70 protein-coding genes, 6 tRNA genes, 1 other RNA gene and 2 pseudogenes (2 of these 79 cut by a window edge) are annotated in these 115,343 nt (G+C 46.3%); 46 read left to right on the top strand and 33 right to left on the bottom strand.

Translation table 11 applies throughout. The features are described 5' to 3' along the window. The 7 genes in view from LW808_000680 to LW808_000650 are tightly spaced (at most 47 nt apart) and all read right to left on the bottom strand, a layout consistent with a single transcriptional unit that may run on beyond the window. Positions 1-1,228, bottom strand: partial view of a phospho-sugar mutase gene (locus LW808_000680; protein UPA28575.1) — the 5' portion only. It extends 719 nt beyond the left edge of the window; the window shows 1,228 of its 1,947 coding nt (coding positions 1-1,228); it begins with the start codon at positions 1,226-1,228; the stop codon falls past the left edge of the window. A 47-nt stretch (positions 1,229-1,275) separates the two neighbouring features. Beyond that, positions 1,276-2,964, bottom strand: a complete 1,689-nt coding sequence (locus LW808_000675) for a GspE/PulE family protein (protein UPA28574.1) — start codon at positions 2,962-2,964, stop codon at positions 1,276-1,278. 13 nt (positions 2,965-2,977) lie between these two features. Further along, positions 2,978-3,595: a hypothetical protein gene (locus LW808_000670; protein ID UPA28573.1), complete on the bottom strand. Its 618-nt coding sequence runs from the start codon at positions 3,593-3,595 to the stop codon at positions 2,978-2,980. A gap of 21 nt (positions 3,596-3,616) precedes the next feature. Next, the gene (locus tag LW808_000665) at positions 3,617-6,373 is read right to left on the bottom strand and encodes a hypothetical protein (protein ID UPA28572.1); all 2,757 of its coding nucleotides are present in this window, start codon (positions 6,371-6,373) and stop codon (positions 3,617-3,619) included. 28 nt (positions 6,374-6,401) lie between these two features. Next, positions 6,402-7,031, bottom strand: a complete 630-nt coding sequence (locus LW808_000660) for a hypothetical protein (protein ID UPA28571.1) — start codon at positions 7,029-7,031, stop codon at positions 6,402-6,404. Further along, positions 7,028-8,119, bottom strand: a complete 1,092-nt coding sequence (locus LW808_000655) for a hypothetical protein (protein UPA28570.1) — start codon at positions 8,117-8,119, stop codon at positions 7,028-7,030. Before LW808_000655 ends, LW808_000660 begins: the two co-directional genes overlap by 4 nt. Positions 8,120-8,124: 5 nt before the next feature. Then, on the bottom strand, positions 8,125-9,363 hold the full coding sequence (locus tag LW808_000650; GenBank protein UPA28569.1) for a hypothetical protein: 1,239 nt from the start codon (positions 9,361-9,363) through the stop codon (positions 8,125-8,127). 136 nt (positions 9,364-9,499) lie between these two features. Here LW808_000650 and LW808_000645 point away from each other — a divergent pair, with 136 nt between their 5' ends. Genes LW808_000645 through LW808_000605 form a run of 9 tightly spaced genes read left to right on the top strand, consistent with a single transcriptional unit; the run spans position 9,500 to position 17,124 of the window. Continuing rightward, positions 9,500-10,471, top strand: a complete 972-nt coding sequence (locus LW808_000645; GenBank protein ID UPA28568.1) for a F0F1 ATP synthase subunit A — start codon at positions 9,500-9,502, stop codon at positions 10,469-10,471. A gap of 12 nt (positions 10,472-10,483) precedes the next feature. After that, positions 10,484-10,687 carry an ATP synthase F0 subunit C gene (locus tag LW808_000640; protein ID UPA28567.1) on the top strand — a complete coding sequence of 68 codons (204 nt, stop codon included), beginning with the start codon at positions 10,484-10,486 and terminating at the stop codon, positions 10,685-10,687. A gap of 18 nt (positions 10,688-10,705) precedes the next feature. Then, positions 10,706-11,221, top strand: a complete 516-nt coding sequence (atpF, locus tag LW808_000635) for a F0F1 ATP synthase subunit B (GenBank protein UPA28566.1) — start codon at positions 10,706-10,708, stop codon at positions 11,219-11,221. Positions 11,222-11,223: 2 nt separating this feature from the next. After that, positions 11,224-11,604 (top strand): F0F1 ATP synthase subunit delta, encoded by a 381-nt coding sequence (locus tag LW808_000630; GenBank protein ID UPA28565.1) that lies wholly within the window; start codon positions 11,224-11,226, stop codon positions 11,602-11,604. A gap of 4 nt (positions 11,605-11,608) precedes the next feature. Beyond that, the gene (gene rodA, locus LW808_000625; protein UPA28564.1) at positions 11,609-12,859 is read left to right on the top strand and encodes a rod shape-determining protein RodA; all 1,251 of its coding nucleotides are present in this window, start codon (positions 11,609-11,611) and stop codon (positions 12,857-12,859) included. Further along, entirely contained in the window at positions 12,856-14,565 is a 1,710-nt protein-coding gene (locus tag LW808_000620; protein UPA28563.1) for an Rne/Rng family ribonuclease, read from the top strand. Before rodA ends, LW808_000620 begins: the two co-directional genes overlap by 4 nt. A 42-nt stretch (positions 14,566-14,607) precedes the next feature. Then, positions 14,608-15,552: a D-alanine--D-alanine ligase gene (locus LW808_000615; GenBank protein UPA28562.1), complete on the top strand. Its 945-nt coding sequence runs from the start codon at positions 14,608-14,610 to the stop codon at positions 15,550-15,552. Continuing rightward, the gene (locus LW808_000610; GenBank protein UPA28561.1) at positions 15,539-16,384 is read left to right on the top strand and encodes an FtsQ-type POTRA domain-containing protein; all 846 of its coding nucleotides are present in this window, start codon (positions 15,539-15,541) and stop codon (positions 16,382-16,384) included. Before LW808_000615 ends, LW808_000610 begins: the two co-directional genes overlap by 14 nt. A 38-nt stretch (positions 16,385-16,422) precedes the next feature. Further along, entirely contained in the window at positions 16,423-17,124 is a 702-nt protein-coding gene (locus LW808_000605) for a UDP-N-acetylglucosamine diphosphorylase (protein UPA28560.1), read from the top strand. Here LW808_000605 and efp read toward each other — a convergent pair. Further along, complete coding sequence (efp, locus tag LW808_000600; GenBank protein ID UPA28559.1) at positions 17,121-17,678, bottom strand: elongation factor P; 558 nt, start codon at positions 17,676-17,678, stop codon at positions 17,121-17,123. The two genes, LW808_000605 and efp, sit on opposite strands and share 4 nt — an antisense overlap. 91 nt (positions 17,679-17,769) lie before the next feature. Between efp and LW808_000595 the strand changes: the two genes are divergently transcribed. From LW808_000595 to LW808_000555, 9 genes and pseudogenes are all read left to right on the top strand, one after another. Continuing rightward, on the top strand, positions 17,770-19,038 hold the full coding sequence (locus LW808_000595) for a 3-deoxy-D-manno-octulosonic acid transferase (GenBank protein ID UPA28558.1): 1,269 nt from the start codon (positions 17,770-17,772) through the stop codon (positions 19,036-19,038). Then, a complete protein-coding gene (locus LW808_000590) occupies positions 19,035-20,024 on the top strand; it encodes a bifunctional ADP-heptose synthase (protein ID UPA28557.1) in 990 nt (329 codons plus the stop codon). The genes LW808_000595 and LW808_000590 overlap by 4 nt, the downstream gene beginning before the upstream one ends. A gap of 4 nt (positions 20,025-20,028) precedes the next feature. After that, positions 20,029-21,189: a trans-2-enoyl-CoA reductase family protein gene (locus LW808_000585; protein UPA28556.1), complete on the top strand. Its 1,161-nt coding sequence runs from the start codon at positions 20,029-20,031 to the stop codon at positions 21,187-21,189. Continuing rightward, entirely contained in the window at positions 21,186-23,831 is a 2,646-nt protein-coding gene (alaS, locus tag LW808_000580) for an alanine--tRNA ligase (protein UPA28555.1), read from the top strand. The genes LW808_000585 and alaS overlap by 4 nt, the downstream gene beginning before the upstream one ends. Before the next feature lie 263 nt (positions 23,832-24,094). Continuing rightward, positions 24,095-24,871, top strand: a complete 777-nt coding sequence (locus LW808_000575; protein UPA28554.1) for a hypothetical protein — start codon at positions 24,095-24,097, stop codon at positions 24,869-24,871. A gap of 147 nt (positions 24,872-25,018) precedes the next feature. Then, positions 25,019-25,111: transfer RNA gene (locus LW808_000570), tRNA-Ser, on the top strand. A 524-nt stretch (positions 25,112-25,635) separates the two neighbouring features. Next, a complete protein-coding gene (gene secA, locus LW808_000565; GenBank protein UPA28553.1) occupies positions 25,636-28,671 on the top strand; it encodes a preprotein translocase subunit SecA in 3,036 nt (1,011 codons plus the stop codon). Further along, a pseudogene (gene clpX / locus LW808_000560) lies at positions 28,664-29,911 on the top strand (ATP-dependent Clp protease ATP-binding subunit ClpX). Before secA ends, clpX begins: the two are co-directional and overlap by 8 nt. Before the next feature lie 42 nt (positions 29,912-29,953). Beyond that, positions 29,954-31,084 carry a hypothetical protein gene (locus tag LW808_000555; GenBank protein UPA28552.1) on the top strand — a complete coding sequence of 377 codons (1,131 nt, stop codon included), beginning with the start codon at positions 29,954-29,956 and terminating at the stop codon, positions 31,082-31,084. Positions 31,085-31,172: 88 nt separating this feature from the next. Here the strand turns inward: LW808_000555 and LW808_000550 are convergent, their stop codons facing one another. Together LW808_000550 and ffs are read right to left on the bottom strand one after the other, a co-directional pair. Further along, a complete protein-coding gene (locus tag LW808_000550) occupies positions 31,173-34,586 on the bottom strand; it encodes a hypothetical protein (protein UPA28551.1) in 3,414 nt (1,137 codons plus the stop codon). Between the two features lie 190 nt (positions 34,587-34,776). Beyond that, positions 34,777-34,875, bottom strand: an RNA gene (gene ffs, locus LW808_000545) — signal recognition particle sRNA small type. A 150-nt stretch (positions 34,876-35,025) separates the two neighbouring features. Here ffs and LW808_000540 point away from each other — a divergent pair. Both LW808_000540 and proS read left to right on the top strand, forming a co-directional pair. After that, on the top strand, positions 35,026-37,695 hold the full coding sequence (locus LW808_000540) for a valine--tRNA ligase (GenBank protein ID UPA28550.1): 2,670 nt from the start codon (positions 35,026-35,028) through the stop codon (positions 37,693-37,695). 13 nt (positions 37,696-37,708) lie between these two features. Further along, positions 37,709-39,193 carry a proline--tRNA ligase gene (gene proS / locus LW808_000535; protein ID UPA28549.1) on the top strand — a complete coding sequence of 495 codons (1,485 nt, stop codon included), beginning with the start codon at positions 37,709-37,711 and terminating at the stop codon, positions 39,191-39,193. On the opposite strand, the gene LW808_000530 is transcribed toward proS, so the two are convergent. Continuing rightward, positions 39,190-40,251, bottom strand: a complete 1,062-nt coding sequence (locus LW808_000530) for a UDP-N-acetylglucosamine--N-acetylmuramyl-(pentapeptide) pyrophosphoryl-undecaprenol N-acetylglucosamine transferase (protein ID UPA28548.1) — start codon at positions 40,249-40,251, stop codon at positions 39,190-39,192. The genes proS and LW808_000530 overlap by 4 nt on opposite strands. Positions 40,252-40,459: 208 nt before the next feature. On the opposite strand from LW808_000530, the gene rpsO reads away from it, so the two are divergent. From rpsO to rpmB, 3 genes are all read left to right on the top strand, one after another. Beyond that, complete coding sequence (gene rpsO / locus LW808_000525; protein ID UPA28547.1) at positions 40,460-40,732, top strand: 30S ribosomal protein S15; 273 nt, start codon at positions 40,460-40,462, stop codon at positions 40,730-40,732. A 4-nt stretch (positions 40,733-40,736) separates the two neighbouring features. Next, entirely contained in the window at positions 40,737-42,911 is a 2,175-nt protein-coding gene (gene pnp / locus LW808_000520) for a polyribonucleotide nucleotidyltransferase (GenBank protein UPA28546.1), read from the top strand. A gap of 280 nt (positions 42,912-43,191) precedes the next feature. Further along, a complete protein-coding gene (rpmB, locus tag LW808_000515; GenBank protein UPA28545.1) occupies positions 43,192-43,425 on the top strand; it encodes a 50S ribosomal protein L28 in 234 nt (77 codons plus the stop codon). Positions 43,426-43,428: 3 nt separating this feature from the next. Here rpmB and LW808_000510 read toward each other — a convergent pair whose 3' ends face one another. Next, entirely contained in the window at positions 43,429-44,403 is a 975-nt protein-coding gene (locus tag LW808_000510; GenBank protein ID UPA28544.1) for an aspartate-semialdehyde dehydrogenase, read from the bottom strand. On the opposite strand from LW808_000510, the gene LW808_000505 reads away from it, so the two are divergent. Beyond that, a complete protein-coding gene (locus LW808_000505; GenBank protein UPA28543.1) occupies positions 44,386-44,925 on the top strand; it encodes a L,D-transpeptidase in 540 nt (179 codons plus the stop codon). The two genes, LW808_000510 and LW808_000505, sit on opposite strands and share 18 nt — an antisense overlap. 20 nt (positions 44,926-44,945) lie before the next feature. Here LW808_000505 and LW808_000500 read toward each other — a convergent pair whose 3' ends face one another. The 5 genes from LW808_000500 to LW808_000480 all read right to left on the bottom strand — a co-directional run bounded on the left by LW808_000500 (position 44,946) and on the right by LW808_000480 (position 49,923). Continuing rightward, positions 44,946-46,427 (bottom strand): hypothetical protein, encoded by a 1,482-nt coding sequence (locus LW808_000500; GenBank protein ID UPA28542.1) that lies wholly within the window; start codon positions 46,425-46,427, stop codon positions 44,946-44,948. A 73-nt stretch (positions 46,428-46,500) separates the two neighbouring features. Next, positions 46,501-46,839: a dUTPase gene (locus LW808_000495; protein UPA28541.1), complete on the bottom strand. Its 339-nt coding sequence runs from the start codon at positions 46,837-46,839 to the stop codon at positions 46,501-46,503. Positions 46,840-46,845: 6 nt separating this feature from the next. Further along, positions 46,846-48,693: a penicillin-binding protein 2 gene (gene mrdA / locus LW808_000490; protein ID UPA28540.1), complete on the bottom strand. Its 1,848-nt coding sequence runs from the start codon at positions 48,691-48,693 to the stop codon at positions 46,846-46,848. Between the two features lie 9 nt (positions 48,694-48,702). Further along, a complete protein-coding gene (gene upp, locus LW808_000485) occupies positions 48,703-49,323 on the bottom strand; it encodes a uracil phosphoribosyltransferase (protein ID UPA28539.1) in 621 nt (206 codons plus the stop codon). A gap of 90 nt (positions 49,324-49,413) precedes the next feature. Next, complete coding sequence (locus LW808_000480) at positions 49,414-49,923, bottom strand: NAD(P)H-dependent oxidoreductase (protein UPA28538.1); 510 nt, start codon at positions 49,921-49,923, stop codon at positions 49,414-49,416. A 142-nt stretch (positions 49,924-50,065) separates the two neighbouring features. Between LW808_000480 and LW808_000475 the strand changes: the two genes are divergently transcribed. Further along, positions 50,066-50,155: transfer RNA gene (locus LW808_000475), tRNA-Ser, on the top strand. Between the two features lie 106 nt (positions 50,156-50,261). Here LW808_000475 and LW808_000470 read toward each other — a convergent pair. Continuing rightward, entirely contained in the window at positions 50,262-51,251 is a 990-nt protein-coding gene (locus LW808_000470; GenBank protein ID UPA28537.1) for a hypothetical protein, read from the bottom strand. A gap of 161 nt (positions 51,252-51,412) precedes the next feature. On the opposite strand from LW808_000470, the gene LW808_000465 reads away from it, so the two are divergent. After that, positions 51,413-52,276, top strand: a complete 864-nt coding sequence (locus tag LW808_000465) for a 5'-3' exonuclease (GenBank protein ID UPA28536.1) — start codon at positions 51,413-51,415, stop codon at positions 52,274-52,276. An 82-nt stretch (positions 52,277-52,358) separates the two neighbouring features. Here LW808_000465 and LW808_000460 read toward each other — a convergent pair whose 3' ends face one another. Continuing rightward, entirely contained in the window at positions 52,359-53,453 is a 1,095-nt protein-coding gene (locus tag LW808_000460; GenBank protein ID UPA28535.1) for a metallophosphoesterase, read from the bottom strand. Positions 53,454-53,523: 70 nt separating this feature from the next. Further along, complete coding sequence (locus LW808_000455) at positions 53,524-54,039, bottom strand: hypothetical protein (GenBank protein UPA28534.1); 516 nt, start codon at positions 54,037-54,039, stop codon at positions 53,524-53,526. Between the two features lie 232 nt (positions 54,040-54,271). Between LW808_000455 and LW808_000450 the strand changes: the two genes are divergently transcribed. From LW808_000450 to LW808_000440, 3 genes are all read left to right on the top strand, one after another. After that, entirely contained in the window at positions 54,272-55,510 is a 1,239-nt protein-coding gene (locus tag LW808_000450) for a diphosphate--fructose-6-phosphate 1-phosphotransferase (protein UPA28533.1), read from the top strand. Positions 55,511-55,571: 61 nt separating this feature from the next. After that, positions 55,572-55,661 (top strand) — tRNA-Ser (locus tag LW808_000445). Between the two features lie 90 nt (positions 55,662-55,751). After that, the gene (locus LW808_000440) at positions 55,752-56,108 is read left to right on the top strand and encodes an inorganic diphosphatase (protein ID UPA28532.1); all 357 of its coding nucleotides are present in this window, start codon (positions 55,752-55,754) and stop codon (positions 56,106-56,108) included. Here the strand turns inward: LW808_000440 and LW808_000435 are convergent. Both LW808_000435 and tmk read right to left on the bottom strand, forming a co-directional pair. Then, positions 56,088-56,876, bottom strand: coding sequence for a hypothetical protein (locus tag LW808_000435; protein UPA28531.1), 789 nt, complete (start codon positions 56,874-56,876; stop codon positions 56,088-56,090). The two genes, LW808_000440 and LW808_000435, sit on opposite strands and share 21 nt — an antisense overlap. 4 nt (positions 56,877-56,880) lie before the next feature. Further along, positions 56,881-57,510 (bottom strand): dTMP kinase, encoded by a 630-nt coding sequence (gene tmk / locus LW808_000430; GenBank protein ID UPA28530.1) that lies wholly within the window; start codon positions 57,508-57,510, stop codon positions 56,881-56,883. Between the two features lie 113 nt (positions 57,511-57,623). On the opposite strand from tmk, the gene LW808_000425 reads away from it, so the two are divergent. Further along, a tRNA-Glu gene (locus LW808_000425) sits at positions 57,624-57,701 on the top strand. A 100-nt stretch (positions 57,702-57,801) separates the two neighbouring features. Further along, positions 57,802-57,876: transfer RNA gene (locus LW808_000420), tRNA-Glu, on the top strand. 15 nt (positions 57,877-57,891) lie between these two features. Here the strand turns inward: LW808_000420 and LW808_000415 are convergent. After that, positions 57,892-58,923: an A/G-specific adenine glycosylase gene (locus LW808_000415; GenBank protein UPA28529.1), complete on the bottom strand. Its 1,032-nt coding sequence runs from the start codon at positions 58,921-58,923 to the stop codon at positions 57,892-57,894. Positions 58,924-59,157: 234 nt separating this feature from the next. On the opposite strand from LW808_000415, the pseudogene LW808_000410 reads away from it, so the two are divergent. Beyond that, a pseudogene (locus LW808_000410) lies at positions 59,158-59,484 on the top strand (methylated-DNA--[protein]-cysteine S-methyltransferase). An 88-nt stretch (positions 59,485-59,572) separates the two neighbouring features. Here LW808_000410 and LW808_000405 read toward each other — a convergent pair. The 5 genes from LW808_000405 to accD all read right to left on the bottom strand — a co-directional run bounded on the left by LW808_000405 (position 59,573) and on the right by accD (position 64,718). Further along, positions 59,573-59,648, bottom strand: a tRNA-Lys gene (locus LW808_000405). Positions 59,649-59,709: 61 nt separating this feature from the next. Beyond that, on the bottom strand, positions 59,710-61,302 hold the full coding sequence (locus tag LW808_000400) for a DUF1343 domain-containing protein (protein ID UPA28528.1): 1,593 nt from the start codon (positions 61,300-61,302) through the stop codon (positions 59,710-59,712). Continuing rightward, positions 61,295-62,617, bottom strand: a complete 1,323-nt coding sequence (locus LW808_000395; protein ID UPA28527.1) for a DUF1343 domain-containing protein — start codon at positions 62,615-62,617, stop codon at positions 61,295-61,297. Before LW808_000395 ends, LW808_000400 begins: the two co-directional genes overlap by 8 nt. Positions 62,618-62,791: 174 nt before the next feature. Further along, complete coding sequence (locus LW808_000390) at positions 62,792-63,868, bottom strand: Mur ligase family protein (protein UPA28526.1); 1,077 nt, start codon at positions 63,866-63,868, stop codon at positions 62,792-62,794. A 4-nt stretch (positions 63,869-63,872) separates the two neighbouring features. Beyond that, positions 63,873-64,718, bottom strand: a complete 846-nt coding sequence (gene accD / locus LW808_000385; protein ID UPA28525.1) for an acetyl-CoA carboxylase, carboxyltransferase subunit beta — start codon at positions 64,716-64,718, stop codon at positions 63,873-63,875. A gap of 165 nt (positions 64,719-64,883) precedes the next feature. Between accD and LW808_000380 the strand changes: the two genes are divergently transcribed. The 9 genes from LW808_000380 (at position 64,884) to LW808_000340 (ending at position 106,646) form a co-directional block, all read left to right on the top strand. Continuing rightward, positions 64,884-67,496 carry a hypothetical protein gene (locus tag LW808_000380; protein UPA28524.1) on the top strand — a complete coding sequence of 871 codons (2,613 nt, stop codon included), beginning with the start codon at positions 64,884-64,886 and terminating at the stop codon, positions 67,494-67,496. A gap of 249 nt (positions 67,497-67,745) precedes the next feature. Continuing rightward, positions 67,746-69,287 (top strand): hypothetical protein, encoded by a 1,542-nt coding sequence (locus LW808_000375; protein ID UPA28523.1) that lies wholly within the window; start codon positions 67,746-67,748, stop codon positions 69,285-69,287. Positions 69,288-69,477: 190 nt separating this feature from the next. Further along, on the top strand, positions 69,478-69,867 hold the full coding sequence (locus tag LW808_000370) for a hypothetical protein (GenBank protein UPA28522.1): 390 nt from the start codon (positions 69,478-69,480) through the stop codon (positions 69,865-69,867). Further along, complete coding sequence (gene sctV, locus LW808_000365; protein ID UPA28521.1) at positions 69,864-71,966, top strand: type III secretion system export apparatus subunit SctV; 2,103 nt, start codon at positions 69,864-69,866, stop codon at positions 71,964-71,966. Before LW808_000370 ends, sctV begins: the two co-directional genes overlap by 4 nt. Next, a complete protein-coding gene (locus LW808_000360) occupies positions 71,963-73,204 on the top strand; it encodes a hypothetical protein (protein ID UPA28520.1) in 1,242 nt (413 codons plus the stop codon). The genes sctV and LW808_000360 overlap by 4 nt, the downstream gene beginning before the upstream one ends. A gap of 26 nt (positions 73,205-73,230) precedes the next feature. Then, on the top strand, positions 73,231-102,642 hold the full coding sequence (locus tag LW808_000355; GenBank protein ID UPA28519.1) for a hypothetical protein: 29,412 nt from the start codon (positions 73,231-73,233) through the stop codon (positions 102,640-102,642). Between the two features lie 44 nt (positions 102,643-102,686). Continuing rightward, a complete protein-coding gene (locus LW808_000350; GenBank protein ID UPA28518.1) occupies positions 102,687-103,259 on the top strand; it encodes a hypothetical protein in 573 nt (190 codons plus the stop codon). After that, positions 103,256-105,763 (top strand): hypothetical protein, encoded by a 2,508-nt coding sequence (locus tag LW808_000345; GenBank protein ID UPA28517.1) that lies wholly within the window; start codon positions 103,256-103,258, stop codon positions 105,761-105,763. The genes LW808_000350 and LW808_000345 overlap by 4 nt, the downstream gene beginning before the upstream one ends. Positions 105,764-105,767: 4 nt before the next feature. Continuing rightward, a complete protein-coding gene (locus tag LW808_000340) occupies positions 105,768-106,646 on the top strand; it encodes a hypothetical protein (protein ID UPA28516.1) in 879 nt (292 codons plus the stop codon). 107 nt (positions 106,647-106,753) lie between these two features. On the opposite strand, the gene LW808_000335 is transcribed toward LW808_000340, so the two are convergent. Then, positions 106,754-107,815 carry a hypothetical protein gene (locus LW808_000335; protein ID UPA28515.1) on the bottom strand — a complete coding sequence of 354 codons (1,062 nt, stop codon included), beginning with the start codon at positions 107,813-107,815 and terminating at the stop codon, positions 106,754-106,756. 30 nt (positions 107,816-107,845) lie between these two features. Further along, complete coding sequence (locus tag LW808_000330; GenBank protein UPA28514.1) at positions 107,846-108,319, bottom strand: hypothetical protein; 474 nt, start codon at positions 108,317-108,319, stop codon at positions 107,846-107,848. Positions 108,320-108,376: 57 nt separating this feature from the next. Between LW808_000330 and secG the strand changes: the two genes are divergently transcribed. The 3 genes from secG (at position 108,377) to LW808_000315 (ending at position 110,600) form a co-directional block, all read left to right on the top strand. Beyond that, a complete protein-coding gene (gene secG / locus LW808_000325) occupies positions 108,377-108,889 on the top strand; it encodes a preprotein translocase subunit SecG (protein UPA28513.1) in 513 nt (170 codons plus the stop codon). Positions 108,890-108,909: 20 nt separating this feature from the next. Next, positions 108,910-109,860, top strand: coding sequence for a hypothetical protein (locus LW808_000320; protein ID UPA28512.1), 951 nt, complete (start codon positions 108,910-108,912; stop codon positions 109,858-109,860). 140 nt (positions 109,861-110,000) lie between these two features. Beyond that, positions 110,001-110,600, top strand: coding sequence for a hypothetical protein (locus LW808_000315; GenBank protein ID UPA28511.1), 600 nt, complete (start codon positions 110,001-110,003; stop codon positions 110,598-110,600). 66 nt (positions 110,601-110,666) lie between these two features. Here the strand turns inward: LW808_000315 and nth are convergent, their stop codons facing one another. Beyond that, positions 110,667-111,344, bottom strand: coding sequence for an endonuclease III (gene nth / locus LW808_000310; protein UPA28510.1), 678 nt, complete (start codon positions 111,342-111,344; stop codon positions 110,667-110,669). A 17-nt stretch (positions 111,345-111,361) separates the two neighbouring features. Then, positions 111,362-112,267 (bottom strand): RluA family pseudouridine synthase, encoded by a 906-nt coding sequence (locus LW808_000305; protein ID UPA28509.1) that lies wholly within the window; start codon positions 112,265-112,267, stop codon positions 111,362-111,364. Positions 112,268-112,365: 98 nt separating this feature from the next. On the opposite strand from LW808_000305, the gene pssA reads away from it, so the two are divergent. Together pssA and LW808_000295 are read left to right on the top strand one after the other, a co-directional pair. Then, the gene (gene pssA, locus LW808_000300; protein UPA28508.1) at positions 112,366-113,208 is read left to right on the top strand and encodes a CDP-diacylglycerol--serine O-phosphatidyltransferase; all 843 of its coding nucleotides are present in this window, start codon (positions 112,366-112,368) and stop codon (positions 113,206-113,208) included. Next, a complete protein-coding gene (locus tag LW808_000295) occupies positions 113,205-113,909 on the top strand; it encodes an MFS transporter (GenBank protein UPA28507.1) in 705 nt (234 codons plus the stop codon). Before pssA ends, LW808_000295 begins: the two co-directional genes overlap by 4 nt. Before the next feature lie 9 nt (positions 113,910-113,918). Here the strand turns inward: LW808_000295 and LW808_000290 are convergent, their stop codons facing one another. Further along, positions 113,919-115,343 carry the 3' portion of a DNA topoisomerase 3 gene (locus LW808_000290; protein ID UPA28506.1) on the bottom strand. The gene runs 1,035 nt beyond the window's last position, so only the last 1,425 of its 2,460 coding nucleotides appear in the window; the start codon falls outside the window, past its right edge; its stop codon occupies positions 113,919-113,921.

Below are 115,343 nucleotides of genomic sequence, written 5' to 3'. Positions count from 1 at the left end.
ACTTCACGCCGTGATGTTGAGCGATTTTTTCTTGCAGCGGCGTTGTAACAAAGGTCTTAATGAACGCGACATTATCACCGCCCGATTGTGGAATCCATCCTAACTCTTTCATCCGACTCAGACGAAATTCCTCGAGAAGTGCGCCTGTGAGGTTACCAGTAAATGGCACGAATTCTCCATTTTGATCATGTACAGCAATCGCGATGCGATCGGCGTCGGGATCTGTCCCAATAACTAGTTCCGTACCCGATTTTTTTGCCTGTTGAACGGCGAGCGTTAGGGCCTCGAAATTTTCAGGATTTGGAGAGACGACCGTCGGGAAGCGTGGATCATGTGCCATCTGAGCTTCAACTGGAAAAACTTTAACGCCCAGCTCACGTAACAATGGAACGGAAATGATATCCCCTGTGCCATGAATGGGTGTAAAGACGACCTCGATCGGTGTTTTTTTAAAGGTTTCCGGCTCGAAAAGGTTTGTTTTGAGCTCTTGGATGTAGGCACGATCGGCTTCGGCGTCAAAATATTGAAGTGCGACCGGTTGACGTTCGATTGTCGTTAAAACTTCGACAGCTTCCCGTAGTGAAACCCTTTTAAAGTTTTCAATAATCGCCGAGGCATGGGGATCAACCACTTGAGCTCCATCCCGGAAATACACCTTATAGCCGTTGTCATGGGCAGGATTATGGCTCGCCGTAATCACAATACCCGCAATCGCGCGGTATTTGCGAACGGAAAAGCTGAGTTGTGGCGTCGATCGAGGACCCTCAAAAAGTAGCGCTTTCCCGCCTAAGAGGTTCCAGATGCGAGCGGTAATCTGCGCAAACTTTTCGGAAAAATGACGCACATCATGTGCAATGACGAGTCGGAGGCCATTCGTATCCTGCGTTTTACAATAGCGGAAGAGGGCAATTGTCGCCCGAGCAATATTGAAATCATTTAAATATGCGCTGCCAACAGCGGCGTGTTCCGGTGCTTCAAATGCAGATCCGATGCCCTGTTCAGCCTTGGTAACATACTCCGCAATCGTACGGCTCCGCATTCCGCCCGTCCCAAAGGCGAGGTTTTGAAAGAAACGATTATTGAGCTCATCCCAGCGCTTTTGAACGATACATTCTTCGATGGATTGTTGTCCCCATTCAGGGAGATCGTGCAGCCAGGCCTCGCAGTTTTTTGCTGCTTCTGGTAATAAAAATCCCGCCGTTACGGCCGCTTCTAAGCGCAGATCCATACCGGCAGGACTCTAATGAAAAAAATCGAAAACGAAAGCGAAAATTTTTACGATTCCTCGTCGTCCATATTGTTTTTATCGGCAAACTGCATGACCTCGTCGAGCGTCGTCTCGCCTTTCTTGACGTGATCCCAGGAACATTCTTGGAGTGTTCGCATTCCCTCCGAAATCGCAACCCGTCGAATCTCGCGAGCCGGGGCGTTTTTGATAATACACTGCTGGATTTTGTCGCTGATGACTAGAATTTCATGGACCGCGAGCCGACCCTTGAATCCGTTTTTACACTTGTCACACCCTTTACCGACCATAATCTTATCCAAAAACTGTAGTTCATCTTTGTGATTATGGACACGAAGCGCACGAAGTGCGTAATCGAGTTGTTCCGGCGTGTAGTTGGCTTTAGTGGCGCAGTGCGGACAAATCCGTCGAACAAGACGTTGCGCAACGACAAGTTGCAACGAAGAGGCCAGGAGAAATGGCTCAAGCCCCATATCGCAAAGACGGGAAACCGCTCCGGCCGCATCATTTGTATGGAGGGTACTCAAGACAAGGTGTCCCGTAATCGAAGCACGGATTGCGATGTCAGCGGTCTCGCCATCGCGAATCTCACCGATCATCACGACATCGGGGTCCTGACGTAAGATCGAACGCAATGCACTCGCAAACGTCATCCCAATATCGGACTGAACCTGACACTGATTGATTCCCGCGATTTCGTACTCGACTGGGTCTTCGACTGTAATAATGCGGATTTCCGGGTCTTCGATTTTTCGGATGCATGCGTTCAACATCGTCGATTTTCCGGATCCCGTGGGACCGGTCACCAAGACAATTCCGTGAGGACGGGTAATCGCGTTAACAACTTGATCGAATTCCTTCTCGCCAAGGCCCATTTTCTCGAGTTGTACCGGCGCTTCACCAAGATTGAGTAGACGTAAGCTAATGCTCTCGCCATAGGTAATCGGAAGTGTCGAAACACGGATGTCGATCGAGGTATCACCGGAGCGAAACGCGATACGTCCATCTTGTGGACGACGTTTTTCCGAAATATTGAGCTTCGCCATGATTTTCAATCGCGAGATAATCGCTGACTGAAAAAGCACGAGGTTTGGGGGTAAGCTGACGGGAACCAGTGCACCGTCGATTCGGTAGCGAATCTGTAAGGAGTTTTTTTGCGGCTCGAAGTGAATATCGGTCGCGCGATCGCGTAATGCCTGTTTGATCAGCTCATTGACGAACTTGATCACGACCGCATCTTCGTCCTCCTGTTCAACTTCTTTCTTTTCGACGAGCCCAACGCCATCGGCAGCACCATCTAAAAAGCTTCCCGCGCCAACACCGAAACGCTCGTTAATGAATTTTCGAATATCCGCGGCTGGTCCGAGGCAGTACTGAAAATCTTTTGTTGAAGAAGCTTTAATCCATTTCTTCATATTCCCATCCGGAGGCCAGCCAAAAACGAGCCCTTGTTTTTGACCTTCGCCCAGATCAATTGGTAAGCAAGAATACTCCAAAATGAGCTTTTCAGGCAAGATCGACGTCACACCTTGCGAAACAGAGAATTTGGGCTGAAACGGCATCTGTGTCGCATTGGACAGCCACTCGTATGCGCCGTTAATATCCGCATTTAACTTTTCCGCGAGCAGTTCGATTTTTTTGTCGACGTGAAGCCCCGCGATCGCCTCTGGTAAATCCGGTGCTACCGAGGCGAAGAGTTTATCTAAAAAATTGTCCATGTGTCATCCCATATTAGAAGTCGAAATCATCCCAGTCGTCATCGAGCCAGTCGAAATCGTCGTCATCATCGTCCCAAAAGTCATCCCACTTGGAGTAGTTAGAATTTCCCTTGGAGGCAGTGTTTTTTGATGAACTGCTATCACTATTTCCATAAGCCACTTTCGCGCTACTTGTACCACTACCGCCCTTGTTATCCTTGGATTCTCCGAGTTTACAAAGAGCCCGATCGTTATCAATCAACACTTCCAGTGTCTGATTTTGGACATCATACTTCCCTGCCTTATAATGGAGTGGCGTCGGAAATTGCTGGTTAATGATTTGGTAAACGAAGTCAGTTTTGATTTTTTCGTGAATCACATACTCGCGGTAGCCGTTGATGCTTAAAAATCCAACGAATGACAAATCCCGTTTCGACAACGGAGGTTCCGGCTTTTTAACCGGTATTGTTTGTGCTGCTGTGCTTGTCTTAATGACTGGCTTAGAGCGAGGTTTCCGATCACCGAATGGCGACCGTTGTTCCAGCCCACGTGAACTGTAGGCTACGTTTGCTTGTGGACCTGTTTCTCCGACGACATTGGCGACTCCCAAAAGGGGGAGTCCGTAACCGATGAACTTGAATAAACGTATCATTGTGCTTCCCCCTAGTTCGTGTTATTGAGCTCTACGATTACTTCTCCGACCCCGTGCCTTCGACATTCCAGCGTCTAATTTTTTTTGAGTCGAGGTTTGAACTTTGGACTGAGAATGAACATGTTCGCTTCGACGTCCGCGAGATCGCTTGCGCGAGTTGTCCGCACCTCTTTCGGACTCAGCAGGTGATTTCGAGACTGTTTTTCCTTTATTAGCGGATTCCTCATGGTGACGTCCGCGGCGAGAATGCTGATTCGTTTTGCTCTTGGAAGAATCCCTGGAGGTTTTTTTGGATTTTTCCCTTGTATTAGAGGCTGCGTGTCGGCGTTGACGGCGCGTTTTCTTGCTATTTTGTTTTTCCTGAGGCGGGTTTGCCTTTTGTGAAGGTTGTTCAATGACCGGCAGAGTTTCCTCTATGATAGGTTCAGTTTCCGGAACACCTTTATGTGGTTGTCGATGGGAACCAGGCCCTTGAGGAGATTCCTTCTCGGGGAAAAATCCCTTCGTTGGGTCTTCAAGCGTAGTGTGTGGGAAAGGTTTGGAAGGTAGCAAATCACCACCAGTTTTTTTATAGTAATCGATGTCTTCTTTAATCGATGTCCGTGCAACCTGTTGATCCAGATAGGCTGCTTCATCTTGAGGCCGCAGGATAATTGTCGGCTTAATGAAGATAATTAATTCCGTTGTTAACTCCTCACGTTTCCTGGGGGAAAGAAGATCTCCAATAAGGGGTATATCACCAATTAAGAAGAGTTTTCCCCTCATTGTGTCAGTCTTACGCTCTTTAAATCCTGCAAGCACAATGACATCGCCGTTGGCAACACTAACAAAAGAATTAATTTCCTTGTCTGTAATGACGGGGCATTCCAAAGATGCAATCTTAGCATTTTCAGTTTTTTGGGAAATTCTTTGCTCAATTTCCATTTGGATGATACCATTATTGCCAATAAGCGGTGTGACTTTTAGCTCGAGACCAACATTTTCATACTTGATCTGGATACGCTCTTGGGCGTCTTTACTATCACTCTTAGTCGAAGAGTCGAGGAATGGACGTTTTTCACCAATCTTGAAGTTTGCCTTGCGGTTGTGCGTCGTTACCAATGTCGGCGTCGAGAGAATTTTGACATTAGTGTCTGATTGTGCGACTTTAAAGACGGCGTCTAGAGAAAAGTTTCTTAAACTCCCTGTAAAGGTTCCTTTGTTTGCATGGGCAAGATTAAAGTTAATTTCATGGAGAGTTTTAGCTCCAGCTGCGATGGTTCCAGCAACTGCGCCTGTACCCGTCCCATCATCACTAGTACTACCAGCCGATCCACTTGTACTTCCAGTCTTAGCTGTTGTAGTGCCTCCATTTTTTGTGCCATTGACTCTATTGAAATCAACTCCAAAGCTATCGAGGCCGGACTGTTGACCCTCCGTATACGTAACTTGGGCGACGATGACTTCGATGCGGACCTGGTCGAGGAGGACATCGAGATTATTGATCAAATTGCGGATCTGTTGGAGGTCAGAGGCCGTTCCGTAGACGATGATCGAATTGCTGCGTTCATCAGCTTCGAGTGTTAGGTTGGCGGAAAATTGCGCCGTTTGTTCCTCTCCAATTTCACCAGGCACCTGTTGAGACGAGATAAATTCGCTATAAGAATTGCTGATTTGCTGGTTGCTTCGTGAGCCGCTTGCCGCTTGAGCAAGTGCATTCGCAAGTGCACCCTGTGCCGTCATCTGAGCTTGTTGGCGTTCAAAGGCCATTTTGTTCTCCTTTTCAATCCGAGAGCGTTGCTCTTTGACGATTTTAGAGACAATTTCGGTAATCTTTTTCGCATCACCGTGTTTAATGCGCATCACCTCTGAACGCAACAATAGCTCGCATTTATTGTCGAGTTGTTTGGCGATATTTTCGATGATCGAGAGGTTTGCAGGAGGGGTAATGATAATCAACTGATTGCTCGAATCGTCGCAGTCAATCGTCATGTTTGAAAGGTATTTTTTCAACGCCCCGCGTTTGAGTTGATCGAATTTTTTGACCACACTCGATGCCTTAACGTTGTTGAGCGGGATAAATTTGATCTCCTCGATCATTTTAATCGGTGTATCGGTGCGCTCCACGAGATTTTCGACACGCCGAAGGTTGGCCATTGTATCGGTGATAAAGAGCGAGTTGGAAGCTGTAAAGACCACGACATTCGAAACGCTGGGAGTTAGAATTGGCTTCACGAGACGGTTGAATTCATTCGCATCAAGGTAATTGAGTTTAAAGAACTTGGAGCAAATGTGCTGATTCGGCTCATAGATCTGCAGTGAATCATCAACAATCTCTGGTGACTGTGAAATAGCCCGTTTGCTATCGACCGCTTTGAGAAATTTTTCTCCCATATCAACGATCGCGATACCGTTCAAGCTCAATACGCTCTCGACGGCGGAAATCGCCTCTAATCGGGTGATGGGTTCTTGAATGTCGATCGAAATCTTACCAATCGAGGTTGGGAGTTTCTCAACGAGTGCCGTCCGTCCTGTGAGCTTTTCGAGAACACCAATCACGTCACGAGGCTCAGCGTTGGTTAGCACGAGCTGATTGACAATGTCATCATCGGGTTCCAGAGGATATGGATCCGCTGGCGCAGGGTATCCAGCTCCACCTGGCGGTAAAGCCCCGGGTGCCGATGCTGTTGCTACCGGTGCATTTGCGGCGACCGCTGTATTGTGGTTCCAGAGAAGCGACGCTGAAACCGCGAGCGGAAATAGCCCTAATACGAAGTATCTTCCTTTTGTCATAACCATCCCTTTATTGTTTACTTATAAAAATGTTTCATTCGACGAGATCCTTACTCCCATTCCACATGATAAGCTTTTCGTCGAGATCGTACGAGCCCAAAATCCGCGCGACGAGGGTATTGGGATCTTGGTCGGCCTTAATATCGAGTGCGGAGAGGCTGATTGTTGCCCGTAACTTGGCTCCCGAGAGGTCGAGCGACATGCTATCGATGCAGAGGGCGTAATCGGGGATCTCGACAGCATTATCAAAGGCCAAAATATCGGCAAAATAGGCGTCGCTGAGCGTGATAGAAACCTTGTTAAACGAAAAGAACTTCCCGTTCACGGTCTCTGGGATCCCGTTAATGGTGTGCTTTAGCGATAAGCGTTTGGCGGCATTTTGGACGAGCGTCATGAGTTCCGAGCGATCGATGCGTTTCCGACTCCGAATATCATCAATTACGTCTTGGAAATGTTTATCGATGTCTTTTTCTCGGCTAAGCCAGCTGTTTTGTTCTTTGTTTTTCTCCTCATTTGCGGATTTGAGCACTCGGTAGGTTTTACAAGCTTTAACGTTCATTGTAATCCCCACAAGGGCGACAACACCGAGCACGGCAGCGATGGCGATACTTTCGCTGGGCTTGAGGAGAGAGAAAAAAGTTTTGAGGGTTGAAGGTTTTTTCATAATTTTCTAAAAGTTAGGGAGAGGGAAAATTGGATATGGGCCTCGTTGTCAAGACCTTCGTTGACAAGTTTTACGATCCTAAACTGCTGGGACTCTTCGAGTGCCCGCTGAAAACGCTCGGATTCTTCGAGTGAGGTCGCGACGCCCCGGATTTCAAAATTCTCGCCTTCAGAGGTATGCAGCGATTTAAACAGGATCGACTCTGGTCGCAATGCGTTGATTTTATCGAGACCGCGGAAGTAAGCCTGCTTGCGGTCGGAAAAGAGCTCCAGTTCATGGGCGCGATCATCTTTACTTTGAACGCTCTTCACTTGCTTTTCCTTGGCGGTGAGCTTGCGTGAAACCCGTACTTGATGTCCTGCTAGGGATCTAAATAAGAACCAACCGCCGACAGTCGCTAAAATTACGGCAACCGAAGCGACGCTAACGATTCGCGTAATATTGGCTGTACGTTTGTTATTTTCAGTGACTTTTTTCAATAACCCAACTTGCATGTTGATCGCGTGGAGGCGCAGGTCGTTGTAAGGGATCTCGAGAACTTTTTCGAACGCATCGCTGCCGGCATTGGTCCGCCAGGTGTAGTGGACAACGAGACCAAATTCGCGCACTGGTATTACCTCAACAATTTCAACAACAGGAATCTCGCTACGATCCGGGATCTCCTCGCTAAAGGTCAGCTCTCCATTGACGTCGCGTTGAAAAAAGGTTTCGTGCTCTTGATGCTTCAAAATTGCTCGATTAATCGAAGGATCGAAAATCGGTATAAAGCAATCGGGGAGAAGGTAAGTCGCATTAAGGGCATTGGTGTCGAGGTCTTTGATGCGAGATTTGAGTGCGGAAAAAATCTGAATGTTTCCAGAGGTGGTGTTCTCAAAATACCCCCAAAAAATATCGTCCAACGGGAAGGGGCTCGAGGTCTCAAGTGAAATCGATACCTCACCTTCGATCGTCGCGGGATTGCTCTTTTCCGCCGGTCGCGGGCAGCTACTGATTAGGCAACACTCGCAGGGGATAAGGTAAGCCTCTTCGCGGTCGAGCAACGTGCGCTGCTCCTGCCAGTTTGCGAATAAATCGGATAAATGGGCCATAATTCTTAAATTTCCTCGATGCATTGAAGATTAAAGCAAAAACGTGACGATGCTTTCACTGGGATATTTTTTGTGTCCTTTTTATTGTCTTTCTTGTCGTGGGTTCCGCCAAGTCTTTCCGACCAATTGGGCTTCGTCTCTTTACTAACTTTAGAGCCCGACGATTCGGTGCCGACGGAGGTTCCATAGCACTGGAGCTGGAAGATACTGTCATTGTTATGAACCACATGGACACCAAGCTTAAATATCTGTGTTTGGTCGGTGTAGAGTTTTGCCTCAGGGTGGGTGCCGAGGTCTTTGATCAACGATTGATCGCGTGCGTGCCCCTTCAAACTTGTCATAAGTCCGAGGTGATTACTAACAACATCTAAAAGGCTTTCGTGTGCAGTAATGAGGTTGACTTTTCTGTTCTCGCAGTGTTCCAGTACTTCGCGATCGATCGTAAACAGGCGCTTCAGACTTTCGAGCTTAGCGGCATTGACGTTTCCCAGTGCGGATTGGACTTCATTCCAGTTATGGAAAGTCTTTGGGTGATCGGCGGTCAGATAATCGCTCATCGCGTCGGCACTGTTGCTGTACTCGCCACTGACGCTTCTCAAGGCGGCATTGATGAGATTTTTGTTTTTCTTGTAGAACGCCGCACAAAGTGGGAGCTTGTTACTGAGGTCCTCGAAGGTATAATAAGTATCAAACGTGCCCTGTGTGCCTTTGTGATGGATCATTGGCACATTGTTGCCGGATGCATTTTTGATCTGGAGATACCCCTTGAGCTTTTCCAGGTTGCGATTTTCGAGCTTAACTTCCTCACCGATAGCTAGCGCAACGCCGGCGGTTTTGGTCACACATTGGGTGATGTATTCACCTATAGCTTTTTCGATACTCTGATCGTCATTTGGGTTTTCAGGTGCTACGATTTCTTTGTAGAATGTGAGGCCGTTTTTTGTGGAGTTAGCGTGCTTAGCAGCCTCCCATGCACGTGTGTTACTGTTGAGATAGGGAACACTGTCGGATTCGCAACTCTTTGATAAAAATGTTAGAGCGAGTTCCAGAAAGGAGTAAGCTTCGACACGGGCCTTTTGATCGATTTGGATCTCCGTGCGGTACTCAAGCATCTCGTGCGACTGCTTTGTAAACAAGATAGCAAGTACAGAAATGAACGCGCAAATCAGAATCGAAAGCAGAAGCACACTTCCACTCTGTTTCGAGGCGTACGCGCCACCGCGGGAACTAATGAAAAGACCCACAACGGCGCTTTCTATCAAAAAAAAACGAAAAGTAAACAAAAATCAGCGGCGGTGACAGCTGAATGCCGACGAGAAAAAGTGTCGGTTTTGGTTTTGACTTTTGGTGGGGTGGGTGCTATACTGAAACCCGTTTCTGATGATTGCAAGGTGGCAGTTGATTTTACGCGTTGCGATTGCGGGGGTCTTATTTTCTCCAGCAGTTTTGTCAGCGGAAGGGTTATCGCCTCGGGCGGAATCGGCGGTTACCGAGGGGTTGGGGACTTACTTGACGAACTCTTTGCTGATGGGGGTATTCATTTCGCTCGCAATTGCGATGGCCATCCGGTTGATGACGCGCGGAGGTATTCGGATGATTCCGGAAAATGGGCAAGCCTGCATCGAGAGTGTTGTCGAAGGTTTGGAAGGCATTTTGGAGCCCATTGTTGGACGCGATCTCTATCGGCAAATTTTTCCGCTACTTTTGGGATACTTTGTTTTTATTGTCATTCAGAATTTAAGTGGACTGCTTCCAGGAGTTGGCTCGATTTGGCTCAATGTTCATGATCAGTCATGGGAGATTTTTCGCCCGATGAATGCCGATCTCAACGCGACACTTGCACTTGCGCTCATTGCCAATGTAGCCTGGCTGTACTATTGCATTAAATGTGTTGGATTTCGAGGCCTTTACGAGCACAATTTCGGCAACAAGGCCGATAAACGTGAGGTGAGTTTGTTCGTCTATCAGTTTTTGTTTGTCATCTTTTTCGGTGTTGGACTTGTCGAATCGCTATCGATTCTCTTTCGCATCGTTTCGCTATCGTTTCGTTTATTTGGCAACATTTTTGGAGGCGAAAATCTTTTGCACAACATGTATGCAATGAGTGAGTTCCTGACTTCTGGAGGGCTTCAGGGAACGGATTTTTATCAAATGTTGGCGTCTGTTTCGACTTGGGGTGCTCAAGCAATCAATGGTCTTGCGCATGTCTTGGGATATTTCTTGCCTCTGCCGTTTTACTTTTTAGAATGCCTTGTCGGTGTGGTGCAGGCGTTTGTCTTTACGTTGCTGGTTGCCGTATACATCGGCCTTATCTGCAAGCACGAAGAGGAGGGCGCCGCGCAGGTGGCGTGAGAAAGGAATTTTATGATATTGGAAATTACAAATACGGGTTTAGTCGGGGCGCTGGGATGTTTTGCAGCGGCGTTTAGCGTTGCGAGCATCGGGACCAAGGCCGTGGACGGCGTTGCGCGGAATCCGGGTGCATCGGGAAAGATTTTGGTGCAGTCGATCGTTGGTATGGCGTTAGCGGAGGCGGTCGCGTTCTACGCACTTTTCTTTGCGAAATAATCGGTCGTGTACGGTTTAATGCCAGTTATTGCCAACGTACTAACCGAAGTCGCGAAGGCTTTTGGAGTTCATTGGCAGCTACTTCTCATCCAATCGCTCAATTTTTTGTGCGTCGTCGGAATTCTCTACTATTTCGCGTTTAAGCCCGTATTGAAGACGATGGACGAGCGTCGGTCAAAAATCGAGCACGGGTTGCAGTACGCGGATGAGATGAAGCAAAAACTCGCGCAAGCCGATAGTGCTGTGGAAGAGCGCCTAAGTGAGGCAAAAGCGGAGGCGTGTCGGATTGTTGAAAATGCGAAAATTGAGGCTGAGAAACACAGTGTACGTCAGCGGACAGAGGCGGAACATCTCGCGCATGAGATGATCGAGTCGGCAAAGCAAACAATTCAGGCCGAGAAGGCAAAAGTTGTCGATGATCTCAAAGATGAAGTCAAAGTGCTCGTTACAGATGTTGTTGCCAAGATATTGGTCAAATCTATGACGGATGAAGAACGTCGGCGTTACCGTACAATGGCCGAGGTCGAGTTTTGAAGATGCGCTCGAAACGAAGGATATCGGCTTTAGCAAAGCGACTCGCGTCGTCGTCGTTTGATGCCCAAGGGGCGCTTGACGTTTCTAAAATACGGGCTTTAGCGGGGTTAATTTTAGAGTTTTCTGAGCGTGACCGTGGATCACTACTGCGGAAGTACGCATATTTTTTAGGAGAAGCTTATCGCCAACGAACGGTCCGAATCGAATGTGCAGGGGATTGCAACACCGAGGCTATTCATCGCTCACTGGAAACGACTTACCGACGACCGTTGGAACTGATCGTTCAGGAAAATCCGGAGCTCATCGCTGGTGTACGCGTAACCCTCGGAGATCACATTTGGGAACGCTCAGTCCGCAGTGATTTGATCGCTATGCGGTCTTGACGGAATGTCGATTCTTGAAGAGCTTAAGTGGCGTGCAACCCTATGGTGGCGCGCGTTTTGTCGTGGAGAGCATGGCATTGGTTTTGATAGCGTATCGCCGTGTTGTATGCTTTTTTTGATCGCGATCGGGGTCACGACAATTCTATCGGCACAGAGTTACCGTTCCGGAACACAATGGAAGATGCAAATTGTTTGGGCGGCTATTGGAATGTTGACGTACTTTGTGATTTCCTTTACCGACTATCGTCTATTATTGCGACATGCCCATTGGATTTATGGTTTCGGGATTTTGGCACTATTGCTCGTCTTCTCTCCCTTAGGGATGCGTAAATTTGGGGCGACGCGTTGGCTGAATGTATGTGGTGTTGTTATTCAACCTTCGGAAATTGCGAAACTTGGAACCCTTATTATGGGCGCAGGAATTTTAGCGCGGACAAAGATTGGGGACCTCAAGGAATCATTATCGTCGATCGCGTATTTTTGCCTGATTTTTCTCATTCCAGTGGGGTTAATTATGTTGCAACCAGATCTCGGATCTTCTCTGCCATTTTTTCCAATCGCCTTCGCGTTACTTTTCGTGTCGGGAGTTCCAGGAAAATTTTTCACAACAATCTTTTTCCTCCTGCTCACTTTAATCGGATTTGTTGCCTGGGATGCGTACGCCTACCACCTGTATCTCGACGAAAATCACCTCAGTCCCCAAAACGCGATGGGGCAGTTCGAAAAAATTTCCTTTCTCCCGCTTAAAGATTATCAGCGCAACCGCATTATTTCCTTTGTTGCTCCCGATATTGTCGACCCCAAAGGGATTGGTGTCAGTTGGAACCTACGTCAGTCGCTCATTGCTGTAGGGACGGGGGGACTTCGTGGGAAGGGGCATCAAAAGGGGACACAGGCGCGTCTTGGGTATCTCCCGCAGTCAGTGGCGACAAATGATTTTGTATTTTCGGTATTTGCCGAAGAGCATGGATTTCTCGGCGGTATTTTGGTGTTGCTATTGTATTTGATTTTATTGGGAAATGGTCTTCGAATTGCCAGCATGTCGCGTGATCGCTTTGGATCGCTGCTGGCGATTGGTATTAGCGTGATGCTCCTGGTACATATTGGCGTGAATATCGGGATGACGCTCGGGATTATGCCCATTACGGGGATCCCGTTGCCCTTTTTTAGTTACGGCGGATCGTTTATGATGGTTTGTTGTGTCTTGCAAGGAATCGTCCAGAGCATATACCGATTTAGAAGCAAGTATTCATGAAGAATAATTTACAAAACGAGCAAGAGTTGCTCGACGAGTTAAAACAGGTGCCGGAAGAAGAACCCGCGCTCATTCCGGATAAAAACGAGTTACGAAAGTCCTCAAAAGCACGCGAGAAAGAGCAGCCACTTTTGCAACGTATCCTTAAAAAGCTCACGGTAGGCCCAAAGGTTTTTCGGGAAGTTGTTGTTAACTCCAATCCATTGGAGCGCCGGGTTGCATTATTAGAGGACGGGATCTTAAAGGAATTTTCCGTCGAATGTGATGATAAGGCCAACATGGTCGGGGCAATTTTTAATGGGAAAATCCAAAATCTAGAACCGGGACTCAAGGCAGCATTTGTCGATATCGGGCGAGAAAAGAACGCCTTTTTGCACTATTGGGACGCACTCCCGGCAGCAGATTCTGGTATTGAGGTTGTCCGCCATAACCGTTCTTCGCGCGCGCGCCAGCTCAGCATCGAAAAAATTCCGGAGCTTTATCCTATCGGCGCTGAAATCATGGTCCAAATTATTAAGGATCAGATCGGAACGAAGGGGCCGCGAGTAACGACCAATATTGCGCTCGCAGGTCGGTTTATCGTCTTAATGCCGTATGCTGGTGAGTGTGGGATTTCCAAAAAGATTGAAGATAAGAAAGAGCGCCAACGGCTTAAAAAGATCCTCGAAAAGTTGACGATTCCTGAGGGGATGGGTGTGATTATTCGGACCGCGGGAGAGGGGAAAAAGATCCGTTATTTTGTTCGTGACCTCCACATTTTACTGCAAAAGTGGGAAGTGATCCTTGAGAAAAAAGAGCAACGTAAAGGGCAGATCGTTCAGCTCTACCAGGAGCCTGATCTCATTGAACTTTCGGTTCGAGATTTTCTGACCGAGGAAATTGATCGCGTGATTGTCGACGATCCGGAAACGTACGACCGGATGGTAGAATTAGTAGGGAAAATCTCGAAACGTTCGAAGTCGAAAATCCATCGCTACCAAGAGGCGATTCCGGTATATGAGCGCTTTAATGTTGATCGACAAATCGAACAGACTTTCATGCGGCACGTCGCGCTCCCTTCTGGTGGGGAAATTGTGATCGATGAGGTCGAAGCGCTGACGGCGATCGATGTTAATACTGGAAGTCACCGCAATAAGTTGAGCGATGGCGATAACAACCGTAACTTTATCTACCAAGTCAACGTCGAGGCAGCCAAGGAAATCGAACGCCAGATCAAACTGCGCAATCTCGGGGGATTGATTATTGTCGACTTTATCGACATGAAGAATCTCAAAGACCGGCGCAAGCTCTACGAATTGATGTTCGAGCTTTTAAAAAATGATGCCGCACGAACTCAAATTTTACCCATTTCGGCTTTTGGTCTTATGCAGATTTCGCGCCAACGTCACGCCCAGAGTACAGTTCGCGATATGCGGGCAACGTGTCCTTATTGCGGTGGCCGAAGTTTTGTTAAATCCGCGCGTACAGTGAGCATCGAGATTTACCGACGGCTCGTGAATATTTTTAAAAAGTACGGTGCCAGTGTCCAGAAGGTCCGCGTGTATCTCCATCCGAGCGTTTTAGAATATCTTCGCAGTTCATTTGAAGACCGTCTCTTATCGATCGAAAAAGAGTACGACGCGAAGCTTTTTTTCCGTGCCGATGCGGCATTTCATGTCGAAAACTTTCGCATTACCGATTTTGAATCGAATGTAGAACTAAAGTAAAACATTGCCAAATTGTAACAGTCTTCGTAAATAGGGTAAAACATGAAAAAAGTTGCAATTTTGTGCGGGGGAGGGAGTTCTTCGGAACGTGCGGTGTCCCTGTGCAGTGGTCGGAGTGCCTATGAGGCCCTCAAAGATTGTTTCCCGACGGAGCTATTTGAGCTCGATGAGGATCGATTGCCAGAATTGCTGACGCCAGAAAAGTATGTGGTATTGCCCTTAGGACACGGAGAGTTTATGGAGGACGGCGGTCTTCAGGACCTTCTTGAGGCGCGCCATTTGTCGTATGCCGGGAGTGATGCTGCCGCGAGTCGTCTCTGTATGGACAAGATCGCGACAAAGCAAATTGCACAACAGCTCGATATTCCCACACCAGAATATATCCCTTATCAAGGGCAGAGTTTCGAAGAGCTTTTTAAGTTTTTCCAGCAAAAACCGTTCGTGATGAAGCCCGATAATAAGGGAAGTAGCGTAGGTGTGACCAAGATTCGTCATCCAGAGGACTTTAGCGTCCAAAATTTTCAAACGGGTATCTGGTTTGCGGAGCGTTGTATCGAGGGTGCTGAAATTACAGCAGGATTACTCGGCGGTAAGGCTCTACCATTGATTAAGATTTGTCCGAAAGATGGGTTCTATGATTATCGACATAAGTATATCTCAGGGATGACGGAGTATCTTGTTCCGGCGCCAATTGATGATGCGATGACTGCTCAAATGCAGCGGGTTGCGGAAATTATGTTCCATCGCTGTGGATGTCGCGACTTCGCGCGGGTAGATTTTTTGCTCGACGCCCATGGATTTTATTTCCTCGAAATCAATACCATTCCCGGTATGACGGCGACGAGTTTGTTACCGAAGGCAGCTGCCGCACGAGGGATGACCTACGCGGACCTTTGTCAGCAGATGGTCGAGGCCGCTATCATTCGTGATGCAGAGTGTCTCTATGTTTCTCCGACAAAAGAGGAATCCTCCGTTGGCACGTATTGATCCAACACGATGGAAGACGGCGCCGAAACAAAATCGGCGATGGCCCGTTAAGAAGATAGTTCTCGCCATTGCGGTTCTTTTATCGGTTTTTTCTGGAATCTATGGTGTCTTTTGGCTCCAGCGAAATCTCCCAAACCTTCAAAAGGCGCTTCTAGCGCAGCCCGTCCATCAGGTCATTTTTCAAACCGATGGTTATTTAACCGCAACTTGGGCGCGACCCTATCTTTCGTTTAAAAAAGGGACAGACATCATGGACCTGGACATTGAGTCGATTCAGAGGAAGATGACGCAGTGCCCACAAGTTAAGTTCGTCACCGTTTCTCGGGTATTTCCGGATAAAATTCAGGTTACGATTGCCGAACGCAAACCCATCTTACGGCTACTTGTCCAAGAGGGAGCGAAAAAGAAGGAGATGCTGATCGATGCGGAGGGGACCGTTTTTACGGGCGTTTGCTTATCGCCCTGGGAACGTCGAATGATGCCATTTTTAGCGGGAACGATTTTGATGAAAGAAGGGAAAGCTTATAAAAAAGTTCCTCATTTAAAAAAAGTCTGTGAGCTACTTTTACTCGCGAAGACCAAATATTGGCCGATTTACGCGCAAATGGAAGTGGTCATGATCGAAAACCTCAAAAAGCATTCTGTACCGTGGTCACGGATCAAGGTTCGCTGTCAAGATGCGGCACTTGTGATTTTTAAAGACACCGATTTTGACGAGCAACTCCAGCGCCTGAGTTTTATCCTTAATACCCCCGATGTCCGCACGCGATTACCAGTCCACCGGATCGATCTGACCTATGAAAAGGATGCCGTTGTACGCTTTCGCAAATAACTTGCACTTTCCACTGGAGTTGAAACGATGCCCTTTTTATGGAAGCGGAAACATTTTTTTCGTTACCCAAGAGCTTATCGGCTTTTGTACACTTTTTCCCAAAAAATACAGCGCCGTGGGACTGGATTAAAAACATCGAAACTGCGCTTATTGCCTATCGCGAGACCCATAAAGGGAAGACTTTTCTTGAAAAAAAATCCTTCTGGCAAAAGTACTGTGGGATTACAAACGGCCGCTCAATTGGGAAAAATGTCTATATTGGTAAAAACGTTCAATTACCGCAGGTGTGTACGATTGAAGATAATGTTTATATCGGAGACTATACAGAGATTCGGGGTGGGGCATTGATTCGTAAAAATGTGATCATCGGCGAGCACTGCCTTATTGGCAATAGCTGTGAGGTGAAAAATGCACTTCTAATGGATTACGTCCAGGTGGCGCATTTTAACTATGTTGGCGATTCAATTTTGGGGAATTATGCCCATCTCTCGGCAGGGACCATTTTATCGAACCTGCGCTTTGATCAACAAGAGGTAGTAATAAAGCCAAATACACACACCGGATTGAGAAAGTTCGGGGCCATTTTAGGCGATCATGCTCAAGTCGGCTGCAATGCCGTCCTTCTTCCGGGAACACTTTTGGGCAAAAACGCCATCGTTTCCGTCGGAACCGTTTTCGGAGGTATTTTAGCAGAAAATCAAACCGTTTATACCCGGCAGGAATTCGTCATGAAAAATTAAGCGCGCCCGAGATATTTCCCCGTATCGGTACTCACCCGGATGATGTCGCCTTCCTTAATAAAAAGCGGAACCTGAAGCGTTAGTCCACTCTCGGTCGTCGCGGGTTTCTGGACGTTCGAAGCAGTATCTCCACGGACCCCTTCGGGTGCATCAACGACTTTCATATCCACCGAAGACGGTAGGCGAACCTCCATCGCTTTCCCATCCACAAATAATAGGTCGTACTCGTGTGCTGGAACAAGATACTTCTTCTGGTCCTCAATTAAAGATGCCGGTAAAACCGTATCTTCAAAAGTTTCCGGACTCATAAAATGCACTCCTTGTGGATCCTCGTAAGAATATTCGTAGGTCTCAGTCGCGACGTGGCAAAATTCGACATTTTCCGTACTGCGAAATTTGACCGTAGTCGATGCTCCGGTGGCGAGATTCCGTAACGTTGTCTGTACAAAGCCGGCCTGGCGCCCCTGCATGCGGTGCATCATCTCGAGGACGAGGTGCGGTACACCCTGATACATAATGACTTTCCCTTTACGAATATCGGTTGGCGACGCCATACGCGAACGCTAGCAGTCGTGCTTCGAAAGGCAAGACGAATTGCGAATAAGGTTGCGCTTGCGGGGAGATGCGCATGGTCTGATATGGGTGATGATTTTGTACCGTCTATTCATTTTACCGGCTTTAGCGCTTTTGTTACTAAAAAACCTCCCCAAGATGTGGCGGCGCGGTGGTTACTGGCAAGACATAGGTCATCGTTTCGGTTTCCTACCGCATGTGATCAAAAAAAGGCCTCGGCTATGGATTCAGGCGGTAAGTGTTGGGGAAGTGAATGCGATCAAACCGCTCGTGGAGCGATTACACCGTGATTTTGAGATCGTCCTAACGACCACAACGACGACGGCACGGAAAATCATTCGAGAACAACTAGAGCCCTACCTTTTGTGGCATGGATATTTCCCCTGGGACTTTTGGCTTTTTAGTGTACTAGCCTGGCGACGTGTTCAACCGGATGCGATTATTTTAGTGGAAAGTGAATTGTGGCCCGAACATCTATATCAAGCGCGACAGCATAAAGTGCCCGCGATTTTAGTGAATGCGCGACTCTCAGACCGCTCGTTTCAGCATTATCAAAAAGTTCCCTGGATTGCTAAAAAACTTTTTCATCAAGTTTTTTCGATTGTAGCCTCATCGGAAGAAAATCGGCAGCGTATCGCGATGTTCTTTGAGAAAAATATCGCCATGTTCGGCAATTTGAAATTTGACCGAGCGGTATCGCCGATGGAACCTGCTGAAAAAGAAGCTTTAAAGCAAGAACTTGGGTTTCCCAAAAATACGCGTATCTTACTGGGCTGTTCGACATGGCCAGGCGAGGAAGCGATGCTCTTAGAAGTTTTTAAGCATCTAAAAGCTCAAAATTATCGACTCCTGTTAGTTCCTCGACATGCAGAACGGCGAGAAGATGTTTTAAAGGAGATTGTACAGGCCAATTGCTCCTATCACCAGCGTTCATTCGGGGTTTTTAAGGGTGATGTTCAAGGCATCGATGTCTGCTTAGCGGATACGACCGGCGAGCTCGCACGGCTAACACAAGTTGCCGATCTTGCCTTTGTCGGTAAAAGTTTGGAACCAAATCTCGGTGGGCAGAGTCCACTGGATGCGGCCCATGCGGGGGTTGCACTAGTTTACGGCAACCATATGGAAAATTTCCGCGAACTTTGCCGACAAATCGAAGCCGTACATGGCGCCATCCGTGTCTCTTCTCACGCAGAAGCTATTCGCGTACTTGTAGAACTAGCACAAGATGATGAAGCGTGTAAAAGTCTCGCCAACAATCTGAAAATCTGGGCCAATCAAAACCTAGGTGCTTCAGAAAAAACGGCGCAATACATTATCAACCTTATAAAAACCCACAAATGATCCAAATTCCAGAAAATTCTTTAGAGCGCATACTCAAAGCGATGGCACGGCTACGCATCCTCGTAGTGGGCGATATTATGCTCGATCGCTATATTTTTGGTGATGCACAACGGATTTCACCCGAAGCACCTGTCCCAGTTGTCGAAGTTGGTCGCGAGACCGCAACACTGGGTGCGGCTGCCAATGTTGCTCTGAATCTACATTCACTGGGTGTTTCGGTTGATCTTTTGGGAGTTTTAGGCAACGATCGTTATGGCCAACACGCACAATGGCTTTTAGAACAATATGAAATTCCGCTGTTGCGTGTGCCTACCATGACGGAAGCGCGAACGATTTTAAAAACACGTGTCGTTGTCCGCAATCAACAGCTTTGCCGTCTCGATGTCGAAGATCCTCCGATGCGATATGCGCCGAAACTACCGATCACAATCGATTGGAAGCGTTATGACGCAGTGATTATGTCTGACTACGCGAAAGGCGTGGTGACTCAGTCGCTGTTTGATGAGCTCGTTGCTCAGGCTCACGACAGTGGAAAAATTGTTGCAGTGGACCCGAAACCCAAAAATCACGTTATTTATCACGATGTTGATATCTTGAAGCCGAATTATAGCGAAGCACTGGCGTTATTATCGCTCCAAGACATACCTCATGGCGCACTTTGTGAGGCTTTGTTTCAGAACTTCCACCCCAAAAATCTTGTGGTCACGCTCGGAAGAGAGGGGATGCTTGTAGCACAATCTAACGGTATGATGCAAAAAGTTCCCAGTCGTGCGCGTGAGGTATTTGATGTTTCCGGAGCGGGCGATACTTCCATTGCTGTCTTAACGGCCGCATATGCTGCGGGCGAGTCCATAGAAACGGCCGCGTATTTTGCAAATATCGCTGCGGGAATTGTAGTCGGCAAAATGGGGACGGCAACGGTAACTGCCCAGGAGCTGCATAACGAAAATAAATTTGAATCGTGCGCGGATTTGGTTACACCGTGAGCGCATGATCATTAAGCCCAAGATTCGCGGTTTTATTTGTATCACGGCTCATCCTGAGGGGTGTCGGCAAAACGTCGCCGAGCAAATTGCCTATGTCCAGCAACAAGGTGTGATTGCCGGAGCGCCGAAGCGAGTATTGGTCATAGGTTCTTCCACAGGTTATGGACTTGCCAGTCGGATTGTAGCCGCATTTGGCTACCAAGCGGATACGATTGGTGTGTATTTCGAGCGTCCCGAGATCGACGGAAAGCCGGCTTCCGCGGGCTTTTATAATGCGCGTGCTTTCGATGAATTTGCTCACCAAGCTGGACGCATTTCGGAAAGTATCAATGGCGATGCTTTTTCGAATGCGATCAAACAAGAGACCATTCAACGTATTCAGCAAAAACTGGGGCAGGTCGACCTAGTCATTTATAGCTTGGCGTCGCCGCGGCGTACCGATCCCGAAACAGGAGCAGTGTACAAATCGGTTCTCAAGCCCGTTGGTGAAGAATTTCGGAGTAAAACGGTCAATACAGATACCGGCGAAGTCCATGAAATCGTGCTTTCGCCCGCGAACGATGAAGAAATTGCGGCGACCTGTAAGGTGATGGGCGGAGAGGATTGGGAGCGCTGGATCGATCAGATGCTTTCTGCCGGTGTTCTCGCAAAAGGTGTGCAAACCTATGCTTATTCCTATCTTGGGCCGAAGGTAACATGGCCGATTTATGCACAGGGCACGATTGGGAAGGCCAAAGAGGATCTTACGCGAACAGCAGGTGTTTTAAACAAAAAGCTCGAAGCGATTGGTGGTCGTGCAGCAATTTCCGTTAATAAAGCGGTTGTGACGCAGGCGAGTTCTGCGATCCCGGTAGTGCCGTTGTATCTTTCTGTATTGTTCAAGGTCATGAAGCAAAAAAATCTCCATGAGGGCTGTATCGAGCAGATGTATCGTTTGTTTGCCTCGCAATTCAAGCAACAACGAGACGAGCTCGGACGTGTTCGTATGGATGACCGCGAATTACAGCCAGATGTACAAGCAGAAGTCGAATCAATTTGGCCCCAGATTACGACGGAAAATCTCAAAGAGCTAACAAACTATGGGGATTATACCAAAGAATTTCTTCGGCTTTTTGGTTTTGGCCTAGATGGCGTCGATTACGAGCAGGAGGTAACATTAGGATGAATTCAGCCGAAATTCGAAAAAGCTTTTTAGATTTTTTCGCTTCCAAAGGCCACCAAGTTGTACCGTCCTCATCGCTCCTCCCGGAGTCACCCAATTTGTTGTTCACCAATGCGGGGATGAACCAGTTCGTTCCGATCTTTTTAGGCGAGCGCGTTCGACCCTATAAGCGTGCAGCGGATACGCAGAAATGCATCCGAGCCGGCGGTAAGCATAACGATCTCGAAGATGTTGGCTTTGATACCTACCATCACACGTTTTTTGAGATGCTTGGGAATTGGTCATTTGGGGATTATTTTAAAAAAGACGCCATTCACTGGGCATGGGAGTTATTGACGCACCGTTGGGGATTTCCGAAAGAGCGACTCTACATAACGGTTTATCGGCCAGGTCCTGGAGAGCCAGCAAGCTTCGATCAAGAAGCGTATGACGAATGGGAAGCGATTTGTCGTCAAGAGGGTCTCGATCCCGATATCCACATTCTTTCCTTTGGGAAAAAGGAAAATTTTTGGATGATGGGCGATATGGGGCCCTGTGGTCCTTGTTCGGAAATCCACATGGATCTCACGCCGGAGGGCGATACACGTGGGACACTTGTCAATCGCGATTCCCCACTCTGTATCGAAATATGGAATCTCGTGTTCATGCAATTCAACGCGCTTGGTAACGGGGAATTTTCGGATCTTGCAGCGCAAAACGTTGATACCGGTATGGGCCTCGAGCGGGTTGCCGGCATCTTTAAGACGACCAAGAATTTTACGGATTTCTCTCAAAAACCGTCGAACTACGACAGCGATCTATTTGATTACATTTTTCAGAAAATTGCTCAGCTATCGGGAACGACCTATCATGGAATGGTAGCTAAAGACCGTCAAAAGATGTCGGAACAGGAGAAAATCGATTTCGCTTATCGAGTGATTGCGGATCATATCCGGGCGCTGACGTTTTCGATTGCCGATGGTATTCTACCCGGGAACGAAGGGCGGCACTACGTTTTGCGACGGATTCTACGCCGTGCGGTTATTTTCGCCAAAAAGATCAACTTGCCGGTTGGAAGCTTTGCGCAACTGGCGGAATGTGTAATCGAAAAGATGTCGCCGGTTTTTTCGGAACTTTCTATTTGCCGTGAGATTGTCCTCAAAACGATCACAACGGAAGAGACGATGTTTGAGAAAACACTTCACCGTGGGATGGCACTTCTGGAAGAACGTTTAGGACAGACTCATTCGAAAATGATCCGTGGTAGCGATGCGTTTTTGCTATACGATACCTATGGTTTCCCGCTTGATTTAACGCAGCTTATTGCACAAGAGCGTGGTTTTGCCGTCGATGAAGTCGGTTTTCAAGAGGCGTTGGAAGCGCAGCGCGAACGTGCACGGAATGCGCAAAAAAAGTCTAAAATTGCCGTCTCGGAAACAAGTTCAGAAACGACTACGAAGTTTGTAGGATATACGCAAATGGAGGGTGTTGCGGCAAAAATTCAGCAAATCATTCGTCAGGAAGAGGGTGTTTTGGTGATGACGGATTGCACACCGTTTTACGGCGAGATGGGGGGCGAAATTGGCGATACCGGCACAATAGTATGTAATGGCAAAACGATACCGGTGATTGATGCTTTGCGGGATGCTCAGGGCAATATCTTACATAAGGTTGTGGACGCAGAAGGGCTATTGGTCGGTGATGAAGTCACTTTAAATATCGATGTTGTACGGCGTCGAGAGATTCAGCGCCACCACACGGCGACGCATCTTTTACATGCAGCGCTCAGGCATATTTTAGGCGATCACGTCAAGCAAAGTGGATCATTTGTGGGGGATCACGGGCTTCGATTTGATTTTAATTACTTTGTAGCGTTGAAGCCGGAGGAACTGACGGCAGTTGAGGCGTTTGTAAATCAGCGGATTTTAGACAACATACCGGTGACGAGTGAGGAAAAGCCGTTTGATGCGATCCCCAAAAATTGTATTGCTCACTTCCGCGAGAAGTACGGGGAAAGGGTGCGTGTTCTGAGTATCGGCGATCAATCGGTTGAGTTATGTGGAGGTTGTCACGCGGCAGCGACAGGCGAGCTTGGGATTTTTAAGATCGTAAAGGAATCGGCGATCGCAGCTGGTATTCGACGGATTGAGGCCGTTGTAGGCCATTCAGCCATTACTTATCTGAACCACAAACTCAAGACACTTGCATTGGTTGGGCAAAAGCTTTCGGTGAGTGATGGGGAAATTCCTCAAAAGCTCCAGCAAATCCAGGATGAGCGCAAATCGCAGGAACGTCGTCTAGCTTCCGTTCTACAGGTACAAAACCAAAAAACACTAGAGGAGGTCTTTCAAAACGCACAACAGCGAAAAGATTTAACTTGGATAACGGGATGTTTTGAGGTTGTGAGCGCTAAGGATTTGAAATCGCTGATCCATACGACGGTTCCGCGCAGCGATGTGGCGATCTTTATCGGTAATCTCGCGCAGGGTTCTCTAGCGATGGTCCATTGTTCACCCAAGGCGATTGCACAAGGCTATAAGGCATCGGCGTTGATTGATAGCTGGACACAGCGTTTAACCGGGAAGGGTGGTGGCAGTGATCACTTCGGAACGGCGAGTTTTGAAAAGCGCCTTTTGACCGAGGATATTACAATCCCAGCGCTTTGAGTATCCATTGAACGGCATTTGCTTGTTGACCATCTGTTGACTGAATTTCACGGATGATGGTGTCCGTTTTTTGGGGCGCATCCGTGTAATGACGAAGCGCTCCGAGGTCACATTCAAAGTGGACTCCGGAGAAGATGGCAATGCCCTTTCCGACAAAACATTTGACGATAGCGGGGTGACTATCTGGGTTATTGTAAATTGAAAGAATTTTTACGTAAAGCGCTTTTTTTTTACAAATTACATTTGGATGTTATGTTCTGACCATGGGTTATGAGAGATTTAATGTTGATGGTAAAAGTGTAAGTGCATGGCAAGTTGCGAAATTGTTAGCCTTCGAACAGGCGGCACCAAACAAAAAAGTGGGTTTTTGGACGACGCTTAAGCAGTTAGGAAATGCTATCAACCTGATCAACGGAAAAGATGTTCTCGGGGTGATGACTCGGGCGGAGTTGGAACAACGCAAAGCCGCTTTTGTTCCAAAGGATAATTTTGATTCTTCCAAATATGAATTTTCTCAGTCTAAATATATCGATTGGAAGTCAAATGAAGAAAAAAATCGAAAAATATTGGAGGATGATTTTAATAGAGAACATTATGATGGGGAGGAGTATGAAAATCCCCTTTTTAACGTTATCTCTAGCGATCAGTTTTCAGAAAATGACAGTGAAGAGGACGAAGAGCTTGTAAACGTTTTTGCTTTAGGAAAACAGCCAGGGACAGTAGGCTCGGAAGAAAAAAACATAAGGTTGAGCATGGATGATAGGTTGGCATGTAAAGCAAATTTGGCAATCTGCCAAAAGCAACTTGGACAGCTCCATCAGCAAGTTGAGCAATTAAAGACGGATTTCCCTGGGAAAAACTGGGACGAAATAGAGCAAAAAATCACAAGTAAACTGCAGGACTGTCAGACTAATTTAGATAAGACTAAGCAATGGAGTTACGGGGATTTCAATTCAATTGATACTTTGGCAAAATGTCATATAGAAATTGCAGCCGAGATAGACAAACAACTAGGAGCAATGAAAGCTGGGTCCGAATAAGAAAATTTTTGATTTTGATAAAAGAATCCGATACAAAAGAAATTCTAAAAAATCGGCGGGAATACGTTTAGATCCTCTCATGAGACTCCGCACTTAAATCGAGGAAAGGCTTGACCGCAAGCGGAGATTTGCTAGCGGTAGCTCCGAGGAGAGATGGCTGAGTGGTCGAAAGCCCCTTCCTGCTAAGAAGGTAGCCCTGCAAAACGGGGCTCGAGGGTTCGAATCCCTCTCTCTCCGCCATTTTAGAGCCATTTCAACAAGTATTGGCATTTCTGTTTTTGGATTTTTTGTGAAGTTCGAGTTTTTCGTAATTGTGTGGGGTCCCGATTTGCATGTGTCTAAGATTGGAGCGTCGTGGAGGAGTCGTTGTGCAAGAGATCCGTGTGCGATCCATGTCTCGTTTCTTAAAATCTCTAATCGACGATTTTTCTAAAGTAGCAGCGTTTTGGGGGCTAGGGACGGCGTGTTCGGCATTTTTCATTGCCTCTGTCCTCGACAGTATCTGCAAGTGGCGATATTTTTGCCTTCCACACACGGTAGCATGACAGCCACACCGCACGCCCTGCACTTTTCATTAAAAAAGTAAGGAATGAAAATTAAGCCCAAAGGCACCTCCACCCTAGCTTGCCTCCAGACTTTAAAAAGTTAGAGAAAAATTCCAGCAAAAAGTGCATTCGTGATGCAAAAGGCGGGTATTATTTCGTTGGCAAGAAGGGATAATTCCTTTACATAGACAGTCGCGTACTTTAGGTGGAGAGGACCGTATGATCGGAAAATTTTTAAAGTTGTTTTCGGGGCGTCATTACAAAAAGTTTTTGAAGAAATGCCAACCCAAGATTAAGGCTATTCATAGCCATGAAGCGGAGTACGCCCGGCTCTCCGACGATCAACTTTGCGAAAAAACGGAGGAATTTAAACAGCGTTACCAAGGAGGCGAGACCCTCGACCGTCTTTTGCCAGAAGCCTTCGCCCTCGTTAAAGAAGGTGCTAAACGGCTCTGCGGTAAAACAATCGAAGTCTGTGGACATGAAATTTCCTGGGATATGGTCCACTACGATGTTCAGCTCATCGGCGGTATCGCACTCCATGAAAACCGGATCGCGGAAATGGCGACCGGTGAGGGAAAAACGCTCGTCGCGACCTTGCCCCTCTATCTCAATGCGCTAACGGGGCGGAATTGCCAGCTGGCGACTGTGAACGACTATCTTGCGCGCCGTGACTCCGAATGGATGGGGTATTTGTACAACCTCTTAGGACTCTCGGTTGGCTGCATTCAAACAGGCATGGATTCCGAAGAGCGTAAAGAACAGTACGCTTGCGATATCACATATGGAACGTCCTCCGAATTTGGTTTCGATTATTTAAGAGATAACGGTCTAGCCACTTCTGTTGAAGAACAGGTCCAAAACGGACACTACTACTGTATTGTCGATGAGATTGATTCAATCCTCATTGATGAAGCCCGTACGCCCTTGATTATTTCCGGTCCCAGTACCGAAGAGGGGATGGCTCCGTTTAACGAGATTAAGCCCTTAGTCGAAAAAATCGTCAGCTTACAGAAAGAGATGTGTAACAAGCTGATTGATGAAGCCCGTGCACTTCTCGGAAATGATCCTCAAAACCGCGATGGCATCAAAAAGCTCTGGAAAGTAAAACAGGGGATGCCGAAAAATCGTCAACTCCTCCGTCTCCTCGAAAACGGTTCCTACGCCCGACAACTCGATAAGTTTGACCTCGAAATCGGCGCCGATATCAATCGTGAACTACGGACTGAACTCAAAGAAGAGCTTTATTTTACGATCGATGAAAAGGGCCAGCAGATCGATGTTTCCGAAATCGGCCGTCTCGCGCTCTATCCCGAAGATCTCAATGCCTTTGTCCTTCCTGATCTTCCGGCGATTTACTCCGAGATCGATGGGAATCACCAGTTATCGCTCGAAGAAAAGCTCCAACGGAAGCAACAAGCGGAAATGTTGTTTATTCAGCAAAGTGAAAAAATCCATTGCCTGAATCAACTCCTCCGGGCCTATATTTTATACAATCGCGATGAAGAGTACGTGATTCAGGACGGGAAGGTTGTGATTGTCGATGAAAATACGGGGCGCGCGATGCCCGGACGCCGTTGGAGCGAAGGCCTTCACCAAGCGGTCGAAGCGAAGGAGGGGGTAGAGATCGAAAAAGAGTCCAAGACCTACGCAACGATTACGATTCAGAATTACTTTCGGATGTACGAAAAGCTCGCCGGCATGACCGGAACCGCCGAAACCGAAGCCCAAGAGTTCTACGATACCTACAAACTCAATGTTATGGCGATTCCGACAAATCGGCCTTGCCGGCGTATTGACCTCAATGACCAGATTTATAAATCCCGACGCGAAAAGTATGCCGCAGTCGTCAACCTCATCAAAGAAATCCATCAAACCGGACAACCGATTCTCGTCGGTACGGCCTCGGTCGAAGCATCCGAGTTATTGAGCCATAAACTAACGTATGAAAAAATCCCCCATACCGTCCTAAATGCGAAGTTCCACGAAAAGGAAGCGGAGATTGTCGCTCAAGCAGGCCAACGCGGTGCCGTAACGATTTCGACTAACATGGCTGGGCGTGGAACGGATATTAAGCTCGGTGGTGGTGTTGATGCCCTCGGCGGACTCTACGTTATCGGAACGGAACGTCACGAATCGCGACGTGTAGATCGTCAGCTCCAGGGACGTTGTGCGCGCCAGGGTGACCCCGGAATTTCGCGCTTCTTCGTTTCTCTCGAGGATAACCTCATGCGCCGTTTTGCAGGCCCCCGACCGATTGCCGCTCTGTTAGAACGTAACTTTAAAGAAGGCGATGTCCTTGAGCACCCGCTTCTCAATCGCTCGCTCGAAGGCGCGCAAAAGAAGGTCGAACAGTTCAACTATTCCATCCGTCGTCGGTTGCTGCAGTATGATGATGTTCTGAACAAACAGCGTGAAGTAATTTACGGTACACGCAACCAGGTTCTTCAGTCCGAAAACGTCCGCGAAATACTATTTTCTTTCGTCGAGGAAGAAGTTCAGTCACTGCTCGCGCCTTGTTTTGATCAGGATAAGAAGGGACGCTTTGAGGACACCAACGATGCGGAAATTGCACTCGGAAAGCTTAACATGTATTTCCCGATTGCGCTGAAAAAAGAAGACCTCGAAGCGTATGACAACCTCGAAGCAGCGGCCGAGTTTGTTTTTGAAAAGATCAAAGCGGCCTATGCCGTGAAACTCGAAGTTGAAGGCGAAGATCTCATCCGAGAAATGGAGCGCTATGTTTTGTTAAACGCAATCGATCGGAACTGGCAGCGTCATCTTACCGAAATGGAAGAACTTCGGCGCAGCGTCGGCCTCCGCGGTTATGGCCAAAAAGACCCGCTCAATGAGTATAAGCACGAGGCGTATGACTTTTTCGAAGCCTTGGTTGCCCAAATCCGTAGCGATATTTGTAAGCGGATGTTCCGTATTGCTTCCAGTGACAATGCTCTGGGGATGATGATCGAGCAACTCTTTCATGATAGCAGCTTGCTGGGGCGTGATCAACCAAGTGATGCCTTATTTGCCTCTGATCACGAAGAAGACGGTAATGAAGACGAAAGCGAGGAATTTTCGTTAAGCGACTTCGACGAGGAGTTTACACTGTCGGATGATGACGCATCGGGTGCAGATCTGGGCGATCAAGAAAAAATAACTCCTGACTCGGACGAAGAAACGTTGAAAAAACAGCCATCCCCTGAGAAAAAGGATGACAAGATCTTAGATTTGTCATTTGATCAAGGGGATGAGTAAAGGCGACCGTTGTTCATTTTGCGGGAAACATCAGGCGCTGGTCCGTAAACTCATTGCCGGGCCAAATGGTGTTTTTATCTGTGATCGCTGCGTCGAGGTCTGTACCGCGGCACTTGGACGCGAAATTGAGGGTTTTCATAAAAAAAATCTCTCCGAAGAAAAAAAATCCGACGGAAGGATCGCGGTTAAGGAGGATAATGAAGCGATACAATTCAAATGTATCACGCCCTCGGTATTGAAGAAGACACTCGACGATTATGTTATTGGTCAAGAGCATGCAAAAAAAGTTCTTTCTGTTGCGGTCTACAACCACTATAAACGACTCGTTGCAAGTGGCGTGATTGAAGACGAAACGCGTCCAATCGATTTCAATGCCGATGAGGTCGAAATCGAAAAGAGCAATATTTTGCTGATTGGTCCCACGGGAAGTGGTAAAACGCTTTTGGCGAAAACGCTTGCCCGGGCGCTCGATGTCCCATTCGCAATTGCGGACGCGACGACATTAACGGAGGCAGGGTATGTCGGTGAAGATGTCGAAAACATCATTCTGCGTTTACTCCAAAATGCGGATTATGACGTGCGACGGACGGAGTGCGGCATCATTTACGTCGATGAGATCGACAAAATCGGCCGCAAAACTGAAAACGTATCGATTTCCCGCGACGTTTCCGGCGAAGGTGTACAACAAGCGCTTTTGAAGATCCTCGAGGGGACGGTTTGTAATGTTCCACCAAAGGGAGGTCGCAAACATCCTGAAGAGGAATACATTAAAGTTGATACGAGTAATATTTTATTTATTTGTGGCGGCGCTTTTGCGGACCTTGATAAGATTGTACGTGACCGTACGGGGAAAAAGGTTTTGGGTTTTAACGGGACCGCAGTGCAGGAATCTGACACTAAAATACTACACCAGGTACAACCGGAGGATCTTGTTCATTTCGGCCTTATTCCCGAGTTTATCGGACGTCTCCCGGTGATTTCGGTTTTAGATGAACTTTCTGAGGAAGATCTCGTCCACGTGTTGCGTAACACAAAGAATGCGCTCGTCAGGCAATATAAGAAATTGCTCTCATGGGAGGGCGTCGATCTGGCAATTTCTGAGGACGCAATCCGCGAGATTGCCAAAATCGCGCTGAAACGCAAGACCGGGGCCCGTGCGTTGCGTTCCATCATGGAAAATATCATGATGGATTGGATGTATCGGCTTCCGGATCAACACGACGTCAAACAGGTTACGATCGGCATCGAGGATGTTCGCAGCGCGACAGAATCACAGTCCTAAATGGATTTGATGCATTTTCATCGGCAGTATAAAATTTGGAGTTTTGGGTTCTATTTTTTTCTGTCCGGGATAGGCAACGCTAGTTCTGATTTTGATTGGGATCCTCCTTTGATGGCGATCCAAAGCTTCATTGCCCACGGGGAACTCCAAGAAGCGGAAAAAACGGGGAAAATGTTGCTAACGGTTATGGAGCCAATTCCGGGGCGGAATGATCTATCGCAAATGTTCCATGGAATAAGAACTTCCAAAAAAGACGCACCCATATTAACGGTTTATGAGCTGTTGGGGAATATCGCCTTCAAACAAAAAAAATTACGCCAGGCCGCGCATTATTACCTCGAAGCGGGCCAGATCGCAGAGAAAAAAGATCAATTGCGTTATCAGATTTTGGCGGCCGATGCTTACTACCAAAACCGGGATTACCACATTGCTGCCTCGATTTATGAGGCCTGTGATTCGCAAAATCCTAGCGATGAGGTGCGTTTCCGCTACGGCTGTGCACTGATCCATGCAGGTAAGCTCGAGCGAGCAGAAGCGCTAAAATTTCATTCAGAACGGCTACAGCAGCGACACGACTGGAATCTCGCGGTGTATTGGAATCACCTTGGGGATTTTCAACGTTCCTATGCTTATCTTTTACCTTGGATTCGCCAGTATACAACGGATTGGGCGTTTTACGATCTCTGTGCGCAGATGCAATATCGGTTAGGGGCATTTGAGGCTGCGTTGTCCGTTGTTGAGCATACAAAGCAAATTGCAGGTTCTGGAATCCAAGATCCTCATCTTTCGAATCTGCAGCTGCTAAAGATGCGCATTGGGTATCGATGTAACCGTTCTGAACTGTATTCTGGATTCGAAGAGACGGAAATGTCCGAGCGCGATCGGCCCCGTCTTTTGCTCTGGCGTTGTCTCGCGTTTTTAGAAACCAAAAATTGGGAGCAATACAATTTAGCTCGAGATGCGCTATGCGACTCGGACCTCGAACACTATCTCGACGGAGGTGTGCTAATATTGCGCGGACAAATTCAAGAAGCCGAAGCACAGCTTAAAACTCTTAGCCAATCCGACAGCCCATTAGCTCCACTTGCGCGAATTCGTGCGAAAGAGCTGTCTTATCGATTGGGAGATTAATATAAATCTGAGGAGAGTACCAAAGCGAACCAACAGAAGAGATGCATTAGTTCCGATATTCCTGGGTTAATTATCAGTTGTCTTATCCCTAATTCTTATCTTTTGAAAGGTATATTATAGTTTTCATCAAATCGTCTACTGCTCCTTGGTCATCGGTATGCTCTTTCTTATATTGCTCAAATACGTTTCCTAGGTATACGTTTTTACCCTTGTATTTTTCTTTGCTTTTGGTAGCAGTGGGATCATAAAGAACTTCGAGAGCCTTTTCTGTCAGCTCAGGATAAAGATTGTCTTTTTGTATAGAAAGTTCGAGTATTTGAATTCTATTTCCGATTTCCTCTTTCGAAACATTTCCCTTGCCACTTTCGATGTAAGCAATGGTTTCAAGTAATTTGTTTGTCTCCTCGGGTGACGCTGATAGGCAATGCTTTTTAAGTTGTTTCCTATTGCTCAGATAGGCGAGCTCAAAAGCCTTTTTCGTTAATTCAGGATGAGGATTGTTTTTTTGCATAGAAAGTTCGAGTATTTGAGCTCCATTTCTAATTTCCTTCTCTGAAACTTGATCTTTGCCACTTTCGAGATAGGCAACAGTTTCAAGTAATTTGTTAGCTTCGTCTTTTTCGAGTCCTTTGCAATGTTCTTGAAGCTGTTTTCTATCGCTTAGATAGGCAAATTCGAGGGCCTTTTCGGTTAATTCAGGGTGTGGATTATGGGCGACATCTTCTTTTAAAATGCTGATGGCTGTATCTTTTAATTCGGGATCTAATTTATTGAGCGTATCTCTAAGCGATAGCTTCCCTTCACCTTCGCTGGGCTTCGCCCGATGCATGATGTTTCTGATCGCAAACGCGAACTGCTGGGGCCCGCTTTCAACCAATACGGGGCCTTTGTTAGCTAATGCAAAATATCGAGCCGTTTCTGGAAGATTGTAAGAGAGCGGTAATCCGTTATTGGCATTTGTCTTATGAACGTTTTCGCGAAAAGGGGTATATTCTGTGACACGATCTTTTACTTTTGAAAGAAAATCACCCATATGTTGTTGAGGTCCAGAATTTTCTTCTGAAGGAAGATCCTTTTTGGAATAATCCCCGACAATTGCATCAAAGCTCTGCTTACTTGCCTCATCGGAAACGATGACAATTTGCATTGGGTTGAAGCCGAAATTTGCGTAAAGTGGCATGCCGTTGTAGTCGGCATTTTCAATACGTGTCAGTTGCTGTTTTTCAGAGGCACTTGTCGAAAGAATTTGAATATCAAAAACATTGATATCTGGGGTCGATAGGTTGTATTCCTTTTGAAATTCCGCTCCATGGTCGGCACAAAATTTTTGAACAGCTGGGTTTTCGTAGATTTTTTTGCAATCGATGCCATCTTTAAATGCGCACATATGCTGCTGCGAAGTTTTGATGTCATTTTCAATGTGCTTAATGATCGGTTTGAGGATTTTTGCCCTTAATTCTTGAATGTTCTTATCTTGTGAGGTATGAGGTAATTGTTCATTAACATGCGCTATAAATTCATACAATGGCAAGGTGTGTTCCTTGACCAGCGCTTCTAATCGTTCACCAGATGCTTTGATACTCTCGTTATTTTGTTTTGCTGCCTGTTCAACAGCACGGTCGACATTTTGAAATAGCTTATCAACTGCCCTGAGAGAATAATGCCCATTGAGCGCTATTTCGAGTTTTTTGAATGCTTTGTCGACTTTCGGCCGTTTGCTAAAAAATGGCAATTTGGAAATCAGCATAGGCAGATTATCATCTCGTTTTAGTTGGAAACTTTTATCGATTTCATCAGCTAATTTGCGTTCCAATTTTTTGAGTTTTGGATCGTGATCTTCTCGGAGGGTATCCCTCATACTTTTGAGGATATCCATCATATCGCCGCCTTCAGTGTATTTTAATACCTCCTGCCCTGATTTATTGAGTTTTTCATGAAGAGCATTTGCTTCTTCAGCATTAAAGCCCGCTTTATTCATACACTCCTCGAGTAGTTTACCGGCGCCGGTAGCGGCCTCCTTATTTTCAGTGGGAAACGCTTTGATGAAGTCGGCGTAAATGTTGCGGATAAATCCAGTGCAACCCTCTTGGCCTTCTTTAGGCGGGTTATTAGAAATTTGAACGGAGCCCAGTTTACCCATCGTTTTTGCGCGTGAGGCCGATACTAAAAGCGTCGTTTTTAGCGTCTGGGGGTTGAGTTCATCCAAATTGACTCCTGGCGGATTGGAGGATCTCTGAATACTCATAATCGTTGCCGCAATGGCCCGGTTGATGCGCCTTTTAACGTGTGGCATTAAATATGCATATCCGGCGACATTCTTTTGCGCAAATGCTTCAATCGAACCTCCAATCGCCTTCTGAAACTCAGGATTGCCGGCGAGGGCGCCCAGACGTTCGTCAGCTTTACCGACTAAACCTTCTTCGCGCAAATTCACAACAGGGCCATCAAACTTGGCGATCGTGGTTGTTTTTACATCGTTATCGACCTTGGTGTCATCAGGCGGAGGGGGGCCAGGTGGGTCATCAGGCGGAGGGATATCCTCATGGACTTCCTCCTCCTCATGGACTTCCTCCTCCTCATGGACTTCCTCCTCCTCATGGACTTCCTCCTCCTCATGGACTTCCTCCTCCTCATGGACTTCCTCCTCCTCATGGACTTCCTCCTCCTCATGGACTTCCTCCTCCTCATGGACTTCCTCCTCCTCATGGACTTCCCCCTCCTCATGGACTTCCCCCTCCTCATGGACTTCCTCCTCCTCATGGACTTCCCCCTCCTCATGGACTTCCCCCTCCTCATGGACTTCCCCCTCCTCATGGACTTCCCCCTCCTCATGGATTGCTTTGTCGATTGAACTCGCAGATGTAAAGAAAATCCTTGCAACTTCGTTTTTATAAGCTGCGTATTCGTCACTGTTGGGTTTGTCTAGATATCCGGAAAACTTTTGTAAAATTTTACTTGTTCCCATCTCTTTCATGACGATATTCAGGAAGCAACGATGTTTTTCTTGATCCTGGTCAGTGACAGGCTCTCTGATTGCCTCAGCATTCGTACTGATTGCACAATACTGGCAAGGAGACTTCTCTCGATCAATTTTGCCGTCTTCCTTCGTGGTCCAGTTAATGTATCCATCTGCATTTTGAGGTCTGTACAGACCAGTTATATTCGTATCTGTGTTTGCTTTTGTTTTGCCTGCCGATCTAATATCAAGCCCTGTTATGTAAGCTTCTCCACAGAAGCCAGCGATGCACCTCACTATGCTCTTGGCGGTTGCGGCGTCAACGTTATGTGAAACTTCAGAGTCTTTCCCCATCTTGTCTCGAACGGTGTTGTTTAGATCTTGGGCGACTCCAATTTTCTTGCTCCCGATATCTAGAATTTTGAGTACTTCAGAATTGAATGTCAGAGCTCCCCTTGTTTCATAATTTTCAAATTTCTTGACATCCTTGGCACTTGCGGCTAGCTGATTATTTCTATTAACAACGTTTCCGACGTTGGTGCTCATACTAGTACTCATATTCCACCCAATCCTTTGGGGGAATAGAGTAAAAATATTTCAAAAAATAGCAAACGAATAGCAACTAACGATGCATGAAAAGTGATGATCAAATTCTCAAGCGTTTACTTTAGGGCAACGAGTAAATAGGGATGAAGTTTTGAGAAGAGGAGCAACAACAAACAAAAGTCCCTCAGGAAAAGACTAGGCAAACTACGGCACATCGGAGGCCTGACGACCGTTGCTTCCTTCCAGACCTGGCGGAGTTAGCCGGCTCGCAATTGCATAGTACCCAGTCCGAGGCCACTCTTCTAACTTCATCTACGCTGTCAATCTCGGAGTTAAAAATTAATTGAAGCGCTGAATTGATGTGTGATTTGGACTTCCCTTGTAAGCGGTTTTAGTTACGTTCGCTGCGATGGTTGATCTGACTTACGTCCCAGGAGATTTGGAGAAAAAATGGTATGCGCAGTGGACCAATGCCGGGCTGTTTCATAAAAAAGTAGACCCTAAACGTACGGCGTATGCTATCGTGATCCCACCGCCGAATGTAACGGGAATCCTTCATATGGGCCATGCCCTTAATAATACCCTCCAGGATGTGTTGGTTCGCCGCGCGCGACAAAAAAATCGGTCCGCCGTTTGGATCCCAGGTACCGATCATGCAGGAATTTCTCTCCAAATAAAGGTCGAAAAAGAACTCCTAAAAGCAGGAAAATCGCGTCGTGAAATGGGACGTGAGGCGTTTTTAGAACATGCACGGGCTTGGCGTGAGAGAAATGGCAATACCATTCTCGAACAACTCAAGCGACTCGGTGTTTCGTGTGACTGGTCCTCGCTTAAATATACACTCGATCCGGATTATGCTCGCGCAGTACAAATAGCGTTTGTGAAGCTCTATCAGCAGGGGCGAATTTATAAGGGCCTTCGCATGGTCAATTGGTGTCCCGTCAGTCAAACAGCGCTCAGCGATGAAGAGGTCATTATGCGTCCTCAGGCTTCCACACTCTATTACGTCCGCTATGAGATCGTTGAAAAGCCCGGGGAATTTTTAACCGTCGCCACGACACGTCCGGAAACGATTCCAGGCGATACCGCGGTGGCAGTACACCCAGAGGATGAGCGCTATCAGGCCTATATCGGATTACACTGTTGGCGGCCGATCGAGCGCAAAGAGATTCCGATTGTAGCCGACGCCGCCGTGTTGAAGGACTTTGGAACAGGTGCACTGAAAGTAACGCCAGCACACGATATTGTGGACTTTGAAATCGGCCAGCGCCATCAACTCGAAGCCATTAGCGTCATCGACCCAAGAGGGTATATGAATGCTACTGCCGGTGTACTCGCCGGTCTCGAACGTTTTGAAGCCCGTAAACAGGCCGGAATTTATTTGAAACAAAGTGGCCTCCTGGTGAAAGAGGAGGCGTATGAAAATAATGTAGGATTTTCAGAGCGTGCAAACGTACCGATTGAGCCGCGGCTATCACAGCAGTGGTTTTTAAAATATCCCCGCGTAGAGGAGGCGAAGCGGGCAGTGGCCGAAGGGATCATTCAATTCCGTCCCGAGCGTTGGGCCAAAACTTACCTCTATTGGCTCGATAATCTGCGCGATTGGTGTATCAGCCGGCAGTTATGGTGGGGACACCGTATTCCGGTATGGTACCGCAAGCACACAGATCGCGATGATCCTCAAAATTGGCATGTCTCGGTTGATGGTCCGGCCGACCCCGAGAATTGGGAACAAGATGAAGATGTACTAGACACGTGGTTTTCGTCAGCGATTTGGCCGATGGGGGTTTTTGGCTGGCCGGATACGGAGGCGATGCAGCGTAACGGGTTTTCATATTTTTATCCGACAACGGATCTCGTCACGGGGCCCGATATTATCTTTTTCTGGGTCGCACGGATGATCATGATGGGCTTAAACTTTTTAGGCACAGGAGAAACACTCTCATCCGAAGAAATCCGCAAAACGATTCCATTTCGCAACGTCTATTTTACCGGGATTGTTCGCGATCATTTAGGAAGGAAAATGTCCAAGAGTTTAGGCAACTCTCCCGATCCACTTGATTTGGTCGATAAATACGGTGCGGATGGGTTGCGTTTAGGGCTCTTACTCATGTCACCTCAAGGTCAGGATGTCTTATTTTCTGAAGAGCGTGTCGCGCTTGGCAAAAAGTTTTGCACGAAGTTATGGAATGCCTTTCGCTTCCGGCAATCACATCCCACAGAGAGCGATCGGACTTCGTTAACGGCGATTATCGAGCCAATCGATATCGAACAGCTTGAAGCGGATGACCGTGCGATTTTATGGAGACTCATCACAACCGTTGAAGCATTTGAACGCGCGATGGAGGCTTATGAGTTCAATCGTGCGGCGCAGATCATTTATACCTTTTTCTGGACACACTATTGCGACTGGTACATCGAGATTTCAAAGACCCGGGCTTCGGCGACGGTTTTAGCGGTTCATGATCTGATTTTACGTCAATTGCTTTTGTTATTACACCCGATGATTCCGTTTATCACGGAAGAACTCTGGCACCAGCACGCCTATGGCCAACAGTTTATCGGTGAGGTGTTGTTGGAAAGTTCAGAGGAGCTCAAACAGGTATTAAAGAAAATTGATTTTCAAAATGCAGATGCGTTATTAGCGGAAGTCGATGCGATCCATGAGTGGGTCGTTGCAGCACGTGCGCTTAAGGCACAGTTCGGACTTTCTTCGACAAAAGATGTACCGCTTTATTATCAGGCGGAAGGGGGGGGGCAGGTGACTCTCGAACGACATCTCGACCAACTCAAAGCGCTCTTAAAAACTCAAAACATCAAACTGGTCGAGCGGCCGCTACAACTTCCGATGAGTACTGTTGGCTTAGGAACGATTTATATTGGATTAACCGAGAGCCTTGATGTTGAAGCCGAGAAAGCGCGCCTGACACAAGCGCTCGCACAGGTCGTAAAGCTGATCGAACTCGGTGAGCAAAAACTGCACAACGAAAATTTTTTAGCGAGTGCGCCCGAAAAGGTCATCCAGGGAGCACGCGACCTATTGGCCGAGAATTTCGCTAAAAAGACACAGCTTGAAGAAACCTTAAGACGCCTGTCGCTAGTCCTATAATTTTTTTTGATCAATGAGAAAATTTGCAATCACACCAACCCGTAGCGAAAATTACCCGGAGTGGTATCAGCAGGTCGTTCGTGAAGCCGATCTTGCTGAAAATAGCGAGGTACGCGGGTGTATGGTCATAAAACCCTGGGGGTATGCGATTTGGGAGCAAATGCAAAAACGCCTCGATGCGATGTTTAAGGCGACGGGACATCAGAATGCCTATTTCCCGCTATTTATCCCGTTACGCTACCTCGAACAGGAAGCAGAACATGCCGAGGGATTTGCGAAAGAATGTGCTGTTGTAACGCATTCAAGGTTACAGGCGACGGAGGAAGGGAAATTAATTCCGACATCACCGTTAGAAGAGCCACTTGTGATACGTCCGACATCGGAAACCATTATTGGTGCATCATTTGCGCGCTGGGTGCATTCGTATCGCGATTTGCCGATTTTAATCAATCAGTGGGCGAATGTAGTGCGCTGGGAGATGCGGACACGATTGTTTTTACGGACATCGGAATTTTTGTGGCAAGAAGGGCATACGGTTCACGAGACGGCCGAAGAAGCTCAGGAGGAGGCGCAGCGAATGGTCGAAGTCTACCGAGATTTTGCCGAATATGATATGGCGATGCCGGTATTGTGTGGCGAAAAGACGGCCGCAGAACGTTTTGCTGGCGCAGTCCAGACCCTTTGTATTGAAGCGATGATGCAAGATGGGAAGGCGTTGCAGGCAGGGACCTCACACTTTTTAGGGCAGAATTTTGCCCGTTCGAGCAATATTCGCTTTATCGATCGCAATAACCAAGAACAATTTGCTTGGACCGCATCCTGGGGTTCATCGACGCGCTTGATTGGAGGGTTGATTATGACGCACTCCGATGATGATGGGCTGGTTTTACCGCCACGTCTTGCGGCGTATCACGTCGTTATTTTGCCAATCATTCATCACGAAGCGGATGCCGAGGCGGTGATTACGTATTGCCGAGAACTAGAGCAACGGATGGTTGAAAGAACTTATGCCGGAGAAGCGATTCGCGTTTTTGTGGATACGAAAGATCGCAATGGTGGCGAAAAGAAATGGTCCTGGATTAAGAAAGGTGTGCCGTTGATTTTAGAAGTTGGGCCACGCGATCTCAAAAACCGCTCGGTGTACGGCCTGCGCCGGTATACAATGGAATCGTTTTCGATGCCTGTGGAGGAGTTTTGGGAAAAATTACCGACGGAATTGCAGTCGATTCAGGAAGGATTACTGGAGCGAGCGCGGGCGTTCCGTGATGCGCAGACGAGGACGATTCATACGTTACCGGAGTTTGAAGACTTCTGGGCGACGGCAAAGGGCGGATTTGTTGTAACTCATTTGTGTGAAGATTGTGCGATTGAAGCCCAGATGAAAGAACGCTACAACATTACGATTCGCTGTGTTTTGCCGGATACGGACGAAACGAGCCCGTGCTTCTATAGCCAGCAGCCGACGGCACGACGTGTTGTGTGGGCAAAATCTTATTAGAGCATCGATCGAACAAGGTGCGCAAACTGTTCCGCCGCATCGGGGACGAATGTAATTTCGAGTGCACGTTGCATCGCGCTGGACATTGTTTTGGAGTCGAAGAATTCTAAAATCTTCGGTGCTAGACGGTCGATTTCATCTTGTTCGACCATCGTTGCAACGCCAAGTAATTCTGCTGCACGGGCATTAGCACGTTGGTGTTGATCGGCTGCAAGCGGGTAGGGGACGAGGATCATCGGGCGCTTGCAATAACGGCATTCCGCGATTGCGCCTGCACCGGCACGCGAAATCACGAGATCGCTTGCACGAATCGCGAGGTTCATCTCGTGACAAAAGGGGAGCATATGGAGCGTACAATCTTCGTGGTTGACCGCGTACTCTTGGCGCATAGCCGTTCCGGCGATACAGTAAAAATCGAGGTTATGATGGGCGAATTTCGAAAAGTTTTGTTCGGCCCATTTGTTCAGCGAAAGGGCACCATTGCTACCGCCGAGGATTAAGACAATTTTTTTGAGTGCTGGCCAACCCAATTGTTCACGTGCATCTGCCTGAGAAATCGCGACAAATTCCTTCCGAATGGGATAGTCTAAGGAAACCGTTTTAGTTTGATATTTGTGGCGTTTTAAAAACACCTCTGGAGGAAGGATAATTTTGTTGGCAAATTTTGCTAAAACGCGTGTCGATTTCCCCGGGATCTGATTCGATTCGTGAAGGATAATCGGTATGTGTCGCATCTTTGCGGCTAATACAAATCCTAGAGACGTAAAGCCCCCAAAGGAAATGACGAGATCGATATGTCGTTGTTTGAGAAATTTATATGCAAACCGGAGCGAGGTGAGTTGGGAGCGTAAAAATCGTCCGAGGGCAAGAGGGGACATGTGAAATGGAGCAGCTCCAATACGAATAAATTCAAACTGTGGATATTTTTCCGTAAAAAGGGTATCGACCTGTTTATGACTAATAATGAAGGTACAGCGATGCTCGGGAAGTCGCTCGGCAAGCGCAATTGCCGGCGCAATATGCCCCCCAGATCCTCCACAGGCCAGTAGGATATTCATAGGGAATACAATAGAATCCTCATAAAGCTTGCAACGCTATAGCATCATTGAGGGTGTGAATTAGGCTTGAAAAGTTTTTGAGGAGGCGTAGGGTCACGAGGATACGCTAGCAGGATTCTCTGCCGCAGGCCTTCGAAAGCGGTGATATCGGTGAGGTACTGATACACGGGCGATCGGGTGATCGTCTGCCTGTGAAATGAGTCTAAAAATGTCGAAAGTAGAATATCTCGAAAAAAGTAAGATCATTAATGAATACCAGGTACACGAAGGTGATACCGGGTCGTGTGAGGTCCAGATCGCACTGTTAACGGCGCGAATTACCCACCTCACTGAGCATCTCGCGGTTCATAAAAAGGATTTCCATACGCGTCGCGGTCTGGTAACGATGGCAAATCGCCGGCGCAAGTTATTAAATTATCTGAAACGCACGGACTTTAACAAATATGGGGAGCTTTTACAGCGCCTCGAACTCCGCCGATAGTACGATGAAACAACGTTTTAGTGTGGAGGGTGGGGGCCTATCGTTTTCAACCGGTACCCTAGCACTTCAAGCAAATGGTTCTGTCGTCGTAACGCTCGGCGAAACAAGTGTGTTTGTCAGTACGGTTGCGGCGAAAACTTGTTTTCCAGGACAGGATTTCTTCCCCTTAACGGTTGATTACCGGGAACGATTTTCGGCTGCTGGAAAATTCCCGGGCGGTTATCAGAAGCGCGAAGGGAAGCCTTCGGAGAAGGAAATTCTCATTTCTCGCCTCTGTGACCGTCCATTACGACCGCTCTTTCCCGAAGGGTTTATGAACGAAGTTCAGGTCATTGGCATGCTCTTATCAGCAGATGGTAAGAACGAAGGCGATATCCTGATGGTCAACGGTGCTTCAGCGGCGCTTGCATGCTCCGATATTCCCTGGTACGGTCCAATTGGCTGTGTTCGTGTAGGCGAAATTGATGGGGAATTTGTCGTCAATCCGACAAACGAAGAAATGCTCCATTCGCGTTTAGATCTAATTTATGTCGGGAATGAACGCGATATGATGATGATCGAAGGGAATGCCGACCAGCTTCCAGAAGATCGTTTTATCGAAGCGCTTGCCTTTGCGCACGAGCAGATTCAGCCCATTATCCAAGCTCAGAAAGAACTCGTACAGCTTTCTGGAAAAGCGAAGCGGAATTTTGAACTCCATACGGTTCCGGATCATGTCATGGAGATCTGCCAAAAGTTTGAAGAAGATCTCGCCGTCGTCATCTTCCAGCCAAATAAGATCCAACGGGAACGTGATGTTGATCAGATTGAAGCGAAAGTTCGAGAAGAGGTTCTCAGAACAGTTGGTGAAGCCGCTTGTGACGAAGTTCAGGTTAAGATGGCACTCGAATCGATCAAGGAGTCGCTCTATCGGAATAACATTTTAGACAAAAACCGGCGGGTAGATGGACGTGCGATTGATGAAATCCGTCCGCTTCATTGTGAGACCAATGTTTTACCACGTGTCCACGGAACGGCACTCTTTGAACGTGGAGAAACCCAAGCACTCGTCAGCCTAACCTTAGGCTCTTCGCGTGATGTCCAAGAACTCGACGCCATTACCGGCGGTATTAAAACCAAGACCTTTGTTCTACACTATAACTTCCCGCCTTACTGCGTTGGAGAGACAGGGCGAACAAATGGTGTTGGACGGCGGGAGATTGGCCATGGTGCGCTCGCGGAACGTTCGTTATCACCGGTCGTCCCTTCGGAAGAAGTTTTTCCGTATTCGATTCGAATTGTTTCAGATATTATGGGATCGAACGGGTCCTCTTCAATGGCATCGGTTTGTGGCGGTTGCTTGGCGTTGATGGACGCCGGTGTGCCGATTTTGGCCCCTGTTTCCGGTATTTCGACAGGATTAGTAACCGAGTTCGACGAGTTTGGCAATTTGCTGCGACATGTTGTTTTGACGGATATTATCGGCGATGAAGATCATTTCGGCGACATGGATTTCAAAATCTGTGGTACGGCGAATGGCATTACAGGTTTCCAGCTCGACCTGAAAATTAAAGGACTCCCTTTGGAAGTCGCGAAAGAGGCGATCTATCGTAATAAGGAAGCACGGGCAAAGATTTTGGAAGTCATGCTTGCCGCACAACCCGGAGTCAATCCGTGTTTGAAACCTTCCGCACCAGGGTTTCGAGAAGTCCAAATCAACCCCGAAAAAATCGGTGCATTGATTGGCTCTGGTGGAAAAAATATCAAGCGTATCACGGAGGAAACCGGTGCACAGATCGATATTAACGAAGACAATAGCGGTCGTGTAATGATCTTTGCGCCTAACCAAGAGGCACTCGATCGAGTTTTAGAGGAAATTAACCTCATGAATGCCGAGATCGAAGTCGGGAAGACCTACAAGGGTATCGTAAAATCGATTAAAGATTTTGGTGTCTTTGTCGAATGCCTCCCCGGGAAAGAGGGGATGGTCCATGTTTCAGAACTTGCGGATTTTCGCGTCGAAAATGTCGAAGACGTCTGCAAACTCGGAGACGAAATTATTGTGAAGTGTATCGGTGTAGATGATCGGGGTCGCGTACGTTTAAGTCGGCGCGCGGTGATTTGTGTCGCTAAGGGGGAGGATTACACAGCTAGCCGTCAACCAAGGCGCTCACCTTCACGAGAAAGTCGTCGTCGATAAAAATTCAGGTTGTTTTAAAAATGCGGATGTATGGTAGGTAGTATAGAAGGTGCCAAGGTAGGAGGTGTCCAGTGAGTGTGGGTGCGAAGCAGATTTGCATTATTGTAGCTTGGGGGGCGTACGATGACCTCGGGTTTCGCCAGGTAGCGCGTCGTAGCGATTCTTCGGAAACTGTGGAAACCTCGGAATCCGAAGAACACAGCTGCTAGGCTAAGTACTGCATTCAAAAAGGCTTGCTTCGGAACAAGATCTATTTTACTTTTCAGAAAAGGGGAAATTTATGTCGCGAGTTTGTTTTATTACGGGGAAAAGCCAGGTGAAGGGGAGCCGTATTCGCCGGCGTGGTCAGACGAAAAAGAGCGGCGGAATTGGTACGCACATCATTAAGCGTACACGCCGTGTTTTCAAAGCTAATCTCCAGCGAGTGCGCATTGTGCTTCCTTCTGGTCAGGTGAAGCGCGTATTGGTTTGTGTCAAAGCCATCAAGGCGGGCAAAGTCCAAAAGGCGGCGTAGCTTTTAAGTCCATTTTTTTAGTATACCGTCGACATTCGCAATGGTGCCGGCGGTGATTTGGTCTCCCGTAATCCAAAGCGAGGTGGCGTTTTCGGGAAATTCAGCCGTTCGGATGCGCGAGTAGTAGACGTAATCGTCGCCGGTGCATTCGATGGGTGTTTTATCAGCATGAATGAGTGTTGGTGATTGAGAAAGACATTTTTGGATAGTCGCAGGGGAAATGTTTTGGCGGAACTGGGCAGTAAGTGCAATGCCGTGACCACGTTCACAGGAAACACGCACACAGGTCGCCGAAATTTTTAGATCGGGCTGTTGGAGTAACTTTTTGCTTTCACGAACAATCGATTCTTCCTCGCCCGTGTGTGGCGAATTTTCAATTGGATCAATCCAGGGAGTACAGTTGTGGGCTAGTGGAACAATGGACCGGTCGCTAGATATTTCTGTTGTAAGCTGTTGCTGCCAGGCTTGAACTGCGCGCCAGCCTGCTCCCGAAATTGACTGATAGGTGCTGACCAAAAAACCTTTTAAAGGAAATTGCCTATGAAGTGGCGCAAGTACCTTGGCGATTAATGAGGTTGTACAATTTGGACAAGCAATAATAGGTGCATTTTTCGGAAAATTTTCTTCATTAACACCGGCGCAAAACAAAAAAACATTGAGATCCAGGCGGAAAGCAGCGCTCAAATCAATTACACGGCAGGAATGGCGCAGGGCGTGAGGGATATACTCCTTAGCCGTTGGAGCCGAGGTTGCAAAAATCGCCCAATCGAGGGATTTGAAAATTCCGGGACCTATGGACGCTACTGGAAATAATTGATCCTTAATAGTAATCGCTCGCGTCAGAGAGTGTGATGACGCGTATAAAAAAAGCCGCATGGAGGGCTTTTTTCGAAAAAACTCCACCAAATTTCGTCCGATAATTCCAGTTGCGCCAATAATGCCGATATTTAGGGTCATGGGATGTCCTTCGAGCATCATGAGCGGATTCAATTGGTTTGTCGAGACTTAGGCATGACCATGACACCGCAGTGGCTTTATGTATCGATTGCGCAAAGCCTGATGTATGCCTATCTCGGAAAAAATCTGGAGGATATTTTTGTGATTTCCACTTCGGTATATGGGATCAATTCCCTAAAAAATTCTTTCGGTACGCCACTGGGGTTACATGCGATTGCGGACAAAATCGGCGACAATGCACCGCTCAATACGGTTTTTATCGGTCGCCAAGAGACGGGAAAATGCGCCAAAGATTTTCCTGACTGGCAAACAAAAGGCTATGTAACTACACGAATTCTACGCCTACAAGGACTCGAATCTGGCAAAAATCAAGGAGGTAATGTCGATACCTATGCGCGTTATATTTATATCCACGGTATTCCTAACGAGACAAAAATTGGAACGCCTTGTACGCATGGTTGTATTGGTATGCTCAATCGTGAAATTATCTATCTTTTTAAAAAAATAAAGGCGAACAGCCTCGTACTGATCGCCGATGAATGAAAACGAGCTAATGGAAGTTCTTAGTTCACAGGTTCTGGATTCTTATGGAAGAATGATTTTATACGTTCCCAGGTTCGGTTGAAGAACCCACCTGTCGATTGAAGGCCCCTTGAAATCGGGTCTTTGTAATGTTGGTACGTGGACTGGCATCCTCCTAATATGATCGAAGTCGCAACCGTACCTGCAACGGTATTTTTTCCCCAACGAATCCAAGTCTCGCGCGAAATTCTCTTGCGAAGCTCCGAGCTACTCGAGGTAGGGAGTTGATAAATGGTATTTGCGGGGAGGTATGGCAGCGAGAAAACAAGGCGTTTCTTATGGATATTGTTAATGATAATCGCAATGCGGGGATCATTTTCGATTTTATTCAACATATAGGCGTCACTACCGCGACCGGTGTAGCGAGAAAATACTTCTTCTGAAAATTCGTCATTATTTTCGGCATTAATGTAAATTCGCCTCACAACCATGTCCTGATGCGGAAATTTATTTCCAAGCTCGAGGTACAACACGGGACATCCTGCTAAAGATGAAAGTGAACGTAACGATACCGGAACCGAGCGCTCGGAGGCATAACTGTGAGCTTTCTGCTCATCCCTCAAACGTGTACGAACTTCGGTCCGTTCATTTTCGGTTATTTCGGATAGCGCTTCCAATTCCAAGGGTTGCTCAATAAGTAATCGTGAAAGGGCAAGCAGTTGACTTCTTAGGGATTGTTCATTCTGCAGAGTTTTCCCTTCGCCTTGAATCTCAAACGCGTACAACCGGGCATCGAATTGTGACGAAATGCGGCATTCCCGTGGCGTTAGGTCGATAAACTTATCTTCCATACGGCAGATCATAAGCGAATCGTGCTCATGGGGATACTTTTGTGAAACCGAAGGACTGCGACGACTATTACCATTACTTGCTCCTGTTTGTGGTGTGTTGGCATCTATCGTTATATCGCGGACAAGAATATTGGGGGCAAGTGCGCCTGATGAAACAGCTTCTTCACGGAAGTCGGTAGGTTCTCCACCAATAATCGATATTCCGCCTTCACCTTGATGAATAGTACCCGTTCCCCGAATCTCAAAGGCACAAATCTTGGAATTTGGCTGCCCTTGAATCGAGACATTCCCTTCGCCGTCATCAACATGAAAGGCTATAGACGAATCATGCTCTTGGTCGGAGTGCTGAGCGGGAACTGGGCTATGCCGATCGCCATCATCATCCAAATCTGCTCGGGCTATTACATCTTTGCCAGGAGTTTTGGGTGCCGATTTCCGAACGGGAGCTTCTTCCTCCCAAGAATCCGATGACTCTACGGTTTTACGCGGTGTTGTTTTTTTAGAGGCACTTCGTGGCGTTTTAGGAGATTTTGTTTTCGCAGCAACAGATACCTTGGGGGTAGAAGCGCTGTTGCCTTTCTTGACACTTGCAAACAAACCACCCGCTGACCACGTTGTTAGAAATAACAATGCGAGCGTTTTCGTCGTATTATTTGAGATTCGATGATCCATAAAGCTAAACCAGCCCGCATCCCAAAAAATCAACGCTTATTGTCAATAAAATACTAAAAATTGAGGCGCTATCTTAGTATCCCTGATCCTGTCGTTCGTGATTAATCTTATTTTTTTCGAGATAAATGCGATAGAAATCCTCCGCTGAGAGGTCGAGAACTTGTGCTAAAGAGATGACAAAATGGAAGAGATCGATAATTTCCATGCGCGCATTATCGTAGTCGAATTGCTGGTGTTTTTTCCACCACTTCCAGGGAACACAGTCGATGAGTTCAGATGCTTCTTGTTGGAGTGCGCGTGTATAATTCAATACCCACTGAATTTGTTCTTCACGGCTTAGTCCACTTGGCTTAACACCGATGCGGCGATTGAGTTCAGCTTGAAGCGAGAAAATAGTATCGAGTTTATCCATAACTGTTTAGTGAAAGTATGCTTCGAAAATTTGGTGTGCAACCGGCCCTGCGGTTTTACCGCCGTAGTAGTTGTCGTTGGAAGACGTCTCCTGAATTGCCACGGCGAGGGCAATAGTCGGTTTTTCGACAGGCGCAAACCCAATAAACCACGCGACATTGCGACGTTCTCCGTGCTCCCAGACTTGAGCAGTACCACTTTTCCCGGCGATGGCAATATTTTTGTACTGCGCGCGGCGACCGGTGCCAGAGCGGACGACTTCCTGGAGTGTTGTAATCAGCTGGCGATAATCTTTATGGTTGAGTCCGATTGTTGGCGCCGTTTGCGTATGGTGAGCATCGTGCAGAATATGGGGACGCGTAAAAGTTCGATTTGCAGCAATACTCGCAATAAAGCAGGCCATCTGCAGGGGTGTTACAAGAGTATATCCCTGTCCGATTGCGGTATTTGCGGTGTCGCCGCCGAACCATTCACCGAGCTTTTTTTGCTTCTTCCACTCGGGATCGGCAATGGTCATGCGATGGGTTTCGAAGGGGAGTTCGATGCCGGTTGGCTGATCGAGACGAAAACGCCGAGCTTCCTGGGCGATATTTTGAATTCCGCACTCCTGACTGCGCCGATAATAATAGACGTTGCAGCTTTTCTTCATCGCCGCTGCGAGCGAGACCTGGCCGTGCGCAGTTTTATGATCGCAATGAAAGAGCCGTGTCCCGATCTTTGTTTTCCCCGGACAATTCTCGGTATCGTTGGCGTCCCAAGTCGCAATGTTGTTCCGTAAAAAGGCAATGCTGGAAATAATTTTAAACGTCGAGGCAGGGGGATAGCAACCCTGAATTGCGCGATTGAGCCAGGCACCACGTTGCGTAATCTCTTGAAAAACGTTTTTTGGGATTTTTGGTGAAAGCAAGTTGGGATCGTAAGCTGGTGTATTGGCCAAAGCCAGTACTTCGCCAGAAGAAACATCTAAAACGATGGCGGAGCCTTGATATCCTGAAATGGCCTTTTCGACCGCTTGCTGCAGACGAATATCGATACTCAACTGACATTCTTTCCCTTTTTCTGGTGCAATCCGTTCGACACACTCGCTACGGAATCCGACGGGATCGACAGCAAAAATTTCCTCGCCATCGATACCCGATAGTTGCGCGTTTTGGGATAATTCAATGCCGGTTTTTCCAGCGCGATGGCCCGTGAAAAAACTGCGCAACTCTTTGGAGGTTTGGGGGAGATCGTAGGCCATTGAAACGTAACCCAATACGTGGCAAGCTGCAGAACCATAGGGATACTTGCGACAATAATTTGTAGCGATGAAAAGAGGTGAATTAACCGGAAGTTGGTCTGTTAGGCGAACATATTCCTCCGTCGTTAGATTGGAAAGGAGGGTGAAGGGGGCAAGTAGCGATTGATGGTAGTGGTGCTCAAGTTTTGTGATATCTAAGGTCTCATGGCGGTGTGTGATTGCATTTGCTCGATCGAGATGTCGTTGCACGACAGATTGACGGGCCTGTTGTTGAAATTTAACGCGATCGATCGGTTGTTTTTTCTGCCGATGTTCTTGGAGAAAATTGAGGTACTGTTCTCGAATTTCTTTTCGAATACTATCAAAATAAAGGTGAAGCTCAAACAGTGGCTGATCGCAGGCAATAACGCGCCCCTGGCGGTCTAAAATATCGCCACGTGGTGCCGGTAAAAAAACACGGCGCTGGGTCTGGTACTTTCCTTTCTGAAGGAAGTAGCTGTGCTGCGTGACCTGGCGGTAAAAAAGTCCTCCGATAAGAAAAAGAAAAATCCCCAAAAGGATGAAACACAGCAAGAAAATGCGCTGCTCTGCTAAAGACTTTTTGGCGGGATCCACGGATAGAAATTAGAGCGTCCCGTAGAAGCGATCGCCAAAATCGCCGAGGCCGGGGACGATAAAGTTCTGTTCGTTAAGCCCTTGGTCGAGTGCGGCGGCGTAAAGCTGCGAGGACGGAAAATTTTTCATTAAATGTTCGACGCCTTCTGGAGCAGCGAGAACCGAAACGAGCGATAATATTTTTGGCTGTTGCGGCGCAATCAGTGAAAACGCCAAGGCTGCAGAATGACCCGTTGCGAGCATGGGATCCAGTACGACGACATAGCGCCCTTTGATCTCTGGTAATTTTTGGTAGTAGCAATGCGCTTTCGTGGTCATTGGATCGCGCTCGATGCCAATCGTTCCAATGGTCGCTTCTGGCGATAATTCCAATGCAGGTCCTAACATTGCCGTTCCAGCGCGCGAAATAACGACAAAAGTCACCAAGTCAGCTATGGTATTACCTTCGCAAGGAGCGAGAGGGGTATTAACGGGCACAGCTTCCAATTCAAGTGGTCGCAACGCCTCAATGAGTAGAATAGACGCAATCTGTCGGCATGACAAGCGATACTCGTGAGCACACGTATCACGATTTCTCAGTTGCGTTAAAATGGATTCAGCAATCGGATGACGGACAACGTGGAAAGCCATAACTATCCTTGGGTTTCTTATAACACAAACACCATAGGAGGCAATCCACGATTACAATGGAAAGCACGAAGGAACAATAAACCTTCCAGGCTAGAGTTGCTCGATCAACGCGCGATATTCCTTGGCGCCTCGCTGAATGCGCTGGTCCGCATCGGGAAGCATCGTTCCGTAGAGAACGAAAGGTGTCAGGTACGTCATCCCCGAGTAAATTGCCATTACCTGGAAAGGACGTAAAATCTCATCTACAGTAAACTGTTCTGCGCCGCCCGAGCGATAGACCTCTGGCCCCGAGCCCACGCTTGTTGCAACGAGTAAACGCTTGCCCTTCATGCCGGGATCTTCTAAAAAACCGAGCATCAGCGTATCGATCCACGTTTTAAGGATAGCCGGTGCGCTTCCCCACCAGAAAGGAAATTGAAGAACGATTACCGATGCGGCCTTAACGCGCTCGTAGTAATTTTCTACCGTGGCAGGAATTTCCGAAAGATCCATAACGCGCACTTTTGGCAGATCCTTCACAGCGCTCAACAAAGCCGCACACGCTTTCGACTTTTCGGCAATATCGGGATGCGCCGACAAAACTAGAACATTTTTATCCATAAGTTAAACCCCTTTTTTCTGAAATCCACAAAGAGAAAAGTAGCATATTGAAGAAGTCAAGTTTGTTGTAAGGAGTTGAAAAATGTTTTATGCCGTCAAATTTTTATAGACAATAACGACAAAAATTTTTGCTTGCAAGCAAGGAGAGGTGGCAGAGCGGATGATTGTACCTGACTCGAAATCAGGCGTACCGGTAACGGTACCGAGGGTTCGAATCCCTCCCTCTCCGCCACTAGAGGTTATTGTGGCCAAAGGTTGGAATTTGGAGCGTAGCAAAGCGAAGGAATAGGTAGGCAGTCTCTTCTGTTGCTTTATTGTAGTTCTGGGAGTGAGATCTGCTAAAGACTTCTCGTTATGAACCGCGCTTTTATACTCGGGGTACCATTACTATCGATTTTAATGCAGTCATCTGCACAGTTCGGGAAAATAAACAGGATGTTTGTGTTTTTTTGTGCCTCAACGATTAGTACTATCCTTCCATTGTTTTTCTGGTATTCTCCTTTGGCTTTCCAGGATGTTCCATTAATGGGATATGGTAGGGGAATAGAGCCGCCATGTGCATGCCCCAAGTAACAGAAGAAAGTAACCTTCTTGGTATCGAATTTATGATTTTCAAGTGTACGGATGATTCCTTCGGCAATTCTTTTCCCTTCGTCAAATCCCGCATGGAGCATTAAATGAACTTCTTTCATATGAGAGTTTGCATTGTACGCTTTTTGAATTTGCCACGAGATGCTTACAATGGCTGCACTTTCATAGTCATTCCGATCTTTGGCATTGATTTCTTTGGTGCCATACTCGCTTGTGATGTATGATAGAAAGTAACTGTTGCCATAGCGGTAGCAGCGTTCTGCACCCAAGGACTCATAATTAGGAAATGTACATAATGGGACAATGCCAATTCCTATGAGAGCTTGGATCCATTTCTTCAAGTCTTTAATAGAGCTACCATTATAAGCGTAGGGATTGAGCTCATGATTTCCCAATCCCGCAATGAGAGGATAGGGAGATGTCCTTGTTTTGAGAATATCGATTGCTGCTTTGGGGTCAGTCCATGTCCCTTGGGCAGTTTTTCGTATACTATGAGTATGTTTGCTTCCGAGTTTACGTTGTTTTTTGTCAAAAGTGACACCTGTAACAGTATCACCATTGGCAATAACGATACCGTCTGTGAGTTTTGTGATGCCTTTGAGAGGTTCGGAATTCATATGAATATCCGTCATGGCATAAATCGGAAAGTCACGTGTGCCATGCGTTCCGCCGAAAGACGGTATGACACGGCCAAAAATGCTGCACACTACGGCAAAAATTTTAAAGATATTTTTCATGATTTCTCACCCAGGAAGGGACGTATTGATTCTAATAAGTGTGTACTAAAAGTCAATTTATTGTAAAATATTACGAAAAATGATTTCAAATGACCCTGGCTTTGCGTAAAATGGAGTAGATTCCCGATTGAGTTTTTTAGATAGTTGCTAGTTGTCGTAGCATGTCGAAATGCTTTTTGATCGACGGCATGAATCTCATTTTTCGCTGTTTTTACGGGATCCCGATGCTGAGTAACAACGGGTTTCCAACGAACGCAATCCTCGGCTCGGTGAAAATTTTGTGGAAAATTATTAAGACGAAACAGCCGGCTTGCTTGGTCTTTTTTCTCGATAAAGGTCGTGATCCAAAGCGCCAAGCCCTATTGCCGGCGTATAAAGCTAACCGACTCGAAGTTCCCGATCCTGTGAAGGTGCAAATTCCAGTTGTTAAGGCATTTGCCGAGGCACTTGGAGTGACAATTATCGAACGATCTCATGTCGAGGCAGACGACTTAGTCGCCTCATTTTCCCGGAAGTATCAAAATGACTTCGATCAAACAATCATTTTTAGCGCCGATAAGGATTTTGCACAATGTGTCTCAGAAAAAGTATATTTGTTAATTCCCGAATCACGTTCGGCCCAGTTGGGACATCTCCTAGATCGGCAAGGTGTATACGAAAAATTTGGCGTGTATCCCGGACAAATTGTGGATTATCTATCGCTAATCGGCGATCAGGCAGATAATATTCCTGGAGTTCAGGGTGTTGGGCCGAAAACTGCTAGTAATTGGCTGCAAAATTTCCATACCATTGAGGGCATATATAAAAATATCGCCCAAATCAAACCGACACGTTTTCAAAATTTACTACCAAATGAACGAGAAAATCTCCAACGAAATCGTCAACTAATCGCGCTCAATCAAGGCATTGAAGACATTTTTTTAGAACAAAATACCGCCAATTGGGATCAATATAACGAACTTGTAAAATTTTATAAATTTCGAACTTTGCAACTTAGAGGTGAAAAAGATCTAACGAGGCTGTAGAAGAAGGTTTTAGCGCTAATAAGTATTAAACCGGAAAGGGGAGAGTAGATGCTCCCCCTGTTAGTGTGTCTGAGTGCTCAAGTTAACGCAACTTTTTAAAGCTTCGTTTGCCACTAGCCTTTAACTGACCATAGTATACGCCCGGTTTTGGGAATACTTGCAATACTCTCTTGCCATTGATATTCAACCACTTTGCGTGGGGGCCACTGTAGTAGTGATCGTGCGCAGCGCTAGCCGTGATATAAACTTTATTTAAATCGAACTTTAATCCCTTTGAAAACGATTGAAGTCTTTGAATAACTCCAGTTGTAATTTTCTCGGACTCGCTAAGCTTCGCGTGATTTAATAGAAAAATCTCTTCCGTTTTAGAGTCACAAACTCGTTTGATTTCATCAGCTATCTTCTTAATACTCCACCGCTCGTATTGTTGTTTGTCTTCGTTCGTCATAGATTGACTGTATTCCTCAGTAGAATAGGAAAAAAAGTAGCAGTTTCCGATCTTAACGTATGGTGCTGCTCCTTTATCCCCGGGACATAAATTCGTCGGTTCTACTCCAGCAGCCGTTAAAGCCTTTCCAAATTTTTGGAGATTATCGATTTTCCCTGAAAATTCTTTAGAGTAGAATTCGTGATTGCCGTATCCCGCGACGATATGTCCGGAGGTGCCTCTACCATTCTTAAGAATGTCGATTATCTTTTGAGGTTGATCGTTCCCATGATATCCGCCGACACAACTTCCGTCAGGGTTACGTTTAACTGTTCCAACGAAGTCTCCAACTACGGCAACAATGGCTCCCGCATTTTTCAACTCAACGATTTTATTGAGAGCCACAGTATCAAAGTGGGGATCTGTGAAAATATACACTGGAACCTTGCGTGATACGCGGTACTGTTTGGATTGACTGTTACCCTGGGAGGAACTTGAAGCTTTTGCGACTTGTGCAGTTACCTTTGCCGTCGGCTGACTGTTCGAAGTCTTTGCCATCTGTGCTACGGATTGAGCGGCAACCGCAGCCTGAGGCTGTTGATCCGCAGAAACCTTTTCCCCAAGGCTGTTATAACCGTATCTCGCGAGGAACCTCTCGAAGCGGGAACTCGGAGCTGCAGAAGATACAGGTATTTGCGCGACTTGTGCAGTTACCTTTGCCGTCGGCTGACTGTTCGAAGTCTTTGCCATCTGTGCTACGGATTGAGCGGCAACCGCAGCCTGAGGCTGTTGATCCGCAGAAACCTTTTCCCCAAGGCTGTTATAACCGTATCTCGCGAGGAACCTCTCGAAGCGGGAACTCGGAGCTGCAGAAGATACCGGGTATTTGCGCGACTTGTGCAGTTACCTTTGCCGTCGGCTGACTGTTCGAAGTCTTTGCCATCTGTGCTACGGATTGAGCGGCAACCGCAGCCTGAGGCTGTTGATCCGCAGAAACCTTTTCCCCAAGGCTGTTATAACCGTATCTCGCGAGGAACCTCTCGAAGCGGGAACTCGGAGCTGCAGAAGATACAGGTATTTGCGCGACTTGTGCAGTTACCTTTGCCGTCGGCTGACTGTTCGAAGTCTTTGCCATCTGTGCTACGGATTGAGCGGCAACCGCAGCCTGAGGCTGTTGATCCGCAGAAACCTTTTCCCCAAGGCTGTTATAACCGTATCTCGCGAGGAACCTCTCGAAGCGGGAACTTGATGACTGCGCTTCAACACTTCCATGTGAAAACGCCATGTCGCCCAAGAAGCACGCCGCGATCAGAGAAATTTTAGTGATCTTTTTCATAATTGGTTGTAGTTGAAAGTGTGATATAGCCCGATGTCAAGAGTTTTTGTAAAAATTTTTTAGCGAAGCGAAAGTTATCGTTTCACACCTACCTGCCACTGAAGTCAATGACACAGTAGAACATATCTGCATGTTCGAGAGTATATTTTATCATAGCGAAACCAATATTGATATTTTTTAAACATTTTAAACTTATAGTACTTGTGTTGGTCTCCAACATTCGACCAATGAGATGTCTACTGCAAAAATTTTATTGCATCAATGGGGACGAATTGCACGGTTTGCGCTCATGACGGAAGCGGATACAGAGCTTGAAGGAAACGTTTTAGTGGTACAATCAGGATATATATCGCCGGCCTCAAATGCAGCCTTAGCGGGCGTTATTTCAAATGCCCTGAATTACGAAGCCGTTGGGGAGATTTTCGGCTCAAGAGATGGTTTCTGCGGTATCCTTAACGATGATTTAGTAGATCTTGCAGTGCAGTCACAACAGACAATCCGCGATTTGTTGTTTACCCCGGGAGCGGCATTGGGAAGTTTCCCTTGGGCGGAGCGCTCAGAGGAAGAGTTTGAGGCACTTTTACAGGCATTAGAACGTCATAATATTCGTTTCCTTTTTATCATTGGCGATGCCGAAGCCCAGGCAATCGCGCTTGAATTAACTCAATGGATGCAGGGGCGTTATGATCTACGTATTATCGCATTACCCGAATCGAATCATAACATGCTACCTTTGACAGACCACGGATTTGGATATGGCAGTAGTGCGAAGTTTGTGGCCTCGGTAGTTTCCGAGGCCTCACTTTATGCCTCGACAGTTGCGAACCACGATTGGGTCAATATTGTTGAACTTGAAGGAAACAATACCGAATGGCTGATTGCGGCTGCATTATTGGCACATCAAAGGGGGGAAAGTTCAATGCCATTATTACTACTGCCTTCGATACCATTTTCGGCAGAAACATTTCTCAATCGAGTACAATCCGAGCTAAAGTCTCATGCGGCGTGTACCGTCGTAACCGGGGCGGCGTTGATTGATCAAGAGGGGAATTTTATTGCGCACAGCAACAGCTCGGTCAACTTGCGTACCTTGCTAGAAGAATCGTTGGAAGTCCATGTAGCCGTAACGCAACTCGGGGCACTACAATGGGCAGCTGCTCACAATTTGTCTCAAACGGATATCGATGAGGCGTACATGTGTGGCAAAAAGGCGGTCGATTTTGCACTTGATGGCGTAACAGGAAAAATGGTGACGCTACTGCGGGCAGAGGGTAGCCGATACGGTGTCGAGTACGGCGTCGCGGATCTCAGCAATGTTGTTGGCCATCAAAAAGCACTCCCGGAGCACTGGTTCGGCGAAGATGGAGCATTAAATCATAATTTTATTAAGTATGCATTGCCGCTCATACAGGGAGCTGTCACATGTGCCGAAGAAGACGGATTGCCGCGTTTTGCAAAGCTCAAACAGTAGCGATTATTTGATGTGGACAAATGCCCTGTTGGTAGTAGTTTTTGCAGGTGCCGTTTGTTTAGGAGAGGTGACAGAGCGGCCGATTGTGCAACACTGGAAATGTTGTGTACCGGTAACGGTACCGAGGGTTCGAATCCCTCCCTCTCCGCCACTAGAGGTGTGTTGTGTTTTTCTGCGATTGGCGCAGTATGCAGAAGGGTTTGAGAAATAATTTTTGAATATCGGTTTTCCCTTTTAAAAAATGAATGATACGAGTGATTATTGGCAGACGTTAGAACAATTGATTCGCCAAAATGGCGTTACCATCGACCGGCCTAAAGGAACAGCACATCCCCGGTTCCCAGATCGTATATACCCCATTAATTATGGGTATATCCCGGGAACATATAGCGCGGATGGTGAGGGCATTGACGTGTTTCTAGGAACGAAGTCGGAGGAGTCGATACAGGGCATTATCTGTACTTTTGACGATATGAAAAGGGATGCCGAGATTAAAGTTCTCTATCGCTGTACGGAAGCAGAGATTCAAATTGCATCACGACTGTTATCTCATCCGCCCATGCATAGTTTGCTCATTCTACGCGACAGGACTTTGTGAAAAAGAGGCAAACTCAAGCAAAATAAACTCCATGGCCTGGGCAAACGTAGCGTTAAGACCGAGTAGGGTTTGCGCCTTCTGCAGAGTATCGATCAGCGATTGAACTCTTATTGCTGGAAAATGTCCGAGGAGCGCATTGCCAATATTGCGTCCTATCTCACGTAAGAGACGCTCCTGCAGGACTGAGACAGACTCTGTATCGCCTTCCGTGTCGAGATTTTTGAATGCCGCCATGAGAGAGTGAAGCAAACGGTAAATTTCAAATACGTTGGGCGCGTTGTTTTTCAAAAAAATTTGTTCTAAAAAATGCTGACAATCTTGAATCCAAGCCTCGATATCAGATGGCCAGATAACGGGGGCTTTGGGCAAGTGATGGAGCACACAACGGCTAATAACGGTCGGGAGAAGGCGATTTTTGGCGTCTGTAATTAGGAAAAAGTGTGTATCAGGTGGAGGTTCTTCGAGTGTTTTAAGCAATGCGTCGGCGGCATTTTTATTTAACGCTTCGGCCTGGTTAATAACAAAAACCTTTCCGATCGAGCCTTGCGGAGATTTTTGTACCTCTTCAATGAGGGCGCGAATGGCCTCAATTTTGATTTTATGCGCTTTGCCTTCTGGCGAAAGGACATGGTAATCGGGGCAAGTTTCGAGATAGTCCGTCTCTAGAAGCGTTTGGGCATACTGTTGAACGTATTGTTGTGCCTGGATAAAATTTTCAGACTCGACGATAATCGCATGAGGAATTTTTCGACAAAGCTGCGGATCCATTTTTTTAGAAATGAAAGATTTTCTGGACGTGTTCACGAATTATTGCGGCCAGATCTTCTGAAGAAAGTTTGCCATCCAGAATGACGAAACGTTTGGGTTCTGCTGTAGCCATCTCAAGATATTTTTGGCGGGCTTTTTCAAAAAAATCCGAAGATTCCTGTTCGATGCGATCTTTGGCAGTTTGGCGCTGTTGTAGGCGTTGAAATGCCGTATCGATGTCGATATCGAGTAAAAAAGTCAGTCGCGGGCGGTAATTTTGAACGGCGAAATCGTTAAGCATTTGGACGATTTCCGTCGAAAGGCCGCGTGCTGCGCCTTGGTAGGCAACGGAAGAGTCGAAAAACCGATCAAAAATAACCCATTGACCTTGCTCAATCCGTGGGGCGACAAATTCCCGGATGAGCTGTGCGCGGCTCGCTTCGTAGAGCAAAAGCTCGGTTTCGGGACACATATTATCGGCGGCGGCATCATTTTGCAGAAGTGCACGGATGCGTTCGCCAATATAGGTATTGCCGGGTTCGCGTACGGCCTGCGCCTCGATGTTCTGGTCAGCCAAAAACTGCTGCAGATACTGGATCTGTGTCGATTTACCGGTGCCCTCAATGCCCTCGAAGGAAATGATTTCACCCCGCATAATTCGCGAAGGGTAGGGAGTCGGTTATTGTCGACAAGCCAATTTATTGTGAAAAAAATCTTGCCAAAGCACCGTTGAGAAGCACGGTCAGTTGTACGCTCTGACGTGTTTGAGTCCCGTTCGTCTAGCCTGGTCCAGGACACAGGATTTTCATTCCTGCAACATGGGTTCGAATCCCATACGGGACGCCAGGTGTGACGTTTTGTATCCATTTCGGCTGATGTGGTTTGCTGTGCAGTGGTTTTAATTCGTCATTGACAAACCAGGCGACGCTTCAAGACTGTCACCAACGCCCTTATCGTCTAGCGGCTAGGACGTCAGATTCTCATTCTGAAAACCGGGGTTCGATTCCCCGTGGGGGTGCCAGGGGTGGCGTTTTTGTTAAAGGTTCCTTTTGAGGTAGTTGTTCAGCCACTTGCGATGTGGTCCGGAGAGTGTAACGGCGTGAATCTGGTTTAGTGGAATATACGTGGTATTTTCTGGAAGGTAGTTATCGGTGATATCACGTGCTTCAAAAATAATTTCCGTGATGTGTTCCTTAGCGATGGAGCGTCGGATCTGGCCAATCTGTTTAAAGGAAATCTTTTTCAGAGATTCGACTGGAAAGATGTCACGTACCGGGAGCTCGTAGATTTTGTGTAGCCGTTTTGAAGAAGCCCGGTGCAGCAAGATCGCATCGTTTTGAATCAAAATAATACGCTCGACCTGTTTTTTAATATAAGTTAATTTCTTGAATTTTGGGATATGGGGTAAGTCCAGGTTGTTTTGGTATCCGAGGCACACATTTACGATTGGACATTCGCCACAGAGCGGTGTGCCCGGTTTACAGATGAGAGCGCCGAGTTCCATGATGGCCTCATTGTAGGTGCTGCTTTGATTGGACGGCAAATAGCGTTGGGTCAATGGATCTAAACATCGTAGTGCTTGATCCTTGCTGTTAAAAGTTTGCGTAATGGCGTTGAGACGGCAGAGAACACGGATCACATTGCCGTCAATAACGGCGATTGGTTGATTTTGCGCAATCGAAGCAATGGCGCGGGCGGTGTAGTGGCCAACGCCTGGTAGCTTTTCCCATTCTGAAACCGTTTGAGGCCACGATCCTAAAAAACTCCGATCCTGGGAGACTAAATTTTGAGCTGTTTTGTGTAAATTCCGGGCACGAGCATAATAACCAAGACCTTCCCATGCTTTTACAACATCGTTCTCTGGGGCCATCGCCAACGCTTCGAGCGTCGGAAATTTCTCGATCCATCGGTTGAAGTAGGGGATCACCGTCGCGACTTGCGTTTGTTGCAGCATGAACTCCGACACGAGACGGTGATAGATTGTGCTATTCGTTCGCCACGGCATAGTTCGATGATGCACACGAAACCACTCGACGAGAGCAATTCCGATTTTTTGAGGATCCATCATTTTCAATGCAAAAAGGTTTGACGTAAAAAATCAATTGAGAAATTGCCGATTTTGTCTGTCATTGCAAATATGGCGCGTGATTTCTTAACTTTTCATGCAAGTCCGTTTGGAGAACTGGGGTTAATCGAAAGAAATCAACAGCTGAAAGCGATTGTTTTTCCAAATATCTTGTCGCCAAGCAACTTATCTTCTTATCAAATCAGTGAAACAGAACTTTTACAGGAAGTGGCACGTCAACTCAATGCCTATTTCAAAGGGAAGTTAAAAGATTTTGATTTGCCCTTGTTAATGGAAGGAACCAAATTTCAGCAAAGAGTTTGGAAGGCATTGGAGGGCATTCCCTATGGCTCAACGCAAAGCTACGGTGAAATTGCCCGAAAAGTCGGTTGCATTGGAGGAGCGCGTGCCGTTGGTATGGTGGCCCATCGTAATCCGATACCCATTATTATTCCCTGCCATCGTGTCATTGGTGCCTCTGGTAAGCTTGTAGGCTATGCCAGCGGCCTAGAAATCAAACAGCACCTGCTTGATCTTGAAAAGAAATATAAAATTGATAAATAATTTTTAAAAATTCATCCACGAAAGCGCAATATGCGGGAATTCAAAAGGAACAGGACCACTACAAAAATCGACTCCCGCTCCCACTTTCTGGTACCTGACCGGGGACTCGAACCCCGAACCAATTGATTAAGAGTCAACTGCTCTGCCAATTGAGCTAGTCAGGCAACGAAGCCGCACTATTCACTTCCACTGCGTATTGACAAGCTTTTTTTGCGGAACTCTGCGCTAGTGATAGGCTTTGATCTCGTACTTTTGGAGTTCTTTCAAGAACGCTTCACTCTCCCTTGCCCACTTTTTACGAAAATAGTCGACATCAATGGATTCGCCATTGAAAAATTTCGCGACAAATTCCATGTCACCAGCGTGCTTGCAAAAGAGCGCCTTTTTTTGCTGCTGTACCTTAGGATCGTCAGAGAGCCGATCCCATTTGGCTTTGCGTAACTCCTTTTGATACATTAGCGGAAGTTTCTTGAGGTTGTGAGCTTTCGCTGCCGCGATAACATCGATGTTCTTCGGTGTACGTAATTCCTGTCTTTTGAGGAAATCATTCCAATCGCGATCGGGGACGATTTCTTGTATTTCGGATAAGAGCACAAGACTCAGAAGGGCTGGAACGGTCGATTTGAAATCCGTAACCTCAACATGTATGCAATTTTTCGATTTCCCATGGTCATTGATTGTAACAACATCAAGCTGGCACCCCTTGAGCGCATCTGGGTAGCGTTTGATCGCGCTTAACAGACTGTTGGCATCGCGGTATGGCGAATAGACATACTTGAAAGACTGCTTTGGATCCTGTGGATTGGTGAGGAAGTAAAGGCAGCCCAGAGTATCCTGATTTACGAGAGTTGAAAGCGAGGTGATCGCATATTCGAAAATTGATGCAACATTGGGGATACTTGGTGAGAGCGACAGCGACGAATCTTTTTGATAGCGGTCCAGATCTAAAAGCGTATCGCTCCGATGGTAATTTTTGCACTCTACGATTTTGAGATCGCCCTTTTTAAGTGTTGAGGCATCACAGTGTACCGTGTGGAGGCAGTTTGGCTTTGCACAGGTTTTGCAGGGAATGTTAATTGTCTGACCGCGCTTGTGGATAAAATTCAAAAATTCTCCGAGGGTTGAGGGATAAAAGAGCGGCATCCCTGAAATCGGCCCAAGAAAGCTGACATAAGCATCTGCTATACTAGGACCGCCTAGGTAATTCCCAAGTGGATTAGGGCGATCGAGAACAAGAACGGGAATGCGATTATTGAAACATGCACACATAACGTAGAGCGCGGATGCGTAGTAGGTGTAGTAACGCATGCCAAAGCCCTGTAGATCAATTACCATGACGTCGAGCCCCCTGAGCCATGCCTCTTCGGGAGTTCTTCGACCAGTTTGATCACTGTGGGTACAATAGGTTGGGATCTTTTTATCCCTGAGATGGGCAAGCGTCTGAGGAGCAAGCATACCATCGTGCTCGGGAAAGAATACCGCCTTGAGGATAAACTCCTTGCTCTCTGCAAAAACAATTGCCGTCGAATTTCCCTGATGATCGATACCGGAGGTATTGGTCAGTAAACCGACGTTTTTACGGCGAATCCGAGAAAATTTTTCTTCCTCTAAAACATCAATCCCGAAGAGCGTTTTCTTTCTAGCGGCGATTACGGCTGTCTTATTGATATTGGGAGAAACTGCTGTCGTTCTCACTTGAGATAGCGTCGCCTTTGCTGTGAACTTTGCTGTTGAAGCTATCGAACCCTGAGAGTATATAGTAATCGAGATCAGGGAACAGAGGGCAAGTTTTGTTAGAACTGGACTATTACTATTCATAGAGGTAGAAGGGTTTAGTTTTTTCGACAAAAGCAGCGGTCGATTTTTTCCACTTTTCCTCAAAATATTGAATTTGGATCCGTTCCATCTGTACTAGCTTTTGTAATAGTTCATTGTCACCAATGTGTGCGCCAAAGACACGCAGGGTATCCTCATTGTAGAAGTAGAATTTAGTATGGCGTTGCGCGAATGCGACCATGGCGAATCCTAAAAACCCTGGAATCGTTTTACGGATATTCGTCACTTTTATTTCAACGAGGTTGGGGTTTTTTCGGTCAACTTTGAGTGAAAACCCTGAGGAGAAACGATCCTTGGTTAGTTCGTTAACGTACTGGACAATCTCTTGTGGGACGGTGTAGCGAGACGAAAATTTGTGAAAGGGAAGGCGCTTTTCCCAATCAGGCTCTGATCTAAGAAAATTGCAGCAATCGAACTCACAGCTTGAAGTGACAAGAAACATAGGTGCTGTGACGACGTACTCGTGAGCCGACTGAAGATTCGGAATATTAGGAGAAGTTTGAACCCATTTGAGGCCCGTATTTTCCCAGATCATGTCGCGCTTCCATCCTTCCATTGGAATAACTGTTAGCTTCCCATTGCGAAGCGTTTCTGCTGAGATTGAAAGTCCTGAGTGAATGACTCCAGTTACGATCTGTTGATGCGCAGTAATTCCTTCAGGAATTTCTTTACAATAGCGTGCGAGCTCGCCGATGGTCATACCGTGAAACAGTGGCATCCCTGGAATTGGGCCCCAGATCGAGGTATTTTCGGGATCCACAGGTGCCCCGCCAACATAGTGACCTCCTAGGGGATTTGGGCGATCTAAGATAATAACTTCGATATTGTTCTCAAAGCATGCCGCCATGACATAGATCATGAATGCCCAATAATTATAAAAACGCGTGCCAATTCCTTGCAAATCGACGACTACTGCATCAAGCCCTTGTAGCCATTTGTCCTTAGGCCGTGAGTTTGAGGCGTAGACCGAGTAAATAGGAATATCATCAACTTCATCTTCGAAAAAGGTCTCGAGCGACATAAAGTTGCCTTTAAGTCCATGAACTGGGGCAAATATTGCCTTTAAATTAACCCCTGGGGCATTTTTTAAGACCTTCCAGGTTTGTACTCCCTTAGAATCGATACCCGCATTATTGGTTAAAATCCCAATATTTTTTTGCTGTAGAATATCGAAACTGCGCTCCTCGAGAACATCAATTCCAAGTTTAACACAAGGAGCAACCGGACGTTTCGGGTAATAGGCGAACAACAAAAAAATACCAACGACCAATAAAGCTAACTTAAGCCAAAATCTCATGACACTAATGTACTAAAATTTTCATGAGGTCGCCGACCAAGTAAAGTGAACCCGTCACGATCAACGCTTCCTCCGAGCGAGTCTGTATGAATCGTGCAACGTTTTCAAGCTTAATGTTGCTCAGACACTGAGGGTCTATATCGGAAGGGCAACAGTCGTAAAGCTCTGTTATATTCAGGGAACGCAGGGCTTGGTGGACATAAAATGTACTCTGGGTGAAATAGGTTTTTTACAAATTGGTGATAATATCGCAAGCATCTTTTGTGCACGTTGAACAGTATTGGACCCAAAAATTAAAATGGGCGGTTTCGGGAGGTTTTGTATCTCGCGAGCAACGGCGTAGGCACCTTCTTCATTATGAGCGCCATCGAAGGTGACAGTTTTGCCCTGGTAAACGATTTTTTGCCAGCGTCCGGGCCAACGAAATTGTTGAATACCTTTCAAAATCTTCGCATTCGGAATGGGTAAAATCCCTTTATCATTCAGTAACTCCGCAACGGTTTGTGCCGTTGATGCGTTGTAATTTTGGTAGTCCGCTGTCGTTGCATTGAGCAGGTGATTACTGGGAGAGGAGTAGAGTGCTGCATGCCGCGCTTGCGCGACATCTTGGATCGTTTCAAGTACTTTGCCTTGAATATTGCGGCCTGTTACGACAAGCCCGTTGGTTTTAATGATTCCTGCCTTTTCGCGGGCAATTGCGGAGAGGGTGTGTCCCAGGGTTTTCTCGTGGTCAAAGGCGATTGTTGTGATTATCGAACAAGACGTGTTTTTAAGGGCATTGGTAGGGTCAAGGCGTCCACCGAGACCCACTTCGATAACAGCAACATCGACTTTCTTTTCGAGAAAATAACGTAGAGCGATTGCCGTCATGTATTCGAAAAATGTGATGGCGTCTTCAGGCTTCTCCTGTTCTAGGTTTTCCGCTATCGTATGAACGGTTTGGAATGTTTGAACAAAATCTTCTTTGGATATGAGATGTCCATCGATTTGAATGCGTTCTAGTAGTGAGACAAGATGAGGAGAGGTGAAGAGCCCTGTTTTGTACCCACCATGGCGGTAGATGGACTCCAGCATTGCCGATGTCGATCCCTTACCGTTAGTCCCCGCAACATGAACAATTTTGTAGGGTGGCTGACGTATTTCGAGCCGCTTGAAAAGTCTTATAACGCGATCGAGTCTCCACTTCCCACTGTGTGGATTGGGACGACGATAAAGGAAATGCAAAATATCTTCAAAATTGCCGGCTTCCACGATTTTAGCGATACATGGAACGCAGGAGAAGGGCAAGTCTCGATTTCATCTCCAGACGTGGCACGATCTGGTCGATAAGGCCGTGTTTCAGTAAAAATTCAGCCGTTTGAAACCCTTTTGGGAGTTTTTGCCGTGTAGTCTCCTCGATAACACGCGGCCCCGCGAATCCAATCAATGCACCTGGTTCAGCAATGATGACATCCCCTAAGGACGCGAAACTCGCCATAACACCTGCCATTGTTGGATTGGTCAGCACGGAAATAAATGGTAACTTGGCTTCCGCGAGCTTGGCAAGGGCGAGAGAGGTTTTGGCCATTTGCATGAGGCTAACAATGCCCTCAAACATACGGGCACCTCCCGAAGTTGAAACGATGACGACGGGAATTTTTTTCTTAATGGCGAGCTCGATTACACGTGTTATTTTTTCCCCCACAACAGATCCCATACTGCCGCCCATGAAGTTAAAATCCATAACTGCGAGTCCCAGTGAGATCCCATGAATTGTCGCTGTCCCTGTAACAACTGCATCGTTGAGTCCACTTTTACTTTGAGCATTCAAAAGCTTGTCGGCGTAGGAAATGGTGCTGTTAAAACCCAGAAACGGCGTCGATAATAGCGGCGCATTGGTCTCGTTAAACGAGCCAGCGTCCGCAAGAAGGCGAATACGCTCACGCGCTGAAAGCGGGAAATGGTATCCACTCTTAGGAATGACCATCCAATTATTTGCCAGCTCCTTAGAATAAACCATTTCGCCCGAAATCGGGCACTTAATCCATACATCCTTGGGGATGTCGTTACGTTTTGTATGGTTAGCATTCTCCGGCGATTTCGGTTTATGAAAAAATGGCATGGTCTCAACATACTTAAGCGCCTTTTAAGTCAAGTTCAAGGCAGGCCTTTGAGGTGTGTGTCTGTATGAATTCGAATCAAAAATTATTTAGAGATCTTGTTAGTGGCTTTATTTGTAAAATAATAATTGTAAAAATATAGAAAAATTTTACTTTTATCACAAGATATGGAAGGGAAATCGTATATTTGGATTACAAAGGGACTCTTGTGCACCGTTTTATGGGCTGCGAGTGGTGTTTCTGGAAAAGCAAGCGTTCTTGAAATGCCGCCCGATGTGATGCCGATGAGTGACGAAAGTGCTTTTCAGGGCATGGAACTCACGATTGCACCCGAAAAATCAGGTTTTGACGCTGCGGAAACTCGCGTCGAGAATTCAAGCTCCATACGCGGAGAATTGGGAATGACGCATGCGAAATTGTGTGATGTCTTTTCACGATATGGTTCCCTCATCAACTCGCAGTGGCAGTCTAGGCAGGCATTAGAGGAATTAGAGAACATCAATAACTTTCTTGATCTTGCCCTCATACCTGAGAAGCAAAGTGGGGAAATTTGTTCCAATCCACAGCTTTTTCTCGATGGGATCGCCCCTTTTTGTGGTGGGATTGCTTACTGTCTTGAAATTACCAATGGTTCGGCGATTTCCTCCTCGATGTACCCGAATTTCTTCAAGACGCTCTACCGTTCTAACGAAAATCCGGTGCATGCGGGTCGTTGGAGTACAAATGATAATAAAGTTATCAAAAAAATGAGTAGCCTTTTTGCTGGGAGGGCACCCATTCGCAGAGAAGAAGTCGATAGCCTTTTAAAAAATGGAGAGCTAAAAAATCCATCAGGAGTCATTCTTTACGTAATTGATCGTGCGGCTGATAAGGTTTACATGGCGGCAAACGCGCCTGTACATGGTAAATTTGAAAACGTTTTTACGAAAAACAAATTTGGAGCTTGGACACAACAATCCGCGAGATGGCGTCACCGAGGTAGGGGCGTTAAGCAAGCAACGACAGCCGTAGCTTCGACTGCAGCTGATGTAGGGGCGGGTACCATAAAGTTGGGAGCGACGGGTGCCCGATTAGGAGCGGCATATGCACCAGGAGCATTTAATTTAGTCAAGAGCGTTGCTGAAAATACCCCAAAATATAAGGAGAAAATCGACACGGCTGTGGAATATGTCAATAAGGCGGCGAATGCTGTTAATTCGGTGGCCAATGGGACAAGCGGTACGGCGAAATTTTTCAGCTGGATGCCCTTCTCGAAGTCGATCACTGAAACTTTGGGATCTGCAAGCAGTGTATTAAAACCCGTCGGTGAAAACATAGAGCAATTCGGTGGAAAATTAGCCTCTGCTAGTGAAAATTTGACATGGGTTAGCGACAAAGTAGCACCCGTTATTGATAAATTAGCGCCGACGTTAGGCCCGGTTTTGGCCGCATTAAAAATAGCGCGTCTCGTCGGACTGTTCGAATTTGCCCAAAAAATGCCGAAAGTTCTCTATCCTTCCGGGGATTCTGACTTAGAAAAGCTTCTCATTGTTCATGCAAAAACGGCAATTGCACTTTCTGGCGTAAAGGCAAAAGAATTATCGCGTGACTCTAATCAAATGGGAAGGGCGGCATGGGTGAGCGATCGTGTTCATTTATATGACGCGGCTATTACTCTGACGGAAGATTGGAAGCAGGGGTTTGCTCAATATCCTCAGGAGGCAGCTGCTCAGCTCGCCATTGGAACTGCCAGAAATGTGTGCTGTTTAGTGGTCACATCGGGACGTTTCATGTGCCCAAATTTTTTCCAAAAACTCTACTCCTTCCAGTATGATCCAGACTATGGACGTGTGATCCCAGAAGTAACTAGGGCCAATGGAATCTACGATCGAAAAGTGTGTTCCATTCTTGGCGAAAAATGTCCGATTGATACGCTTTTGAATACGGATACGCTGCTTTACATCATCGACGATGCGTCGAAGGAAGTCTATCAAGTGGTTTATAACAACGATTTTGCACTGCCACCGCAATTCCCGAATATTTTCAATGCACAATCCTGGGAAAATTGGGAAGGAGCGATAGCACCAACAACTGGATGGCGCTTTCGTAAGGCGATGCGATTGTTAGGTGCTACTTCGAAGAACGCTTTCAGAAAAAATGTTCCAATTGTTGGTAAAATGCTTATTCCGCAGGAAATTAAAGGAACTCCAGAACTGACCATACCTGTAGCTGTCGGACAGTTGGGGATGGGAGATCCCCTTGCAAAAACCATCGTAGAGATGCCTGTTAGTAATGCAGCAATTCAACAAGCACATAGCACTTCCGGTTCTCTTGGCTACGGATCGTCAGGAATTCGATCATTCAAGAGACGTGCTATGCAAAGGGATCAGAGAAAGCAGCAACCGCAGTCGATACTTTCAAGCGACGATCGGTACGATGCGGCACTTGTGGATCATTCGGATCCTGAATTCGTGGAAGAAGCGCCTTCCGGTATGAGTTATGACGGAGCTATGGAATTAGAGGTTCCTGCGATTAGAACATCCGTCCCAGTGCAACAGGTTCGTCGAGACCAAATTGTACCCACAAAAAATACTCCACTGAAGGTTGGTATTCGAAAAATGTCCAACCATCCCGGTAGCCGTCAACGTCATTCCGGTGATCGGCCGACAATGATGAGGTCCAAAGGGTATAGCAATGAGGGCATATTCTTAGGATCCTCGAAATTTAGGCAGGATTATCAACCACATCCGCATTTACAAAGAACGATCCATACGCGTCGGAATTTGCAGCAGAACTCATGAATGAGCCCGATGATGAGCTATGGTTTGACGAGATGGCAGAAGTATACGCCAATGGCGGGGCGGAACGAAACGTCAATAGCTACTAAGGACGTTGTTTGATTTTTGAATAAAAATTCTGAAAGGCCGATGGAGAATTCCATCGGCCTTTTTGTATATAGCAGACTCGGTAGATGTCTGAACAAACTTTGGCTTTTATTAACAATCAATAATGGTTGTGAAAATGTAAAAATTCCTATAATGAGGAGTGATATGGAAAGAAAATCTCAAAAACGGCTATTTAAAAGCCTTATGGGTATGTTGTGGGGAATCGGCGGAATGTCGACAATACAAGCAAATCCTCAGGTTGATAATCTTTATGAATATCCCGGAGCTCCAAAGTTTGAATTTACCAAAGAAAATTTCAACGATTATCCCGATGTCGAAGCTAGTGCAGCCAATCCCTATTTGGAAGTAAACCTTAGCTCAAATATTCCTTATTCCCCGGCCAATTCTGTTGTCATTTCAAGCTCGATACGCGGTGCTATTGGAATGTCTCATGCGAAATTTTGCGGGACCCTATCGTCATTTGGTCCTTTTCTCAACGCACAATTGATGAATAGACCCGGAGCCCTTGAAAATCTGGCGCAGCTCAACGACAACATTGATTTTGTCCCGGTGACAAATATGCAGCTTTTTAATGAAATTTGGTCGAATCCACAGATTTTTGTTAACAGTCGTGCGGGGATGTATGGCGGAACTGTTTATTGTTTAGACATCACGAATGGCGGGATGTTTTCGTCCTCGAGTTATCCCAATTTTTTCCAGAAACTTTATGTTTCCGGTCACCAACCCATCGATGCAGGCCGCTTCAGTACAAGTGATCGTAGCGTTATTGGACAAATACATGAACTTTTAGCGGAAAGAAGCCCGATTTCAATCGGAGAAGTCATGGGAGTTATGGGAGGATATCCTCTCCCCAATCCATCGGGGTTTGTTTGTTTCCTCATTGATCGCGCGGCACAGACGATTTATTTGGCAACCTTCAATTACGTTCCTGGTAAATTCGAAAATGTCTTCACCCCTGAAAGGTTTGGCACTTGGATACAGGAGGCGTCTAGCGGAATATCGCAAGTGAAAAATATAATTGAGACGGGAAGAGAGGTGGTTACCCAATTGTCGCCCTATTTTTCGAAGACACTTGAGAGGGTATCCAATAGTGATAACCTATTGGCATTTAGAGGCGCAAACATGGCATCAAATGCCGCTTCAGCATTCGGTCTCAACAGATTTATAGGCGACCGTATCCCAGAGATGTTTCGCCTGCAGGATCTCTCAGGCGAGAAAAGGCCCATGAAAATTCTTGAGAAGATATCCCGTTCGCTGGAACCATCAAATATTGCGCGATTAAGAGACTCGATCCGCATTTACGATACGGGGACGTTGTTACCGAAAAATTTTGTCCAAGATTTTATAGAAAATCCAAAAAAAGCAACGACGCAACTCGCCTCGAGAATGAAGCAAAATGTGTGCTGCCTAATTGTGACCTCGGGGCGCATTATGCTTCAAGATTTTTTCCGGACACTCTACTATCTCCGTCGTGATACCTCTGCCAACAGTTTTGTTCCAGAAATCGTAAATGCGATAGGCTTGAGTGATCAGCGAGTCATATCGGCATTGGGAACGAAACATGTCGTAGAAGAACTGGCGAGTGGCCGTGTGATTTTCTTAGTGTTTGATACCACTTCAGAGCAGATTTACTGGGTTCGAAACAGTGTCCAACAGAAATTTCAAATCCCCAATATTTTTCAGTAAGTAGTTTCGGCAGATACCTAGTGGCCTATGCCTAAGCGGGAGAACTACTGGAACCACAAAAGCGTTAAAACAATCAACGACAGCTGATGAAAAATTCTATCGGCTGTTATGTTTTTTAAGAACGCCTTGAGGTAAGTTTTTTCAATAAAAAGTTGTAAAACTCGAAGACTTTATTATCGTCCACGGCTGGGTGGATGTTATGGATGATTCTCAAAAGGAATTCTTAGAACTCCTCGTGTATCTGTTTTTGCGGTACAACAAGTTTGACGAGGCCTTCGCGATCGCGCGTGTACTTGCGCGCTACTTCCCGAGGGATCCGTTTGTTGAGATGTCGCTCGCCTTTGCGGCGTTACAGTCTGATACGCCGAGTGTCGCGATGGAGGCGGTGACGCGTGCTGAAGGAAAGGCAACATCGAAGGAATTCGAAAAGCTCTTTTGGGTTCTGAAAAGTAAAACGCTTTGGGCACTGGGAAAAGATAACGAAGCGCGTGCATCCTTTACGCATTTTTTGGAAATCCAGGAGCAAGATCTGCGGCTCGCGGTTGCCTGTCCACAACTTAAAGCAAAGGTCCGGTCGTGAGCTTCCAAACTAAATTTAGTCAGCTATTAGCGTCGTTTTCGAAGTACAATGACGTCTTTTTAGCCTGTGTTGTCGTCGCGGTTATCTTGTTGATGATCTGTCCGGTCCCGGCGTTTATTTTCGACGCACTGCTGGCGCTCAACTTATCGATGAGTATCGGACTTCTAATGCTCTCGCTCTACATCCCGCGGGTGCTGTGTATTTCGACATTCCCCAGTATTCTATTGTTTACGACGATGTTCCGGTTGGCGCTGAACATTACGAGTACACGTATGATTTTGCTGACAGCGGATGCGGGTGAGATTATTTTCACATTCGGAAACTTCGTCGTTGCGGGTAACTTCGTTGTCGGTGCGGTTATTTTCGGTATTTTGCTGGTTGTCCAGTTTGTCGTTATTACCAAGGGTGCGGAACGTGTCTCGGAGGTCTCAGCGCGTTTTACCTTGGATGCGATGCCGGGTAAGCAGATGAGTATCGATGCCGACTTGCGGGCAGGGAGTATTGATACGGAGCAGGCGAAACAGAAGCGTTCGGAGCTCGAGCAGGAAAACCAGCTCTACGGAGCGATGGATGGTGCGATGAAGTTCGTTAAGGGAGATACGATTGCGGGTCTCATCATGACCGCTATTAACATCGTCGCGGGGTTGGTTATTGGTGTCTTTCAAAAGGGAATGGAACCGGCGAAGGCGATCCAAACCTATGCAATTCTGACGATTGGTGATGGTCTCGTATCTACATTACCTTCATTGCTTATTTCCATTACGGCGGGTGTTATCGTCACACGTGTAAGTTCGACAGATGCCAAACCGCTCGGTAACGATATCGGTAAGCAGCTCTTATCGCGGCCGAAGGCGCTTATGATTTCGGGATGTATGATTGTTGGGTTCATGTTGATGCCAGGATTCCCAAAATTACCCTTCTTAGTATACGGTGTGCTCGTTTTCCTTGCGGGGAGATCTCTGATGCAATCCGGAGGTGCCGATAAGAGTGCCCCAAGCATTGCCAAGGTTCCCAAGAATACCGGGCTACCATCTGATTTAGCTCCGGATAAACCGACCTTTAAGGAAGATAAAGGGGAATTTTCGGTTACGGTACCGCTCTTATTGGATGTGGCGACGTCAATCGAAGAATCGGTTGACCCGATGGTTTTGAACGACCAACTCATACAGGTCCGTAAAGCACTTTATTATGATTTAGGAGTTCCATTCCCAGGTATTCACCTTCGGTTTAATGAAAACCTAACAGACGGAATGTATCAGATTCTGTTGCAAGAAGTGCCGGTTTCGCAGGGACGGATTTTAAAGGGCAATGTTTTGGTACGTGAAACAAAGGAGAGCCTTGGGATTCTCAATATCCCGTATCAGGAAGAAAAAGCATTTTTGCCCAATATTCCCGCATTGTGGGTTTCGCGGGATCTCATTCCGCAGATGGATAAGGCGAGCATTAATTATATGACATCCCCACAAATTTTGACGTACCACCTCTCTTTCATTCTTAAAAAATACGCGGCAGAGTTTATCGGTCTCCAGGAGACGCGGTTTATCCTCGAGAATTTCGAAAAGAATTTCCCCGAGTTGGTCAAAGAAGTCCAGCGTGTGTTGCCGGTCCAAAAGATTGGTGAGGTACTCCAGCGTCTGGTACAGGAAGATATTTCTATCCGGAATCTGCGCCTAATTATGCAGTGCTTAATTGATTGGGGACAGAAAGAAAAAGAGCCGATTTTGTTAGCGGATTATGTACGTACGAGCTTGAAGCGCTATATCAGCTATAAATACAGCGGCGGTCAAAATATTTTGGCGGTTTACCTATTAGATCCGGCGGTTGAAGATGTGATCCGGAAATCCATCCGTCAGACATCGGCGGGGAGCTACTTAGCGCTCGAACCCAATACTGCGAAAAAGATTGTGAGTGCGGTTAAAGAGGCCGTTGGAGATTTCTCTCAGGAAACGAACCGACCGGTACTGTTGACGTCGATGGATATCCGACGGTATGTGCGGAAACTGATCGAGCTCGAACTCTACGAATTACCAGTCTTGTCGCACCAAGAGCTGACGGAGGAGATCACGATTCAACCACTCGGGAAAATTTCGATATCATGAAGAAGCGCACGTTACGAGAACAAGTAATGCGAGCCAAGGCGGAGGCACTCTTACAAAAAATGGGTGCTCCGCTTACGTCATTAGATGCGGTTGAAGAGGCGCCGATTGCGGTCCTTGATCCGCTAGAAGTACGCGCGCAGGCCGAAGCGACATTACAACAAATTGAGAATTTCTTTCAAAAGCTTGGATTTTCGGAAGATCATCAAGAAGCACTTTTTGAGCTTCCTGCGATTAAGGAGTGCCTCGACGAGATTGCGACGACGGTTACACGCGAGCGCATGGAGCTCGAACGTCTTTTCGGAAAACCGCGCGAAGGTTGGCAACGCCTTCCGTACGAATCAGAGCTTGAGGTAGAGCCGATATTGGAAATACCAGAGTCTCCGGAACCGATCAAAGAAATCCGTGTTACCGAGGTCCGCGATGTCCGAGCCGCTGAACAGCTTGCGGCGATCCAAGAGAAACTAGCGAATGCGTTTGAAACCGTTCAGGAGATCCAGAAGCAGCAGTTCAAAGTGCCAGAGCTTCCACGCTTACGGGTGAGCAATCGTCCAGAGGATGTTAAAGTAGCACCTCAAATTACGTTACCAGAGGCCGCGAAGCCACAATTCCGTTTCAACGAGGAAGTTGGGCATCATTACGCCGATCAGCTGCAGATTGTCGTCGAGACCGATCCCTTGGAGGAGGCAATTGAACAGACCGCAATCTTAAAAAATGGGAATCAAAAACCAGTCTCTACTGCAAAAGCCGCGGGAGTGTCCACGAAATCTTCAGGGAATTCTACGCCGGCCAAAACTAATGCGGGGCTTCCGCAAAAGAAGGAACGGGCGTCGATCGAATTTGCTCAGAAAGACCCGATTCAGTCTTCTGAAACAATTCGCATAGAGGCGGAAGGAAATTCGGTCAAGGTGCGCAAAGCAGAGGAAATTCTCGCGGCGCTCGATGCCTTATCCGAAAAGGAGTCAGAACCAGAACCAGAACCAGTTATGGAGACCGTCGTACCAGAGGTCATAATGCCGGATTCGCAATTATTATCGCACCGGGCGTCGACAACGGCGACTCACCATGGCAATGTCGTTCTAGCAACACTACGCGCACAGCAACAACGCGAGAATCCTGAAAAATCACTCGCTGAAACGATTTTAGAAAATGTCACTTCTACCAATGAATCGGTAGACGGTACGGAACACCGCTTAGCTTCCACCTTACGTCGGGGGGGATTTCGACGAATTTCATTATAACACAAAAATTTGGAGGGATAGGAAAAATGGTTGACCAATTGACAGACATCAGGATTAACCCGGAGGAGTATCCGGCGGGAAGTATGGGGTCGATGATCCCGTGTACGACCGATCCAACCAGTGTCTACAACAATCCGTTTAACGAAAAGCTGAAGTTCTCGATATTTGAGGTCGAGGCTGATGTGTCAGACGATTCGGAAGCACCTAGTCCGAAACCCGATCGCGTCGATAATCCGGGTAACGTACCGACGGCATTTTCTCTGGGAATTTCCGAACTGAAACCGTTTAACGCGCCTAAAGAGACAGCGAAGGTGATTAACGATTTTTTCCCAAATTGTAACCCGCCGGTCATTGCGGGTGATGTGCAGCCCCGTAAGGAAGCGCTCGATAAGGATCGTTCCGATAATCTGGAGAAACTTCCAAAAGATATCCTAAATCCTGTTGAAAAGCTCTTAAGCCCGGAAGACGGTCCCGGCAGTAAGGATTTTGAGTTTAAAACGGAAAAACCTGCAGTTCCTGATACGACGCAAAAAATTTGGCCAAAGCCCGAAAATTACGGTTTTGGGGAAGAAGACGTCCAATGGCTGACATTTCTAGGAAAAGACCAGTTTTTTGTCGATACGGGGTACAAACTTGATGGAACGCAGCTCTTGAATCCCGAAGTTGCACTACGCAATCGCCTTCAAAACCCGACTAAAACGAATAGCGATGTAACGAGACAATCTGAGTGGGATACGACAATCACACGGACAAGGGGCGTTTGGGATAAAGCCTCTGAGAAATATTTGAAAGACTTAGTCTTTGCGCCCGATCTCCAAGGTATTTTCGGCTGGAATGAGCTTGTGGCTCACGTGAATTACTATCTCGCAAAGGAGTACATGGATGCGGCGGCAAACGTACTTGTTAGCGACGATACCGTAGTACTCCGAGAGGATGCCGAAACGGGGAAGTCCGACGCCTGTACGTCAGAAGATTGCAAATACAGTGTTTCCGTTATCAATGCATTACAGCGTCAGATTACGCATCAAACCTCCTTTTTGCTCTATCAGGACCAAATCAGTGCTAATAAAGACTATAATCTCCGAAAAATTCTCGGAAGTCTGTTTGCAAATTCCGAGCAAAGTGAAAGTACGGGAACAGGTGACGTAACGGAGAGCTACGTCGATAAGATCTGTGAGGACCTCGTGAAAGTAGGCGTCGGAACTATTCTCAATGTGCTCAATAATCAGCAGCGCAACGAGACAATGATGGAGAGTATTGAGGAAACCCGGCAAGCTGCGGATAATGCTCTGAAGGCAAAACTTATTAGTGCGATCGACGACTATATTGGTTCCGTTGGTGACAAAGAACAGGGCTATTCCCCAGAAAATAACTGGCTGCGCATGTACGTTAAAATCCCGGATCAGGAAGTCGGGAAGCAGATCGCGGCATTGACACAAAAGGCTGTAGAAGAGGGGGTTATTGATGCCGATGACGCAGATGTCGTCAAAACGAAAGTCAAAGAAGAAATTCAAAATCTCTACGTTACACTTTTAGGAGACCTCACAATTGAAACTGTTCGGCGCTATCGTCTAAAAGCCCAATTGGCGGCAATTGAACAACACCTCAAAAAGCTCGAAGTAATTCAAGAAGGGGCACAAGGAGCTACGGCTCCAACGCTGACTGTTGGTAGTGATGGCATTGCAGTCGATGCTAGTAATTACGAACTCTACTGTAATGCGTTAAAATACGTCCAAAGTCGCTTGATTTTAGCACAAAATGAGGCCCATTCGTCGGTTTTGTTTACGGAGAACGATATTGTCGATGGTAAACCGCTTGAGCAAAGCAATTCGAATTACCAGACCGTTGTTAATTACCTGACTGAAAGCAATACATTCAAGTTGGAGAATTACGTCGAGCTCGCGCTGAAGGAGGATCTCAACAACACAATCGAGCAGACGATGCAAACGGTTTTAACGGAAGAAGCCATCCGTATCGCCCTTAAAAAGGTGACAATTCTCGAGCAGCAAGAGGACGGTACCGAAAAAAAGCGTCTTTTGACACTCGATGAGCAGGAGGATGTGCGCTACGCCATGATGGGGGCATTTTTAAATGATCTCAAAACCAGCATCCAACGCTATGTTTTCGACGGTATATCGGATGATTCCAGAAAAATTGTCGGTGTCTCGGAGAACGTCGCAAATGGCCAAACGGCAGATCTTCAAATACAGGATCTCGTGCAGGTTGGTGTGGCGAACTTTCTCGCTGGCGGCGCGACGGAGGCCGAACAAAAAGAAGCCGCATTAAAATATGACTTTGTACCAAGTGTAGAATCAGAACGTCCGGCGGCACAAAAGTTACGTGGCCATATCGAGGCGGTGTTGGACTATATTTTAAGATTTGGTTCCGATCGTACGGATGCCAAAGAAGCGTCGTTACTTATTAAAAGTATCGATGGCCTTATCACGGAAGAGACTGTCGTCAAAGCCTACCGCTTGCAAACAGAGGCACGGCTCAATATGTTACGCGATATTATCGGTGGCGTCGAAATGCCCAATTATAACGGGACGACGATCGCTGCCCAAGGTAATAACGATCTTGAACGGCTTTTGGAGTATCTCTATGCCAAAATTTTACAAGATCACTACGCGCCATTGATACATAACGAGTTTGTTCAACACACGCAGAATTTGACAGACTGGTTTACAGAAGGGCAACAGCAGCAGCGGGCTCGTTCGTGCACTGAAACCGTAACAAAGTTACGTGAATTGCGCGAGACGTATGGGGAATATTACGAAGCGATCCAGAATTTTCCCTGTCACGGAAAATCGTACCTCGCGGATCGCACCACGGCGACGTACACGCGGTACCCAGAGCTTACCAATCAGCATGATCTGTTTGCGAGCTTCACACAGGGCGATGGCGATACCGGTATTCTCAATATCGAAGCCTTTCTCGAGGCGTATCAGCGCGTATATGAGAATTATGGGCGTAAGTGCTATGGTGAGTTTAAAAAGTACAGCATTAGCGATTACAGCGTCGAGCTTTCAGCCCTGATTACAAAATTCGGTGAACAACTCGTGGGTTCCGAGGAGGTCTCGTTATGGGATAGCGATGATATTTTTGCCAGCGCATTGAAGGAAGCGCTCCAGAGTGAGGTTATTGCCCTTAAGCGGGAATTGGAAGCCATTGACCTCTATGCAGAATACGAACGCGCTAATAAGTTCCGTAAAGAGTTGCACATCTACCTCCTGGAACATGAAATCGAGGGTTGGCGACAGAATCAAATTAAGCGCCAGGCACTGATTAATCGCGTCTATCGGATTGCAATCGATTGCGGCATTATGCGCCTTAACGCCGATGGGACCTATACCTCGGGCGTCGAAAGTATGGCGACATTTGAGGGCGAGGTGGAGTACAATATCAATGCTAAGAGTTACAAATATGTGCTATCGATTCTCGACGTATTGAAAAACTATTCTGAAGATACAGACATCGAAATTCTTGTCGCGGAGATCCTTAACGCGGTCAAAGCCTACAAGGAAGCCGACCTCTATGCCGAAAAAGAGCTGGCATCGCAGTTCCGCCATTTATTAAAAACGACACAAAATGTTCCTTATACAGACGGCGTATCGTTATTTCAATATCTGACAAAATACGTTTCTTCGAGGTCTATCGATTTTTCGCTCCTGACGCTCTATCAAAAGGTTTATCCGGCGATCATGACAACGGGTAGTACCCCTGCCGGTGTCCAATATCTGTGTAATGAGGTGATCGATACAGCCAAAGCGGAGATCACAAAGCAAGCAGAGGCAGTACGTAATAACATCAAGTCATTGCAGGATCTCATGTCGGACTATTTGGGGATTGTTGCCGTACAAGAGGATACCGCGACTCAACAGGAGCTGTCGATTGACGAAGCAATGGGAAAGCTGATCGCCGGGTTGCAGAACTCACTTGTGACAGTCGACCTTGCGATCGAAGCTGAGGGTGGATCGGCCAAAACGGCAAACCTATTGATTGATGGCTATAACGGGATCGCAAACTCTATCCAAGGACTCATTGCAGATGGTACGCTTCAAAAACTGACCGCCAAGGAAGATGCTGTAGAAGCCTTCAAGGAGGTGCGCAGTCAGATCGAAAATGTACGTAATGATATCCAAAAGAAAATCAATGGAGAGGGAATTAGCGCTAGCGAATTAGGAGGGAATTTAAGTGCACTTCAGAATGCGCTTGGAGACCTCATTAATATCCTTAATCACCTCGAAGCGGCCTCTTTTGTCACCAAGGAGAATGCGATCCATGCCAATTGGTACGTTGATGGTGTTTATGATAATAAATCTCAAAATATCCGCTATCAGATCGTTAAAAATATTGTCGACACCTACAAACTCGAAAGTGACGATTCCGCCGATGATTCGAGCTATACCGTCGCAACGAGCACAATCAAGGAATCCAATAATGACGCAAAAATCCGTAAAATTTTACAGCCATTGCTTATTTATCTCAAAGATGGCGTGAATACCTATGATGTCGTCGCGCAACTTAGCAAATTGGAAAATGGGCCCCAATTATTGCCGCTTAAAGGTCAGGGAGTACAGGTTGATTCCTGGGATTCGTGGACCAATCTTTCGGAGGATGTTGCGCTTGAAGACTTTAACTTAGAAACCATCCATGGGAGTGCGCAGTCGTACAGTCAGTTGATATCAAACTTCGACCAGCTCTTATATCAACTAACAACAACGGATCTGAGTACTTTGAACGCCACGGTGGTTCCAAATGATGATTCATTGGTGACGAGGTTTGGAGGTTTGGAGTATCTAACGCAATTGTCTTGGTTTAACAAAGAGGGTGTGCGTAACGCCCCTGAGGGCATCAATGAAAATGTCTATGTCACAAATAAGATCATCGAAGCCTATAACGCGATGGTCGATTTTACAAAGGTAACAAAAGTAGAAGGCAATGCGGGAGTGGAGGGAGAGGGGAAAACACCTCAAACACTTCTTTGTATTCAGGATTTTCTGAGTGAGGTTCAGAATTATGCGAAAAAAACGTCTCCAGATCAGAATGCAGTAGCCCAACTCTGGACGAAATTTGATCAACTTCAAGCGCGATGGAATGATTTCATAACACAAATTGATGGCATCAATGCGCAGGTCAAGGAAGGCACAGTGATTTATGCGAGTGAGGCCGGCGAGGATGGCAGTGTTGAGGAGATTAAACTTTCGAATAAAGCTGCTGGGAGTGTTTCGAATGCGTTCTCGAATATAAAAAAATTTGCGCAACGGAATCGCGATCTTCTTTTGGCCAACGTTTTGGCACTTGTATACCCGAAATGGACGGAAGATTTTTCGCAACTCGAGGGGCTGCAGGCTAAATTGAGGGAGTTTGTCGATGATGGTACTGGAACCCAAAATTTTTCGATTACGGAGACGCAGTACCGCGAGCTCGTTGATTTGATCGATAATGCTGTCCATATCGACGCTCTCAGCCCGGAACAAATGACGATCGATGATTCGGCCGATAGTATTGCCCATCAAGTTCAACAGGTGAAAACCGAACAGCCAAAGTACGCGATTTTCGATGATCAGGCGATCGCACAGGTTGCGGATGTTAAGAATGTTTATCAATCATTCTTCGTCGAAGAAGAAGTTGCTACAGCGACACTCGCGGCCGATGATGCAGCAAAGAGTACAGAGAAACACAATCTTCTGCTTCAAATTTATTCGGCAATCGGACAGCTTGTTGCGGGAAGTGAAATCCCCGAGGCGACAATAAATCGTCTTAACATCGGCGATGATCTCTTAGCATTGAGCACTTTTCGTACAGCTGATAGCGACAGTGAAACGACGGATATTGTGACTTTTAACTCGAATAAGAGCGGTTATAGTCGCCCGTATGACCGGTCGCGTTTTCTGAGTGTTCTATTAGAGCAGGTTTATCAGAAAATCTATAAGTACTTTTTCACGGAAGATAAAACGCCCGAGAATACAATCGCTAACCCAGCTATCATTGCATACAAAGAAGCGTGGGGAAGCAGTGCTGACAAAACCAACACACTCATTAGCGCGTGTAAAACATTTTCCGAGGAAGTGTTAAAAATTGTTGGGACGGCTGCGAGTTCAGATGGAGGTGTCGCCTCAGGGTTACACGCAACGCTTGATGTACTGAGTAATCTCCTCGATAAACAGGGAAATATGACCGAAGCAATATCGCTCGCAATCGAAAATTTCGATCCAGAAGATATCCAAACAAATCAGTGGAGCACGATTCTCCAAAACTGGGGTACGGGCACGGACTTGACACACAATGGCCTCAGTTACTCCGTTCAGAAGTTTTATAATGTTGATCCTCAAGGGAATAATACGACCTTTTTCGCCCTCCAGCAGGATAATAACTACCTCATACTCTCTTCAGAAGAACTCGAACATTGGTATGATCTCGTCAACGCGCAGATTGCCATTTATGAAGGAAGTTTCCGTAATGCGGCCATGGGGGTGATTGCTGCAGCCAATAAAGATGAGCAATTCAAGTGGGAAGAACATGTTACCTACAAAAGTGCCGGCGCTTTTGTTCAGGCCATTGTGGGTGATACGCTTGTTGACGACCAGTTGACGGACCAGCTTAAACGCCTCACGGAAAGCGCTGCAGATCTTTCCCCAATTGCGATGTTTAATGGTTCCTACGGCTACGTGAATCAGCAAACACTCAAAGGTGTCAGGGATAATCTCGACGCCCTGTATGATGTTACGGTTTTTCATGACATTGCCGAGGCAGAAGTGTTTAATGATTTATCGTTAAACGGTCCGGCTGCCGTCGAAGCCTTGGCGAAAAAGGTTGATGTCTCGGAGGATTCTGAAAATATTGAAGCGGCTAAGACCTATTTTATTGCCCTTCAAAAAAAGGAGCTCTACGATGCTTACACACAGGCATTAAATACTCTTGTACAATCGGGATCGATCACATCAACGGCCCAAACGTATAACAGTGCTACGTCCACACCTAGTCGGGCGGATCTGGAAGCAAAGGTCACAAATGTTCTGAAAGCAGTTTATGATAAAATCGCGTCGCAAAAAAATGTTTGTGGATTAAATAGTACGTTATCGCTTTATGTTGAGGGTACGACTCCATCATACGGTGTCGAGTCAACGGAAACCGGGAAACGTGCAGTTAATATCACCATCGATCAGGCATTGTTCGATGCGGTTCAGGAAATGCGTGACGATTATTTTTCGCTGTGTGTGCAAGATCTTCGCCGGGAGATTTTAAGTGGAGTGGAGAGTGTATTTAATGAAGCAGACAAGGGATATACTGAAGGAGCACTTTGTGGACTCAAACAGCTTTTGACGAATTTTGAGGTCCAATACAACGGAAGCACGAAGCAACTTCTCTTTGGATCAACCGCAGTCAATTCAGCCTACATTCTCGATAAAGAAGCAGCTGATCCAGTGATGACGGCGATTCAAACGCAGATCGGCAATCTAAAGACAATGAACTGGCCTAATCGCATTGAAGGGATTGAGGAGATTGACAAGCAATTTCTCGCTGAGGTTGCAGGCAATGACGACAGTTACGGTTTTAACTACGAGAATTGGAGATACGGGACTGGACCAAATGGCATTCCGATCGAATACTGGGCAGAGGATTATGCAAAAATTTATATCGACAGCTTTAACAATGTGAGATGCGGGAATAATGTTGGTATTGGGCCCACTTGGAGTAATGCTTTGTGGAATCTGGTTTGTGACAGCAATGCTAATGCCACCACATCGGAAGTATTAAAGAGGAAGTTGAATGAGTTGTATACCAACTTTGGTTGGCTGGGCCAGCATCTGGCCGGCGTCAAATATTGCTTGTTGAAGCATATTTTATCAGGAGAACTCTTGGACTTCGATAAACCTAGTTTCGAAGAAATTCAGGCGCTACTCGAGGATTTTGATACCCATGCCTTCGCTTTGACGCAAGATGAATATGAGAAATTTAGCAATAGTGCTGAGGACACCATAAGGGGATTTTTGACAACATATTTGTGCCAGAAAACTGCCTCCACATATTCGGTTACCCCGTCCAGTAATCAGTTCAAAACTGCACTCGATGAATTAATAAAGAATCAAAATGCAGATACTGGAGCAACAGTAGCGACACTATGGGCTACAGATACTTCTCCCAGTCCGAGTGATAGTATCGCCCCGATCGAAGAGGCGACGGTTAGTGATGAGGAAAAACAGGCCGTTGTGGGTATCTACCTAAAGGATGTTTTGGTACCACTTCTAGATGAACTGGCGCAACAACATGCCGCTCAAAATTATGCAACGATCACCGGTATGATCACCAATATCGCCACGGATCCGGAATATGAACCTCAGAACGATATTGAAACCAAAACCAAGGCATTTCAGGAGGCACTGGATGAACTTGTTTTGTTAATCGATGAAGCGGGTTATTCAGCTACAGCACCGAGCGCAGCGCAAACGGCATGTGTCAACGCACTAAAAACGGCTTCTGATGACCTATTTGCGGTTGTTTCTGGGGAGCCAACCAACGTGGGTGCATTTCAATCGCTGGCATTTAAAGAGAGCAGCGATTCGACATATGTTGAAGCTAATAAAGAAGGAGAGTTCAAGTGCACGGAGGAGGAAAAGGATGCGTATATCACCGCTTATCAGCAGGCTTTCCAATCAGAATTGACGGATTACCTGGTACACGAGCTGTTTTCAGACGTTTATGAATTGGTTAAAGATGGTATCATCAACTTGCCTTTAGCGGACTTCCAGCAATTGTTAAAAAGTATTTGTCCTGAGACACACGATCTTTGGAGGATCGAACAGACATTCCAAAATCTTCGAGATGTTACCAATGGCGTCACCTCTTCTTCGACAACCAACGAGAAAGCAGATGTCATTTATCGTAACATTGGTACGGCATTGAGTGCCGTTGAAACAATGCTAAATGCGGTATGCCTGAATAAGTCCATAGAGGGAGGTTTTGATGCTGCATGGACAATACTCCAAGACACAGAACTCAAAAACTTTTATTTAGGCGAAAAATCAGACGAGGCCGAGGCCGTAGTAGCAACATTTACCATCGATAACGTTATCACGGAACTCCGGGGTGATAAAACGATAAGTGGTACGGAAGAGACCCGTCCCGCGACAATCGAAGAGAAGATTGTCGCGGATCGTTTAACCGCGATTAAGCCCTTTATCGACGCGTTGTACGAATTGCAAGGATGTAAGTCAGAAAATTTTGAAAGCGCGCTCGACAGCCTTCAGAACTATCTGGGGTATCAAGATGTCCCATCGAGCATGTATCCCATTCTGAATAACATCCTTGGTAAGGGATTTCAGGGCATAATAATGACCAGCAACGAGAAACTTACAGAAGCGATTAAGGGACTCGAGGAACTCAAGAACACGATCGAAAAGCTCCATATTCTTGCCGTGTTTGAAGAACGGCGCGGCGGCGAAACAGATAATCCGGGGGCATTGCTCGATAAACAGGAAAAGATCGATCTTCGACAATTCCTATTTGGTGTCGATGAAAAGGGCGAAGCCGTAAATGAGGGCGGCATTGACGTATTCCGAAACGATACGACGCGCAATGGCCTCAAAACTGTTCTCGATGCGCTCATTGCTAATACGGAGACCGATGGACAGACGAAAGTTCTGCCTTCGGATCTATATGCCGATATGATTACGCCATTTGAGACGTTAGCAGTTGAATCCGGGGCATTGGCGGCGTTGCGCGATCCTATTTTTCAAACGGTCGATCGATGGAATGTTCTGGCGTCGGTCTACGGTCTCCTCGATAACGGGAAACGAGAAAATAAGCTGACAGAAGCCCTCCACAAGATTGAAGAGACGCTGCTTTCAAATGTCGATGCTGAAGCGGAAAATCTTCAAACTGGGTTTAAGAATATTGCCAATCTCTCGCGTATTACCAATACTGCCGATGCGGATCGAGCGGAAGACGCGAGCTTCTGGCAGCTGACTCAGGCATACAACTCTACGGTGGAATTTTTAAAAAATGCCTACACACAACAAGGAGGCGCGTTAAAAAATACAGAATCGCTTCTCAAGGAGTTAGCACCCGTAGAAGAAGACAGTAGCAACAACAAATCGGAATCGTTGATTTCCAACCATGAGGCGTTGATCAAGGCTATAGAGGATCAAGTCACGACATTAGAGGGTTATCGCGTAACCCGGGAGGAAAAGGATTCAAGTGTTACCTACACCGTCCGCTTGAACAGCGGAGGCCGTTATGAACTGTCTGAGAGTCAAGCGCAACAACATGATCAGTATCTGACACACCTCGAAGAAAGTCTTTACCGCTTTGCGGCGTCAATCTTTTTTGCCGGTGTCGCCCGTTTGTATAGAAGCTCGCTCACAACCGAGGCCATTACTAATTTGCGCGATGTTTTGGGACATTGGGTCCTGGGTGCCGAACAAGAAGGGTTAGCTTCCAAATTCCTTGATACGACAGTAAGTGACGGAGGATTACAGCAGATGCTCCATAAGGCTTATGTCACCGCAAATGAGATTGATACACAGTCGCCATTAGATGATGTTTTTGCCGCTCAAGGGAGTCACGAGACAGCGAGTACGACAAGCCTCAAAGATCTCTATGATAGCATGCAGTCCGTGTTTACATCGGGATCGGCATTAGCGGAAGAGTACATTAACAATCTCAATACGTGGTTATCCAACTTTACAACTAATTTTAGTACCTTTGCTTCACCCGATAAAACCAATGCCAGTGCGGCATTAAAAGAAATTTCCAAAGTTTCCTGGGACGGCTATTTCCATAATTTCGGCAACTCTGAGGGAGGAATCACGACGGAACGATTATTGCAATCTTTCGAAGCACTAAGGGAAACTTTAAATAGTCAAACGAAAGAACTCAGCGATGCTATTGCGAATTTTCAAACAGCATACACGGAGGGTGGGTCAGATCTTTTATCCCAAACCGAGACGATTGATAACGCTTTCAAGACGATTGTTCAGAAACTTCGGGAGGTTCAAGATAGAGATAATCCCGTTATGGCTCTACAGCGAGCAGGGGCTATCGATTGGCAATCAGGGGTACAGAAGGTAATTGATGCCGTTCAAGAAGTGCGTGCACAGTATGCCGTCGCGTCGCTCAATAAAGTGTACAATTTTACGAATGGAGCGGATCGAGAACAGTTGAAAGTAAAATATGGGGCGTTGCTCGCTCCAGAGGGGCAAGAAGAGGTACATGAACTTGATCTAGCTAAAGCTATTGCCAGTGCTATTCAAACACTCGACGATAGCTACGGGCAAGGGGAGACTCTGATTAAATGTTTTGTGGAAAAGACCCAGGGAACGGGTAATATCTCCGATTCGAAACTGAGCTCCAAGCTTCGCAGTATCGTCAATAAAACGCTTGGCGACGAAGTAACGGCTAATTTTTCAAGTCTTAGCGATGTTTCTAAAGCCTTTACCGATTTACAAAAAGCGTTTTGGAAGATTCTTAACGACCAGTGTACCAGTGAAGATTTTATCAAGCAGCTGAAGGAACTATCTCAAATCCCGACCAAACTGGTAAACGGCGCATCTGATCGTCGTAGTCAAGCTGTTCAGATATATGAGGATAAACTCGTCAAATTATATAATTTCATCCGCGGGGAAATTGCTAGTTCTGGCGAAAGTTCCGAGGACAGTTATTTCTCTGGAGCATTGCTTGACTTCGCTAGTCGTCTGAAGGGGGGCATTGATTCGAATACCTATTATACAACTTACCGCAGAACGAGTAATGATAGCGTCTTTACGCGGCTCAAAGATCTGGTCAATTTTGCTGGCATTCTGGACCGAAATGAAAACGTCAAGCTCAGCGATTTAGAAGCAGCAGGCATTGGCGATTTCTTTAAGGGTCTCAATATGGCCTTCTTCCTCATATTTTTGCAAAAAAAATATCCAGAATGGAATAGCGATGAAAATATGCTGCAAAAGCTGAAGAGCGAATTTTATACTTTTGTTAAAACAGGTGAATCAGTTGTGCAGATTGCAGGTGATCAAAAACCATTAGAAGGTCCCGAAACGATTGCCGACGACGAAATACTCAATAGTGCTTACTATACCTGTGGGGGAACTGATAATACCAAGGTTCAAGAGCTCTACTCGAAATTCATGCCGTATACGGGCGACCTAAAAATCATCGACGATAATGCCTATTATTGCGCTTACGTTCCGAAACCCGGTGATGAAGAGAGTAATGAGAAGGAACGACTTTTTGTTCCCTTAGATGCCCAAGCGGGGTGGATTTATCGGATCCAAGACGAGCGCAACGGTATCATTACCTTCGATGTTAACCAGAAAAACCAATACATCAAAAATAACGGGAATTTTTATAAACTCGCCGAAAATGACGTCGCCTTTATCCAGGTCTCGCCCGAAGAGCACGTCCGCATTTTGATGCCAAATCGCCGCTGTAATAGCAATAAAGAGGAGGTCATCTCTTCCGCACTCCCCGGCAGTGAAGCCGATAAGAAACTCTTCGTTCTCGGAGAGAATGATGTCGCCTATCCGCTATCGAAGTACAAGTTGCTCTACAAGGTCTACGATGGCGATTATATGTCCTATGTAGAGCCAGATGCCGTTGAGATCACAACGACAGAGAACGAGCAGGAATCGGGTGGAACCGCTGAAGGTGAGGATGTTACCGGAGACACCGATATCTGGAAGACCTATCAGGATTCGATTATCTATTATGCGGCGACAAAACAAGGATTTGCTGAAGTAACTGACATTCCGAGTGAAAACAATCCCGGGAACGACGAAAAGTACTATATTTGTGCTGATGAAGGGCAATACACGGCCGTCGACGATATTTATACGCGCTACATTTACAAAATTGAAAAATCCGTCAATGGCGAGTCTGAGGAGGGAACTTATTATCAAGTGGTAGGCTCCAAACTCGATGCAAACGGCGAAGTGGTTTCATATTACCTGGAGGACGGTGATAAAGTTGATGTCGTTGCCAATGGAAAGCATCTCGATATCCCGTTGTACTATCGATCCACTCAAGGGGATGTGAAATTTTTTGGGATGAAGCTCTATCAATGGGGACTTGAGACCCGTTACGTTCACCGCAATGATGATCATTTGGTCCTTCCGGTAGAGTATGAAAAATACGTCCTCGCGAGTCAGGTCGCGGAAGAACCCGATTTCACGCCCTCAGATGAAAAACGCTACTCTTATTCCAGTATTACCAAAAAGTATACAGAAATCGGGAATACCGAAAACTATTACTTTACGGAAACCGATGAAAAAACGGGCGAGGAGGTTCTGCATCGTATCGAATTCCCAAATCGCCGCTATGCTCAAAATACGGCCTCAAAAGAGTACTTCTATGTGCCTCACCCGGAGATACGCTACATCGAACAGGGCAAATTGAGTCGTAATGCAGAATATCTTTATATCAATAACCGGTTTGTCGAAATCCGTGGCAACGGCGAAAACCTCGAATTTACACAAAATCAAAACGACCTTGCGACATCCGATTATGCGGTTGCCAGTGATGGTGGACTGTATCGAATCGCGCCGGTACAAGCTCAAATCAGTGAAACGGTACAACTTGGTGAGGGCAAAACAAGAACCGATACCATTAAGCCTCAGGCGGTTAATGTTAAAACTACCGCAGGCAACATCGCTTATGCCAATACGGACTTTATCCTTCCTGCGGCAGCGGCCGGAAGTGCTACCGATCAAAGCCTGACCATCAGCAATTGGAAGCCCTATCGCTTCCAGGATGTTCTATCGAGTGATATTTTCGTCCAATCCCACATTACGCCAGGTGATGTAAACTCGGGCAATAAGCTTACGGCTGCGAGTAGTAATCTCGATACCGACAACAATAACTTTAAAGCGATGGCACAGGTATCCGTTGGGACAGATAATACGGTTTACCTCAAAAGTGTCGATGGACGGTACCATCCATTTACACCAAAAGATCGCGATGTCACGTACCATAAAAACGGAAATAATTACCTCATTAAGGGCAGCGATGAACACTACTATAAAATAGACGGGGGAAGTTACATTGTGCCGAGTGGGGATAAGAATACCTACTACAAAGACACCGACGATGAACTGTATTATGTTCGGAGTAGCGACAAGATTTATGGCCGAAATAATAGGGGAAAATATTACGAGAGAGCTGATGAAAAAGTGTATTACAAATCCGGACTTTTTTCATACAAAGAAACAACAATCGACGATAAAAGGAGGCCTCTTTATTTTAAGACGAAAAATTTCCAGTATAAGGAGGCAACGCATTATCAGCCTTTGAGTGAGGCAAAAAATGATATTTATGTTCAGGATAAAAGTGGCAAATATCACCTGAAGACTGACACAATCTATTTTAAGGGTTCCGACAACAGTTACTACAACCGAGCAGACAATAAGGTGTACTTTAAATGTGAGGGGAATCGGTATTTTGAAAACACGGGTGACATCACCTTTTATATCAAACTTTCAGGGGATAACACATATTACCCACAAAGCAGTACCTATACATTTTACTCTAACGCGCCTGGAGGCTATCAGGAACGAGATGATGATGGCGTCTACTACGTTCATGGAGAAGATGGAGCTTATTATGATACGGGATGTGTGACGCTCTATGAGGATGCTGATACGAGCGCGGATCTTGCCTCGGATTGGTATATCGAAGATGTGTATGCGGACTCAGGATCGGGGGCTAAAGTGGTCGATTTTATCAAAGTTCCCAACACTTCAGGGAATGAGAATAAACTCTATGTCCTCAATACCGATCAGATGTATGAGATTAAGACGATCGAGCTCGGAAAATCGAAAACCGATAAGAACGGAAAAACACTAGTACCCGGAAATCGTTATATCCAGCTTAGCAAAGATTCATTCGTAAAGGTAACCGACAGCGATACGCGCTATGTTGAGGTCGCAAGTGAACCCATATCAAAATTAAGGCCGGAGATGACCAAGCTCCAATGTCTGGAACGGAACGGAAAGCACTACGTTTCTATCAAAAGTACCAGCGGGGGATGCGTACTAAAGAAACAGGTCGATTATTTCGATCCTTCAGGTTTTGGATGGAGAATCCTTATTCCAGAAGCGAAAAACTCGACATCGGGACCATACTTAGCTGCTAAGGATGGCAATTATTATGCCGCTAAGGATATCTGTGTAGAGAGCGATGACGGCGAAGTTAAATTGCTGAAAGATATCGACGTTGTCAGTGTCGCAGAGAATGGGACAGTCAATTATCTCGGCAATGCTTTCGACCAAAAAGGACAGAGTAATATTTATTGCCAATCGTCTTCAGGGGCGTGTTTCCGGGTAAGTGACCCGATGCAGCAGTACGAGGTGAAACAAGACCAATCTAGCGGTACTTATATCAATATTAACAACGATTACTTCAATCGCAGCAGTGATGAAGTTACGTTAAAGCTCCAGTACAGTGCTGCCGACGGCAATCCCATCTACCGTGGAGTCAGCAACAACGACGCCGACGTGACGCTCTACGTTTACCACACCAATGATTCTAAGGTTGCATTGAGAAAACCAACAACTTCACGCCCCATTGTCACAAAGGATAGTGAAGGTAATGATCATATACTACAAACGCCACTCGAAATTTTGTGGTATCCGAAGGCCTTGGTCACGGAAAGCATCAAAATGGAGATTACGAGTGCCAACATGGCGAACTACGTTTATAAGGTAGGAAGCAAATATTATAACGGTCAAAATTTTCGATTTGCAATCAAAAAGAATGGGAAACTGCAGCCCTATAATAAGCTTAAGGATTTGGAATCTACCAAAGGCGGCAATGGAGGTACTGTTTACACTGCACCATATCTAATTCCGAGCAATGTATCAGATATCAGTTCTTATGCTGTGGACAAAGCGATCCAGATAACCGATTTTGATACTACGACGGGGTACGTAGGCGTTAATTTTGAGCTCACGAATGCCAATATGGCGAACTATGTATATAAGGCGGGCAACGGGTATTATAGCGGTCAAGATTTTCAACTTGTTGTCCGAAAAAATGGAAAATTATTGCCCTATACCCAGCGCGAAGATTTAAAGTCTAATACGAGTGTGGGGAGTGAGACCGTTTACATGGCGCCGTACCTGATCCCGAGCAATGTAGCCGATATTAGCACCTATGATGCCGAAAAGGCCATTAAGGTAACTGATTATGATATCGAAACCGGGTACTTTGGTGTTTACACGCTGGAGTATGAAAAGCAGGATGCAATGGTAACAGCGGCGAGCAGCAAGGCCAACTCCTTGTGCTTCCAGGGGACCGATAATATTTATTATCCCGCTTCGAGTCTCTCGATATTGGCGGATGGCGATTATCAGTCGTTCCAAGGGTTTGCGTATTCGACGAAGACTCAAACCTTACCACAAGCCATCACGAGTGATCCCAGTGCTCTTTATCAGTTTACCCCGAAAAGCGATCCGGTAATCAATGTTGACGAAAATACCTTCGTGATGGCCGAGGATGGCAACTATCACGTGACGCTTGGAGCAAGTGTCGGAGGAAATGGCGAGGGATCTTGCAGCCGCTTGTCGGTAGGCGTCAATGATGGCAAAAATGATGCGACTTTGATTCTCGGAAACTATCGTCTCCAAGCGGGGAACGGAGAGGTCAGTAATCCGTCATCACGTTTTTATATTGAACAGAGCAATCTCGGAAATAAAATTCGAGCAAAAATCGGCGACCGTCAAGGAACGAGCTACGTCGATCGCGAGGATATCCGGGCAAAGGCGAAGGGCAGTACCATCGCAGCGGAAAAGGTTCAATCATTTGTCGTCGTTACGGAAAATGGGGAGGTTGAGGCCGACCTTAGCAAAACGTACACGTGTCAGACATTGACTAGCGGCAATCCCAACTACGTCAAGACGGGCGATGGCGGATATTTTTCAAACCGCAGTAAGACACAAGTCGATATGGATGTTGGCCGATACGCGCCGATTGATGTCGCTGAAGCCGCATCCGATGAGTTAGCCAACGTAACAAAGTACGTTCGCGCCGAGACTACGGGTTATTTCCCGGTCAATGAAGTCAAAAACAGTCCGAATTTTATCAAACTTCGTGACGTTTATTATCTTCAGGATAAAGAAAATCTCGATTCTTACTACGTTTCAGGGATTACACTCGGGGAACTTTTCTACTACGGCACAAAGTTCGACTACATTCCACTCAATAAGGCGACGCCGGGTGATGGATTGTATTACAAGTACGAGGGCGACTTTAAGAGCGTTTTAGATGACCGTTATTGCACCTCAAATAATGCCAGACTAAAGGGGAATGATGGACGGCTCTACAAGCCATCGGATATCTATGTGAAGGGCAAAAAATTTGAGTACTGCAAGGTGCGCGACATTGCGATGAAGACAGAGACGGACGAGGGACCGACGGAGAAGGCGTACGTGAAGTCGTTTAAGCAGACTTGCGAAAAGATTCAGGATCAAATCGACGAACTCTACGCAAAAGATCTCGCGGAGGCGAGGGAGGGGCTCCGGATGGAGTCGCAGATGTACGCTTCGTTCTTCCAGGAGACTTTAGACGGGGAACCGATTGCGAAATCGATCGTCGATAAGCTGGCGGAATATGCGGGGGCGACCAGTGAGGTTGAAACGGTAGTGCGGCAGGAGGTCGCGATCTACGATCTCAACGACGAGTTGGGGAATCTGGCGCTACAGAATCACCCGAACTACAAGAAGCAATACATCGAGTCGCTGCAGGAGGAATTTGACGACTACACGAAGCGGAGCACGATTAGCCAAGACGAGGGGTGGAAGGCCTACTACCGCGGGGTTCGGGATGAACTCGTGGAGTGGAAGGTTTCTTCGGATGACCAAAACATTTTCGAGCAGCGTCTAGCATCGGCAAAACAGCTCATTATCGATGAATTTGGGGATTTAGTGCCGCCGGACGACTTCTTTGGGGGCGTGCTAGCGCAAGTTGTTGGGAAAATTGTGGCATCGCTCCAGGCAAATGCCGATTTAAAGGATAAAGAAAAGGCGTACGACTTATGTTACGTCAAGTTACAGGCGATTGCAGATTCTCTATTAACGCTCAAAGAGAGTTGGGATGTTGAAGATGCGGAGAGCACGAACTTACCGGAAGCGATGACGGCACTCAAAGATCGAGTAGTTATGATTGCAGAGGACCTGAATGCGATTACGTCGGAGTACTGCAAGGCGATCGCGTCGGAGGTCTCACTTTTTAATCGGATTACAATTTTAGAGTATATTTTCAACAACTACGGTGTGATTGACGATCGGGTCAACTTCACGGGTTATGAAATCGACAGTAAGACGAACAAATGCCAGGATTCGGCGAAAAAAATCGAGCCTCGCGATAAGGAAATCAACTGTTGGTTTACGCAATCGACAGATACGGGTGAGGACCTTTTATGTGTACTCGACAAGACGAATGAAATTGATACCGGGAGTGGGAAAAAAATTCCCCGTCGGATTCTGTTTCGGTACAACAACGCGAAGATGCGGCTTGAGAAGTCGGTTATCGATGCTGATTTCGGTAAAAACGTCACGGATTTCCCTAAAGTCGTTGAGGAGTTGACCTGGGTTGCCGCGCGACGAGAGACAGATGCTGAAGAATGGAGCGCATCGGGCTTCTTATTCAAAGATGTCATCCGGCACAACCTCTTCCAGCAGCTCTTACGTTATAAGGCGGATATCAAAGATCCCTCCACTAATAAAATCATTGGTGAAGAAAATAAAATCGGGTACCTTCTTGGAATGGCGCAAGATCGGCTTGCGGCGGATGACTATGTTCGCGCTTACATCGAGCAGGCGGCGAAAAATCTCCTTATTCCGATTTACCGCGTTCAGGACAGTTTATTATTTTTCAACGGCGGAGATTTAGAATCACCGGCTGTTGTAGAACAGCTCTCGACGACAACACCGACGCTACCGAAAATTCCGGAGACAACGGGCACTGTAAACCAGCTTGCCGGAGTAAAGTATCTCAATTCCTCCACGGTTATAGATCCGTCGATGATGCATCAGAGCGGGAATATTACCAATGTTCCGGCGACATTTCCATCAGATGTGGCGGCGTTGGAAGCGACCGACAAAGTGCAACTCGGAGAGATGGTTTCCTACCTCCTCGAGACGACAATGAAATCGAACGGTAGCACGGACATTTCATTAACGCAGGTGAAAAATGATGTAACGACTGGGAAAACATTTGCGGCACACGCATCAGAGGTAACTACAGCGATTAATAATTGTTTCTCCGAAAAAGGGCTCGCGGAAACCATGATGGGCGGCGCGAGAACGTTTATAGAAAAAAAGCATCAGGGTGACAAGGTCAAATTCGAACACTACACTGGTAACTATGACTTTATCCTGGATAAATATATCGCGCGTGCTGAAGGAAAGACTGATGATAGTGGACGGAAAACATTTGATAAGCAAACATTTGATGAGGAAGTTGGTAAGGAAAATTTACTCATACACAATCCAACTTTAATAAAAGGAAAAGCTTACAAAGAACAACAAATAGTTGATGGCGTAAAAAAGGATGTCACCGTGATTACACCGTGGTCCGTATCACTGGTCGGAAAGTATTATCCAACGGGTTGGGACGGCCTCGGTGTACCAGATGATGTCAACAAAATTCCTAAAGAGCATCAGGTTGCCCAGGCAACATATAAGTTTTGGGAATGTAATGATCAGGGTTTACCTATAGAAGAAAATCTCAATTTTGGTTTAGGCGACTACGGTAAAACGTTTTCACTTCAAAGGCGCGAAACTTTTAAAGCAAGTGGTGAAAAGATTGGCAGTAAACCTGGTGGCACCCCCATTCAATATTTAGCAGACGTTTTTTATGACAAGGATTTTTGGGAACGTTTAATGAAAAATGCGAAATCGGAAGGTGGCTTTAACATCGGAGGTGCCCAGAAATATACGCTAGCACAAATCCAAAATTACTGTAAGGCCAACTCTTCAGGGATTTCGATTAACGCGATCGCATTTCTTAGCAAAAAGGGTACAGACCAGGTTTATTTTAACTGGGGATTTCCAACGGCTGATCGATTGACCAATAATTATCATCCAAAGAATGTTGGCGATTTTAAGAGCGATCCTAGCGATGGAAATTGTAATAAAGCTCGTGAAAAAATGACACCATATGGTGATGCAGTTATCAATACAATACATGCCATTTACAAGGATCTCGATAATCGTGTTGGATTTTTGAGAAGGTGTGTCAATTTGAACAAAATCTCGATCAACACGATTGGCATCGATAACATCAGCAGTGACATAACGACACTTTTAGGGCGTAACTGGACCGGTTATTTTAACGGTGCGGCAAAGACCACATATCAAGCAGTGGCAGAACCAACAACAAATGGAGCTGCCACCGCAACACAACTGAATCTTTCAGACTATAACGATTTTGTCCCAGAGACGACCCGAAAAAATTTAGCAGCTTGGCGTACAGAGTACAACGCCTGCAGTGAAGCATTGAATATCTTGGGAAATGCCACAAACAACGGAATTGTTAAGATATTTTTTGACGCAATTTCCGCTTACAAAACAGCAAAAGATGCAAACTCTATAGGGTGGCAGTTCAAGGCAAAAGATATAATGGATGCTTACAGTGCTGCGAAAACTGTCATCGATAACGCTAAGGCAAAGGTCCAAAGCGTAACATCGGGAAACGCCGCGAATTTATATAGCGCTTTGAATACCCTATCGGCCGATATGGATACCGTTAATGAAAATGCCAAAGCGGCGAATCAAGGGGCGAATTTCCAAAAACAGGCGAAGGAATTCTTATTCAAGCTTCACGAATTGGAAGAGGCCCACAGCGATTGGCGCCAAAATCCTGTGTCGCATACGGCAATGCTGAGTGATCTCCAAAGTTGCCAAGGCAATGCGGCTTATGAGGATATTAAGACACAAATCATCGACCCCATGATTAAGTTCGTCGACAGTTATGATGTCAACGGGAGCTTCTATTATTGGTGGAAAAACGGTATGCTTAGCGCTTATGATGCCGGGGCGAGATTTTCCCCGAGGGCGGAAACAACCGGTACCGACGGAAAAGTCCAGTACGTTAATCCCGTCTCGAAAACCGTTAATGAGGCCTTGATGGCGCTCCAGTCGACCTACGGTGACGGTTGGACGAAAGGGAACGCAAGCCGTAATAAACTCCTCCAGAATCTTTATACTTATGCCCACGGGCGCCACTTTAACGAGGATTATGCGAGCTATAAGGCGAAGTATTCTAATGCAACAAAGGAAAGTTTCCTGCGCGTTGTGACCCAGCCGCTAAAAAGAGGAAAATGGATCTCAAATCTCGGCAAACTTCCGGCCCCAACGGCTTCGTTGGTAGATACAGCTTATGCGGGAGCACTGGCCGACATTACGAGTTCTTCTGAAAAATATACGCAGGTTTTCGGTAAAGCCTTCAAGCTTGTGGCAGAGTACAACGTTATCGATACGACAACAGTCCCCAGCCGTTGCGTCAACTCGACCTACGGTACGACCGACGACTTTTCGCCCATACCCGTGCGGAAGACCAGTTCCGGGAAGACTGAACTCGCGCTCATAACGGCGATTGATGAACATCCTGGCTTTATCGAACCCACACAGGGTACGATTCCAACTATCGCCTGGAATACCGCTTCGATGGTTCTCGGCTCACTCCATACAATCGGTGAAGATAGCATCGCGAGCTATGTCGCAAAGCAATCGGACGATCTCGCCACGTTGACCAACCAGGAGGGCAGCGCCGGATTTTATCGCGTCACTAAACTTCTCCAAGAGATCGCTCAAAAAGTCGATATTTTCCTTAAAGAATCGGATTCGATGAGCCTCAATATCGCTCTTGCCCTGAAGAAGTGGTACAATGCGATCGTTGACTACGCCGCGGAGTACATGGTCATCAATCTTCAGACTTATATCAATGACAACTATCAATCCGATGGCTGGCAAAATTTAGCCGATAACGATAATGCGATTATCAGTATTTCATCGCCTAACTCGTGGCGTCTGTCGCCTGAAAAGGATGTGGGTCAAACAGTGCTCCGGTACATGGATTTCAAGACCGTTGGCACCGACCATTACGCAATTATCTACCATTCGGCGCAATATTACACCACAACGGCGACGGAAAATATACTCCGCACGCTTTGGGAATTACAGTCAACATTTTATTGTGGGAATAATTTAGCAACAAATGTTACGGCGATAAAGAAGAATATCGACACTTATGAAAAAATAATCCAAAATAGTCCTAAAACTGAAGACGGTGAAAAAAAGCGCCTGGAAGCGACCGCAAATAAAGCGGAAGCACTAGCAAAACTTCGATACCTTGCCTATCAAGCACAGGATCTCGGCGTCGCAACTGTCCAAAAAAATACGGAGACGAATGGAAACGTTAGTTACAATGTGAAACCGATTCAAAACGAGATAAACAAGCGCACAAACATAGCCAAGGCGCTTGGAGATCTTAGTCGTGATCGGGATCTCATGTTATCGCAGCAAACCCAAGTTACCAATACTTTATCGCAGTACAACGATTTAACAGAGGCGCAGAAAGAAGGGTATAATTCGATTTCACTGCGAGCTTTCATTCAGCGGTACAAAGAGACGCTTCAAAAACACTGTAACTCCAAGTATAGCGATGGGCTTCCAAAGACGACCCAAACGGTATTTAATCGCTGCGTCAAGGAACTCGAAAACCTCAACGATACCTTCGAGAACATCGTCAATCGAAAACAGGTTGACACGTTTTACCGGTGGTTCACGCAGATGGAAAAGTTCTACTACGACTGGAAAATTAATTCGGTGAGTCGATCGACGTTCTTAGAGCAGCTGAAGTTGTTCCAGCAGATCTCGTTCGAATTTCAGTTGCCCAATATGATTGCCGATAACGATGAAGCGCTCTCGGTCGAGGATGTCTCTGTACGCCTCGGAGATGACATGGAAAAGATGATGAACAAGATCCGAGAGGCGGCCAATGCGTTAGAAAAATGGGCACTCACCGATGCAGAAAAATACACGGATCCCAAGAGCACAGCATATAAAGAACATTACAAGAAATATTCCAGTTACACTGGTGTTCGGGATGCATTAGTCGCGGCGAAGACATCTCTAGACGCTGCCGCTAAAGGAGGAGAGTTTCGAGTCTTAAGCGACCAGGTGGCTTGTGAAGACATTATCAAAGATTTGGAAAACCTGAATGAGGATATCCGGGCTAAAACGAAAGGGCTCAGCAGTACTAACTATCCCGATGATAGCGATATTACCAATTGGAGAACTTCGATGTCGAGCAGTGCAGAATTGTTGCTCATTACGGGTGGTGGACAGAATGTCGATCCCAAGAAATATTTCACCGACGTGATCCTGGATCACATTGACGAGATTGTCGCGTATATTGAGCAGTACAATATTGACGTTACAGAAGGCGGGAAATCGACTAAAGATGGTTGGAACGAGTACACTCCAGCAAGGCGCGATTTCGAAATCAGGACCTATAAGAAAATCGCTAACCGTTATGGGTTTACAGGAGATTGCGTACGTGATCAGACCGCTGCTATTCGCTTGATGGATGAAATCAACAAGGAAATAGAGGAAGAATTTAAGAGCGCAAACAAAGACCGCGGAAAAGATCTCATTGCTTCGCGTATTTCCGGAGAAGCTGTCGAGTTTGCTGTCGATGAGATCCACAATGACAGCGATCGAATGATGAAATATTACCAAGCATGGGTGGATTTCGAAAAATATGCTTCATTCCTCGTGTCGAGTTATCTACTCAATAATCAGGGAAATTGTTCGAAATGTGCCAGAAAGGCCGGCTCATGGAATAACGGTATATATGATATCCATTATACTGGAAATTGGGCTACATGTGGCACGCCTCTGCTGCAAAATATCGAAACTGGACAAGATAAGTTCTATAAAACACTTTTTGATGTTTTTGAGTATAACAAACCTGGAGCACAGTATACCTCGACTGCAGATAATAAAGATGCGGCTAAAAATCTCCGAGATCAATTCATGGGCAATGGAGGGTATTCTAATATCTACAGCAATGGGTTTTCGACACTTAACTTTAGTACTATCACGGAAGATTTTAAACTCGATCTTCTGACGCTCTATAAGAAAACTTTCATTGAGGAGACGTCGCCATTCCAGCAGATTCGTTCCTATCTTCGGGCTCAAAATGCTTACAACGCGGTCATCGAGTATATTGACTACCTCTTTGGGCACTTCTCAACGTGGCGTGGCGACACGAATGTTTCGGAAGAACTCCGTAGTGAACTGACATCACTCAAGGAAAACCAGATCTATCCCTATTATGACCTACATTGGGAGCTGGCGAACGATATTAGACGGTCTAATGATCCCGGCAAAAAGCCAGATGGTGCTGACGAAAGCGGCGGTGTAACCGTCGGAATCATTAAAGCTATGGTCGGTAAGAATGATAATGATCTTTTGGAGGGAACTCTCGGTGACTATATCGATCGTCTCATTAATAAGGTTGCAAATTATAACTCGAAGGCAGATGCCGCAGCGATTAAAATTGCCCGTTGTGCGTCAATTACCGAAGCCATACAAGAGGTACTGAAATCTAAAAACTACACCTATGAGTCGCTCTTTGGCGCCACAGTTTCGCAACTCGCAATCGGTGGTAAAATCATCCAGAACGCGGACCAGATGGTCGACTTAATCGCACGGCTGGAGGCGCTCGTGAAAGGTTGGAATAATAATGATGAAGGCGCCAATAAAGAGGCATTCGAGGCGATGAACCCACACGGTACCTTTATTCTCCGCGACGACGGTACGTACACACTTCAAGAAGAGGGAGAAGCGCTACCTGCCAACGGGAGTGTGAAAACCGTTACAGAGGAGGGGACTATGGTGGCAGTCTACGAAGACGGTAACGTCGTTTCCTCAACATCCGAACCGCCAACGCGCATCGTTACGAACGAATTGCTGGATGTTATCGATACGCTCAAGGATATCTATGTCAACAACGATACATACAAGGTAATTTCTGAAACCTACAATCGTGTCCAAGTCGCAGAGTACCTCTTTTCAGTGGCCGGAAATGCGGTCTCCAATCTCACCTGGTGGGGTAAGGATGATCTGACGGTTTATGAGCGAAAAGATGGTGTATTACAAACGGATGCCAATGGGAAGGCTGTGATCGACACGACCGAAAACACACGCTCGCTCTACCTCCTTAACTCGGGCTGCTATACCTTCAATATGCACGGCAATGAGGATTTCTATTATATCGCGGCACTCGTTGGTAATGATCTCCGGATTGTCCAAATGCCAAAGCCGACGGGAAATGTCAAGGGAATTGTAATGGAGGGTGGAAAAGAGGTGGAAAAAGATAATGCCACTCCTAATAGTATAAAACACGACCTCAATAAGCTCACGGTGAGCGAGTTTTCGAATAAAATGCAAGATTTGGAGGGTGTGTTCTTTAAACTCGATGACAAAGAAAACTTCACGGCAGAGCAATTTAACCCGAAAATCGTAACCGAAGATAGCGTCATGATGTACTCTTCTGCGGAGGGCGGTATCTACGACGGCGATGGAAACAGCTGTGGTGGTGACGCCGATGGATTTTTGCTCGATGCCAACGGGAAGCGACTCTATAACACTTATGTTGTCGGAAGTGGTAGCGCAACGACCAAGACCTACGCGGCATATAAGTTTGATCTCAACAATAACGAAATCGTTCTAGTCAATTACGACCCCATCAAAAAGTCCGAGATTGTTCCGGCAGATACTGCTGGAAACGATGATGGCAAGCTCGAGCGCTACAAGACGCTCTTCAACACCTACAACGGGATGTACGAGCCGCATGCGCATTATCTCCTCAACGATGATGTCCAAGAACTCTTTGTCGAAGAAGTCAATAAGGCTGGAATTGCGTTTGGGATCGCCTACGACCAGTGGAATAGTTCTTCAGCCGCGAAAGCTTTCCCAGAAGCAAAAGCAAAGTTAAGTACCAATATGACGGCGTACGCATCGTTCTTCTCTAACCTCAGTGATAAACTCAGCCGTCACGATGTGTTGCGGTACAATGACAAGTTGGCGTACGAGTCCGAGGAGGTCATGATTGCTCGGATTAATACTGTGTTAAAAAATCTCAACGCCGACGGTGACTTTACGAATTTCCGTAACCTTGCGGACCGTGCGAAAGCATACTACGGCGTACTCCAAAAAATGACCAATGCCAAGGCGATTGGCGATATCACCGCTGCTGAAAATTGTGCCGATGAGCTTACGAAAACGAAGCAGGATTACGAAAACGCTAAGCTCAATGCCGCTTCGGATAAGGGGAATTTCGCAGCCTATGTCGCCTCGCTCTCGAAATCACGGCTCGAAAGTGCCGATCAGATGAAGTATGCGCTATCGGTCATGACCGATGAAAGTACCCGGGCGTCGCTCGTCTCGAGTTATGCTTTCATTAGCAAAAAAACAGCCATGGCGGAAGAAGTACTACAGGTAACAAACGGAATTGATGCTGTGAGTCTCGAAGTTGAAATGTTACTCAATAATAGTGGTGCCCGCAAGGACTTTCAGCGTGTCGCAGAAACTATCGAGTACGGCAGTTCGCAATATTCTGATACACCAATCCCATCGCTCGCCGATACCTGGGGTGTGGCACGTGATGCGCGCTTTTGTGAATATCAGGGCTGGAAAGGCGATTCCCGCGATGCAGAACTCTACCAGGCTACACTAAATGAATTCATGAAACAGTCATACTTCGAAAATTCGGAGGAAAAGAATTTAATTTCATCGGATAGCGTCCGGGAATACCTCACGGAGATGGATACGATGCTCAACGGCTATGTCGAGGAGCTCAAGCGTTACGAGACCTATGACGGTATCCTTAATGACGTTTACGTGATCGAGGTCGTCAAAAATAATCGCCGCCGGAAAATTGCCGGCAAAGGGTTTAACGAAATTTTGGCCGACCATCTCAATTGGGTCGTATCCAAATCCCGTAAAGCGGCACTCTTAGAGGATCTTTATGCCTTTGCCGACGATATCGATACGATCATTGCGTCTTACGATGATGAAGGCGAACTCGCAGGGCAGATGGATGCCGATTTATTACAAAAGATCAAAAACTTCCGGGCTTGGCTGGGGAAGAAAAATGTCGCCGATAAAAAGACCTACATTGGTTTGGTAATTAATTTCGAACCCTACGATAGCAGCAAATTTACTCAGGACCAGTACCTCTACAAAATTCAGTCCTCAGAAATTCACGAGGTTATGGACAAATATGATGCCGCAGAAATTGATTTCGCGGAATATAAAACCAAGATCGAGGCGATCCCCACCCGTGGAGGTCCGCTTGATGAGTATTTGGAACAGCTCAAGGATTGGCTCAACTACTCACAGCAACTTGAGATTTATCAGCGCTCATTGCTGATGTTAAGACCCAAGGAATACGCCTACTTCAACGGTGCTTGGGTAGTGACTGGGACGCTGACCGAAAAACAGCTCGAATCCTGCAGCGGTACGTATTACCGTGTGATCTACGGTTATGGCAAGAATGGTGATCCTATTTTCATCGAAGATAAGGTCGATAACATTTCCGATCCGGTCTACATCAGCTCGGATTCGCTCTGGCACGGCGACTATTCGCACTATGGGATGATGTTCCGTCTGATGGCAATCCTGTATGAGAAGTTTACGATGCAAAAGAATCTCTTGGCTGATCTTTTGAAAGAGATCCAAGAGAATAACGAAAAGATTGCCGAAGCGAATGCCAAACTTGCCAAGGTAAATAAAGTTCAGGCGCAAGCGGCGAAACAAGGCGATAAGGCAAAGGTCGTTATCCCTGCTGAAGTCATCATGTACTTCAAAAAGCACAACATAACAATGCCGACGAATGCCATGGATGACAACTCGTTGTTGACCTACGAAAATTCGAACTTTAACAAGCGCATGAGTTACCTCGAGTCGAACCATGCGGATGTTTCCAACCTGTTCACCTACGTTTCTCAAGGGAAGCTTAAAAACGGTGGTGATGTTGGCCAAAACACCATGTTGGGCGATCTAACCGACCGCGACCTTTTAGAATTAGGTTCTTTGAAAGAAGCCTATGAATTAACGGACGATGCCAGTGCAAAATTTGGTGACGTTGCGAAGTCTGTAAAAAAGAAAAGTGCAGGTGCTTTGACCGCAATTTCTGTGGCGATTGCAGCTGCGGCAATTGCTGTGATAACCGTCGCTACTCTTGGAATTGCGGGAGGAGTAGCAGGAATTGGGGCCCTTTCTTTTCTCGGTGCATTGGGTACAAAGGCAGCTATCGCAGCTGGGATAGGAATTGCTATAGGCGTAGGAGCGGCTGCTGCTGGAGCCGCCAGTGGAGTGGCGATGGGAATTTATCAGTTGGCAGCACTTGGTATAAGTGGAGCTCAGACGGATCTTTATGGAACTAAGAGTTTTTCTGCTGGTAGTGGCAATAAGCTGATTGATGCCTATTGGTATAATCGAAATAAAATTGTTAAAGAAGATGATACCGCGCAGGTACGTTCCGTACTAGGAACTTACACGGAAGCATTGTTCCAAAAGATGAAAGGAGGGACTTTGCCGTTTCCTTGTACTATCGAAGGGATTTGTTCTAATAAAAAGAAACCCAATGGCGACGCAACAAATGGCTTTGAGCTTAAAAGCTGGGCACCAATTTCCAATAATTGGAACGGAACAGGGCACTATAAATATCTTGCTAAACAGATGGGCAAAGCTTCGGATACCTCAACGGGAGACTTTACTTCAGGGACCAATCAAAAATTGGTAGAAGCTTTTGACCTGATGGCCCACCAGAAATTTTATTATTCAAAGAAGAGTGTTTATAAAGAAAATTTAACAGAACCAGACTATGATTATAACGCGTTAATTTTGATGTACAAGCTCGAAGCGATGGCCTCGGTATATGGCGATATTGTAACCGGTTTGGCAGTTAACTATTTAGCAGGGGCAAACAGTAAATCTCAAACCCTCGAGGCGCTCAATGGACTGACTGACCCAGAGGTAGCGTCTCTTCTGGGCTGTGATCGCACATTTAGCAAGGAAGATGTAAAGCAAATTAAATCTTATATCGATGGGCCGGGCCTGTTTACCGAAGACGAGAACGTCGAAGGATACGAGAAAAAGACGCTGACACAATGCTGGGTAGAGGAGCCCAAGATTAAACGCGTGTTGAACAAACTTTACGGTGATGGCTCGAATGGCCTGAATGCCGATGAGGTCTCTCTCTGGAGTGAAAATATGCGTATCCATGTCGACCAAATTACGACCGATGGTCAGACTATTACGACGAAAATGCAACGGATGATGCAACGCTGCAATGAGACAACCTCACTCGCAACTCAAATGTTGAAGTCGATTGGCGATGTTTGGAAGCAGATCTACTCCAATATTCGGTAAAAAGAATATTAAAAACAATGGAATTTTGAGAAAAATTCCTTATAATGCGCTCCGGAATGGGAGCGAGGGAAAAAGAAGCCGAAACTCAGCGAGATACTGCACGTATCCCGCTGGAAACAGGACGAAGCGAATTTGATCAGATTTTAAAAAAACATTTCCGAGGGCCTTCGATGTTTTGGCGGACTCTATTGGATGACTTCCCTGGGCTCGATGAACGTCACCTTGAAGCCGCGTACAGTATTGGGTTCGCGGCATTCAAGCAGCATAAATATGAGGATGCGGAAAAGATTTTTTACTGCTTGGCGATGATGAATCATTTCGAAGTCCGCTACTGGAAGGCGCTCGCCGTAACGCTCTTTATCGAGCACAAATACGACGCCGCATTAGGAGTCTATCTCGCGGCCTATTTTTTAAACCCTTCCGATATTGAGGTAATTTCAGCAATGGCAGATTGCTGTCTTGCACTTGAAAATCGTGAGGGCGCGATCGAATTTTTTAACCAAGTGGTCGAAGTATTTCAAGAAACTCAAAAGCGTCCGGATCTTGCCGAACGCGCGAGAGGAACACTAGAACTGATCCGACAAAACACAAAAAATCATGAGGAGGCTGTATCATGAGAGAAGTTTATTCTTTAACCGATATTTTACTTAGTAAGACGTATCCCGATCCGAAGTTGAAGGGGCTATCAGAAGCGGAACTCGCCAATCAAGCGGAAACGGTTCTAGGTTATCGTATCGCGCATATGACCGATGCGATGTTTTGTTACACGCCGAATGTAAAGGCCAACAAGGACAACGGACTCTATCAGCTTCCGGAGATCGATATTACTGAGATGACTTCCGTCGGCGTCGCGATGGCGATGCTGATCATATCGACGCTCCAAAATGAGCTCATGCTGGATACGCAGCTCGATGGAATTAAGTGTACACAAAATCAGAAATTGGGTGCCAGTAACACGAAAATTTTAGAAACCAAAAAGGCAATCCGGAAGTCACGCTACAAAAGCCCGTTCCAGCTTTTCATGGAGAAGCTCAATAAGTCGGGCATCATGAAATTTCTTAATAGTAATTACGGCAAAATTGTTATGTTTCTTATCGGTGCCGCGACAACAATTGCCTCCTTTGGTACGGCGGGGCCTGCGGTAATTGCAATTGGATCAGTGCTTCTCGCATTCCAAGCGGCAGAACTTATTTTGGGGAAAAGCATGGGGGAGCTTTTGACTCAAGGAATGAGCGATGATAAGGCAAAAATGGCGTTACAGATGTCAATTGATATGGCATTCATGGTAGCCGATATCGCCAATGGTGCGCTTGCCGGCGCAAAGGCCGGAGCAAGTGCAATGGACAAAGCCGCTGATGCCGCAAAGGAAGTGCAAAAGGCGACGAAAGTTATTGAAGATGCTCAGAAGGCAACAAGGGCAGCGAGTGAAAATCTTCAGGCCGCGAAAGATACCTTGAAAACGCTTAAGGAGGCCGGCGAAGCATCAGAGGACACTATTAAAGCACTTGAAGACGGAGTCCAAGCCTTGGAAGAAGGCACTAAAAAACTCGATAAACTTGTAGAAGATACTCAGGCGACACAAAAAGCGCTTCACAATGCACTTAACAGTGAGGATGCGGTTGGGATCCTTAAAAATTCCCAAAAACTCGAAGGACAGCTGAACGATATCACTCAACAGGCTCAAGAGCTCAATAAATCTTTTGGTCAATTCGCTAACACAGCTAAAGCAAACAATTTGGGGGTGTTAGCCCAAGGTAGTAACAATGTAGCGGATCTGATGGACGGAACTATGGTGTCGGGAGCGGATTTGTTACGAACATTTCATGGAAAATTCGATGATCTTCTTTCGGATCCCAAGTATCTTGAGGGCTTGGAGAATGGACTCAAAGAAGGAAGGAAAAAGGTAGAGTCACTTCAGGCCGAACTAAAGCAGACGGATGTTAGCGATGTAAAAAAGGTAAACGAACTAAATGCGGCGATCAGCGAGCAGAAAGAGTTTAATCAACAGCTTGTTAAGCAAATTGATCTTATCGATGCAGGAAATAGTTTGAAGTTGGCCGAAGATGTGCGAAACAATGCCCAGCATGAACTTGAATCATCGAAGGTAGATGACGCCACGGTAAAGCAATTTCAAGATGGTGACCTTACGATTGCTGAAATGCAAGGTAAAATGCGTGAAGGAAAATTTAAAGATATCGAGCAATCGCTAGACATCCGTAATTTTGAAAAGAATCAGCAAATTAAGCGGGCTAATTTACAAGAACAATTGGATCAGGGGCGGGAGAGCTTAAAGGAGTTAAGAAAGGATTTGGATAGTGCCGAAACTAACAAATACTCCCCAGATCAAATACAGGACCTAGGGGACCAGATTAAAAAACAAGATCTTTCCAATCGAAAGCTCGTTGAAGAAATCGATTTTATCGATTCTGGTTACGATGCCAAGAGGGCAACAAGTATGCGTGGAAATGCGGAAGAAATTGCCGGTAATGCGGGAAGATTAGATGGGTCTTTGGGACGGAATGGTATGGGGGCATTGGAAACTCGATTGAGGAGAGGAGATGCGACGATGGCAGAAATTCGAGAGAGTGCTTCTAGTGGCGGTTTCGATGATGTTGCCAAAGCACTTGATACGGGAAGTGGAGGCTATGCGGATGCAGAATTCGGGGCGTATACCGTGCACGGGAATTTTCTCTCTTCTAGCAACCGGACGGCGACAGGGGGTACCCGTCGGGCAAGCCAAGCACTTTCCGGTATTGCCACGGGCGCGCGAGCGATTGCGGGTTTGAGAGGACTTGAACACCTCAATATTTTTCAGCAAATCATGATCGCGAGTCAACGGCTACAAAACATGGTTCAGGCGACGATGCAATTTTATCAATCGCTCTACAACCTCGCGCTTAATGAAGAGACCAATCGCAATACGATGTATGCCGCGGAAGTTGACGCGATCAACACGCGCTACAAGGCGCTCGATGAGTTTTATCAGATGATTATCGATAATCAGATGGCCGATATTCAATCGCTGATGTCTTACGTCAAGGCATCCTATGAGCGCGCAGCGGAGGCGATCCGCGAGTACGGCGAAACGAATATGGAAATTATTCGTAACATCACAGTGTAAGTGTATGAGTAAGACGGAGACCATTCCTGGAGATACTCATATCCCGAAAAATTCGAACCCGTCGGGCGTTAAGCGTGCGTCGGGCGATAATGCTTCGGGGATGGATGCGGCCACGTTGAATGCGGTCGCGATGAATCTGGGCGCGAACATGACCTTAGATTCCATAACGATCCAGGCGACAGTTGATCGGACGGCGCAGTCCCATCTCAATAATACAAATATTACGTCGATTAGTGCGGCGCAAAAAGTTGAAAAGCGCTCGGAAAAATTGAACGAGCTTGCGTTTGGGATGAAAGGGAAGGACTTTCAGTCGACGAAGGTCAATAGTCTTGGAGATCTCATGTGTGAGATGATGATTTTAATGATCCAATCGACTTCTGAACGGCGGAAGATGGAACGTGAGATGCGGGCGTTACTGGTGACGGCGAATGTCGATCAATCAAAAGAACTTGCGGAGAAAATTTTACAAAAAGCCCAGGCGGAGGTGGAGCAAAGTCGGAGTACGGCCATTTTTCAAGTCGTCGCGTCAGGTGCAAGTTTTGCAGTGAGTGTTGGTTGTCATATGATGCCGACCAAAGGAAAGGATTTTGCCTCAATCCAAACCACCTTGTCCGTTAGTAAAACTTTTTCAGATACCGCGCAATCGCTTGCGACTATTGCGGATATGGCGAAGGCGGATGAAATTAAGACCATTGCGGCAGCAGAGGCAGACATCACGAAACGACGCGCCTTGATAACGCTTACAAAGTCCGTTGCGGACTCCGTTCAAACTTCCTTGAGCGATATCGACAGTACCCGAGAATTCTTTTTAGATATGATTTCTCAAATTGCCCAAGCGGAACACGATGCAAAAATGCAAATTATCCGCAATTCGCGGGTTTAATCAACAGCTGGCGATATCGCTGAATTATGGAAATATGGAAATATAAAAATGCAAAGAGATTTCTTTCCGTTGCAGAGAGAGAGTATTCCGTTAGGAAGAAAAAATCTTTATAATCCTATTTTATTTTGTACGGTCATAATCCCCTGGTTCTCGAGACTGTTGATTTCCTTCATCATTTGGAGACAGAATTTCGCTACTGATATAAAGGATTCGACAACATCCTTAACCGACTGTTGGGCATTTTCATTCAGACGGTTGAGGGCTTCAAGATCCCTAATGGATGACTCTAACTTAGCTATGTCGAAATTGCAGATCGCATCGATTACCCCCTTCATTGCACTTGCAATAGCCTGTCCCAAGCCGCCGATTGCATTGTATTTTTGAATTAGTGTATTTCGACTTATATCATCAAGTCTGAAATTACGTGTACTATCGAAGCCCGTGTTTATCTCTTGAGTCCCGTTATCCTGTTTTCGGTTGGCTTTGATTGTTCCTGCGATAGTCATCCCTGAAGAAAAGGCTGTACCGACGAGACCTGTGATGGCACCTGCTATGGCCTGGTCAAAGGCAATTTTACCCTTTTCAAGGATCATACTGGCAATTTCTTTGGATTTTTGATAAATCGTCGAAGCCATTTCTGCACTCATTTCGCGATTTGCCTGTTTCCCTTCCATTGCACTTTTAAGCTGCAAAATGAGAATCGCTGTCATGATATCACCAAGTGAACCTCTATCGGTGGGGAGGCCGCTATCGATAATCTGGTTAATATTGTTAGCAAGGTTACGAATGCTTTTAGGATCGCTGCTTTGAAGGCATTCCATGCAGCTTCTGTTGAGTTGAGTCGATTCGTCTGTGCTTAAAGATTCAGAACGGGTTACACTGCTTGTACCATTAATCTTTTCCACATATGCATGCATTTCTTTCATTATATTGACGCTAACATTTAAATTTTGTTTAAGCGTTTCCAGGTTGTCAGCAGCTTCCATTATTGCTCCCTTTTCGGCCTTTGTGAAATCACTAATTCCAGAACCACCTATTTGTCCATATCCAGATGGAGTGGTTTTTTTATTTTCGCTAGATGCAATAGTCTCTGGACTTTCCAATAAAGCTCTTATCCTTGGATCAGAACTTGGTATTGGTAATTTATTTACATTTTCCATTGCCGCCATGCGGATATCATAAAAATTCGCGGCTGGCGCTCAAGGATTTTGTTGAAAATTTTGTAAATTTTTTAATTGAATTTGCAAGCGCTTGTTCTCTTCACGGAGGTGTTGCAAGAGAGCAAGAAACTGTTGATGCGATTCGTAGAGGGCTTTCTTAGGGCCAAGAATTTGTTGTACAAGGCGATTCTGCGCCGTTGCAATGAGGCTATTGGCAATTTGCTCCTGGTTTTTCGGGGGATTTCGCGCCAAAAACGCACGTAAAAAATAAATCGCTAAAACGGGGTCATCATAAACCGTTAGGTAAATTTGGCCGATGTTGAGGTACGCATTCTTGGCTTCCGGTACTTTTTTGATGACTTCTAAAAACAATGGAAGTGCCTCTTTGGGTTTTTGAGATTGTAAAAAAACAAGCCCCTGGCGGTACGCGGGCGTGTCGGTCTCCTTCAGTTTCGATGATCCACACCCGACCAATAAAAATGCGCTCCCTAAAACTGACCACTTTTGCCACATCGCTTTTCGGACTTGTGTTTTGGGCGAGCTTGTTAATCTGCTGAGTTGAGGCAAGTCATGATTACAAAGCTGTCGATTATACTGTTGACATTATTTTTGTTGGGCATTTGCGGTTTCGTTATTCTGTTGATTTTAATGCAGCGGCCGAGCGAGGAGTCCGGGATGGGCGCGACTTTGGGTGGCGGTGCGGTAACGTCTGTTTTCGGCGGCGAAGCGGTCAATACTCTCGCAAAAGCGACCAAGTACTGCGTGGTCATTTTCTTTTTGATTTCATTTTTACTTTCGCTGCTCTACATGTCGCTGGAAAAGACCGTTAAATCGCAGCATCTACTCGAAATGAAAGCCGTTGTAACAGCTGAAGTTCCTCAGGTGACGTCGGAAAGAGTTCAAGAGTCAGTTATCAGTGAGAAACCGACTTCCGAAAGTTTGGTCGTGCCGGCGGCAGAGGCAATCGATATTCATGAGGGCACGAAGCCCGAATCACAACCGCTCGAAGCGGCGCCTCAGGCAACGGAAGTTGCTGATACCTTGAATGAAAGCGATGTGTCAAAGTCGAAAGTCGATCTTTGATCTGATTTGCTCCTGGTAATGTGACATTGTTACAGCGGTTTATTGTAGTTCTAGGAACAGTACTGGGGCTTGTTTTGCCAGCAAGCGCAGGCTCTAAGGCACACCGAAGACAGTTAATCCCGCTTAATGCGGAACGTCTAGAAAAGGTCGTCAAAGAATTGTCGTCAGTGCGACTTCTGGAGGTGGCGCTTTCGTTCCGAATGACGACTACGAAACTGAAGGAGCGGGATCAGATCGAAGGGAAGTTATTTGCTAAGACCATTGCTGGCCACTTAGCGGTTCGCGTCGAACTTGGTAGTAATGTGTTCTTAAAAACACCTTTGGGAGGTATGGCTGCATCAGCACCGACCAGTTCTTCGGAGATAGCACCGTTACGACCGGGGCATTTATTGAGTTTTAACGATATCCTTTTACCTTTTCTTTTATGGCCGTGTTATACCTACGAAGGGACACGAAAAGTTTTGGGGCGCAACACACATATTATTCGGTTTAACCGCAGACCTAGCCGATCGGCTCTTGCGGAAATTCTAATACAACCTTGGGATTTCCGGCAGATGTTGGGTCGTGTTTTTCCAAAGAAAGATGCCCATATCGCTGTAAGCGAAAATAGTACTGAAACCCGCTTCGATGCGGTTGATGTTGCGTATGATCCCGCTTTAAAAGCAATTATACAGGTAGAGTACTTAAGGAAAGAACCTAAGGATAGAAACGTAACAAAGGTCTTAAACTCGAACAATATTCAGTTGACAACGGATTGGGAAGTTGTTCGCAGATTTCAGCTCAAGAATTTTAAAAAAGTCGACGGCACCTGGTTGATGAAGTCCGTCGAAATTGTAGATCTTCTTCAAAACTGGGTGACAAAAATCGACTTTATCGGTTCCGCTGTACGGCAAAATTTTCCACTACTGTGGTTCGAGCCTGGAAATTTAGATTCCGTTGATGATTCGGAACTACCTTATGTAGCAATGTAGATCGCCGGTCGAAGTGAGATTTTAAAGCAAGATCGCTATCATTGTTCGTTCCGCAATGGGCAGATCGCCGTGAATAGTTAGTCTCGTAAATAAATTTACAAATTTATTGTAAAAAAAAACGTTCCGTTACAATGATTTGTATGAATTCAATAGGCAATAGCATCAGAAACTTTTTCAGTACCACTATCAGAATTGACAAACATATTGATGGAGATGCTGATTTTAATAATATGGCGCTCTTGGCCAGAGGTGAGTTCAGAGCCAAAGGGGAATATATAACTGCTCGCAAAGAGGATATTAGAGAGGCCTTAAAACTCATTGGTTTTGGCTTTTGGGATCGGATGAAAGCGATGAGGGCGATCGGGTGCGCAAACGATATGGGGAAGGTTCGTGGACTTGATGGCGATCTTGGACAAGCTGTTCAATTTATACATAAAAAAATTTCGGATAGGAAAACGGTTTGCTTTGGAGGAAGGTTTTTTCTTGATAACGGTAAGGATTCCTTTTTGAAGATGATCAAAAATCCTAAGGAACTACAACGAAAATTTGATAAGTTCAAAACTGAAAATTCTAATAAGGTGAAGAGTCAAGTCGGTTCTAAAAGCCCCGAGGCAGCGAAAGAAAAACCTCAATATTACGGATCATCGGAATTTAACAACGAACAGGGGATAACTTTGAATGAATTATTTTCTGAATCTGGCTCTAAAAGCCCCGAGACAACGAAAGAAAAACCCCAATAAGTGTTTTTGGAGAATGTGAATTTAAAATACAGAATGGTACCCATATTTGTCACTATACTTTCGATATTACATAGTAGGTTGAATGTCGTTTTTTATAAACAACACTCGACAAATCGGACATCTTTCAATTTTGTGTCCACGGGCGGGACAGTAGTCGCGGCCGAACTGAATCATGCGAACGTGGAGTCCGTCCCAATATTGTTGGGGGTAAATTTTTTTCAGAGCTTGTTCGACTTTGACGACATTTGGTGAATTTACTAATCCCCAGCGATTGGCTAGCCGGCGAATGTGTGTATCTACGGGAAAGGCCGGTTGATGAAAACAATGTGCCATCATCACACTCGCTGTCTTATGCCCAACGCCGGGAAGTTGTTCTAATTCCTGAAAATTATCCGGGATTTCGCCGTGAAACTTTTCCAGTATCATTTGTGCACAAGCCTGGATATTTTTTGCCTTGGTATGGAAAAATCCACACGGACGAATGAGATTTTCTAAAACGTCGAGCGGCAGCTGGCTCATTGCTTCGGGCGTTGCCGCTTGCGCGAATAATTTCGGCGTCACTTGGTTGACGCGCGCGTCGGTGCACTGGGCCGAGAGGATAACCGCGACGAGTAGGGTAAACGGCGAGCCGTGATGAAGGGGAATTTCTAAGTTTGGGTACAACTTTTCGAGCATCTCGTGGATGAATTCGGCACGGGCTGCAAGTTGATCGAAAGGTGAGTTGAATTTTGGGGTAGGCTGCATTTTGGATAGATATAGATTTAAGGCGAGGGTTTTAGGGTTCGCAATACTTCAGTGAAATCATCGGGAATTGGTGCTGTGCAGGTTATGGGCAGGCCAATGCGTGGGTGTGAAAATGTTAGCGATTCCGCATGGAGCATGATCCGCGGAAAGGTATTTGGGGATAATTTATTGGAAGGGGAACCATAAACCGTGTCGCCGACGATAGGCCAACCCTTATAGCTGAGGTGTACGCGAATTTGGTGTGTCCGTCCCGTCCAAATGCGCACATCGAGCCAAGCATATTGTTTAAAGCGTTTACGAACAACCCAGGTCGTTTTAGCGTATTTCCCTTCCCGCATCGCCGCCATTCGCGTCTTGTCCGAAAGTTTACGGCCAATCGGAACCTCAATCGTACCGGTTTGGAGCGGTGGATTTCCGTGGATAATACACATATATTGTTTTTGGATATTGTGTTCGGCAAAATCGCGACTCAGCTGTTTGAACGCGCGGTTCGATTTCGCAAAAACGATACATCCCGTGGTTTCTTTGTCCAAACGATGAACAACACCCGGGCGATCCTTTTCGCCAAGATAGGAAAGAGGGCAGTGATCGAGAACATATTCGACGAGCGTTTTCCCCAAAAAACCGGGAGCGGGGTGGACGGCGATATTTGCGGGTTTATCGATGACGATGAGATCCTCGTCTTCAAAAAGAATCGAAAGTTCTAACACGGGCGCTGGGGCGATTGCCTTTATCGTAGGCAACTCATAAATAATTGTATCACCCGGATAAACAAAATCGTGTGGTGTGATTTTTTGACCATTACGTTCAAACGGAACGGCTGTTGCTGATTTAATGACAGATCGCGGTAGTTTGAGCAGTTGCGCCAGGATCTTATCGCAACGATCGGGAATAATATCAGTCGGTACGGTGAGCGTTGCCATTACCGTATATGTTGCTGAAAGAGAGCATCGCGTACAACTCGAAAATCGCGGGAAAAACTTGCACTTTCGGGAAATCGCGTATTGTTCGTTCTTGAAGAATGTCGGTCTCGAAAAAGTATTCCAATGTTGCCGATGCAAGCCGTATTTACCTCTTGCCCAATATCTTTACGGCGACCAATTTGTTTTGCGGTTTTTTGTCGATCATTCGGTGTATACAGGCACGTTATGCGACGACCGATGCGGCGACAGCGCACCGTTTTTACCAACAGGCGGTCTGGTTGATTTTTTTTGCCGGACTTGCGGATATGCTCGATGGGCGAGTCGCACGACTTAAAAAGAAGGAATCGCTCTTTGGTCTCGAATTTGACTCGATTTCCGATATGGTTTCTTTCGGCGTAGCGCCAGCCCTGATGGTTTTTTTGCGCATTCTTTCACCATGTGATGAGTACTTATTTTTCCGCCAATTGGGATGGATGATCGGGTTTATTTATTTGCTATGCGCAGGGGTTCGTCTCGCACGCTTTAATGTAATTACAAGTCCACTACTTCCTCGAGAAGAAGCAATCCCATCATATGATTTTTTAGGCCTTCCAGTACCGGCGGCGGCAGGTGTCATTGCATCATTTGTGCTCATCGTCGATAGCTACGATCTGCATGTGTTTTCAATTTTTTTGCCGTTTATTATGCTTCTAACGGCCTACCTGATGGTGAGCACGATCCGTTTCCCAAGCTTCAAAAAGATCAATTGGAGTACGCGGACGCGCCTTGGGACGTTTGTTGCCATCATCGGAGTCTTAGCGACGATTTCTTGGTTTCACCAGTTTTCGTGTGCGATCGTCTTTTTGAGTTACGTTGTCTATGGCCTTGTTCGCCATGTTCGGCAAGAGAGAAGATTTCGAAAAAGCGTAGCTGAGCGTCCAGAAAGTTCTATTGATCTGTGAAAGCGAAACGCGAAAATCCATTTCTAAACCTTGGGTTTAATATTATTCTCCCTTCGGTTTTGATGTCGAAGGCAGGCGATTGGTTTGGAATCAATCCACAAATCGCGTTGGTGTTGGCACTGACGTTTCCGCTGGGTTACGGAGTGATCGATTTTTGCCAATCACGGCGCTGTAACATTTTTTCTGTTATTGGTTTTATCAGCGTTCTGCTGACGGGCGTCATTGGGCTATTGAAACTTCCCACAGAATATATTGCGATTAAAGAGGCGCTCTTACCATTGTTTTTGGGGCTGGTTGTGTTTATCTCGGCCTTTACGCGTTATCCATTGATTAAGATACTTGTTTTCAATGAAGCGATTATGAACGTAGACCAGATTGGCGATCGGCTGCCTTCGCCACAGCAGCAATTCGCGCTCCAACGCCTGTTGTCGAAGGGGACATTAAAAATTGCGGGGTCGTTTTTACTGAGTGCCGTTTTAAATTTTGCCCTAGCGAAATATCTTGTGCATAGTGAGACAGGGACCATCGAATTTAACAAAGAACTGGCGCGCATGACGGTTTGGAGTTATCCCGTAATCGTGCTTCCCTGTACAATTGTGCTGATGGTCACTCTCTACCAACTCGTAAAACAACTCACAAAACTCACGGGGCTTTCGTTCGAGGAAATGTTTGTTGATACAGCTCCTAAAAATGTTCCATAGAACAATTTTTTAAGATTTTTTCTTGCGAGGTAGAAATTCGAAGCCCACTTTCCCTCCGTCGTCGAGCGTGAGATAGGCGGAAAACATTTTTCCCGTTCGCCTCGAACAAAAATTCTCCAAAAGATCGCTCTTTTTTTCTGTTAGCAATTTTGCGGCCTGTGTTTCATCGATGCGCTGCTCCAAAATATGCCGTCCCAAACGAAATGGGCATTTCGGATCATCTAAGAAGTGCTCGCACATGTACCAGGAATCCAAAGCATAAACGTTACCGCCACAACAGGGACATGGCCCGATTTTAGGATAAGTTTTCAGCTTTTCCAGCGTCAACGTTTCTCCTTGTAGGTCATCATTCTTGGTATTCTGAAAGGAGAATTTAACCTCGTGATTCTCATCGATATAGAGCTTTGCCGCAAATGTTTTCCCGATTTTTGACCGAAATCCCTCCAGAGGACCAACGGTGCCATTTTGCAATAACTCGGTGCACTCTGACTCCAATAAACGACGCCCTGAAATTACTTTATAGAGCTTTAATTGTTCGTCTTGAGAGCGATAGCATTGCAAAAATTCCAGCATCGGCTTGCCGTCTGTCGGCGAAATAAGATTCGAAATGCGTGGTTTTTGTTGAGACTCGTCAAAAGCCTTGATTTTATCGACCATTTCACGTGTAACTTCGGCAATTCCCTGCATAAATGTTTCACGGTCAAGCTGGCCTTGCTCCATGCGGCGCAATTTATATTCCCAATCCCCAGTAAGGGTGGGACTCGAAAGTGTCTGCACTTGAACCGTATCAAGGTAGTCAAAAAGGCCTTCGGCCTTGGGCGTCGGAACGAGATCTTTTTTTTGCCGCTCCATGTAGCGTAAATCGATGAGGTGATCAATAATTTGTGCCCGAGTCGCCGGCGTACCGAGCCCACGCTCTTTCATGGCCGAAGCAAGCTCTTTATCGTCGAGCATCTTTCCCGCGGTTTCCATCATCGATAATAGAGTTGCCTCATTGTATCGTGCTGGGGGACGTGTTTCATTTTCTTCCTTGTGGGCAACAACGGCTGCTTGAGGTGGTGTGCCATCCGCAGTATCAACGGCCGGCAGTGGTGTGGTCCCGTCTTCAAGTGTTTTCCCATATACGGCTAGCCAGCCCGGAAATACAAGAATTTTTCCTTCCGTTAGAAACTCGTAGGTACTATCGACGATCGAACGGCGTGTCGTGATCTCAAACTCCGCGGCAGGGTAAAAAACCGCTAAGAATCGTTGGACGACCATGGTGTAGATCTTGCGTTCTTCGTCAGAGAGGTTTGTAGCAAACTTTTTCGTTGGAATAATCGCGAAGTGGTCGCTGATTTGTTTATTATTAAAAATCTTTCGGTTATTTTCATCGATCCAGTTGTTTTGGAGAATTTCCTGAGCATAGGGTGTAAAATCCCCGCCTAATGAGCT

This window comes from Verrucomicrobiota bacterium, assembly GCA_021294815.2.
GTDB lineage: Bacteria > Verrucomicrobiota > Verrucomicrobiia > Opitutales > LL51 > LL51.
This window is presented reverse-complemented; position numbering and strand designations above follow the sequence as displayed.

Bases quoted from the DNA above. Each gene is read 5' to 3' on its own strand.
- LW808_000675 (UPA28574.1), bottom strand. From the start codon at position 2,964: ATGGACAATTTTTTAGATAAACTCTTCGCCTCGGTAGCACCGGATTTA.
- LW808_000670 (UPA28573.1), bottom strand. From the start codon at position 3,595: ATGATACGTTTATTCAAGTTCATCGGTTACGGACTCCCCCTTTTGGGA.
- LW808_000665 (UPA28572.1), bottom strand. From the start codon at position 6,373: ATGGTTATGACAAAAGGAAGATACTTCGTATTAGGGCTATTTCCGCTC.
- LW808_000660 (UPA28571.1), bottom strand. From the start codon at position 7,031: ATGAAAAAACCTTCAACCCTCAAAACTTTTTTCTCTCTCCTCAAGCCC.
- LW808_000655 (UPA28570.1), bottom strand. From the start codon at position 8,119: ATGGCCCATTTATCCGATTTATTCGCAAACTGGCAGGAGCAGCGCACG.
- LW808_000645 (UPA28568.1), top strand. From the start codon at position 9,500: ATGATTGCAAGGTGGCAGTTGATTTTACGCGTTGCGATTGCGGGGGTC.
- LW808_000640 (UPA28567.1), top strand. From the start codon at position 10,484: ATGATATTGGAAATTACAAATACGGGTTTAGTCGGGGCGCTGGGATGT.
- atpF (UPA28566.1), top strand. From the start codon at position 10,706: ATGCCAGTTATTGCCAACGTACTAACCGAAGTCGCGAAGGCTTTTGGA.
- LW808_000630 (UPA28565.1), top strand. From the start codon at position 11,224: ATGCGCTCGAAACGAAGGATATCGGCTTTAGCAAAGCGACTCGCGTCG.
- rodA (UPA28564.1), top strand. From the start codon at position 11,609: ATGTCGATTCTTGAAGAGCTTAAGTGGCGTGCAACCCTATGGTGGCGC.
- LW808_000620 (UPA28563.1), top strand. From the start codon at position 12,856: ATGAAGAATAATTTACAAAACGAGCAAGAGTTGCTCGACGAGTTAAAA.
- LW808_000615 (UPA28562.1), top strand. From the start codon at position 14,608: ATGAAAAAAGTTGCAATTTTGTGCGGGGGAGGGAGTTCTTCGGAACGT.
- LW808_000605 (UPA28560.1), top strand. From the start codon at position 16,423: ATGGAAGCGGAAACATTTTTTTCGTTACCCAAGAGCTTATCGGCTTTT.
- efp (UPA28559.1), bottom strand. From the start codon at position 17,678: ATGGCGTCGCCAACCGATATTCGTAAAGGGAAAGTCATTATGTATCAG.
- LW808_000595 (UPA28558.1), top strand. From the start codon at position 17,770: ATGATTTTGTACCGTCTATTCATTTTACCGGCTTTAGCGCTTTTGTTA.
- LW808_000590 (UPA28557.1), top strand. From the start codon at position 19,035: ATGATCCAAATTCCAGAAAATTCTTTAGAGCGCATACTCAAAGCGATG.
- LW808_000585 (UPA28556.1), top strand. From the start codon at position 20,029: ATGATCATTAAGCCCAAGATTCGCGGTTTTATTTGTATCACGGCTCAT.
- alaS (UPA28555.1), top strand. From the start codon at position 21,186: ATGAATTCAGCCGAAATTCGAAAAAGCTTTTTAGATTTTTTCGCTTCC.
- LW808_000575 (UPA28554.1), top strand. From the start codon at position 24,095: ATGGGTTATGAGAGATTTAATGTTGATGGTAAAAGTGTAAGTGCATGG.
- secA (UPA28553.1), top strand. From the start codon at position 25,636: ATGATCGGAAAATTTTTAAAGTTGTTTTCGGGGCGTCATTACAAAAAG.
- LW808_000555 (UPA28552.1), top strand. From the start codon at position 29,954: ATGGATTTGATGCATTTTCATCGGCAGTATAAAATTTGGAGTTTTGGG.
- LW808_000550 (UPA28551.1), bottom strand. From the start codon at position 34,586: ATGAGCACCAACGTCGGAAACGTTGTTAATAGAAATAATCAGCTAGCC.
- proS (UPA28549.1), top strand. From the start codon at position 37,709: ATGAGAAAATTTGCAATCACACCAACCCGTAGCGAAAATTACCCGGAG.
- LW808_000530 (UPA28548.1), bottom strand. From the start codon at position 40,251: ATGAATATCCTACTGGCCTGTGGAGGATCTGGGGGGCATATTGCGCCG.
- rpsO (UPA28547.1), top strand. From the start codon at position 40,460: ATGTCGAAAGTAGAATATCTCGAAAAAAGTAAGATCATTAATGAATAC.
- pnp (UPA28546.1), top strand. From the start codon at position 40,737: ATGAAACAACGTTTTAGTGTGGAGGGTGGGGGCCTATCGTTTTCAACC.
- rpmB (UPA28545.1), top strand. From the start codon at position 43,192: ATGTCGCGAGTTTGTTTTATTACGGGGAAAAGCCAGGTGAAGGGGAGC.
- LW808_000505 (UPA28543.1), top strand. From the start codon at position 44,386: ATGTCCTTCGAGCATCATGAGCGGATTCAATTGGTTTGTCGAGACTTA.
- LW808_000510 (UPA28544.1), bottom strand. From the start codon at position 44,403: ATGATGCTCGAAGGACATCCCATGACCCTAAATATCGGCATTATTGGC.
- LW808_000500 (UPA28542.1), bottom strand. From the start codon at position 46,427: ATGGATCATCGAATCTCAAATAATACGACGAAAACGCTCGCATTGTTA.
- LW808_000495 (UPA28541.1), bottom strand. From the start codon at position 46,839: ATGGATAAACTCGATACTATTTTCTCGCTTCAAGCTGAACTCAATCGC.
- upp (UPA28539.1), bottom strand. From the start codon at position 49,323: ATGGCTTTCCACGTTGTCCGTCATCCGATTGCTGAATCCATTTTAACG.
- LW808_000480 (UPA28538.1), bottom strand. From the start codon at position 49,923: ATGGATAAAAATGTTCTAGTTTTGTCGGCGCATCCCGATATTGCCGAA.
- LW808_000470 (UPA28537.1), bottom strand. From the start codon at position 51,251: ATGAAAAATATCTTTAAAATTTTTGCCGTAGTGTGCAGCATTTTTGGC.
- LW808_000465 (UPA28536.1), top strand. From the start codon at position 51,413: ATGTCGAAATGCTTTTTGATCGACGGCATGAATCTCATTTTTCGCTGT.
- LW808_000460 (UPA28535.1), bottom strand. From the start codon at position 53,453: ATGGCAAAGACTTCGAACAGTCAGCCGACGGCAAAGGTAACTGCACAA.
- LW808_000455 (UPA28534.1), bottom strand. From the start codon at position 54,039: ATGAAAAAGATCACTAAAATTTCTCTGATCGCGGCGTGCTTCTTGGGC.
- LW808_000450 (UPA28533.1), top strand. From the start codon at position 54,272: ATGTCTACTGCAAAAATTTTATTGCATCAATGGGGACGAATTGCACGG.
- LW808_000440 (UPA28532.1), top strand. From the start codon at position 55,752: ATGAATGATACGAGTGATTATTGGCAGACGTTAGAACAATTGATTCGC.
- LW808_000435 (UPA28531.1), bottom strand. From the start codon at position 56,876: ATGGATCCGCAGCTTTGTCGAAAAATTCCTCATGCGATTATCGTCGAG.
- tmk (UPA28530.1), bottom strand. From the start codon at position 57,510: ATGCGGGGTGAAATCATTTCCTTCGAGGGCATTGAGGGCACCGGTAAA.
- LW808_000415 (UPA28529.1), bottom strand. From the start codon at position 58,923: ATGATGGATCCTCAAAAAATCGGAATTGCTCTCGTCGAGTGGTTTCGT.
- LW808_000400 (UPA28528.1), bottom strand. From the start codon at position 61,302: ATGAATAGTAATAGTCCAGTTCTAACAAAACTTGCCCTCTGTTCCCTG.
- LW808_000395 (UPA28527.1), bottom strand. From the start codon at position 62,617: ATGAGATTTTGGCTTAAGTTAGCTTTATTGGTCGTTGGTATTTTTTTG.
- accD (UPA28525.1), bottom strand. From the start codon at position 64,718: ATGCCATTTTTTCATAAACCGAAATCGCCGGAGAATGCTAACCATACA.
- LW808_000380 (UPA28524.1), top strand. From the start codon at position 64,884: ATGGAAGGGAAATCGTATATTTGGATTACAAAGGGACTCTTGTGCACC.
- LW808_000375 (UPA28523.1), top strand. From the start codon at position 67,746: ATGGAAAGAAAATCTCAAAAACGGCTATTTAAAAGCCTTATGGGTATG.
- LW808_000360 (UPA28520.1), top strand. From the start codon at position 71,963: ATGAAGAAGCGCACGTTACGAGAACAAGTAATGCGAGCCAAGGCGGAG.
- LW808_000355 (UPA28519.1), top strand. From the start codon at position 73,231: ATGGTTGACCAATTGACAGACATCAGGATTAACCCGGAGGAGTATCCG.
- LW808_000350 (UPA28518.1), top strand. From the start codon at position 102,687: ATGCGCTCCGGAATGGGAGCGAGGGAAAAAGAAGCCGAAACTCAGCGA.
- LW808_000345 (UPA28517.1), top strand. From the start codon at position 103,256: ATGAGAGAAGTTTATTCTTTAACCGATATTTTACTTAGTAAGACGTAT.
- LW808_000340 (UPA28516.1), top strand. From the start codon at position 105,768: ATGAGTAAGACGGAGACCATTCCTGGAGATACTCATATCCCGAAAAAT.
- LW808_000335 (UPA28515.1), bottom strand. From the start codon at position 107,815: ATGGCGGCAATGGAAAATGTAAATAAATTACCAATACCAAGTTCTGAT.
- LW808_000330 (UPA28514.1), bottom strand. From the start codon at position 108,319: ATGTGGCAAAAGTGGTCAGTTTTAGGGAGCGCATTTTTATTGGTCGGG.
- secG (UPA28513.1), top strand. From the start codon at position 108,377: ATGATTACAAAGCTGTCGATTATACTGTTGACATTATTTTTGTTGGGC.
- LW808_000315 (UPA28511.1), top strand. From the start codon at position 110,001: ATGAATTCAATAGGCAATAGCATCAGAAACTTTTTCAGTACCACTATC.
- nth (UPA28510.1), bottom strand. From the start codon at position 111,344: ATGCAGCCTACCCCAAAATTCAACTCACCTTTCGATCAACTTGCAGCC.
- LW808_000305 (UPA28509.1), bottom strand. From the start codon at position 112,267: ATGGCAACGCTCACCGTACCGACTGATATTATTCCCGATCGTTGCGAT.
- pssA (UPA28508.1), top strand. From the start codon at position 112,366: ATGTCGGTCTCGAAAAAGTATTCCAATGTTGCCGATGCAAGCCGTATT.